This is a genomic window from Pseudomonas sp. A125 (assembly GCF_055409485.1).
The window spans coordinates 56,045-169,362 of record NZ_JBUZVP010000016.1 but is presented as its reverse complement, the minus strand read 5'-3'; the positions used below and the strand labels follow the sequence as shown (position 1 = coordinate 169,362).

At 61.3% G+C, this 113,318-nt stretch carries 108 protein-coding genes (2 of these 108 running past the window's edge); 58 read left to right on the top strand and 50 right to left on the bottom strand.

Going from position 1 to position 113,318, the window contains the following annotated elements:
• Both ACZRN6_RS21880 and ACZRN6_RS21875 read left to right on the top strand, forming a co-directional pair.
• Window positions 1–530, top strand: partial view of a histone deacetylase family protein gene (locus ACZRN6_RS21880; RefSeq protein ID WP_322147665.1) — the 3' portion only. Its footprint begins 391 nt before the window's first position; the window shows 530 of its 921 coding nt (coding positions 392–921); its start codon lies off the left edge, out of view; it ends in the stop codon at window positions 528–530.
• Window positions 531–702: 172 nt separating this feature from the next.
• Window positions 703–1,935: a TIGR03862 family flavoprotein gene (locus tag ACZRN6_RS21875; RefSeq protein ID WP_464008824.1), complete on the top strand. Its 1,233-nt coding sequence runs from the start codon at window positions 703–705 to the stop codon at window positions 1,933–1,935.
• Between the two features lie 106 nt (window positions 1,936–2,041).
• On the opposite strand, the gene ACZRN6_RS21870 is transcribed toward ACZRN6_RS21875, so the two are convergent.
• Both ACZRN6_RS21870 and yedA read right to left on the bottom strand, forming a co-directional pair.
• Window positions 2,042–3,373, bottom strand: coding sequence for a DEAD/DEAH box helicase (locus ACZRN6_RS21870; protein ID WP_322147667.1), 1,332 nt, complete (start codon window positions 3,371–3,373; stop codon window positions 2,042–2,044).
• A gap of 48 nt (window positions 3,374–3,421) precedes the next feature.
• Entirely contained in the window at window positions 3,422–4,318 is an 897-nt protein-coding gene (yedA, locus tag ACZRN6_RS21865; protein ID WP_322147668.1) for a drug/metabolite exporter YedA, read from the bottom strand.
• Window positions 4,319–4,479: 161 nt separating this feature from the next.
• Between yedA and ACZRN6_RS21860 the strand changes: the two genes are divergently transcribed.
• The gene (locus ACZRN6_RS21860) at window positions 4,480–4,941 is read left to right on the top strand and encodes an Lrp/AsnC family transcriptional regulator (protein WP_322147669.1); all 462 of its coding nucleotides are present in this window, start codon (window positions 4,480–4,482) and stop codon (window positions 4,939–4,941) included.
• A gap of 363 nt (window positions 4,942–5,304) precedes the next feature.
• Here the strand turns inward: ACZRN6_RS21860 and ACZRN6_RS21855 are convergent, their stop codons facing one another.
• The 3 genes from ACZRN6_RS21855 to ACZRN6_RS21845 all read right to left on the bottom strand — a co-directional run bounded on the left by ACZRN6_RS21855 (window position 5,305) and on the right by ACZRN6_RS21845 (window position 7,317).
• Window positions 5,305–5,916 carry a 3'-5' exonuclease gene (locus tag ACZRN6_RS21855; RefSeq protein ID WP_017476222.1) on the bottom strand — a complete coding sequence of 204 codons (612 nt, stop codon included), beginning with the start codon at window positions 5,914–5,916 and terminating at the stop codon, window positions 5,305–5,307.
• Between the two features lie 24 nt (window positions 5,917–5,940).
• A complete protein-coding gene (locus ACZRN6_RS21850; RefSeq protein WP_032861784.1) occupies window positions 5,941–6,417 on the bottom strand; it encodes an NYN domain-containing protein in 477 nt (158 codons plus the stop codon).
• Window positions 6,418–6,546: 129 nt separating this feature from the next.
• Window positions 6,547–7,317, bottom strand: a complete 771-nt coding sequence (locus ACZRN6_RS21845; RefSeq protein ID WP_464008823.1) for a DUF2076 domain-containing protein — start codon at window positions 7,315–7,317, stop codon at window positions 6,547–6,549.
• 179 nt (window positions 7,318–7,496) lie between these two features.
• On the opposite strand from ACZRN6_RS21845, the gene ACZRN6_RS21840 reads away from it, so the two are divergent.
• Together ACZRN6_RS21840 and ACZRN6_RS21835 are read left to right on the top strand one after the other, a co-directional pair.
• On the top strand, window positions 7,497–8,156 hold the full coding sequence (locus ACZRN6_RS21840; protein ID WP_464008822.1) for a YciC family protein: 660 nt from the start codon (window positions 7,497–7,499) through the stop codon (window positions 8,154–8,156).
• Window positions 8,157–8,197: 41 nt separating this feature from the next.
• Complete coding sequence (locus ACZRN6_RS21835; protein ID WP_464008821.1) at window positions 8,198–9,286, top strand: endonuclease/exonuclease/phosphatase family protein; 1,089 nt, start codon at window positions 8,198–8,200, stop codon at window positions 9,284–9,286.
• Between the two features lie 121 nt (window positions 9,287–9,407).
• Here ACZRN6_RS21835 and hrpB read toward each other — a convergent pair whose 3' ends face one another.
• The gene (gene hrpB / locus ACZRN6_RS21830; RefSeq protein WP_464008820.1) at window positions 9,408–11,915 is read right to left on the bottom strand and encodes an ATP-dependent helicase HrpB; all 2,508 of its coding nucleotides are present in this window, start codon (window positions 11,913–11,915) and stop codon (window positions 9,408–9,410) included.
• Window positions 11,916–12,092: 177 nt separating this feature from the next.
• Here hrpB and ACZRN6_RS21825 point away from each other — a divergent pair, with 177 nt between their 5' ends.
• Complete coding sequence (locus tag ACZRN6_RS21825; RefSeq protein ID WP_322147675.1) at window positions 12,093–12,512, top strand: polyribonucleotide nucleotidyltransferase; 420 nt, start codon at window positions 12,093–12,095, stop codon at window positions 12,510–12,512.
• A 15-nt stretch (window positions 12,513–12,527) separates the two neighbouring features.
• Window positions 12,528–13,421: a cation diffusion facilitator family transporter gene (locus ACZRN6_RS21820; RefSeq protein WP_322147676.1), complete on the top strand. Its 894-nt coding sequence runs from the start codon at window positions 12,528–12,530 to the stop codon at window positions 13,419–13,421.
• Here ACZRN6_RS21820 and ACZRN6_RS21815 read toward each other — a convergent pair.
• The gene (locus tag ACZRN6_RS21815; protein ID WP_464008819.1) at window positions 13,418–14,578 is read right to left on the bottom strand and encodes a DUF6515 family protein; all 1,161 of its coding nucleotides are present in this window, start codon (window positions 14,576–14,578) and stop codon (window positions 13,418–13,420) included. The two genes, ACZRN6_RS21820 and ACZRN6_RS21815, sit on opposite strands and share 4 nt — an antisense overlap.
• Window positions 14,579–14,992: 414 nt before the next feature.
• On the opposite strand from ACZRN6_RS21815, the gene ACZRN6_RS21810 reads away from it, so the two are divergent.
• Window positions 14,993–15,472 (top strand): Lrp/AsnC family transcriptional regulator, encoded by a 480-nt coding sequence (locus tag ACZRN6_RS21810; protein WP_003194418.1) that lies wholly within the window; start codon window positions 14,993–14,995, stop codon window positions 15,470–15,472.
• Between the two features lie 187 nt (window positions 15,473–15,659).
• Window positions 15,660–15,869 (top strand): DUF2788 domain-containing protein, encoded by a 210-nt coding sequence (locus tag ACZRN6_RS21805; RefSeq protein WP_322148758.1) that lies wholly within the window; start codon window positions 15,660–15,662, stop codon window positions 15,867–15,869.
• Here the strand turns inward: ACZRN6_RS21805 and ACZRN6_RS21800 are convergent.
• The 4 genes from ACZRN6_RS21800 to ACZRN6_RS21785 all read right to left on the bottom strand — a co-directional run bounded on the left by ACZRN6_RS21800 (window position 15,864) and on the right by ACZRN6_RS21785 (window position 22,369).
• Window positions 15,864–16,505, bottom strand: a complete 642-nt coding sequence (locus tag ACZRN6_RS21800) for a pseudouridine synthase (RefSeq protein ID WP_322147684.1) — start codon at window positions 16,503–16,505, stop codon at window positions 15,864–15,866. The genes ACZRN6_RS21805 and ACZRN6_RS21800 overlap by 6 nt on opposite strands.
• A gap of 71 nt (window positions 16,506–16,576) precedes the next feature.
• On the bottom strand, window positions 16,577–18,076 hold the full coding sequence (amn, locus tag ACZRN6_RS21795) for an AMP nucleosidase (protein ID WP_172834544.1): 1,500 nt from the start codon (window positions 18,074–18,076) through the stop codon (window positions 16,577–16,579).
• Window positions 18,077–18,249: 173 nt separating this feature from the next.
• Complete coding sequence (locus ACZRN6_RS21790) at window positions 18,250–19,902, bottom strand: acyl-CoA dehydrogenase family protein (protein ID WP_464008818.1); 1,653 nt, start codon at window positions 19,900–19,902, stop codon at window positions 18,250–18,252.
• 88 nt (window positions 19,903–19,990) lie between these two features.
• Entirely contained in the window at window positions 19,991–22,369 is a 2,379-nt protein-coding gene (locus ACZRN6_RS21785) for a hybrid sensor histidine kinase/response regulator (RefSeq protein ID WP_322147688.1), read from the bottom strand.
• A 286-nt stretch (window positions 22,370–22,655) separates the two neighbouring features.
• Here ACZRN6_RS21785 and ACZRN6_RS21780 point away from each other — a divergent pair, with 286 nt between their 5' ends.
• The 4 genes from ACZRN6_RS21780 (at window position 22,656) to ACZRN6_RS21765 (ending at window position 26,183) form a co-directional block, all read left to right on the top strand.
• Complete coding sequence (locus tag ACZRN6_RS21780) at window positions 22,656–23,453, top strand: hydroxymethylpyrimidine/phosphomethylpyrimidine kinase (protein WP_464008817.1); 798 nt, start codon at window positions 22,656–22,658, stop codon at window positions 23,451–23,453.
• A gap of 18 nt (window positions 23,454–23,471) precedes the next feature.
• Window positions 23,472–24,098, top strand: a complete 627-nt coding sequence (gene thiE / locus ACZRN6_RS21775; RefSeq protein ID WP_322147691.1) for a thiamine phosphate synthase — start codon at window positions 23,472–23,474, stop codon at window positions 24,096–24,098.
• 21 nt (window positions 24,099–24,119) lie between these two features.
• Window positions 24,120–25,403 (top strand): glutamate-1-semialdehyde 2,1-aminomutase, encoded by a 1,284-nt coding sequence (hemL, locus tag ACZRN6_RS21770; RefSeq protein ID WP_322147692.1) that lies wholly within the window; start codon window positions 24,120–24,122, stop codon window positions 25,401–25,403.
• Between the two features lie 225 nt (window positions 25,404–25,628).
• Window positions 25,629–26,183 (top strand): tetratricopeptide repeat protein, encoded by a 555-nt coding sequence (locus ACZRN6_RS21765; protein WP_017476238.1) that lies wholly within the window; start codon window positions 25,629–25,631, stop codon window positions 26,181–26,183.
• A gap of 129 nt (window positions 26,184–26,312) precedes the next feature.
• On the opposite strand, the gene ACZRN6_RS21760 is transcribed toward ACZRN6_RS21765, so the two are convergent.
• Window positions 26,313–26,639 (bottom strand): DUF1820 family protein, encoded by a 327-nt coding sequence (locus tag ACZRN6_RS21760; RefSeq protein ID WP_003215457.1) that lies wholly within the window; start codon window positions 26,637–26,639, stop codon window positions 26,313–26,315.
• 132 nt (window positions 26,640–26,771) lie between these two features.
• On the opposite strand from ACZRN6_RS21760, the gene miaB reads away from it, so the two are divergent.
• The 5 genes from miaB to lnt all read left to right on the top strand — a co-directional run bounded on the left by miaB (window position 26,772) and on the right by lnt (window position 32,204).
• Window positions 26,772–28,100, top strand: a complete 1,329-nt coding sequence (miaB, locus tag ACZRN6_RS21755) for a tRNA (N6-isopentenyl adenosine(37)-C2)-methylthiotransferase MiaB (protein ID WP_322147694.1) — start codon at window positions 26,772–26,774, stop codon at window positions 28,098–28,100.
• 237 nt (window positions 28,101–28,337) lie between these two features.
• On the top strand, window positions 28,338–29,339 hold the full coding sequence (locus ACZRN6_RS21750) for a PhoH family protein (RefSeq protein WP_076014077.1): 1,002 nt from the start codon (window positions 28,338–28,340) through the stop codon (window positions 29,337–29,339).
• Complete coding sequence (ybeY, locus tag ACZRN6_RS21745; protein WP_322147696.1) at window positions 29,332–29,805, top strand: rRNA maturation RNase YbeY; 474 nt, start codon at window positions 29,332–29,334, stop codon at window positions 29,803–29,805. Before ACZRN6_RS21750 ends, ybeY begins: the two co-directional genes overlap by 8 nt.
• A 27-nt stretch (window positions 29,806–29,832) precedes the next feature.
• The gene (locus tag ACZRN6_RS21740; protein WP_005791724.1) at window positions 29,833–30,672 is read left to right on the top strand and encodes an HlyC/CorC family transporter; all 840 of its coding nucleotides are present in this window, start codon (window positions 29,833–29,835) and stop codon (window positions 30,670–30,672) included.
• An 8-nt stretch (window positions 30,673–30,680) separates the two neighbouring features.
• Window positions 30,681–32,204 (top strand): apolipoprotein N-acyltransferase, encoded by a 1,524-nt coding sequence (gene lnt / locus ACZRN6_RS21735; RefSeq protein ID WP_464008816.1) that lies wholly within the window; start codon window positions 30,681–30,683, stop codon window positions 32,202–32,204.
• Between the two features lie 136 nt (window positions 32,205–32,340).
• Here the strand turns inward: lnt and ACZRN6_RS21730 are convergent, their stop codons facing one another.
• Window positions 32,341–33,102, bottom strand: coding sequence for a YdcF family protein (locus ACZRN6_RS21730; protein ID WP_322147699.1), 762 nt, complete (start codon window positions 33,100–33,102; stop codon window positions 32,341–32,343).
• Window positions 33,103–33,205: 103 nt separating this feature from the next.
• The gene (locus ACZRN6_RS21725; RefSeq protein WP_322147700.1) at window positions 33,206–33,523 is read right to left on the bottom strand and encodes a hypothetical protein; all 318 of its coding nucleotides are present in this window, start codon (window positions 33,521–33,523) and stop codon (window positions 33,206–33,208) included.
• Between the two features lie 261 nt (window positions 33,524–33,784).
• On the opposite strand from ACZRN6_RS21725, the gene leuS reads away from it, so the two are divergent.
• The 5 genes from leuS (at window position 33,785) to ACZRN6_RS21700 (ending at window position 39,799) form a co-directional block, all read left to right on the top strand.
• Window positions 33,785–36,391, top strand: coding sequence for a leucine--tRNA ligase (gene leuS, locus ACZRN6_RS21720; protein WP_464008815.1), 2,607 nt, complete (start codon window positions 33,785–33,787; stop codon window positions 36,389–36,391).
• An 89-nt stretch (window positions 36,392–36,480) separates the two neighbouring features.
• On the top strand, window positions 36,481–37,086 hold the full coding sequence (locus tag ACZRN6_RS21715; RefSeq protein ID WP_464008814.1) for an LPS-assembly lipoprotein LptE: 606 nt from the start codon (window positions 36,481–36,483) through the stop codon (window positions 37,084–37,086).
• Window positions 37,087–37,125: 39 nt separating this feature from the next.
• Window positions 37,126–38,163 carry a DNA polymerase III subunit delta gene (holA, locus tag ACZRN6_RS21710; protein WP_322147704.1) on the top strand — a complete coding sequence of 346 codons (1,038 nt, stop codon included), beginning with the start codon at window positions 37,126–37,128 and terminating at the stop codon, window positions 38,161–38,163.
• An 84-nt stretch (window positions 38,164–38,247) separates the two neighbouring features.
• Window positions 38,248–38,412: an alternative ribosome rescue factor ArfA gene (gene arfA / locus ACZRN6_RS21705; protein WP_003176285.1), complete on the top strand. Its 165-nt coding sequence runs from the start codon at window positions 38,248–38,250 to the stop codon at window positions 38,410–38,412.
• 61 nt (window positions 38,413–38,473) lie between these two features.
• Window positions 38,474–39,799, top strand: coding sequence for a lytic murein transglycosylase (locus tag ACZRN6_RS21700; RefSeq protein WP_464008813.1), 1,326 nt, complete (start codon window positions 38,474–38,476; stop codon window positions 39,797–39,799).
• Window positions 39,800–39,928: 129 nt separating this feature from the next.
• Here the strand turns inward: ACZRN6_RS21700 and ACZRN6_RS21695 are convergent, their stop codons facing one another.
• The 13 genes from ACZRN6_RS21695 to ACZRN6_RS21635 form a co-directional block, all read right to left on the bottom strand.
• Window positions 39,929–40,864, bottom strand: coding sequence for a S66 peptidase family protein (locus ACZRN6_RS21695; protein ID WP_464008812.1), 936 nt, complete (start codon window positions 40,862–40,864; stop codon window positions 39,929–39,931).
• 195 nt (window positions 40,865–41,059) lie between these two features.
• Window positions 41,060–42,079 carry a lipoyl synthase gene (gene lipA, locus ACZRN6_RS21690; protein WP_416152094.1) on the bottom strand — a complete coding sequence of 340 codons (1,020 nt, stop codon included), beginning with the start codon at window positions 42,077–42,079 and terminating at the stop codon, window positions 41,060–41,062.
• A gap of 2 nt (window positions 42,080–42,081) precedes the next feature.
• Entirely contained in the window at window positions 42,082–42,729 is a 648-nt protein-coding gene (gene lipB / locus ACZRN6_RS21685; RefSeq protein WP_322147710.1) for a lipoyl(octanoyl) transferase LipB, read from the bottom strand.
• Window positions 42,729–43,004 carry a DUF493 domain-containing protein gene (locus tag ACZRN6_RS21680; protein ID WP_076014087.1) on the bottom strand — a complete coding sequence of 92 codons (276 nt, stop codon included), beginning with the start codon at window positions 43,002–43,004 and terminating at the stop codon, window positions 42,729–42,731. The genes lipB and ACZRN6_RS21680 overlap by 1 nt, the downstream gene beginning before the upstream one ends.
• A gap of 84 nt (window positions 43,005–43,088) precedes the next feature.
• Window positions 43,089–44,246 carry a D-alanyl-D-alanine carboxypeptidase family protein gene (locus tag ACZRN6_RS21675; RefSeq protein ID WP_322147712.1) on the bottom strand — a complete coding sequence of 386 codons (1,158 nt, stop codon included), beginning with the start codon at window positions 44,244–44,246 and terminating at the stop codon, window positions 43,089–43,091.
• Window positions 44,247–44,431: 185 nt separating this feature from the next.
• Window positions 44,432–45,430, bottom strand: coding sequence for a septal ring lytic transglycosylase RlpA family protein (locus ACZRN6_RS21670; protein ID WP_322147713.1), 999 nt, complete (start codon window positions 45,428–45,430; stop codon window positions 44,432–44,434).
• A complete protein-coding gene (mltB, locus tag ACZRN6_RS21665; protein ID WP_322147714.1) occupies window positions 45,430–46,443 on the bottom strand; it encodes a lytic murein transglycosylase B in 1,014 nt (337 codons plus the stop codon). The genes ACZRN6_RS21670 and mltB overlap by 1 nt, the downstream gene beginning before the upstream one ends.
• Before the next feature lie 17 nt (window positions 46,444–46,460).
• A complete protein-coding gene (rodA, locus tag ACZRN6_RS21660) occupies window positions 46,461–47,564 on the bottom strand; it encodes a rod shape-determining protein RodA (protein WP_464008834.1) in 1,104 nt (367 codons plus the stop codon).
• A gap of 31 nt (window positions 47,565–47,595) precedes the next feature.
• Window positions 47,596–49,494: a penicillin-binding protein 2 gene (mrdA, locus tag ACZRN6_RS21655; RefSeq protein ID WP_464008811.1), complete on the bottom strand. Its 1,899-nt coding sequence runs from the start codon at window positions 49,492–49,494 to the stop codon at window positions 47,596–47,598.
• Window positions 49,495–49,509: 15 nt separating this feature from the next.
• Window positions 49,510–49,977 carry a 23S rRNA (pseudouridine(1915)-N(3))-methyltransferase RlmH gene (gene rlmH, locus ACZRN6_RS21650; RefSeq protein WP_410019325.1) on the bottom strand — a complete coding sequence of 156 codons (468 nt, stop codon included), beginning with the start codon at window positions 49,975–49,977 and terminating at the stop codon, window positions 49,510–49,512.
• A 9-nt stretch (window positions 49,978–49,986) separates the two neighbouring features.
• Entirely contained in the window at window positions 49,987–50,481 is a 495-nt protein-coding gene (gene rsfS / locus ACZRN6_RS21645; protein ID WP_003215432.1) for a ribosome silencing factor, read from the bottom strand.
• Between the two features lie 69 nt (window positions 50,482–50,550).
• A complete protein-coding gene (gene nadD / locus ACZRN6_RS21640; RefSeq protein WP_322147718.1) occupies window positions 50,551–51,195 on the bottom strand; it encodes a nicotinate-nucleotide adenylyltransferase in 645 nt (214 codons plus the stop codon).
• Entirely contained in the window at window positions 51,195–52,460 is a 1,266-nt protein-coding gene (locus tag ACZRN6_RS21635; protein WP_464008810.1) for a glutamate-5-semialdehyde dehydrogenase, read from the bottom strand. The genes nadD and ACZRN6_RS21635 overlap by 1 nt, the downstream gene beginning before the upstream one ends.
• A 176-nt stretch (window positions 52,461–52,636) precedes the next feature.
• On the opposite strand from ACZRN6_RS21635, the gene ACZRN6_RS21630 reads away from it, so the two are divergent.
• On the top strand, window positions 52,637–53,320 hold the full coding sequence (locus ACZRN6_RS21630) for a DNA-3-methyladenine glycosylase (RefSeq protein WP_464008809.1): 684 nt from the start codon (window positions 52,637–52,639) through the stop codon (window positions 53,318–53,320).
• Between the two features lie 112 nt (window positions 53,321–53,432).
• On the top strand, window positions 53,433–54,749 hold the full coding sequence (locus ACZRN6_RS21625) for a bifunctional DedA family/phosphatase PAP2 family protein (protein ID WP_464008808.1): 1,317 nt from the start codon (window positions 53,433–53,435) through the stop codon (window positions 54,747–54,749).
• Here ACZRN6_RS21625 and ACZRN6_RS21620 read toward each other — a convergent pair.
• From ACZRN6_RS21620 to ACZRN6_RS21610, 3 genes are read right to left on the bottom strand one after another with little or no spacing between them, the layout of a single operon-like run.
• Window positions 54,743–55,336, bottom strand: a complete 594-nt coding sequence (locus tag ACZRN6_RS21620) for an LON peptidase substrate-binding domain-containing protein (RefSeq protein ID WP_322147723.1) — start codon at window positions 55,334–55,336, stop codon at window positions 54,743–54,745. The two genes, ACZRN6_RS21625 and ACZRN6_RS21620, sit on opposite strands and share 7 nt — an antisense overlap.
• Before the next feature lie 21 nt (window positions 55,337–55,357).
• On the bottom strand, window positions 55,358–56,074 hold the full coding sequence (locus ACZRN6_RS21615; protein ID WP_322147724.1) for an LrgB family protein: 717 nt from the start codon (window positions 56,072–56,074) through the stop codon (window positions 55,358–55,360).
• Complete coding sequence (locus ACZRN6_RS21610; protein WP_322147725.1) at window positions 56,071–56,424, bottom strand: CidA/LrgA family protein; 354 nt, start codon at window positions 56,422–56,424, stop codon at window positions 56,071–56,073. The genes ACZRN6_RS21615 and ACZRN6_RS21610 overlap by 4 nt, the downstream gene beginning before the upstream one ends.
• 164 nt (window positions 56,425–56,588) lie before the next feature.
• Here ACZRN6_RS21610 and ACZRN6_RS21605 point away from each other — a divergent pair, with 164 nt between their 5' ends.
• The 3 genes from ACZRN6_RS21605 to ACZRN6_RS21595 all read left to right on the top strand — a co-directional run bounded on the left by ACZRN6_RS21605 (window position 56,589) and on the right by ACZRN6_RS21595 (window position 59,534).
• Window positions 56,589–57,044: a MaoC family dehydratase gene (locus ACZRN6_RS21605; protein WP_322147726.1), complete on the top strand. Its 456-nt coding sequence runs from the start codon at window positions 56,589–56,591 to the stop codon at window positions 57,042–57,044.
• A 102-nt stretch (window positions 57,045–57,146) separates the two neighbouring features.
• A complete protein-coding gene (locus ACZRN6_RS21600; RefSeq protein WP_464008807.1) occupies window positions 57,147–58,865 on the top strand; it encodes a C13 family peptidase in 1,719 nt (572 codons plus the stop codon).
• Window positions 58,866–58,892: 27 nt separating this feature from the next.
• On the top strand, window positions 58,893–59,534 hold the full coding sequence (locus ACZRN6_RS21595) for an oxidoreductase (RefSeq protein WP_010174756.1): 642 nt from the start codon (window positions 58,893–58,895) through the stop codon (window positions 59,532–59,534).
• Window positions 59,535–59,671: 137 nt separating this feature from the next.
• Here ACZRN6_RS21595 and ACZRN6_RS21590 read toward each other — a convergent pair whose 3' ends face one another.
• The 4 genes from ACZRN6_RS21590 to ACZRN6_RS21575 form a co-directional block, all read right to left on the bottom strand.
• On the bottom strand, window positions 59,672–59,956 hold the full coding sequence (locus tag ACZRN6_RS21590) for a YceK/YidQ family lipoprotein (protein WP_322147728.1): 285 nt from the start codon (window positions 59,954–59,956) through the stop codon (window positions 59,672–59,674).
• The gene (ubiX, locus tag ACZRN6_RS21585) at window positions 59,949–60,578 is read right to left on the bottom strand and encodes a flavin prenyltransferase UbiX (protein ID WP_003219402.1); all 630 of its coding nucleotides are present in this window, start codon (window positions 60,576–60,578) and stop codon (window positions 59,949–59,951) included. The genes ACZRN6_RS21590 and ubiX overlap by 8 nt, the downstream gene beginning before the upstream one ends.
• On the bottom strand, window positions 60,575–61,924 hold the full coding sequence (gene mpl / locus ACZRN6_RS21580; RefSeq protein ID WP_464008806.1) for a UDP-N-acetylmuramate:L-alanyl-gamma-D-glutamyl-meso-diaminopimelate ligase: 1,350 nt from the start codon (window positions 61,922–61,924) through the stop codon (window positions 60,575–60,577). Before mpl ends, ubiX begins: the two co-directional genes overlap by 4 nt.
• A 61-nt stretch (window positions 61,925–61,985) precedes the next feature.
• On the bottom strand, window positions 61,986–63,890 hold the full coding sequence (locus tag ACZRN6_RS21575) for a sigma-54-dependent Fis family transcriptional regulator (protein WP_464008805.1): 1,905 nt from the start codon (window positions 63,888–63,890) through the stop codon (window positions 61,986–61,988).
• A gap of 296 nt (window positions 63,891–64,186) precedes the next feature.
• Here ACZRN6_RS21575 and exaC point away from each other — a divergent pair, with 296 nt between their 5' ends.
• The 9 genes from exaC (at window position 64,187) to ACZRN6_RS21530 (ending at window position 73,611) form a co-directional block, all read left to right on the top strand.
• Window positions 64,187–65,707, top strand: coding sequence for an acetaldehyde dehydrogenase ExaC (gene exaC / locus ACZRN6_RS21570; protein WP_003219398.1), 1,521 nt, complete (start codon window positions 64,187–64,189; stop codon window positions 65,705–65,707).
• Window positions 65,708–65,945: 238 nt separating this feature from the next.
• Complete coding sequence (eat, locus tag ACZRN6_RS21565) at window positions 65,946–67,379, top strand: ethanolamine permease (RefSeq protein ID WP_322147731.1); 1,434 nt, start codon at window positions 65,946–65,948, stop codon at window positions 67,377–67,379.
• A 64-nt stretch (window positions 67,380–67,443) separates the two neighbouring features.
• Entirely contained in the window at window positions 67,444–68,838 is a 1,395-nt protein-coding gene (locus tag ACZRN6_RS21560; RefSeq protein ID WP_464008804.1) for an ethanolamine ammonia-lyase subunit EutB, read from the top strand.
• Window positions 68,835–69,683 carry an ethanolamine ammonia-lyase subunit EutC gene (eutC, locus tag ACZRN6_RS21555; RefSeq protein WP_464008803.1) on the top strand — a complete coding sequence of 283 codons (849 nt, stop codon included), beginning with the start codon at window positions 68,835–68,837 and terminating at the stop codon, window positions 69,681–69,683. Before ACZRN6_RS21560 ends, eutC begins: the two co-directional genes overlap by 4 nt.
• Window positions 69,684–69,774: 91 nt before the next feature.
• Entirely contained in the window at window positions 69,775–70,233 is a 459-nt protein-coding gene (locus ACZRN6_RS21550; RefSeq protein ID WP_322147735.1) for a GNAT family N-acetyltransferase, read from the top strand.
• 272 nt (window positions 70,234–70,505) lie between these two features.
• Window positions 70,506–71,162, top strand: coding sequence for a DedA family protein (locus ACZRN6_RS21545; RefSeq protein WP_464008802.1), 657 nt, complete (start codon window positions 70,506–70,508; stop codon window positions 71,160–71,162).
• A 6-nt stretch (window positions 71,163–71,168) separates the two neighbouring features.
• Complete coding sequence (locus tag ACZRN6_RS21540; protein WP_322147736.1) at window positions 71,169–71,999, top strand: M90 family metallopeptidase; 831 nt, start codon at window positions 71,169–71,171, stop codon at window positions 71,997–71,999.
• A 93-nt stretch (window positions 72,000–72,092) separates the two neighbouring features.
• On the top strand, window positions 72,093–72,620 hold the full coding sequence (gene ppa, locus ACZRN6_RS21535; RefSeq protein WP_003237090.1) for an inorganic diphosphatase: 528 nt from the start codon (window positions 72,093–72,095) through the stop codon (window positions 72,618–72,620).
• A gap of 214 nt (window positions 72,621–72,834) precedes the next feature.
• Window positions 72,835–73,611 carry a LexA family transcriptional regulator gene (locus ACZRN6_RS21530; RefSeq protein WP_464008801.1) on the top strand — a complete coding sequence of 259 codons (777 nt, stop codon included), beginning with the start codon at window positions 72,835–72,837 and terminating at the stop codon, window positions 73,609–73,611.
• Between the two features lie 236 nt (window positions 73,612–73,847).
• Here ACZRN6_RS21530 and ACZRN6_RS21525 read toward each other — a convergent pair whose 3' ends face one another.
• Window positions 73,848–74,159, bottom strand: coding sequence for a DUF6124 family protein (locus tag ACZRN6_RS21525; protein ID WP_322147739.1), 312 nt, complete (start codon window positions 74,157–74,159; stop codon window positions 73,848–73,850).
• 398 nt (window positions 74,160–74,557) lie between these two features.
• Between ACZRN6_RS21525 and ACZRN6_RS21520 the strand changes: the two genes are divergently transcribed.
• Together ACZRN6_RS21520 and ACZRN6_RS21515 are read left to right on the top strand one after the other, a co-directional pair.
• Window positions 74,558–75,202: an NAD(P)H-dependent oxidoreductase gene (locus ACZRN6_RS21520; protein WP_464008800.1), complete on the top strand. Its 645-nt coding sequence runs from the start codon at window positions 74,558–74,560 to the stop codon at window positions 75,200–75,202.
• Window positions 75,141–75,521, top strand: coding sequence for a MerR family transcriptional regulator (locus tag ACZRN6_RS21515; protein WP_464008799.1), 381 nt, complete (start codon window positions 75,141–75,143; stop codon window positions 75,519–75,521). The genes ACZRN6_RS21520 and ACZRN6_RS21515 overlap by 62 nt, the downstream gene beginning before the upstream one ends.
• 31 nt (window positions 75,522–75,552) lie before the next feature.
• Here ACZRN6_RS21515 and ACZRN6_RS21510 read toward each other — a convergent pair whose 3' ends face one another.
• The 3 genes from ACZRN6_RS21510 to ACZRN6_RS21500 all read right to left on the bottom strand — a co-directional run bounded on the left by ACZRN6_RS21510 (window position 75,553) and on the right by ACZRN6_RS21500 (window position 80,021).
• Window positions 75,553–77,256 carry a LeoA/HP0731 family dynamin-like GTPase gene (locus ACZRN6_RS21510; RefSeq protein ID WP_464008798.1) on the bottom strand — a complete coding sequence of 568 codons (1,704 nt, stop codon included), beginning with the start codon at window positions 77,254–77,256 and terminating at the stop codon, window positions 75,553–75,555.
• Complete coding sequence (locus tag ACZRN6_RS21505; RefSeq protein ID WP_322147744.1) at window positions 77,256–79,352, bottom strand: AAA family ATPase; 2,097 nt, start codon at window positions 79,350–79,352, stop codon at window positions 77,256–77,258. Before ACZRN6_RS21505 ends, ACZRN6_RS21510 begins: the two co-directional genes overlap by 1 nt.
• Before the next feature lie 432 nt (window positions 79,353–79,784).
• The gene (locus ACZRN6_RS21500; protein WP_464008797.1) at window positions 79,785–80,021 is read right to left on the bottom strand and encodes a hypothetical protein; all 237 of its coding nucleotides are present in this window, start codon (window positions 80,019–80,021) and stop codon (window positions 79,785–79,787) included.
• 122 nt (window positions 80,022–80,143) lie between these two features.
• On the opposite strand from ACZRN6_RS21500, the gene ACZRN6_RS21495 reads away from it, so the two are divergent.
• The 10 genes from ACZRN6_RS21495 (at window position 80,144) to ACZRN6_RS21450 (ending at window position 95,935) form a co-directional block, all read left to right on the top strand.
• A complete protein-coding gene (locus ACZRN6_RS21495; RefSeq protein WP_322147746.1) occupies window positions 80,144–81,016 on the top strand; it encodes a WYL domain-containing protein in 873 nt (290 codons plus the stop codon).
• A 204-nt stretch (window positions 81,017–81,220) separates the two neighbouring features.
• Window positions 81,221–85,834: an RHS repeat-associated core domain-containing protein gene (locus ACZRN6_RS21490; RefSeq protein WP_464008796.1), complete on the top strand. Its 4,614-nt coding sequence runs from the start codon at window positions 81,221–81,223 to the stop codon at window positions 85,832–85,834.
• Between the two features lies 1 nt (window position 85,835).
• Window positions 85,836–86,147 carry a hypothetical protein gene (locus ACZRN6_RS21485; RefSeq protein ID WP_464008795.1) on the top strand — a complete coding sequence of 104 codons (312 nt, stop codon included), beginning with the start codon at window positions 85,836–85,838 and terminating at the stop codon, window positions 86,145–86,147.
• A 526-nt stretch (window positions 86,148–86,673) separates the two neighbouring features.
• Window positions 86,674–87,183, top strand: a complete 510-nt coding sequence (locus ACZRN6_RS21480; RefSeq protein WP_464008794.1) for an RNA polymerase sigma factor — start codon at window positions 86,674–86,676, stop codon at window positions 87,181–87,183.
• Complete coding sequence (locus tag ACZRN6_RS21475) at window positions 87,180–88,112, top strand: FecR family protein (protein ID WP_322147751.1); 933 nt, start codon at window positions 87,180–87,182, stop codon at window positions 88,110–88,112. The genes ACZRN6_RS21480 and ACZRN6_RS21475 overlap by 4 nt, the downstream gene beginning before the upstream one ends.
• 103 nt (window positions 88,113–88,215) lie before the next feature.
• Complete coding sequence (locus tag ACZRN6_RS21470) at window positions 88,216–90,669, top strand: TonB-dependent siderophore receptor (protein ID WP_464008793.1); 2,454 nt, start codon at window positions 88,216–88,218, stop codon at window positions 90,667–90,669.
• Between the two features lie 159 nt (window positions 90,670–90,828).
• On the top strand, window positions 90,829–91,071 hold the full coding sequence (locus ACZRN6_RS21465) for an exodeoxyribonuclease VII small subunit (protein WP_003209964.1): 243 nt from the start codon (window positions 90,829–90,831) through the stop codon (window positions 91,069–91,071).
• Window positions 91,068–91,955 carry a (2E,6E)-farnesyl diphosphate synthase gene (gene ispA / locus ACZRN6_RS21460; RefSeq protein WP_322147755.1) on the top strand — a complete coding sequence of 296 codons (888 nt, stop codon included), beginning with the start codon at window positions 91,068–91,070 and terminating at the stop codon, window positions 91,953–91,955. The genes ACZRN6_RS21465 and ispA overlap by 4 nt, the downstream gene beginning before the upstream one ends.
• Before the next feature lie 110 nt (window positions 91,956–92,065).
• A complete protein-coding gene (dxs, locus tag ACZRN6_RS21455) occupies window positions 92,066–93,964 on the top strand; it encodes a 1-deoxy-D-xylulose-5-phosphate synthase (protein WP_464008792.1) in 1,899 nt (632 codons plus the stop codon).
• Window positions 93,965–94,039: 75 nt separating this feature from the next.
• Window positions 94,040–95,935, top strand: coding sequence for a TonB-dependent receptor domain-containing protein (locus ACZRN6_RS21450; protein ID WP_464008791.1), 1,896 nt, complete (start codon window positions 94,040–94,042; stop codon window positions 95,933–95,935).
• 106 nt (window positions 95,936–96,041) lie between these two features.
• Here ACZRN6_RS21450 and ACZRN6_RS21445 read toward each other — a convergent pair whose 3' ends face one another.
• From ACZRN6_RS21445 to nrdR, 10 genes are all read right to left on the bottom strand, one after another.
• A complete protein-coding gene (locus ACZRN6_RS21445; RefSeq protein WP_322147758.1) occupies window positions 96,042–96,839 on the bottom strand; it encodes a cobalamin-binding protein in 798 nt (265 codons plus the stop codon).
• Complete coding sequence (locus ACZRN6_RS21440; protein WP_464008790.1) at window positions 96,839–97,258, bottom strand: MFS transporter; 420 nt, start codon at window positions 97,256–97,258, stop codon at window positions 96,839–96,841. The genes ACZRN6_RS21445 and ACZRN6_RS21440 overlap by 1 nt, the downstream gene beginning before the upstream one ends.
• Window positions 97,255–97,872: a GTP cyclohydrolase II gene (gene ribA / locus ACZRN6_RS21435; protein ID WP_177082943.1), complete on the bottom strand. Its 618-nt coding sequence runs from the start codon at window positions 97,870–97,872 to the stop codon at window positions 97,255–97,257. The genes ACZRN6_RS21440 and ribA overlap by 4 nt, the downstream gene beginning before the upstream one ends.
• 128 nt (window positions 97,873–98,000) lie before the next feature.
• The gene (gene thiL, locus ACZRN6_RS21430) at window positions 98,001–98,954 is read right to left on the bottom strand and encodes a thiamine-phosphate kinase (protein ID WP_464008789.1); all 954 of its coding nucleotides are present in this window, start codon (window positions 98,952–98,954) and stop codon (window positions 98,001–98,003) included.
• A gap of 18 nt (window positions 98,955–98,972) precedes the next feature.
• Window positions 98,973–99,473, bottom strand: coding sequence for a transcription antitermination factor NusB (gene nusB, locus ACZRN6_RS21425; protein WP_088424451.1), 501 nt, complete (start codon window positions 99,471–99,473; stop codon window positions 98,973–98,975).
• Entirely contained in the window at window positions 99,470–99,946 is a 477-nt protein-coding gene (ribH, locus tag ACZRN6_RS21420) for a 6,7-dimethyl-8-ribityllumazine synthase (RefSeq protein WP_003209986.1), read from the bottom strand. Before ribH ends, nusB begins: the two co-directional genes overlap by 4 nt.
• 90 nt (window positions 99,947–100,036) lie before the next feature.
• Window positions 100,037–101,128 carry a bifunctional 3,4-dihydroxy-2-butanone-4-phosphate synthase/GTP cyclohydrolase II gene (ribBA, locus tag ACZRN6_RS21415; RefSeq protein ID WP_322147762.1) on the bottom strand — a complete coding sequence of 364 codons (1,092 nt, stop codon included), beginning with the start codon at window positions 101,126–101,128 and terminating at the stop codon, window positions 100,037–100,039.
• Window positions 101,129–101,144: 16 nt separating this feature from the next.
• Window positions 101,145–101,807, bottom strand: coding sequence for a riboflavin synthase (locus ACZRN6_RS21410; RefSeq protein WP_322147764.1), 663 nt, complete (start codon window positions 101,805–101,807; stop codon window positions 101,145–101,147).
• Window positions 101,808–101,841: 34 nt separating this feature from the next.
• A complete protein-coding gene (gene ribD / locus ACZRN6_RS21405; protein WP_464008788.1) occupies window positions 101,842–102,978 on the bottom strand; it encodes a bifunctional diaminohydroxyphosphoribosylaminopyrimidine deaminase/5-amino-6-(5-phosphoribosylamino)uracil reductase RibD in 1,137 nt (378 codons plus the stop codon).
• On the bottom strand, window positions 102,975–103,445 hold the full coding sequence (gene nrdR / locus ACZRN6_RS21400) for a transcriptional regulator NrdR (protein ID WP_003209990.1): 471 nt from the start codon (window positions 103,443–103,445) through the stop codon (window positions 102,975–102,977). The genes ribD and nrdR overlap by 4 nt, the downstream gene beginning before the upstream one ends.
• A gap of 140 nt (window positions 103,446–103,585) precedes the next feature.
• Here nrdR and ACZRN6_RS21395 point away from each other — a divergent pair, with 140 nt between their 5' ends.
• From ACZRN6_RS21395 to trxA, 3 genes are all read left to right on the top strand, one after another.
• Complete coding sequence (locus tag ACZRN6_RS21395; protein ID WP_464008787.1) at window positions 103,586–104,044, top strand: YbaY family lipoprotein; 459 nt, start codon at window positions 103,586–103,588, stop codon at window positions 104,042–104,044.
• A complete protein-coding gene (locus tag ACZRN6_RS21390) occupies window positions 104,041–104,697 on the top strand; it encodes a class I SAM-dependent methyltransferase (protein WP_322147767.1) in 657 nt (218 codons plus the stop codon). Before ACZRN6_RS21395 ends, ACZRN6_RS21390 begins: the two co-directional genes overlap by 4 nt.
• A gap of 167 nt (window positions 104,698–104,864) precedes the next feature.
• On the top strand, window positions 104,865–105,737 hold the full coding sequence (trxA, locus tag ACZRN6_RS21385) for a thioredoxin (RefSeq protein WP_322147768.1): 873 nt from the start codon (window positions 104,865–104,867) through the stop codon (window positions 105,735–105,737).
• Between the two features lie 3 nt (window positions 105,738–105,740).
• Here trxA and ACZRN6_RS21380 read toward each other — a convergent pair whose 3' ends face one another.
• Window positions 105,741–106,088, bottom strand: coding sequence for a hypothetical protein (locus tag ACZRN6_RS21380; protein ID WP_322147769.1), 348 nt, complete (start codon window positions 106,086–106,088; stop codon window positions 105,741–105,743).
• A gap of 135 nt (window positions 106,089–106,223) precedes the next feature.
• Here ACZRN6_RS21380 and ACZRN6_RS21375 point away from each other — a divergent pair, with 135 nt between their 5' ends.
• The 5 genes from ACZRN6_RS21375 (at window position 106,224) to ACZRN6_RS21355 (ending at window position 110,288) form a co-directional block, all read left to right on the top strand.
• Window positions 106,224–106,835, top strand: coding sequence for a DUF2796 domain-containing protein (locus tag ACZRN6_RS21375; RefSeq protein WP_464008786.1), 612 nt, complete (start codon window positions 106,224–106,226; stop codon window positions 106,833–106,835).
• A 147-nt stretch (window positions 106,836–106,982) separates the two neighbouring features.
• On the top strand, window positions 106,983–107,693 hold the full coding sequence (locus ACZRN6_RS21370) for an ABC transporter ATP-binding protein (protein ID WP_464008785.1): 711 nt from the start codon (window positions 106,983–106,985) through the stop codon (window positions 107,691–107,693).
• A 1-nt stretch (window position 107,694) separates the two neighbouring features.
• Window positions 107,695–108,960, top strand: coding sequence for an ABC transporter permease (locus ACZRN6_RS21365; RefSeq protein WP_464008784.1), 1,266 nt, complete (start codon window positions 107,695–107,697; stop codon window positions 108,958–108,960).
• Window positions 108,961–108,971: 11 nt separating this feature from the next.
• A complete protein-coding gene (locus tag ACZRN6_RS21360) occupies window positions 108,972–109,493 on the top strand; it encodes a DUF3299 domain-containing protein (RefSeq protein ID WP_464008783.1) in 522 nt (173 codons plus the stop codon).
• Between the two features lie 96 nt (window positions 109,494–109,589).
• Window positions 109,590–110,288 carry an OmpW/AlkL family protein gene (locus ACZRN6_RS21355; RefSeq protein WP_464008782.1) on the top strand — a complete coding sequence of 233 codons (699 nt, stop codon included), beginning with the start codon at window positions 109,590–109,592 and terminating at the stop codon, window positions 110,286–110,288.
• Between the two features lie 169 nt (window positions 110,289–110,457).
• Here ACZRN6_RS21355 and ACZRN6_RS21350 read toward each other — a convergent pair whose 3' ends face one another.
• Window positions 110,458–111,342: a sugar nucleotide-binding protein gene (locus tag ACZRN6_RS21350; RefSeq protein ID WP_322147777.1), complete on the bottom strand. Its 885-nt coding sequence runs from the start codon at window positions 111,340–111,342 to the stop codon at window positions 110,458–110,460.
• A 200-nt stretch (window positions 111,343–111,542) separates the two neighbouring features.
• On the opposite strand from ACZRN6_RS21350, the gene ACZRN6_RS21345 reads away from it, so the two are divergent.
• Window positions 111,543–113,318, top strand: partial view of an Lhr family helicase gene (locus ACZRN6_RS21345; RefSeq protein WP_464008781.1) — the beginning only. It continues 2,505 nt past the right edge of the window; the window shows 1,776 of its 4,281 coding nt (coding positions 1–1,776); its start codon is at window positions 111,543–111,545; its stop codon lies off the right edge, out of view.

Below are 113,318 nucleotides of genomic sequence, written 5' to 3'. Positions count from 1 at the left end.
GCATCTTCAATGACCTGGCGGTGATCAGCCGCTACCTGCTGGCCAGCGGGCGGGTCAACCGAGTGCTGATCTTCGACTGCGATGTGCACCAGGGCGACGGCACCGCGCGCATCCTGCACGACACACCGGACGCAATCACCGTGTCCCTGCACTGCGAAAAGAACTTCCCCGCCCGCAAGGCCGAAAGCGACTGGGACATCCCGCTGCCGATGGGCATGGGCGACGCGGATTACCTCAAGGTGGTGGACGATGCCCTGAACTATCTGTTGCCGCTGTATCAGCCCGACCTGGTGCTGTACGACGCCGGCGTGGATGTGCACAAGGATGACGCCCTCGGCTACCTCAAGCTGACAGACGAAGGCGTGGCTGCCCGTGACGAAAGCGTGATGCGTCACTGCCTGGGCCGCGATATCCCGGTGGTCGGCGTGATCGGCGGTGGCTATAGCAAGGACCGCCCGGCCCTGGCCCGTCGCCACGGGATCCTGCACCACAGTGCGCAGCGCGTCTGGACGTCATCAGGCTGTCATTGAGTGATGCACGTTACCCACAATCGCTGTGGAACTGCCTGTGGATAACCTGAGTGAAAGCCCCTGCACGCCATAACCTGCGTGCCCTGCAAGCCGCTGTACGTTTTTTGATCAGGCAGCGTCGCCGTCCTCGGGTAGAATGCTCGGCCTACTTTGCCGAACCGCAGTTATCCCCATGCCCCAGACTCAAACCTCACCTCACGTCATCATCATCGGCGGCGGCCCCGCCGGGCTGATGGCCGCCGAAGTGTTGAGCCAGGCCGGGGTGCGAGTCGACCTGTACGACGGCATGCCGTCGGTGGGCCGCAAGTTCCTGCTGGCGGGCGTGGGCGGCATGAACATCACCCATTCCGAACCTTACCCGGCGTTTCTGTCGCGCTATGCCGAGCGGGCGCCGTTCATGGCGCCGTTGCTGCGTCAATTCGGTGCCGACGCGTTGTGCGAATGGATACACGGGCTGGGGATTGAAACCTTTGTCGGCAGCTCCGGCCGGGTATTTCCTACCGACATGAAAGCCGCCCCGCTGCTGCGCGCCTGGCTCAAGCGCCTGCGGGACCAGGGCGTAGTTATCCACACCCGCCATCGCTGGCTGGGCTGGCATGCCGACGGCAGCCTGCTTATCCACAGCCCCGAAGGCGACAAAAGCGTACGCGGTGATGCGGTGCTGCTGGCGTTGGGCGGCGGCAGTTGGTCACGGCTGGGCTCGGACGGGGCCTGGCTGAAGCTGCTGGAAGACCAAGGCGTGCCATATGCGGCGCTGCAACCGAGCAATTGTGGCTTCGAGGTGTCGGCCTGGAGCGAGTTGATGGTCAGCAAATTCGCCGGGGCACCGTTGAAAAACGTCGCCATCGGGTTGGCGGACGATAAACCCAGGTTGGGTGAATGCGTGATCACCGCCACGGGTATCGAAGGCAGCCTGATCTACGCGTTGTCGGCGCCGATTCGTGAGGCGATCAACCGGGATGGTTCGGCCACGGTGCATATCGACCTGCTGCCCAGCAAGCCGCTGGACAAGGTGATTGCGGCGCTGGGCAAGCCACGCGGTTCCCGCTCGATGAGCAAGCATTTGCACAGTCAGTTGGGATTGGATGGGGTAAAGGCGGCGCTGTTGCGGGAGTTGACGCCGGCCGAGCATTTCAATGATCCGGCGCAGTTGGCGGTGGATATCCAGGCGCTGCCTTTGAGGCTGGTTAAAACCCGACCGATCGATGAAGCCATCAGTACAGCGGGCGGTGTGCCGTTTGAAGTGCTGGATGAACGGCTGATGATCAAGCAACTACCGGGCGTATTTTGCGCGGGCGAGATGCTGGATTGGGAAGCACCCACGGGCGGGTATTTGCTGACGGGGTGTTTTGCCAGCGGGCGGGTTGCTGGGCGTGGTGTATTGGAATGGTTGAACGCCAACTGATTACCTGTGGCGAGGGAGCTTGCTCCCGCTGGGCTGCGTAGCGGCCCCAAAAAAAGCGGGAGCGCTGCGCACTCCAGCGGGAGCAAGCTCCCTCGCCACAGTGACCTTACTTCTTCTTACGCGGGCCGGTGTTAAACGCAGGCACCTTGCGTACCGGCTTGATCGAAGGCTCTGCCACCGACACCTCACCACTTTCCACCCACTTGCCCAGGTTGCGCTTGCCGCCACCGGAGGCCTTGGGTTTCTTCGGCTTTTTCGGCTTCTTCACCACCTGCCCCGTGGCATCGGTATCCGGCACGCGATGCTCCGGTTCAAAATCCTGCTCCATATTCCGGGTCAACGTCTGACGGGTCAGCATCTCAATGGCCGACAGCATGTTCACCTCATCGGCACACACCAGGGAAATCGCCTCACCGGTGTTGCCCGCACGCCCGGTACGGCCGATGCGGTGAATGTAATCCTCGGCCACGATCGGCAGGTCAAAGTTGACCACCAGCGGCAAGTCTTCGATGTCCAGGCCACGGGCTGCCACGTCAGTAGCCACCAGGATCTGCACGTCGCTGCTCTTGAAGCGATCCAGCGCGCGCTGGCGAGTCGCTTGTGGCTTGTCGCCGTGAATCCCGTCGGCATTGATGCCCAGGCCCTGGAGTTTTTCGACCAGCGCGTCCACGCCGTTTCGAGTCTTGGCGAACACCAGCACCTGCTTCCAGCGGCCCTTGCGCATCAGGTGCACAAACAGCTCCGCCTTGCGCTTCTTGTCCACCGGCACCACCCATTGCTTGACGGTGTTGGCGGCGACGTTGCGCGGGCTGACTTCGACGGTCAGCGGGTCAATCAGCATCTGCCCGGCCAACTGGCGGATCTCGTCGGAGAAGGTTGCGGAGAACAGCAGGGTCTGGCGCTTTTTCGGCAGCATGCGGTAGATGTTCGCCAGTTCTTCGGAGAAGCCCAGGTCGAGCATGCGGTCGGCTTCATCCAGCACCAGGGTTTGCAGCTGGTTGAGCTTCAGCGCGTTCTGGCGGAACAGGTCGATCAGGCGGCCAGGGGTGGCGACCAGCACATCAACGCCCTTGCGCAGCTTCATCATCTGCGGGTTGATGCTCACGCCGCCGTACACGGCGTAAGTGGTCAGCGGCAAGTTTTGCGCGTACTCGGCGACGCTGGCGTGAACCTGCTCGGCCAGCTCGCGGGTCGGGCACAGGATCAGCGCACGCACCGAGTTGGCGCTGACTTTCGGCCCTTCCATGGTCAGCAGTTGCAGCAGCGGCACGGCGAAACCGGCGGTCTTGCCGGTGCCGGTCTGGGCCGCAGCCATCAGGTCGCGACCGGCCAGTACCGCCGGAATGGCTTGCGCCTGCACCGGCGTCGGGGTCTGGTAGCCAAGCGTCTCAAGGGCGCGCAGCAAGGGTTCGATCAGGCCAAGTGTGGCGAAAGTCATGGAATTACCGTAGGAAAAGTTCAGCGCAAGGTCGCAATGCGCCGCAGTTTACCCTAAAACCGGTTTCGGCTTTCGCCACTGTGGCAGGCTGATCAGCAGCACCGCGCTGATGATCACCAACATCGCCAGGGCTTCTTCCGTGCCGATGGTCTCGCCGACAAACACGATACCCAGCAACACCGCCACCGCCGGGTTGACGTAGGCATAGCTGGTGGCTGCGGCCGGGCGCACATGCTTGAGCAGGTACATATAGGCATTGAAGGCGATAATCGAACCGAACACGGTCAAGTACGCCAGGGCCAGCCAGCCTTCCAGCGGCGGCATGGCCTGCAGGTGTTCGCCACTGACGGCACTGAGCACCAGCAGCACCGCACCTGCGATCAGCATCTCCGCCGCGCTGGCCATGGCGCCCTGGGGCAGCGGCAAGTGCTTGCTCCACACCGACCCAAAGGCCCAGGCCGCCGCCGCAAAAATCAGCAAGGCTGCGCCGCTCGGGCTCGACTGCAGGTTGGAGCCCATATTGAGCATGGCGATGCCGATAATCCCCAGCACTACCCCGGCCCATTCCAGGCGGGTATTACGCGCGCCCCAGAAATAGCCGCAGAGCAGGGTAAACAACGGCACGGTCGCCACCGCCAACGCGGCAACCCCGGAAGCCACACCCGTATGTTCGGCCACACTGACCGCGCCGTTACCGAAGGTCAGCAGCAAAATGCCGATCTTGGCGGCGGCCTTCCACTGCACCCAGGTCGGCGCCGGCGCCCCGCGCCAGCGCAGGAAGGCATACATCAGCGCGCCCGCCGTCATGAAGCGAATCCCCGCCAGCAACAACGGCGGCCAGTACTCCACGCCAATGCGAATCACCAGGTAGGTAGACCCCCAGATCACGTACAACGCAAAAAAGGCAGCGATCAACGGTAAGGGAAAGCGACGTGGGCCAGGCATTGGGCAAGCTCTGCGGCAGGACAAAGGAGCGTTATTTTAGAAATCCCCGGCAGTAAACATAAGTTACAAAACCTGTTTAAAGCGCCAGTACACTTTTCAAAACATGGTTATCAAGGCTATAAACCGTGGATTCGAAAGCCACGTGTTCCTGGAGCCTTATCATGGACAAATACGACCGCATGCTTCTCAGCGCCCTGCTGGACGACGGCCGCGCGTCCTACGCGCAATTGGCGCGCACGGTGAACCTGTCGGCACCTGCCGTGGCCGAGCGAGTGGCGAAGCTGGAAGCCAGCGGGGTGATTACCGGGTACCAGGCCAAGGTCGACCTGTCGAAGGTGGGGTTGCCGATCCAGTGCGTGATTGAGTTGCGCCTGACCAATCATGGGAGCCAGAAGGTTTACGACGCGCTGGCGGAAATTCCGGAGTTGACCGAATGCCATCGGGTGACCGGGGATCCGTGCGTGATCATGCAGGCGGCGGTGGGTTCGATGCCGGAGCTGGAGAGCCTGATTAACCGGGTGGCGAAGTTCGGGTTCAGCAAGACCTCGATCATCTTGTCGAGCGCGATAGAGCGGCGGGTGCCGTTGGGGCAGTTGGAAGGGAATGGGAGGAGTGGTGGGTGATCTATCGCCATCGCGGGCAAGCCCGGCTCCCACCCTTTGATCGCATCCAGCCCAGGCGGCGCGCTCAAATGTGGGAGCTGGGCTTGCCTGCGATGACGTCAGTGGCTTCACCACTTTCATTTTTTCGAAGATGCCCTGGTATGGGCGGCAGCTTCAGAAAGCTCACCGAGGTTTTTCAGATAAATAGCGGGGTTTTGAGAGGGGGCCGCTTCGCGGCCCAACGGGGGACAAGCCCCCTCACCACAACAAGCCCCCTCACCACAACAAGCCCTCTCGCCACAACAAGCCCCCCACAATAAGCCCCATCACCACAGGGGGCCCCTCTTCACAGAAAGTATCCAACCATAGGGAATGGTGCAGGAATCAGAACCCGCGATGCTTCTTCAGGTGATCATTGATCTTCGCCGCCGGAACCTTTTGCAAGCTGCACAGCAATTCGTGTGACAACTCCCGCAACCCATGGGTGCGGCGCAGTTCCTGGGCCAAGTGAGCGGTCAGGTTCGCCGCCATCTCCGCATCCGCCATCGCCCGGTGAGCTTTGCCGGTGTGGGGCAGTTGGGCAAATGAGGTCAGCGTGCCCAACTTGTGATTCGGCGCCGCCGGCATCAAGCGCCGCGCCAATAACAGCGAACAGGCAAACTTCTGCAAACGGGTACGCCGGATCAACCCCAGCTCGAAATCCCAGAACTTCTGGTCAAACGCGGCGTTGTGCGCCAGCAACGGCGTGGTGCCGACAAACTCGTTCACCTCGTTCATCACCCGCTCCGCCGACGGCGCGGTGCGCAGCATGGCGTTGCTGATGCCGGTCAGTTGCTCGATAAACCCCGGCACGCGCACGCCGGCGTTCATCAGGCTCTGGTAGCGGTCCACGATCTGGCCCTGCTCCAGGATGACCACGGCGATTTCAGTGGCCCGGCAGCTGCTGCTCGGCTGGATGCCGGTGGTTTCAAAGTCGATGACCGCTATACGTTCCAAACCTGTTCCAACTCCGTCAAAAAACTATTTAAGCAACAACGCGCCTTCGATCGGCACGTAGCGGCTGGCGGCGCGTATCAATGAGTTGGCCGTCAGCCCCGGTACGCCGTAGGCCACGGCTTCGACGCCGTGCTTGTGGATGATGCGGTCGAGCAGCATGTCGAAATCACCGTCGCCGGAGGCCAGCACCACTTCGTCGACATGGGCGGCGGCGTCCATGATGTCGATGGTGATGCCCACGTCCCAGTCGCCCTTGGCCGAGCCGTCGCTGCGCTGGATGTAGGGCTTGAGCTTCACGGTAAAACCGAGGTTGCGCAGGATCTGCTGGAATTGCTGCTGCTTGCTGTCGCCACGGTCGATGGCATAGGCGTACGCTTCGACAATCTGCCCGCGCTGGCTGATGTCAGCCCACAGGGCGGCGTAGTTGAAGTGACAGCCGTACGCCTGGCGCACGGTGTAGTAGAGGTTTTGTACGTCGGCGAACACGGCTATCTTTTTCACCGCAAATCCTCATGACACGCGCATGGACCCCGAGCTCAAGGGCCCGGAAAGGTTGCCAGTATGCCAGCCACACGGAAGTTTCCGAGAAAAATCAGCCCGGGGCGACGAAGCGCCCCGGTCGAGTGGGGGTCAGACGAAGGAATCGTCGTCGCCAAAGGAGGAGGAGTCGTCGGAATAGTCGTTGTCGGCGAAGCTGTCAGATGAGTTGTCGCTGCCCCAGCTGTCATTGCCGGCAAATTTCTGGTCGTCGTTGCCCCAGTTGCTGTTGTCGCTGGCCGGGGCCGGCTCTTCGCGGATAATTTCTTCAACCACTTGCGGCTGTTGCGAGTTGTGGCTGAACAGGCTGCTGATGCCTTCTGCCAGCATCACACCACCGGCCACGCCGGCTGCGGTTTTCAGTGCGCCGCCAAGGAAGCCGCTGCCGATCGGCGCTGCGGGTGCCTGTTGTGGCTGCTGGTAATTCTGCTGCGGGGCGCCATAGTTCTGCTGCGGTGCAGGTTGCCCGCCAAACGACGGACGCGCCGGCTCACGCCAGCCACCGCCCGACGGCGCAGGTGCGCTCTGGGTGGGTTGTGGGTCGCGGGAGCCGCCGCCAAAGATGCTCGACAGGAAACCGCCACTGCTCGGTGCAGGCTGCGCCGCCTGGGACTTGGCCTGTTGCAGTTGGTCCTGCAATTGCTGGATCTGCTCGGCCTGCTGCTTGTTCTGCGCATCAAGGCTCTTGATCGCATGCTCTTGCACCAGAATCGACTGGGTCATGTAGTACGCAGCGGCCGGTTGGCGAGTGACGTGTTCCTTGATCCGCGCTTCGGCCTGGGCGTCGCGGGGGGCTGAGTCCGTTTCGGCTTGCTGCAACCGTGAAAACAGTCCATCGATCAGGGTTTGCTCTTCGCTGTTCATGGCGACCTCGTTAGATTGCCGGTAGAAATCTTTGCCTTGCGCACGATGTGCAAGGTACAGCCTAGTTATGGGGCTGTTACTGATTGTTTCAATAGCCTTTACGTAAGGTTTACGTTTGCTTGCATCTGGTCATGATCGGTTAAAGTAACGCCCTTGCTTTTCGGCCTGTGAAGACCCTGATGAATCCGTTAGACGTACTGCGCGACTCCTTCTTCTTTTTCAAGCGCAACCTGGGCGCCATCGTGCAGTTGTGCCTGCCATTGGTGATTCTCGAAGCGCTGCTGCAACAGGTGCTCGACCACACCCTCGGCCCTGACGCGTTTCCCGGTTACAGCGTGATCGTCGGGCTGCTGGTGTATCCGCTGTACACCGGCGCGCTGATCCTGTTCCTCGACGCCCGTACCCGTGGCGAGTCGCCGCGCACCCTGAACGTGCTCGCCATGGCCTTGACCCTGTGGCCGCGGTTTGCCTTGCTGACGGCGGTCAGCACGCTGCTGATCCTGCTGGGCCTGTCGCTGTATTTCCTGCCGGGCCTGTGGCTGATGGTGGTGCTGGCCTTCGCCGAGTACCTGCTGGTGCTGCGCGGCATGTCGGCGCTGTCGGCCATGAAAGAAAGCCTGCGCCTGACCCGGGGGCACTTCTGGCGCATCCTCGTGTGCTTGCTGTGCGTGATGACCCCGCTATGGCTGCTCAAAGGCGCCAGTGTGGCGGTCTACCCAGACCCGAATCCGCTGCTGGGCCTGCTGATCGACAGCGCACAAAGCTTCCTGCAATTGTTCACAAGCGTGGTGTTGTTCCGCCTGTTCATGTTGATTGGTGGCGACGCCGACGCGCGGTGATATGCTCCGGGCCTTGTCCTGCAACGCCATAAGCCGAGCCGATGACCCGATTACTGCGCATTACCTTGCTGGGCCTGCTGATGCTTGCGGCCCTGCTGACCGGCTTGATCTACAGCCTGACCTGGCGCCCTGACGCCAAGGAAACCCTGCCCATCCGCTGCGTGGCGCCCCGAGCGCCGACCCTGTCGCCGGGCCAGGCCCTCAAGGTGATGACCTGGAACGTGCAGTACCTGGCGGGCAAGAACTACGTGTTCTGGTACGACACCCCGGACGGCAGCGGCCCGGACGACCGCCCCACCGTTGAAGACATGGCCGCAAGCCTCGACGAAGTGACGCGGGTGATCCGCGACGAGCAGCCAGACATCCTGCTGTTGCAGGAAGTCGACGAAGGCGCCAAGCCTTCCAGCTACCAGGACCAACTGGCCTTGCTCCAGGAGCGCCTGGCCGACCTGTACCCGTGCAGCGCCCAGGCATTCGACTGGAAAGCCGACTTCGTGCCCGACCTGCATATCTTCGGCAGCGTCGGCCGCAAGCTGGTGACCATGAGCCGCTACCAGATCGAACACGCCGAGCGCCTGCAATTGCCGGTGGCGCGTACCAATCTGATCAGCCGGCAGTTCCAGGCCAAGCCCGCGTTGTTGCTGACCTACCTGCCGTTGAGCGATGGCGGCCAGTTGGCCGTGCTCAATACTCGCCTGGACGGCACGGCCCCGGGGCACAACGCCGTGCTGGAACAGGTGCAGGCGGCCGTCAAGCTGGTGGATAAATTCGAAAGCCGTGGCACGCCATGGCTGATGGGTGGGGATTTCAACCTGTTGCCGCTGGGGCAATTCCTGCGCCTGGATGCCGGCAAGCGCGGGCAGTATTCGCCGGACAGCGAGCTGCATCTGCTGTGGGAAAAATACCCGATGATCCCGAGCAACAGCCAATCCAGCGGGATTGACCGGGACCAGTGGCTGACGTATTTCCCGAATGACCCGACAGTAGAGGGGCCGGATCGTACGCTGGACTACCTGTTCTACAGCTCGCGGATCAAAAAGGTGGAGAGCAAGGTGCGCCAGAGCGATACCGTGCGCATCTCCAATCATTTGCCGGTGATTGCGCGGTTCCTGTTGCCTGCCGCGCAGTAACTAACACTGCAAAATGCTGTGGGAGCTGGCTTGCCTGCGATAGCATCGCCGCGGTGCCACTGAAAAACCGAGCTGCCTGCATCGCAGGCAAGCCAGCTCCCACATTTGATCTTCATCGCGCTTACTTTCTTGGTTTGATCCGAGCCGTAGGTTCAGCGATCAATGGATCATCCGGCCAGTAATGCTTGGGATACCGCCCCTTCAAATCCTTCTTCACCTCGGCATACGTACTGCGCCAGAAGTTCGCCAGATCCTGCGTCACCTGCACCGGGCGCCTTGCCGGTGACAACAGGTGCAGCTTGACCACCTGCCGCCCGCCGGCAATTCGTGGCGTATCCGCCAGCCCGAACAATTCCTGCAGGCGCACCGCCAGAATCGGCGGTTGCTCGCTGTAGTCCAGACGCACTGACGAGCCCGACGGCACCTTCAGATGATGCGGCGCCAACTCGTCCAGGCGCTGCGGCAACGGCCACGGCAGCAGGTTATGCAGGAAGCTCGCAATATCCAGGTTGGCGAAATGGCTCAAGCGCGACACCTTGCCCAAATAGGGCATCAACCAGTGTTCCAGGCTGGCGAGCAAGGCGCTGTCGCTGACATCTGGCCATTCACTGGCCTTGCCGGTATCCAGGTGACGCAGCAACATGACTCGCGCCTGCCATTGGCGCAGTTCCGGGGTCCAGGGCAGCAGCTCCAGGCCTTTGCGTCGCACCAGGTTGACCAGCGCCTGGCTGCGGGCGGACTCGTCAAGGCCGGTCAGCGGTTCGCGGCTGAGTACCAGTTCGCCGACCTTGCGCTGACGCTCGGCGCGCAGCACGCCTTCGCGCTCGTCCCAATCGAGTTGGTCGACATTGCGCACCTGTTCGGCCAGCACCGAATCAAACAGCGCCGGATCAAAATCCGCCGCGAGGTAGATCCGTTCTTCGCGCTGCCCCTGGCGGCTGCCCAAATCGGCAATCACCAGCCAGGGTTGTTTCATCAAACTGTCGGCTTCGGCGAACAGCGCCGCACGACCGTTGGCGAGACGGTATTCAGCCCCGCCGACACGCCGTTGCTGGGCAACACGGTCCGGGTAGGCCAGCGCCAGCAATGCACCCAGCCAACGCGGGTGATCAGGATCGGCAACCGGTTGCCCGGCCTTTGCTCTTAAGTAGCCACGGTATTGCCGGGCCAGTTGCTTGGCGCGCTGCACGCCACCTTGGGTGCCACGGGCCTTTTCTTCGCCGGATAACAGCGCCAGGCGGCTGTGCAGATCCGCACCGGCACCGCGCAAGATATCGCGTTCACCCAGCAGTGCCGCGACATCACAGGCCATGTTCGCCAGGCCCAAATCCTGGCCACGCAGCAGCAAATGAGCGATGCGCGGGTGCGCCGGTAACCCGGCCATTTTCTGGCCGTGGGCAGTCAGCTTGGTGTCGTTCAAGGCGCCCAATCGCTCAAGCAAATCCTGAGCCTGTGCATAAGCGGCGGTGGGCGGTACGTCGAGCCACACCAACTGCGTGGGCGCCACGCCCCAGCGGCCCAGTTGCAGGGCCATGCCTGCGAGATCTGCCGAGAGGATTTCCGCGCTGGAATACGCCGCCAGCCCTTCATGTTGGTCCTCGGACCACAACCGATAACACACGCCCGGCTCCAGGCGCCCTGCCCGGCCGGCACGCTGGGTGGCGCTAGCACGGGAGATGCGCTGAGTGTCGAGACGGGTCATGCCGCTGCCCGGGTCAAAACGCGGGACCCGCGCCAGCCCGGCGTCGATCACTACGCGCACGCCGTTGATGGTCAGGCTGGTCTCGGCAATGTTGGTGGCCAGCACCACTTTGCGCTGGCCGGCGGGCGCCGGGTCGATGGCGGCGCGTTGGGCGGCCAGGTCCAGTTCGCCATGCAACGGGCACAGCAGCACATTGGTGTTACCACCCAAGGCGTCAGCCAATTGCTGATTGACCCGACGAATCTCGGCCTGCCCCGGCAGGAATACCAGCACACTGCCGGTTTCATCGTTCAGGGCTTCAAGGATGGTCTGCACCAACCGTGGCTCGATAAATTCGCCAGGCTGGAACGGCCGGCCCCAGCGCATCTGCACCGGGTACATGCGCCCTTCGCTGCGCAGGATCGGTGCGTCGTCCAGCAGGCTGGCCAGGCGCTCGCCTTCCAGGGTGGCGGACATCAGCAGGATTTTCAGCGGCTGCTCGTCGCGAAACAGGTCCCGACCGTTCAGGCTCAGGGCCAGCGCCAGATCGGCGTCCAGGCTGCGCTCGTGGAACTCGTCGAAGATCAACAAGCCCACGCCATCCAGCGCCGGGTCATCCTGCAAGCGGCGGGTGAGGATGCCTTCGGTGACCACTTCAATACGGGTGTTGGGGCCGACTTTACTGTCCAGGCGAATGCGGTAGCCGACGGTTTCGCCGACCTTTTCCCCCAGTTCGCTGGCCAGTCTTTCTGCCGCGGCGCGGGCGGCCAGGCGTCGGGGTTCGAGCATCAGGATGGTCTGCCCGGCCAGCCAGGGTTCATTCAATAGCGCCAACGGCACCCGTGTGGTTTTACCGGCGCCGGGCGGTGCTTCGAGCACGGCCTCATGGCGCCTCGCCAAGGCGTCACGCAGGGCGGGTAAAACATCATCGATTGGCAACGAATTCATACTGGCTCCAAAGCAGAGCGGCGAGTATAACGGCGAACTGCCGGGTGTCGGTGGTGGTCTCAACGACACGGCCCCGTCCTGACTGGAATGCGGTCAAAGGTGGGAGCTCCCACCGTTGATCATCGTCGCCTTGTAGACTGGCTTATAGTCACTTTCATTATGTTCAAGGAGAGTCCCATGCGTGTTGCTTCCCGTATCATCGGCGGTGTTCTGGCCGTCACCCTGTTAAGCCAGTTGACGGCGTGCGGTTCGATTTTCTACCCCGACCGCCGTGGCCAGATCGACGGCAAGATCGACCCGGCAATTGCCGTGCTCGATGCGGTCGGCCTGCTGTTCTACGTGATCCCGGGCCTGATCGCCTTTGGTGTCGACTTCGCCACCGGCGCGATTTACTTCGAGCCCGGCAAGACCGCCCAGGTGGCCCCGGAAAAACTCCAGCAAGCCATCGGCGCCGACGGCAAGGTCGATAACGCCAAGCTGCAAACCATCATCCAGAAAGAAACCGGGCGTAACCTGCCGCTGGACGACCCGCGCATGATCCAGTTCAAGGGCAGCGTGCAACAGCTCGCCTCCCTGGGCCTGCAACCCGCTGCATAAGGACTGACCCGCCCCATGACCACCAGTCCCGAACACGCCCGGCTGTTGCGCCTGGCCACCCGTGCTTCCGTCGGCGTGGCCTGTGTGCTGATTGTGACCAAGGCCATCGCCTGGTGGCTCAGTGGCTCGGTGAGCATGCTCGCCGGGTTGACCGACTCGCTGCTCGACGGCGTCACCTCGCTGCTCAACCTGCTGGCGGTGCACTACGCACTGCGCCCGGCGGATGACGATCACCGTTATGGCCACGGCAAGGCAGAATCCCTGTCAGGCATGGCCCAGGCACTGTTTATCGCCGGCAGTGCGGTGCTGATCGCGTTCCAGGCCTTTCAGCGCTTGCAGCATCCGGAGCCGGTGGGCGCGCCGTGGTTGAGCATCGGGGTGATCATTCTGTCCCTGGCGCTGACGGCAGCGTTGCTGATCCTGCAATACCGGGTGATCCGCGAAACCGGCTCGAACGCCATCCGCGCCGATTCGCTGCACTACCGCTCAGACATGATGCTCAATGGCAGCATCCTGGTGGCACTGGTGCTGGCGGCGTTTGGTTTTCATCAGGTCGACGCGTGGTTCGGCCTGGGCATCGCGGCCTACATTTTGTGGAGTGCGATCCAGATCGCCCGGGAAAGCTTTTCGGTGTTGATGGATGAGGAACTGCCGCCGGATGTCAGCCAGCACATGTTGGAGTTGGCGTGCAGTGTGCCCGGCGTGCTGGGCGCGCATGACTTGCGCACGCGGATTTCCGGCAGCCACTGGTTTGTGCAGTTGCACCTGGAATTGCCGGGGGAATTGAGTTTGTCGGTGGCCCATGGCATCAGCGACCAGGCCGCCGATGCCATCCACAAAGCCTACCCGCGAGCCGAAGTGCTGGTGCACGCCGACCCGCAGGAAGTGGTCAAGGGCGCGAAGGCCTAATACTGCACCTGATACCCGCGGCTGCTCAGGCAGTTGCCCTGGGCCTGGCGGTAGGTTTGCACCACAGCCGGGTCTGGGGCGTAGGTGACGGTACGTGGGTCAAAACCACTTTGTTGCACGGCCCAGCGATAGCAGTCATAGCCGTCCTGCTGGACTTGCGCCGGTGACTGGCCGTTGGCCGGGTAAGCCACCACGTCGTAACCATTGCCCTGAGGCACCGGCTGGGGTGCTGGTGCGGCCGGTGGTGGCTGCACCACCACGTACTGCTGGCTGGTTTCTTCGTAGGTGTAATAGGCGCCGGCGGCGAGGAAAAACAGCGCGCTGCCTACCCACACTTCCCGGGCGTAGTCCGGCAGGTATTGCACGCGAATCCCGTAAGGTGGCGCCACTACGACGTAGCGCGGGCCTTGTGGACGGTACCAATAACCACCCGAGAAGAAGTAGTCTTGGCCACGATACGGCACGCGGTAGTTGCGGTCGGGGAAGCGGTCGACGGTGTAACCCGGACGGTATTGCGGGCCAGGGCCCCAGCCATTGCCGTGCCCATCGGGGCGGCCTGGCCAGCGGTGATCATTGGGATGGTTGTTGCCACCGCCGTTGCCGCCATTAAACCCGGGCCGGCCGGGACCACCTCGGCCACCCTGGCCACCCTGGCCGCCATTGCCACCATTGCCGGCTTGCCAATGCTGGTTGCCGTCGTTGCGACGCGGAATGTCCTGGTAGTTGCCTGGACGGGGTTCCTGGGTCTGGCGCACGGTATCCGGGCGACCCTGTATCGGCAGGTTATTGGCCGGTTGCGGTTGAGGCGCCGGGTGCGGCGGTTGCTGTGGGCTGCCCTGCGGATGACCTTGCCACTGGCCACCCCCATTCGGGCGCTCGGCGTTCTGATTCTGTGGCCGTGGCTGATTGTTTTCGAAATGCTGGTTCTGCACGCGTGGCTGATTGTTCTCCGGGCGAGGAGCTTCAGGACGCGGTTGATTATTTTGCGGGCGAGGCTGGTTGTTCTGCGGCCGCGGCTGATTATTTCCCGGATGCCCTTCCGGGCCTTTTTCATGCTGGCCACCGCCTTCAGGGCGTGGCTGTTCGTCGGCCATCACTTGCGCACCAACGGTTACCATCAGCAAACCAACACCTGCCAAACGCCAGATGCGCTTCATGCTATTCCTCACTGCGGATTAGGGCCTACACGTAAGACTGGAAAACCGCGGCCCGGTTCTGCAACAGGTTATCAGTCACGAGAACTATTTTCGCAGGCAATAAAAAGGGGCGACCCGTCGGTCGCCCCTTGAGAACTTCGTCCTGGCTCAACGCTTTTGACGTTGGCTCACCTCACGCCGTCTTGTGGACAGTGTGCAGCCCGGGGGCCGGGGCAACCCTGTGGGGTTGGCGGCCGCAGCCGGCGGTATGAGCGGGCTGCAGTGGACTGTATGTCCGGGCGGTGATTCTGTTGATAACTTTACGCCCCGGCCTCGGGCAGAGGATTGCGAAGATTGCGTCAATAAACAGTGCTTGCGCAATTTTTAACCCTGGATAGATAATTCGCCGCAATAGTTACGACAAAGGCCAGCCCCATGAGCAAGCTTGACCGATACGACCTGAGTATTTTGGCGGAATTGCAGCGCGACGCGAGGATCTCCAACCAGGAGTTGGCCGAGCGCATCGGCCTGTCGCCTTCGCCGTGCTCGCGCCGGGTCAAGCAATTGGAAGACGACGGCTACATCGCCCGACAGGTCGCCTTGCTCGACCGCAAAATGCTCGGCCTGAGCCTCACGGCCTACGTGCTGATCGGCATGGACCGACACACCCCCGAGCGTTTCGAGAATTTCGAAGCGGCCATCCGCACCTTGCCGCAAGTACTGGAGTGCAGTTTGGTGACCGGGATGGACGCTGACTATCAACTGAAAGTGGTGGTGCCAGACATGGACCACTATCAGAAACTGCTGCTGGGCCACCTGACCCGCATCGAAGGCGTCACCAGCGTGCGCTCAAGCTTTGTGCTGAACCAGGTACTCAACAGCACCGAATTGCCGCTGACCCACCTGCGTACTTAAGGCTAGCGCCGGACAAATGTGGGAGCTGGCTTGCCTGCGAGGCAAACGACTCGGTCTTGCAGAGACACCGAGGTGATGCAATCGCAGGCAAGCCAGCGCCCACAGACCGACGCAGGTCAATGTCGCGCCGATTGCCCTGGCGTATAATCGGCGCCCTGCCCCAGCCGGAAACGACCCGATGAACTCGATTGATCCTGCCGTGTTTGAAGAATGGATGATGACCGGTCTGGTCAGCCTCCTGATCATTTTCATGGGCTTTATCGTCTGGGACCTGGCGAAGAAATCCAAGGCCGGGCGCTTCGGCTCGATGATCCTGTTCTTCGTGCTGGGCCTGGGCGTCGCTGCGTTTATCATCAAGAGCGTGGTAATCGGCCTGATCGAGTCCGGCGCCTTATAAGCGCGCCGGCACTTCCTTCCATTGGCCCTGGTCCAGGCCGTCGATCGACCAGTCACCAATGCGTACCCGCACCAGCCGCAGCGTCGGCAAGCCCACTGCCGCGGTCATGCGCCGCACCTGGCGGTTACGCCCTTCACGAATCACCAGTTCCAGCCAGTGGGTCGGCACGCTTTTGCGAAACCGCACCGGCGGGTTGCGCGGCCACAGTTGCGGCTCGTCCAGTTGCCGGGCTTCGGCAGGCAGGGTCATGCCGTCGTTGAGTTGCACACCATCGCGCAGGCGTTGCAGCTGCTCCTCGGTCGGCTCGCCTTCCACCTGCACCCAGTAGGTTTTCGCCAGCTTGTGCTTGGGGTCGGCGATGCGCGCCTGCAACTGGCCGTCGTTGGTCAGTAGCAACAAACCTTCACTGTCACGGTCCAGGCGCCCGGCCGGGTAGATACCGGGGATGTCGATGAAATCCTTGAGAGTCGCCCGCCCGCCTTCGTCGCTGAACTGGGTCAGCACATCGAAGGGTTTATTGAACAGGATCAACTTGGGCTCGGCCGGTGGCGCCTTGGCGACACGACGCGGGGCTGACGAGGTTTGCGGACTTTTCACACCAGGGCGGTGGGAAGCGGGACGGGCAGGACGGGACATGGCAAAGGAACATCTAACGGTCAGGACCGACAATGCTAGTGGCCTGACCGCTAAATGACCATCCCAACCGTTTAGCGGAACGGCGGCTCGTCGAAGCTGCGCAGTTTGCGCGAGTGCAGCGAGTTGAGTTCGGTGCGCAACAGGTCCACCGCCTCGATGCCGATCTTCAAGTGCTGGCTGACCGCACGCTCATAGAAAGCGTTGGCCGAACCCGGCAACTTGATCTCGCTGTGCAACGGTTTGTCCGACACACACAGCAGCGTGCCGTACGGCACCCGCAGGCGGTAGCCCTGGGCGGCGATGGTGCCGCTTTCCATGTCCACCGCCACAGCGCGGGACAGGTTGATCAGTGGCCGTTCCTGAGCCCAGCGCAGTTCCCAGTTGCGGTCGTCGTAGGTCAACACGGTGCCGGTGCGCAGGCGCTTTTTCAGCTCTTCGCCCTTCTCGCCGGTGACATTGGCCGCTGCCTGCTGCAAGGCCATCTGCACTTCGGCCAGGGCCGGGATCGGGATGTTCGGCGGCACCACGCGGTCAAGAATCCCGTCGCGACGCATGTAGGCGTGAGCCAGCACGTAGTCACCTATGGTCTGGGACTGGCGCAAGCCGCCGCAGTGGCCAATCATCAGCCAGCAATGCGGGCGCAATACGGCCAGGTGGTCAGTGATGTTCTTGGCGTTGGACGGGCCCACGCCGATGTTCACCAAGGTCACACCGTGGCCGTCGCTGGCCTGCAAGTGGTAGGCCGGCATCTGGTAACGGTGCCAGACCACGCCTGCGGCGATGGCAGACGCTTCGCCGTGGTCCATGCTCTTGTCGATGATCACATTGCCCGGCAGCACCATGCGAATAAAGCGCGGGTCACTGCGCAGCTGTTCCAGGCCATGCACGATGAACTGGTCAACGTAGCGGTGGTAGTTGGTCAGCAAAATCCACGGCTGCACATGGCGCCAGTCGCTGCCGGTGTAGTGCACCAGGCGGCGCAGGGAGAAGTCGACGCGGGCGGCGTCGAACAGTGCCAATGGCAGCGGATCGGTGTTTTCCCAGTCGTAGAGACCATCGGCGATGCCATCGGTGGCAGCCGACAGGTCGGTACTCGGAAATACCCGCGCCAGCGTGGCGGCGGTCACACCGGAGCCGGCGAGTTCGTCGCCCTGCTCAACCACGTACGGGTAAGGAATATTCTGCTGGCTGACGCCCACTTCCACCGTCACGGTGAAGTCGTGCATCAACGGCACCAGTTGCTCCAGCAGGTATTTGCGGAAGGCTGACGGATGAGTGACGGTGACGCTGTAGGTCCCCGGCAACTGGACCTTGGCGTACGCCCGCGTGGTCTGTGGGACTTCGCCCTGCACCAGGTAGGTCAGGCGAAGTTCCGGGTAGCGAAACATCGCGCGTTGTTCGGCATCGGGTTCGACGCGGTCTTTAAGGTAGCGCTTGAGGGCTTGATTGAGCGCGCCGGTAGCACGCTCATGGAGAGCCGCCAGCCGATCCACGGCTTCTTCGGCGGTTTGAACGACAACAAAAGCTTCGGTCACGGTAAGCATCCTGTGTTCTGACTTGCAGGCCTTCATCTTGCCTGTATCCCTGGCGCACTGGAACACCGGAATTGGAATGCGCCTGCAAGAACCCTGCATTCCCTGTGGGAGCTGGCTTGCCTGCGATGGCGGTCTGCCTATTGCATTGATACCAGCTGGCCCACCGCTATCGCAGCCAAGCCAGCTCCCACATTTTTGACCGCGTTTATTCAGGAAGACAGCGGTGTCGACCGGGCAACAATGGCCTCCACATCCACACCTCGCGGTAAGGTGCCATACGCCCGACCCGACGACCCGGCCAGCCGGCTGGCGATAAAACCGTCACTGACGCTGGCATTGCCCGCCTCCAGCAACAGCTTGGCCTGCAATGCCACGGCAATGTCCTCGGTCAGTTGCCGGGCACGGTATTGGATGTCCTGGGTGTCCATAAACGCTGACTTCAACTGCTCGATGTGCCGCGCCAGGTGCTTGTGACCGTGGCCATCCCCCAACTCGACAAATAGCGCCTCCAACACGCCCGGCTCTTTCGACAAGGCCCGCAGTACATCCAGGCACTGCACATTGCCGGAACCTTCCCACGTCGAATTGACCGGCGCCTCACGGTACAGACGCGGTAGGATGCTGTCTTCGACATACCCCGCACCGCCCATGCACTCGGCGGCCTCATTGATCATCGCCGGGGCGCGCTTGCAGATCCAATACTTGCCCACCGCCGTTACCAGCCGGGCGAATTTGGCTTCCTGTTCATTATCCAGATGGTCCAGCGCACGGCCCATGCGCATGCTCAAGGCCAGGGACGCCTCGCTTTCCAAAGCCAGGTCGGCCAGCACGTTTTGCATCAGGGGTTGTTCACTGAGCACACGGCCGCCTACCAGGCGATGGGCGCAATGGTGACTGGCTTGGGTTAGCGCCTGGCGCATCAGGGCGCTGGAGCCAACCATGCAATCGAAACGGGTCATGGCCACCATTTCGATAATGGTTGGTACGCCACGCCCTTCTTCACCGATCATCCAGGCCAGCGCGCCACGAAACTCCACTTCGCTGGAGGCATTGGAGCAATTGCCCAGTTTGTTTTTCAGGCGCTGGATGTAGAACTCGTTGCGGGTGTCATCCGGGCGGTGCCGGGGCAGCAGGAAACAGGTCAGGCCCTTGTCGGTCTGGGCCAGGGTCAGGAAACCATCGCACATCGGCGCCGAACAGAACCACTTGTGCCCCACCAGTTCATACGCCTGGCCCGGGCCTCCGGCGCCCACCGGGTACGCGCGGGTGGTGTTGGCACGCACGTCGGTACCGCCCTGTTTCTCGGTCATGGCCATACCAATGGTGGCACCGGCCTTGTGGGCGATGCCGACGTTGCGCGGGTCGTATTCGGTGGCGAGGATTTTCGGCAGCCAGGTTTCAGCCAGGTCCGGCTGCAAACGCAGGGCCGGCACGCAGGCGAAGGTCATGGTCAACGGGCAGCCAGTACCGGCTTCGGCCTGGCTGTGCAGGTAGGTCATCGCCGCGCGAGCCACGTGGGCGCCGGATTGCGGATGAGCCCACGGCAACGACGGCAAGCCATGTTCGACGGCGGTGCGCATCAGCTCGTGGTAGGCCGGGTGAAACTCCACCAGGTCGATGCGATGGCCAAAACGGTCATGGCTGTTAAATACCGGCTTGTTCTGGTTGGCCAAAAAACCCGCTTCCATCAGCGGCCCGCCCGCCAGCGCGCCATAGGTGTCGATGCGCTGTTCAGCCCAGCCAGCGCCAAAGCGCCGCGACCAGTCTTGCAGCGGCAAATCGATACGGTACAGGTTGGCACCATCAAGCGACGGTGGCTGGTTGGTGACGTCGTGGGTTTCGGCAAACTGATGCAGGTTCATGACGGGCCTCCTGAAAAAAGGCCACGTTCATTGAGGCCTTAATTTCAGTTAAGCACCGCCACCGTGGTTAAAAAAGTGGCATAAACGCCTAATTGGCGGCGCTTTCACCCTCAACCTGATGCAACACCCGCAGTTGCAGCACCCATTGCAACGCGTCGAAGCGCACGGGCTTGGCCAATCGGTCGGTAACACCCACGCCGTGGCAGCCCTCGCGTTCTGGCGCCTGCAACGAGGTGCTCAAGGCGATCACCGGCAATTCGCCACAGTCCGGCAACGCACGAATCTGGCAGCACAGCGAGAACCCGCCTTCTGGTACATCCAGTAGCACCGCATCAAATGTTTCGCGCTGCAACAGCGCCAGGGCGGCAGGCCCGTTGTCGATGGTTTTTACGCGGTAACCGAGCTTGAGCAACATGCCGCGCACCACCAGTTGCGCCACGCTATTGTCGTCCACCAATAGCAGCGTGCACTCCTGAGGAGTGCGTTGTACCCGCGGTACTCGGCGTACGGGCGCAGGCGCTGCCGGAATCGGTCTGACGCCAAGCTCCAGTTGAAAACGGCTGCCGCGCCGTGGCTCGGAATTGTGGGTCAGGCGGCCGCCAAGCAGCTCGATCAGTTGCCGGCAGATGGCCAGGCCGATGCCCATGCCGCCGTATCGACGGGTGGTTGAGCCATCGAGCTGGAAGAAACGCTGATACAGGGTCGCCTCATCGAGGTAGGCGAACCCGATGCCGGTGTCGGTCACAATAAAGGTCAGGCGCAACGTCCCGTCGGCGTGGGGCACGCCAACTACCCGCACACGAACCGAGCCTTCGTGAGTGAATTTGAAGGCATTGTCCAACAGGCAATCCAGGCATTGCGCCAGCTTGTCGCGATCACCATCAATGCGCTCTGGTAGCTCATCCGCCAGATCAATCGAAAACTCCAGGCCTTTGCTCTGGGCGCTCGCCGCGAACTGCTGGCGCAAGGTGTCGAGCAACCCACGCAGGCTGAACTCCTGGGGTTGCGGGCTAAGGCGCCCGGCTTGCAATTCGGTGAGGGTGAGGATGCCGTTGACCATGCGCATCATCTCGCGGGCCGAGCCGGCGGCGGTCTGGTGGTACTGCGCAAGCTCGCCTTGCAGCGGCTCGGTCTGCATCAACTCCAGGGAACCGATCACGCCGTTCATCGGCGTGCGCAGCTCGTGGGTCAGGGTGGCGAGAAATTCGTCCTTGAGCTGGTTGCTGTGCGCCAGTTGCGTGTTGAGCACTTCCAGCTTCTGGCTGGCATCCAGCTGGATCTGCACCTGTTGCTCGCGCATCGAATTGATCCGGTCGGCCAGGGCCAGGGACAACAAGGCCACTTCAAGTGCCGAACCGATCTGGCTGGCGTACATCGTGAGGAACACATTGGGCAGGTAGCCCAGCACCATCATCGTATTCACCACGCCACCCAGCAGGAATGCGGTCCAGGCAATGATGAAGTAGCGCGCCATCCGTTGACCGCAGTACCAGGCCTTGATGGCCGCGACGAAGATGGTCACGGTAAATACCAGCGCCAAGCCAGTAGCCAGGCGCAGCGCCAGCGCATAGCTGGTGAACAGCGCCAACACCATCACCGCCGCACCACTGAACGCCAGCACCCACAACAGCCGGTTGATCCAGCGACTGTAAAGCGCGGTGTGCAGGAAGCTGCGCGCAAACAGGCTGCCGAACAGCGCCGCCGAACCGATCAGGAACGGTACCGCCGCATTCGCCCACCACGGGTTATTGGGCCAGAAGTACTGCACGGCCACGCCGTTGACCGAGAGTTGATACAGGCCGAACGAGGCAATATAGAGGATGTAATACAGGTAGCTGGTGTCGCGCACGCTCACATAGATGAACAGGTTGTAGACCAGCATGCCGAGCAACACACCGTAGATCACACCCAGCACATAGAGGCGCAACGGTTGTTCTTCAAGATACGCGGTGGTGGACCAGAGGGTCAGCGGCGCCTGGATCGAACCTTGGCTTTGCAGGCGCAGGTACAGGGTTTGCTGCTGGCCGGGGACGAAGTCGAGCTTGAACAGGTAGTTGCTCTGGCGAATTTCGCGGCTGGAAAACGGCAGGCTGCTGCCGGTGCGCGAGACCAGTCGATAGTTACCGACGCTGTCGGGCTGGTACAGCTCCAGTTGGTTCAGCGGCGGGTAGGCCAGTTCCAGCAGCCAGCGGCGCGGTGCGTCCGGGCGCTGTGCACGGTAATGCAGGTCGACCTTGAGCCAGAACACCGAGCGCGAATAGCCGGCATTCAGGGTGGCCTTGTCATGGGTCTTGAAGCGACTGGCGAGCACCGGCGAGCTGATATCGCCAATCGTCAGGGCGCCACTTGGGTCTTCAAGCACTTGCATCACTTGGCCCAGGGGCAACCGCGTGGTGGCTTCGTTGAACTCGACTGCGCCGGCCAGCATCGGCAGCCCGGTCATCAGTAACATCAGCAAATAGCGCATAGAGCCCCAGCGTGGCCTGTCCGGTTATGTCAAAAGCCTCCATTCCTTTTGAGCAGACGTAAACCGGCGATACAGTTATTGGTTTGGATCCACTCTAGCATAGCCATTACAGGCCAAAAGACACCATTGAAATAATTTTTTGAAAGGCTCTAGAGCAGGTGTTACAGAGCATTTGGCCTGTATTTTTCGATGATAGCAAATAGCTATTTATGCCGGCTCATCCACTAAAAATTCAACCACCTCCCAACAGCCACCCAAAAAGCGTTTGGTGGTAAGCTCGCGCACCATGAATATCTACAGCTCTCGCCCCGTTGTCCTCTGTCTCTCCGGCCATGATCCCAGTGGTGGCGCCGGCTTGCAGGCAGATATCGAAGCCCTGCTCGCCCAGGGTTGTCATGCGGCCCCGGCCGTCACCGCGCTGACTGTGCAGAACACCGTCAACGTCAGCGATTTCCGCGTACTGGACCGCGAGTGGGTTCTGGCCCAGGCCAACGCCGTGCTCGGCGACTCGCAGGTTGCGGCGGTGAAACTGGGCATGCTCGGTTCCCTGGAGATGGTCGACACCGTGGTCGAACTGCTCAAGGCGCACCCGCATTTGCCAGTGGTCTGCGACCCGGTGCTGCGCGCCGGTGGCGGCGGTAGCCTGGGCAAGGATGAAGTCGGCTACGCGATGCGCGAGCGGCTGTTGCCGCTGTCGCTGATTGCCACGCCCAACCTGCCCGAAGCGCGCATCCTCGCCGAACTGCCCGAAGGCACGGCAGACGAATGCGCTGCGAAACTGCTGCCTTTTATCAAGCACCTGCTGATCACCGGCGGCCATGGCGACGAACACGAAGTGCATAACCGCCTCTACAGCCGTGATGGCACGCACCAGACCTTTACCTGCCAGCGCTTGCCCGGCAGTTATCACGGCTCCGGCTGCACCCTGGCCAGCGCGCTGGCCGGTCGGCTGGCACAAGGCGAAGGCTTGGTGAGCGCGGTGCAATCGGCCCTCAACTACACTTGGCGCACCCTGCGTGACGCTGAACAACTCGGCCAGGGGCAATTTGTGCCTCGTCGTCTGCCGCTGGATTTCTGCTCGTAACACCAAGAGGCCTGCCCGATGAAACTACGTGGCCTGTATGCCATTACCGACAGCCAACTGTTGGCCGGCAAGTTCCTGGCCTACGTCGAAGCGGCGTTGGACGGTGGCGTGACCCTGCTGCAATACCGCGATAAAAGCAGCGACGAAGCGCGCCGCCTGCGGGAAGCCGAAAAACTGCGGGAGCTGTGCTCGCGCTACAAGACACAATTGATCATCAACGATGACGCTGAACTGGCCGCGCGCCTCGGCGTCGGCGTGCACCTGGGCCAGACCGACGGCCCGTTGACCCCGGCGCGCGCGCTGTTGGGTTCCAAGGCGATCATCGGTTCCACCTGCCACAGCCAGATCGAACTGGCCGAGCAGGCCGCCAAAGAGGGCGCCAGCTATGTCGCCTTCGGCCGCTTCTTCAATTCCAACACCAAGCCCGGTGCCCCGGCAGCCACCGTTGAACTGCTGGCCCAGGCCCGCGCGCGCCTACACCTGCCGATCTGCGTGATCGGCGGCATCACCCTGGAAAACGCCGAGCCGCTGGTGGCCCATGGCGCCGACCTGCTGGCCGTGGTCCACGGCCTGTTTGGCGCCGACAGCACGGCAGAAGTCACGCGCCGCGCCCGCGCCTTCAACGAATTGCTCAAGCCTCAATAATCGATTTCAGAGAGTCCGATCATGTCCCGTTCCGAAACCCTGTTTGCCAATGCCCAAAAACACATCCCCGGCGGTGTGAACTCCCCCGTGCGAGCGTTCAAGAGCGTTGGCGGCACGCCGTTGTTCTTCAAGCATGCCGAAGGCGCCTACGTCACCGACGAAGATGACAAGCGCTACGTCGACTACGTGGGTTCGTGGGGCCCGATGATCCTCGGCCACAGCCACCCGGACGTGCTGGACGCGGTGCGTCAGCAACTGCAACACGGCTTGTCGTATGGCGCCCCCACCGCCATGGAAACCGAGATGGCCGACCTGGTGTGCTCCATCGTGCCGTCCATGGAGATGGTGCGGATGGTCAGCTCCGGCACCGAAGCCACCATGAGTGCGATCCGCCTGGCCCGTGGCTTCACTGGCCGCGACAGCATCATCAAGTTCGAAGGCTGCTACCACGGCCACTCCGACAGCCTGCTGGTCAAGGCCGGTTCCGGCGCCCTGACCCAGGGCGTACCGAGCTCTGCCGGTGTGCCGGCCGCGTTTGCCAAACACACCCTGACCCTGCCGTTCAACGACATCGCCGCCGTCGAGCAGATGCTCAACGAAGTCGGCCAGGAAGTGGCCTGCATTATCGTCGAGCCAGTGGCCGGCAACATGAACTGCGTACCGCCGGCGCCGGGCTTTCTGGAAGGCCTGCGCGAACAGTGTGACAAGCACGGCGTGGTACTGATTTTTGATGAAGTGATGACCGGTTTCCGGGTGGCCCTCGGCGGCGCCCAGGCTCACTATGGCGTAACGCCAGACCTGAGCACCTTCGGCAAGATCATCGGCGGCGGTATGCCGGTGGGCTGCTTCGGCGGCAAGCGCGAAATCATGCAACACATCGCACCGCTGGGCCCGGTGTACCAGGCGGGCACGCTCTCGGGTAACCCGCTGGCCATGGCCGCCGGCCTGACCACCCTGCGCCTGATCAGCCGCCCGGGCTTCCACGCCGAGCTGACCGACTACACCACCCGCCTGCTGGACGGCCTGCAACAGCGCGCCGATGCCGCCGGAATCCCGTTCGTCACCACGCAAGCGGGCGGCATGTTCGGCCTGTACTTCAGCGGCGCCGACGACATCGTCACCTTCGACGACGTGATGGGCAGCGATGCCGACCTGTTCAAGCGCTTCTTCCACTTGATGCTGGACGGCGGTGTGTACCTGGCACCGAGCGCCTTTGAAGCCGGGTTCACCTCGATCGCCCATGGTGATGCCGAGCTGAAGCTGACACTGGACGCCGCTGAACGCGCCTTCGCCGCCTTGAAATAAGTGGCTCAAAAATCTGCCGTCGCCCCTGGCGGCGTCAGATTTGCTACTTTGCTTACAGACATTTCCGTCTTTTTTCGAGAATTCACCTGCAATCCGGCAGATAACTTGCCCACGCAGCAGAAAAACGAGTAAAGACTTTGTAAGCAGGTGCCTGCTTATTTCATAATGCGCGCTTATTGGATCCCCCCGTGGGTCCCGCGCCCCGTCAGAGGTAAGTCGATTCCCATGAAACGCACCGGCCGCACCCTGGTTCTGGGCTGCCTGTTGCTCCTTCAGCCACTGCTGGCGTTTGCCCAGGCAGGCGGCAACTCGTTGTTAATCCCAGCGATGGGTCGTTGCACCCTCAATACCCAGCCAGAAAGCCAGGCCGAAGCCCTGAGCGCGTGCCAGAAGCAGGCCGACGGCGGGGATGCGCAGGCGCAATACGAGTTGGGCGAGTACTTCTACGACAGTAAAAACCCCGCACGCGACCTCAACAAGGCCTTGAGCTACTTCGAGAAAGCCTCGTTGCAGGGCCACGCCCAGGCGCAATTCCAGCTGGGCACCATGTTTTTCCACGGCGAAGGCGTACCGGCCAATAACGTTCAGGCGTATATCGTGCTGAAAATGGCGGCGGTCAACGGCGCCGAAGACGCGTTGGACACGGCCGATGAAGTGGCCGAACACATGCAACGCGACGAACTGGAAGTGGCGACTCAGGTACTGGGGCAGATTTTCCGCAACTACCTGCAGGAACTGCAGAGCGCAGATGGCAGCTCGCCATTTTCGCCACTGCCCTGAGTTTTGTAGCGCCTTTACTGCCGCCTTCGCGAGCAAGCTCGCTCCCACATTCAACTGCATTCCAATGGTGGAACTCGGTCGAGCGTGGGAGCGGGCTTGCTCGCGAAGGGGTCGACGCGGTCTTGAGCCTTACTTCTCTGGCATCGGCATCGGAAACGGCATGACATTGCTCATGCCCCGGGCCTCGCTGATTTTCGGCGTGCCCAGGCGCTCGACCTCATCGATGCGCACAATCGAATGCATCGGCACAAAACTGCGCACCACGCCTTCGAACTGTGCCTTGAGTTTTTCCTCGCCCGGGTCGACGACCAACTGTGTGCGCTCGCCAAAGACGAACTCTTCCACTTCCAGGAAGCCCCACAGATCACTTTGATAGATCTGCTTGGCGTACATTTCGAACACCTGGCCCTGGTTAAGGAAAATCACCTTGTAGATTGGAGCTTCACGTTTGGTCATGGTGGGCGGGTAACACATCGGGGGATATAAAAGAGGGCGCGAACTATAGCATGGCGTCCGATGCACAGTGCTAGGAACCTATCGGCATGCCCCCTATAATGCGCGGTTCTTTACCACCAGTTGACGATCCCCATGGCCAAGAAGCTTTACATCGAAACCCACGGTTGCCAGATGAACGAGTACGACAGCTCGCGCATGGTCGATCTGCTGGGTGAACATCAGGCCCTGGAAGTCACCGCCCGCGCTGAAGACGCCGACGTGATCCTGCTCAATACCTGCTCGATCCGCGAGCGGGCCCAAGACCGGGTCTACTCGCAGTTGGGCCGCTGGCGCGAATTGAAGCTGGCCAACCCGGACATGGTGATCGCTGTGGGCGGTTGCGTGGCCAGCCAGGAAGGCGCTGCCATTCGCGACCGCGCACCCTATGTGGACGTGGTCTTCGGCCCGCAAACCCTGCACCGCCTGCCGGAAATGATCGACGCCGCACGCCTCACCAAGCTGCCGCAGGTCGACGTCTCGTTCCCGGAAATCGAAAAATTCGACCACCTGCCCGAGCCGCGCATCGACGGCCCGAGCGCGTATGTGTCGGTGATGGAAGGCTGCAGCAAGTACTGCACCTTCTGTGTGGTGCCGTACACCCGCGGCGAAGAGGTCAGCCGCCCGTTCGACGACGTGCTGGCAGAAATCATCCACCTGGCCGAGAACGGCGTGCGTGAAGTGACCCTGCTGGGGCAGAACGTCAACGGCTATCGCGGCCAGACCCACGACGGGCGCCTGGCCGACCTCGCGGAGTTGATCCGTGTCGTCGCCGCTGTCGATGGCATCGAGCGGATTCGCTACACCACCTCGCACCCGCTGGAGTTTTCCGACAGCCTGATCCAGGCCCACGCCGACGTGCCGGAGTTGGTCAAGCACCTGCACTTGCCGGTGCAATCGGGTTCGGACCGCATTCTCTCGGCGATGAAGCGCAACCACACGGCCCTGGAATACAAATCCAAACTGCGCAAATTGCGTGCAGCGGTACCGGGCATCTGCATCAGCTCGGACTTTATCGTCGGCTTCCCCGGGGAAACCGAGAAAGATTTCCAGCAGACCATGAAGCTGATTGAAGACGTCGGTTTCGACTTCTCCTACTCGTTCGTCTACAGCCAGCGACCAGGCACCCCGGCGGCCGACCTGCTCGACGAGACTCCGGAAGCGTTGAAGAAGGAGCGTTTGAACGCCCTGCAACATCGCCTCAACCAGCAGGGTTTCGAGATCAGCCGACAGATGGTGGGCTCGACCCAGCGCATCCTGGTCACCGACTACTCGAAAAAGGACCCTGGCGAATTGCAGGGCCGCACCGAGAACAACCGGATCGTCAACTTCCGCTGCGATAATCCGACGCTGATCGGGCAGTTCGCCGACGTGCACATCGACGCGGCGCAACCGCACTCGCTGCGCGGCTCGCTGATTAACTGAGACCCCGGGTTTCAAGGCAAATGAAGATCAAATATGGGAGCTGGCTTGCCTGCGATTGCGATATAACAGGCAGCATATATTTCGGCCGTGCCGGCCCCATCGCAGGCAAGCCAGCTCCCACAGTAGATCCCCGTTGTTCTTGAGAGCGGGCCCAGGCCATATAAGTGCTTTCGTACCCGCGCCACTGGCGTTATCCTTGATTTCATCTTAATTGCCCCAGGGCGGCTAAAAGCGACCTTGAACGCACCCATAGAACCACATCGTTTCCTTCTCGAGCCCTTTGAGGCTCGCCGTTTCGCCAATCTGTGCGGACAGTTCGACGAGCACCTGCGCCTGATCGAACAACGCCTGAGCATCGAGATCCGCAACCGCGGCAATCAGTTCGAGCTCATTGGTGAACCCGAACACACCACCTCGGCAGAAAACCTTCTGCGCCGCCTCTACCGGGAAACCAAAGGTAGCGAGCTGTCGCCGGAAACGGTGCACCTGTACCTGCAGGAATCTGCGGTGCAAGACCTGGCCAATAACCCGGTGGCCGAAGCCAGCGTCGCGTTGCGCACCAAAAAAGGCATGATTCGCCCTCGCGGCCTGAATCAGCAGCGCTACGTCAAAGAGATCCTGGGCAACGACATCAACTTCGGCATCGGCCCGGCGGGTACCGGCAAGACCTACCTGGCCGTGGCCTGTGCGGTCGACGCCCTGGAGCGCGAGCAGGTGCGACGCATCCTGCTGGTGCGCCCGGCGGTAGAGGCCGGCGAGAAACTCGGCTTTTTGCCTGGTGACCTGGCCCAGAAGATCGACCCGTACCTGCGCCCGCTCTACGACGCGCTCTACGAGATGCTCGGCTTCGAATACGTGGCCAAGCTGATCGAGCGCCAGGTGATCGAGATCGCCCCGCTGGCCTACATGCGCGGCCGTACGCTGAACAACAGCTTCATCATCCTCGACGAAAGCCAGAACACCACCGTCGAGCAGATGAAAATGTTCCTGACCCGGATCGGCTTCGGCTCCACGGCCGTGATCACCGGCGACGTCACCCAGGTCGACCTGCCCAAGGGCACCAAGTCGGGCCTGGCCCAGGTGATCGACGTGCTCAAGGACGTGCCGGGGATCAGCTTCACGCATTTCATGCCCAAAGACGTGGTACGTCACCCGCTGGTGCAGCGCATTGTCGAAGCCTACGAGCGCTTCGAACACCGCGACGACCAGCCGGCCAAGGACACCCGCCGCGATGCTTGAGCTTGACCTGCAACTGGCCACCGAAGCGCCCGCCCCCAGCGAAGAACAGTTGCGCCAATGGTGCACCCTGGCCCTGCGCCAGCGCACCGCCGACTCGGAACTGACCATTCGCCTGGTGGATGAGCCCGAAGGCCGTGAACTGAATCACACCTGGCGCCAAAAAGACTACGCGACCAACGTGCTGTCGTTTCCCGCCGACGTACCCGACGAATTGCTGGATATCCCATTGCTGGGCGACCTGGTGATCTGCGTCGAGGTGGTCGAGCGTGAAGCAAAGGAGCAGGGCAAGGAACTTGAGGCCCATTGGGCCCATCTAGTCATCCACGGCTGCTTGCATCTCTTGGGTTACGACCATATAGACGATGACGAAGCCGAAGAAATGGAAGCACTGGAACGAACGTTGCTTGCAGAACTGGGTCATCGTGACCCGTATGCAGACGACGAAATTGCAACTACACCTAACTGAAACAACAAAGGATTTAGAGTAATCGCTATGAGCGAAGACCGATCGAGCAACGGGCAAAAGTCATGGCTGGGGAAACTCACCCAGGCCTTTGCCCACGAGCCGAAAAACCGCCAGGAGCTGCTGGAGCTGCTGCGCGAGGCACATCAGAACAAGTTGCTGGACAGCGAAGCGCTGGCCATCGTCGAAGGCGCCATCCAGGTGGCTGACCTGCAAGTACGGGACATCATGGTTCCGCGCTCGCAGATGATCAGCATCAAGGCGACCCAGACCCCTCGGGAATTCCTCCCGGCCGTCATCGACTCGGCGCACTCGCGCTACCCGGTGATCGGCGAAAGCCATGACGACGTCATGGGCGTCCTGCTGGCCAAGGACCTGCTGCCGCTGATCCTCAAGGAGAACGGCGACAGCTTCAACATCAAGGACCTGCTGCGTCCTGCCACCTTCGTCCCCGAATCCAAGCGCCTGAATGTGCTGCTGCGCGAATTTCGTGCGAACCACAACCACATGGCCATCGTGATTGACGAATACGGCGGTGTGGCCGGCTTGGTGACCATCGAAGACGTGCTGGAACAGATCGTCGGCGACATCGAAGACGAACACGACGTTGAAGAAGACAGCTACATCAAACCGCTGCCCAGCGGTGACTTCCTGGTCAAGGCCCTGACGCCGATCGAGAACTTCAACGAGTTCTTCGACAGCGAATTCTCCGACGATGAGTTCGACACCGTCGGCGGCCTGGTCATGAGTGCGTTCGGCCATCTGCCCAAGCGCAACGAGACCACGGAAATCGGCGCCTATCGCTTTCGCATCCTCAATGCCGACAGCCGTAGAATCCATTTGATCCGCCTGACACCCATTGCTCGCTAAGGATTGATATGCGCCGTCTGACCGCACCCGGCTGGCCCGGTAACCTGCTGGCCGTGGTAGCCGGCGCCATCACCACCCTGGCGCTGGCGCCGTTCGACTTCTGGCCGTTTGCGCTGGTGGCGGTCGGGTTCTTTTATGCGGGATTGCGCGAGCTGACACCACGCCAGGCCTTGGGCCGTGGCTGGTGCTTCGGTTTCGGCCTGTTTGGCGCCGGCACCAGCTGGATCTACTACAGCATCCACCACTTCGGCGGCGCCTCGGTGCTGCTGGCGGGCATGCTGATGCTGGCATTTACCGCTGCCATTGCCTGGTTCTTTGCCCTGCCTGCCTGGCTCTGGGCGCGCTGGCTGCGGCGCAATGAAGCGCCATTGGCTGATGCGCTGGCCTTCGCGGCATTGTGGGTTGGCCAGGAAGCGTTTCGTGGCTGGTTCCTCACCGGCTTCCCTTGGCTCTACTCCGGTTACAGCCAGCTCGACGGCCCGCTCACCGGCCTCGCGCCGCTGGGTGGCATGTGGCTGATTTCCTTTGCCCTGGCACTGACCGCCGCCCTGATCTGCAACCTGCCGCGCCTGCTCGCGGGCAAGCGCAACCTGTTCATCGGTGCTGGCTTGCTGCTGTTGGTGGCGCCATGGGCCATCGGCCTGGCGCTCAAGCATCACGCCTGGACCACTCCCTCCGGCCCACCGCTGACCGTGGCGGCCATCCAGGGCAACGTGGAACAAAGCATGAAGTGGGACCCCGAGCAGCTCAATGCGCAGCTCGCGCTGTACCGCGACATGAGCTTCAGCTCAAAGCCCGTAGACCTGCTGGTATGGCCGGAAACCGCGGTGCCGGTGCTCAAGGAATCCGTCGAAGGTTACCTGGGCATGATGGGCAAGTTCGCCGCCGACCGGCACACTGCACTGATCACCGGCGTACCGATTCGCCAGGAAGTGCATCACCAGAAGCGCTTCTTCAATGGCATCACCGTGGTGGGCGAAGGCGACGGCACCTACCTGAAGCAGAAGCTGGTGCCGTTTGGCGAGTACGTGCCGCTGCAGGACATGTTGCGCGGCTTGATTGCATTCTTTGACCTGCCGATGTCGGACTTCGCCCGCGGCCCAGCCGACCAGGCCTTGCTGCAAGCCAAGGGCTATCAGATTGCGCCGTTCATTTGCTATGAAGTGGTGTACCCGGAGTTCGCTGCCAGCCTGTCGGCCCGCAGCGATTTGTTGCTGACCATCAGCAACGACACGTGGTTCGGCCGGTCCATCGGCCCGCTGCAGCATTTGCAGATGGCCCAGATGCGCGCCCTGGAAGCCGGCCGCTGGATGATTCGCGCCACCAACAACGGCGTCACCGGCCTGATCAACCCCTACGGGCAGATCACCGTGCAGATCCCGCAGTTTGAACGCGGGATCCTCTACGGCGAAGTGGTGCCGATGCACAACCTCACGCCGTACCTGGAATGGCGCTCGTGGCCGTTGATCATCCTGTGCCTTGGCCTGTTTGGCTGGGCGCTGTTGGCGGGCCGGATGTCAAAAACGGTTTAACTGGCATACTCTAATAAATGTGGGAGCTGGCTTGCCTGCGATAGCATCACCTCGGTGTAACTGACACACCGAGGTGCCTGCATCGCGGGCAAGCCCGGCTCCCACAGAAGCCAGCTCCCACATTTGCCCTGCGGTGCTACCTGTAAAACAACCGATAACCGACCTGCCCTACCGCTTCATTCAGCAACTGCCCGCTCTGCCATACCGATTTGAATTCCGGCATCCAGCCACCCAGCGGCCGCGCATTGTCTAAACCAAGAAACCCCACCGGCGCCGACACTACCGTAAACCCGGCCCTTTCGAAGCTCCAGCGCGAACGCGGCATGTGCCAGGCCTGAGTCACGACGACCACGCGCTTGATGCCCTGCGGCAACAGAATCTCGGCACTCATCTGCGCGTTTTCCCAGGTAGTACGGCTGCGCTCTTCCTTCCAGCGCACGCTCACGCCAAAGTCATCCTGCATCGACACCGCCATCAACTCCGCCTCGCTGGGCGGCGTACCGTAGTGCAAGCCACCGGTGGTCAACACCGGCAAGCCCGAAGCCTTGGCCAATCGGGCCGCATAACGTTGGCGTTCCAGACCGACACCCGTCGGCTGATCGGAGCCCCAAGCCGGATCACCCCGCTCACGCCCCGAACCCAACACCACGATGGCATCGGCCTGCTGCGCCAGATTCGCCCACTCGTTACGCGCCAAGGGCGGCTCAGTCTCCAGGACCTTTGCCCCCCACTGCACCACCACTGGCAGGCTCATCAACCACATCCCGCCGAACCCCAGTGCAAAGCACACCGCCGCCAGGCGCGGCCGACTGCGACGAAACCACCAGGCAAGCGCCAGCAACAGCAATAAAATGCCGGGCGGCAGCAACAATTGTTTAATGAAGTAACGAATAGGCATCGGGCATCTCCAAAGATGCCCGAAGCCTAAGGTGTAACGGGGTTTAGCCACAATCTTTACAGGAACAGACGCTCAGAAGGCTATAGATAACTGACGTGGTACTTCACTTGAAACGCACGGACCGGAGTTTTTCCGGGCTGCGACCGGCCGACAAATCCTTGAGCCATACCACCTTGGCCGAGCGCGAAAGCTCCTGGGCTGGCGGGGAGGCCATGCCATGGGACGCGCGATGCTCGTTTAACTCCAGATACACCCTGATCACTTCCAGCTCTGCCTGGCTCAAGCCACGCAGTTCCAACTCCAAAGGCCGCTCATCACACAATCGGCCTGCGGTTTTTGCTGCATCCAGTGCTCGACCCAAACGGTCGATCAGTCCTTCGTACACCTGCGGTTTCGTTAAAGTTAGCTGCGAATCAACCATCCCTCACCTCATTGAAGATAAGACTCACTCCCCACTAAACAGCGTAGTCCTGCTGGCCCTGCCTGCCTGACGCCGCGACCAACGGCCTCGGCGGCGCAATCAGGGTTTCCCTCGATAGAGTGGGGTCATGTATGCTACGGCGCTTCCTGTAACTCCACTTCCCGCAGGGTTTGGGCACGGACGCGCCGCTTTTTGGTGTCGATCAACCTGAACGTTGCACCGAAGAGGATTAGGCCACCCCTATTCAGTTCAAAAGTAGCCATGCACGAACAATATCAGCCCCGTGAAATAGAAAATGCCGCCCAGTCGTTCTGGGATGAGCAAAAGTCCTTTGAAGTCAGTGAACAGCCAGGCAAGGAGACTTTCTATTGCCTATCGATGTTCCCTTACCCCAGCGGCAAGCTACACATGGGGCATGTGCGCAACTACACCATCGGCGACGTCATCTCCCGCTACCAGCGCATGCTGGGCAAGAACGTCCTGCAACCCATGGGTTGGGACGCCTTCGGCATGCCGGCAGAAAACGCCGCGATGAAGAACAACGTAGCGCCCGCCAAGTGGACCTACGAAAACATCGCCTACATGAAGACCCAGTTGCGCAGCCTGGGCCTGGCCGTGGACTGGTCCCGCGAGGTCACCACCTGCAAGCCTGATTACTACCGCTGGGAACAATGGCTGTTCACTCGCCTGTTCGAAAAAGGCGTGATCTACAAAAAGAGCGGCACCGTGAACTGGGACCCGGTGGACCAGACCGTACTGGCCAACGAACAAGTGATCGACGGCCGCGGCTGGCGCTCCGGTGCGCTGATCGAAAAACGCGAAATCCCGATGTACTACTTCAAGATCACCGCCTACGCGGATGAACTCTTGTCGAGCCTCGACGATTTGCCGGGCTGGCCTGAACAGGTCAAGACCATGCAGCGCAACTGGATCGGCAAATCCAAGGGCATGGAAGTGCAGTTCCCCTACAACGTCAACTCCATCGGCGAAGCGGGTGTACTCAAAGTCTTCACCACCCGCCCCGACACCCTGATGGGCGCCACCTACGTTGCCGTGGCCGCCGAACACCCGCTGGCTACCCAGGCTGCGCAGAACAATCCTGAGCTTCAGGCATTCATCGCCGAATGCAAAGGCGGCAGCGTCGCCGAAGCCGACGTCGCTACCCAGGAGAAAAAAGGCCTGCCGACCTCGCTGTTCGTCGAGCACCCACTGACCGGCGAGAAGCTGCCGGTGTGGGTCGCCAACTACGTACTGATGCACTACGGCGACGGCGCGGTAATGGCTGTGCCGGCGCACGACGAGCGCGACTTCGAGTTCGCGACCAAGTACAACTTGCCGATCAAGTCCGTGGTGCGCACCAGTTCCGGTGATACCAACCCGGCACCGTGGCAGGACGCGTACAACGAACACGGCACGCTGATCAATTCCGGCGCATTCGACGGCCTGGATTTCGAAGGTGCTTTCGACGCCATTGAAGTGGCGCTGATCAAGAAAAACCTCGGTGCCTCGCGCACCCAGTTCCGCCTGCGCGACTGGGGCATCAGCCGCCAGCGCTACTGGGGCTGCCCGATCCCGATCATCCACTGCGAAACCTGCGGTGACGTGCCGGTGCCGGAAGACCAACTGCCGGTGGTGCTGCCTGAAGACGTCGTGCCGGATGGCGCGGGTTCGCCCTTGGCACGCATGCCCGAGTTCTACGAGTGCGCCTGCCCGAAATGCGGCGCCCCGGCCAAGCGCGAAACCGACACCATGGACACCTTCGTGGAGTCCTCGTGGTACTACGCCCGCTACGCCTCGCCGCACTATGAAGGCGGCCTGGTAGAAAAATCCGCGGCCGACCACTGGCTGCCGGTCGACCAGTACATCGGCGGCATCGAGCACGCCATCCTTCACCTGCTGTATGCGCGCTTCTTCCACAAGCTGATGCGTGACGAAGGCTTGGTGAGCTCCGACGAGCCGTTCAAGAATTTGCTGACCCAGGGCATGGTGATTGCCGAGACTTATTACCGCCGCGAAGCCAATGGCGCCTACACCTGGTTCAACCCGGCCGATGTCGAGCTGGAACGTGACAGCAAGGCCAAGGTGATCAGTGCCAAGCTGAAATCCGACGGCCTGGCGGTGGAAATCGGCGGCACCGAGAAGATGGCCAAGTCGAAGAACAACGGCGTCGACCCACAGTCGATGATCGACCAGTTCGGCGCAGACACCTGCCGCCTGTTCATGATGTTCGCCTCGCCGCCTGACATGAGCGCCGAATGGTCCGACTCTGGCGTCGAAGGCTCGCACCGCTTCCTCAAGCGCGTCTGGCGCCTGGCGCATGCCCATGTAAGCGAGGGCTTGCCGGGTAAACTGGACGTTGCAGCGTTGAGCGATGAGCAAAAAGCCATTCGCCGCAGCACCCACCTGGCCATCAGGCACGCCAGCCAGGACGTGGGCCAGCACCACAAATTCAACACCGCCATCGCCCAGGTGATGACGCTGATGAACGTGCTCGAAAAAGCCCCGCAGGCCACTGAACAGGACCGCGCGCTGGTACAGGAAGGCCTGGAAACGGTCACCCTGCTGCTGGCTCCGATCACGCCGCACATCTGCCACGACCTGTGGACCCGCCTGGGCCACAGCGGCGCCGTCATTGATGCCAGTTGGCCGGTACAGGATGACAGCGCCCTGGTTCAGGACACACTGCAACTGGTGATTCAGGTCAACGGCAAGCTGCGTGGCCAGATCGACATGCCGGCCAGCGCCACTCGCGAAGAAGTCGAAGCCGCCGCCCGTGCCAATGAAAACGTGCTGCGCTTCACCGAAGGCCTGACGATCCGCAAAGTGATCGTGGTGCCCGGCAAACTGGTCAATATCGTCGCTAGCTAATCGGATCGGGCGCCAGGGCATTACCCTGGCGCCGAACAAAACCTCCAGGGCCTCGATAAGGCCCACATGGTTTCAAGGGGAGCATCAAAATGATCAAACGCAATCTGCTGGTTATGGGCCTTGCCGTGCTACTGAGCGCATGCGGCTTTCAGCTGCGTGGTACCGGCACCACCGATCTGACGATCAAGGAACTGGACGTTACCGCCCGCAACTCCTACGGCGAGACCGCACAACAACTGCGCCAGGTCCTGGAAAGCAGCGGCGTCAAGGTCTACTCGGGCGCAGCCTACAAACTGAACCTGGCCGATGAGAAAGAAGACCAGCGCAACCTCAGTTACGCCAGTGCCGGACGCTCTTCGGACATCGAACTGAGCACCACGCTCTTCTTCGAAATCCAGGGCCACGACAACCTGCCGTTGATGGGCGACAAGATCCAGGTGCAGAAAGTCGTGAGCCACGACGGCAACAACCTGGTGGGTTCGGACTCCGAAGTCATCCAGGTGCGCAAGGAAATGCGTCGCGAACTGGTGCAGCGCATGGTTCTGCGCCTGCAACTGATCACCCCGGAGCAACTGGATAAACTGCAGCAAATGGCCGACAACAAAGCCAGGGCGGATGCCGATGCGCTGAAAGCTGCGCAAGAGTACGAAGACAACACGCCGAAGCAATCGCCTGCTGAAGTCCCTGTCGAGTAAGCCAGACGGGGCGCCCCAGGCGCCCCGTTCGCCCCGCCTATGAAACTTGCCCCCGCCCAACTCGCCAAGCACCTGCAAGGCAGCCTTGCGCCCGTCTACATCGTCAGCGGTGACGACCCGCTGCTGTGCCAGGAAGCGGCGGACGCGATTCGCACTGCCGCCCGCCAACAGGGCTTCGATGAACGCCAGGTGTTCAGTGCCGACGCCAGTTTCGACTGGGGTACGCTGCTGCAGGCCGGGGCGAGCATGTCGCTGTTCGCTGAAAAACGCCTGCTGGAACTGCGCCTGCCTTCGGGCAAGCCCGGCGACAAGGGCGCGGCGGCGCTGATGGAATACTGTGCACGCCCTGCCGAAGACACGTTGTTGCTGATCAGCCTGCCCAAGCTCGATGGCAGCGCGCAGAAAACCAAGTGGGGCAAGGCGCTGGTGGAAGGTGCACAGACCCAGTTCATACAGATCTGGCCGGTGGACAGCAGCCAACTGCCCCAGTGGATTCGCCAGCGCCTGTCGCAATCCGGGCTGACCGCCAGCCAGGACGCGATAGAGCTGATTGCAGCGCGGGTGGAAGGCAACCTGCTGGCGGCCGCCCAGGAAATCGAAAAGCTCAAGCTGATGGCAGAAGGCGGCCAGATCACCGTGGAAACCGTACAAGGTGCCGTAGCTGACAGCGCACGCTTTGACGTATTTGGCCTGGTGGACGCGATCCTTAACGGTGAACCCGCCCACGCCCTGCGCATGCTCGAAGGGCTGCGTGGCGAAGGCGTCGAGCCGCCCGTGATTCTCTGGGCCCTGGCCCGGGAATTACGCTTGCTGGCCAACATTGCCCTGCAGTACAGCCAAGGCATCCCCCTGGACAAGGCGTTCAGCCAAGCGCGGCCACCGGTGTGGGACAAGCGCAAGCCGCTGATCAGCAAAGCCCTGCAACGGCACTCGGCGCAACGCTGGGCGCAATTGCTGCTGGAAGCCCAGCGCATTGACGCGCAGATCAAAGGCCAGGCGGCAGGATCTCCCTGGATGAGCCTGAGTCGTTTGTCACTTTTGATGTCTGGACAGCGCCTGGCGTTACCTGCTGAATAGTCCTACGTATTGCTGGGCTGGACAGAATCCAAACTTCGGCCGATGATTCGCACCGCATCATCAACCCGCCAAAGAGTACCCATCATGAGCAAAAAGCCATCCAAGCATGGCCCCAACAAGGCCAAATCCATCATCGCCCAGCCGTTGTTCCGCAGTCGCCAGGAACGCGCCGGCAAGGGCAAAGGCAGCTACCGCCGCGAAGCCTTCCAGTCTAATAGCTGGGAGGCTTCTTACTTTCTGGCTGCCTGAAGGCAAGTGCCCCTCTGGCATGATAAGGTCTGTACCTGATTCGTATTCCCTGGACCTGTGCATGCCCTCTAGTCTTTCTCGTCGTTGGCACCTTCGCCAACTGATCGCTGCCTCCAGCCTCATTCTGTTAGTCGCCTGCGCGGAAAAACCCACCGCCGCCGATGCCCAACCCCTGCCCCCGCTCCAGACTGCACCGGTAGCTGCGCCTGCCGTCGTTGCGCCACTGGTGGCAGACAATCTTGATATCCAGCCGACCCAGACCTTTGCCGAATGGCAGGCGGGCTTTCGCGTGGACGCCTTGAAGGCCGGTATCACCCCACAGGTTTTCGACACCGCTTTTGCCAATGTCGTGCCCGACATGGCGGTGATTCGCGCCGACCGCAGCCAGCCGGAATTCTCCCGCCCGGTGTGGGAATACCTCGACGGCGCGCTGTCGCCGCTGCGCGTGCGCAATGGCCAGTCGCTGCTGGTGAAGTACGCCGACATTCTGCAACGCATTGAGGACCGTTATGGCGTCGACCGCCAGGCGCTGGTTTCGGTGTGGGGCATGGAGAGTAATTTCGGCCAGTTCCAGGGCAACAATTCAGTGATCCGCTCGCTGGCGACCCTGGCCTATGAAGGCCGTCGCCCGGCATTCGCCCAGGCGCAACTGCTGGCGGCGCTGCAGATCATCCAGCATGGCGATATCGCCGCTGACCAGATGAAAGGTTCCTGGGCCGGGGCCATGGGCCAGACCCAGTTTATCCCGACCACCTACAACACCCACGCCGTGGACTTCGACGGTGACGGTCGCCGGGATATCTGGAACAGCCCGGCCGACGCCCTCGCCTCAACTGCGCATTACCTGCAAAGCTCCGGCTGGCAGAAGGGTCAGCCGTGGGGCTTTGAGGTGCAGCAACTGCCGCCGAACTTCGATTACGCCCTGGCCGATGGCAGCGTGCGCAAAACCGTTGGCGAGTGGTTGAAACTGGGGATTCAGGTGCCGCCTGGTGCCAGCGTTCCGCCCAACGTAGACCAGCTTTCCGCCGCCCTGCTGCTGCCCGCCGGCTATCGCGGCCCGGCATTCCTGGTGCTGGACAACTTCCGCGCGATCCTCAAGTACAACAACTCGTCGTCCTATGCGCTGGCGGTTGGCTTGCTGTCGGAGAGGTTTGGTGGCGGCGGCTTGATTCGGGGGAGCTGGCCAAAAGATGAGCTGCCATTGACGCGCTCACAGCGGATGGATTTGCAGACCGTACTCAGCGCCAATGGCTACGATGCCGGCAACCCGGACGGCATCATCGGTGCCAATACCCGCAAGGCGATTCGTGCAGCGCAACAGTCGCTGGGCTGGCCGGCGGATGGGTATCCGACGGTGAAGTTGCTGGAGTCGTTGCAGAGCCGCTAGATCGTTGTATGGCGACTGCCGCCATCGCAGGCAAGCCAGCTCCCACCTTTGACCGCGTCGTTCATGATGTACACGGTCAATGTGGGAGCTGGCTTGCCTGCGATGAGGCCTTGAGAAGCAGCAGAAATCTCAGGCCTTAAACACCACATCCTGCTCCAACACCAACCGCTTCTCCCCCGCATCCAACCGCACCCTCGCGCCCATCGGCAACGTGAGGTTCGGGTTGCAATGCCCGCTGCGCCAGCCGGACAGCACAGGAATGCACAACGGCTCGAAGGTCTGTTTCAGCAGGCGCTCAAGCGCAATGCTATCAACCCCCGCCACATCCCCCACCACAACACCCGCCACCTGAGCCAACTTCCCCGCCAGGCGCAAATGCGTCAGCAACCGGTCAATGCGGTACAGCGGCTCGTTCACATCCTCGATAAACAGAATGATGCCCTCGGCATCCATCTCGTAGGCCGTGCCCATCACCGCCGCGATCATCGAGAGATTGCCGCCCAGCAACCGCCCGCAGGCGATGCCTGGCTCGACGGTGCTCAACGGGTAGGCCACCGGGTGAGTCAACGGATTACCAGCCTTCACCTGCCCGCGTAGCATGCTGAACAGTGACGACTCGGTAGGCTGTTGCTTTTCACCTAACAGGTCAGCGTTGTACATCGGCCCGTGGAAGGTGATGAAGCCGGCGTAACGGTTGATCGCCAGGTGCAAGGCGGTGATGTCGCTGTAGCCCACGAACGGTTTGGGGTTGGCCCGCAACAGGTCAAAGTCCAGGCGGTCCAGCAGGCGCGGCGTGCCGTAGCCGCCGCGCAGGCAAAATATGGCGTCGATGGAAGGGTCGGCGAACGCCGCATGCAAGTCATTCAGGCGTACGTCATCACTACCGGCCAGGTAGCCGTCCCGCTGCCCCACACCCGGAAAGACCCGCAGCGTATAGCCCCGGGCGCGCATCCATTGCATGGCCTTGTCAGTATCCAGCTCGGCCGGCCCGGCAGGGGCAATCAGCCCGATCACGCCTTCGGCGCGCAGCGCAGGTACCGCACAAGTGGTCAATTGAGTCGTCATCCATGGTTCTCCTCGTGTGGATTGCCCAAGGCACTCTAAACAGCAATGGTTGTAAACAGAAGAGGATGACTTAACTGCAACATGTAGGAGCGAGCTTGCTCGCGAAGGTCGTAAACAATAACGCGCGCATCCTGGATGCGCGCGGTGCTCTTGAGTCCTTCGCGAGCAAGCTCGCTCCTACAGTGAGGGCGAGACTTACGAAACCAGGCTGGCCTTGACCAGTTTCGCCTGCTCGTCGGCGTGGTACGAGGAACGTACCAGCGGGCCGGAAGCGACGTTCTTGAAGCCCATTTTGTAGCCTTCTTCGGCAAACCAGGCGAACACGTCCGGGTGCACGAAGCGCTGTACCGGCAAGTGACTGCGGGAAGGTTGCAGGTACTGGCCGAGGGTCAGCATGTCGATGTCGTGCTCGCGCATGCGCTTCATGACTTCGATGACTTCTTCGTCGGTTTCGCCCAGGCCCAGCATCAGGCCGGATTTGGTCGGAATGTGCGGCATCATCTGCTTGAACTTCTGCAGCAGGGTCAGCGACCACTGGTAGTCCGAACCCGGACGCGCAGCCTTGTACAGGCGCGGCACGGTTTCCAGGTTGTGGTTGAACACATCCGGCGGCTCGGCAGCGGTGATTTCCAGTGCTACGTCCATGCGGCCACGGTAGTCCGGGACCAGGGTTTCGAGCATCACGTTCGGCGACAGCTTGCGGATTTCACGGATGCAGTCGGCAAAGTGCTGGGCACCGCCGTCACGCAGGTCGTCGCGGTCTACCGAGGTGATTACCACGTACTTGAGTTTCAGGTCGGCGATGGCGATGGCCAGGCTTTGCGGCTCGTTGACGTCCAGTGGCTTCGGCCGGCCGTGGCCAACGTCGCAGAACGGGCAACGACGGGTGCAGATGTCACCCATGATCATGAAGGTCGCGGTGCCACCGGAGAAGCACTCGCCCAGGTTCGGGCAGGACGCTTCTTCGCACACGCTGTGCAGCTTGTGTTTGCGCAGCAGGGCCTTGATGCGGTCGACTTCCGGCGAAACCGGGATACGCACGCGAATCCAGTCAGGTTTTTTCGGCAGTTCGGTGGTCGGAATGATCTTCACCGGGATGCGTGCAACCTTCTCGGCGCCGCGCAGCTTGACGCCGGCTTCTACCTTGGCACGCGGGGCCGGACGCTCGGTAACATCCAGCGTCGGGATCATGGTTTGCACTGCATCAGTAGTCATAATCAGTCGATTCCGCCCGTTAGGGTCGTCTGCTCAGCATAGTCGAGGTGTTTGACGAGCTGCGCGCGCAGCCGGGCACTTACCTCGGCAAATTCTAGTGGTGTTGCGTGATCGCTCAACTGGGTCATCGCCAAACCGGCGTAACCACAGGGATTGATCCGTCGAAACGGCGCCAGGTCCATGTCCACGTTCAAGGCCAGGCCATGAAAGGAACACCCGTGGCGAATCCGCAGGCCCAGGGAGGCGATTTTCGCACCCTCCACGTAAACCCCCGGTGCATCCGGCTTGGCGGCCGCGGTCACGCCGTAGCTGGCCAGCAGCTCGATCAGGCATGACTCCATGCGACTGACCAGCTCACGCACGCCAAACCCCAGCCTGCGCACGTCCAGCAGCAGATAAGCCACCAATTGGCCAGGGCCATGGTAAGTCACCTGCCCGCCGCGGTCGACCTGCACCACCGGGATTTCTCCCGGCAACAGCAAATGCTCGGCCTTGCCGGCCTGGCCCTGGGTGAAAACCGGCGGGTGTTCGACCAGCCAGATCTCGTCCGGGGCTTCGGTGCCGCGCTCGTTGGTGAACCGCTGCATGGCGTGCCACACCGGTTCGTATGCCAGTTGGCCAAGCTCGCGAAAGCCCAGGGTCTGTGACATCACAACACCATGTGCACGAAGCCGGTAGCCCGCAGTTCGCTGTTGATGTTGTAGAGCTGGTCTTGATCGGTCGCCAGGATATACAGCTGGGTCGTGGTGTACTTACCTGTGCTGCTTTGACGATCAATGGTCTTGTCCAGATTGATCTCGGCGTGCTTCAACACGATGGCAATCACCGCGTCTTTGCGGCCCACGCCAGTATCGCTGATCACTTTGATCGGATAGTCCTTTTGCGGGAACTCGATCTTTGGCGCCTGTACTTCTTTATCGGTCATGGCAGAACAGCCTCGTAAGCGGTAAGCCGTGGCGACGGCAAAGCCCCGCGTCAGATCAACGCGGGGCTTTGCAGGTGCACACTATCAGTTGAACAAGCCGTAGAAGAATAGACGGATGCTATCCCACACGCGTCGGAAGATACCACCTTCGTCGACGGCGTCCAGCGCGATCAGGTCGGCGCTGTGCACCACCTTGTCGTCCAGTTTCACTTCGACTTTACCGATGACATCGCCCTTGGCGATCGGTGCGACCAGTTGCGGGTTCATGGTCATGCTGGCCACCAGCTTCTTGAGCTGGCCTTTAGGCATGGTCAGTGTCAGGTCTTCAGCCAGGCCGGCCTTGACTTGATGGGTCGCGCCTTTCCACACAGGGGCTTGAGCCAGCTCGGTGCCTTTCTGGTAGAAGGTCTGGGTTTCGAAGAAACGGAAGCCATAAGTCAGCAGCTTTTGAGTCTCGGCCGCACGGGCCTGCTCGCTGTTGGTACCGAATACCACGGCAATCAGACGCTGACCGTCACGCACAGCAGACGACACCATGCAGTAGCCGGCTTCTTCGGTGTGGCCGGTTTTCAGACCATCAACGGTCTTGTCACGCCACAGCAGCAGGTTGCGGTTAGGCTGCTTGATGTTGTTCCAGTAGAACTCTTTCTGGGAGTAGATCGCGTAGTGCACCGGGTCGATGCGAATGATCGCGCGAGCCAGGATCGCCATGTCGTGAGCCGACGAGTAGTGCTCAGGGTTCGGCAGACCGGTCGGGTTCATGAAGTGGCTGTTGGTCATGCCCAGGTCAGTCACGGTTTTGTTCATCATGTCGGCGAACGCGTCTTCGCTGCCGGCGATGTGCTCGGACAGGGCCACGCTGGCGTCGTTACCCGACTGGATGATGATGCCGTGCAGCAGGTCGCTTACCGTCACCTGCGAGCCGACCTTGATGAACATCCGCGAACCGCCGGTACGCCAGGCGTTTTCGCTGACGGTCACCGGATCGTTTTCACCGATCTGGCCGCGACGGATTTCCAGGGTCGCGATGTACGCGGTCATCAGCTTGGTCAGGCTGGCTGGGGGCAGGCGCTGGTCACCGTTGTTCTCCACCAGCACGTTGCCGCTGGCGGCATCCATGAGCACCCAGGCCTTGGCGGCCAGTTGCGGTGAAGCCGGCACCATTTCCACCGCCCACGCGGCAGGGGTGATGATCAGCGGAACTAGCAGGCACAGGCGTTTGGCTAAGGTGGTGATGTTCATCCGTCTCTCGAAATTGCTTATGGAAACTTGCCCTCGCGGGCAAAACTATTCAGACAGCCCGTCGCCAGACTGTCGCGTGTTCGGTTGTACGCCCACCCCTTGCCCCTGGGTTTTTATTGTTCAACGAGCCAACAACCAAGACTCAAACCCGCATGCGAGCCTGAACCATCAATCCTTTGTACTGCTTATTCAGCGGTGACCACGCTGGGTTGCCCCAGGTTGGCCATGCGGACACTGTTCTGCACTTGCGCAACTTCGCCTGGCGAACCGATCGGGCCCATGCGCACTCGGTGCAGGGTCTGCTGGTTACGCACTATAGAGCTGATAAACACCGGCGCGCTGACCATCCCGCTGAGCTTGGACCTTAACAGCTCTGCCGCGTCCGGGTTGGCGAAAGCGCCGACTTGCAGGTACTGGCCACCCACGGTAGAAGCCCCCGGTGCGGCATGGGGGACGACAACGGTGTCCGGGGCGTGCTGCGCCGGTGGTGGTGTCCACTGCTCGATCTTGCCGGCCGACGCGGTCACTTGCGGCTGCTGGGTTTGCGGCTCGTTGAGCATCAATGGCGCCGGCTTGCCACGCTGGGCCCAGTACTGGGCCGGGTCGATACCTTCAACCTTCACACGTGCCGTGCCGATCTCGGCATACCCGAGTTTCTTCGCGGCGGCATAGGACAAGTCGATGATCCGGTCCGAATAGAACGGCCCACGGTCATTGACCCGCAGGATCACGGTGCGGTTGTTGTCTAGGTTGGTCACCCGCACGTAGCTTGGCAGCGGCAGGGTCTTGTGGGCTGCGCTCATGCCGTAAAGGTCGTAGACCTCGCCGTTGGCGGTGTTCTGGCCATGGAACTTGGTCCCGTACCAGGACGCCGTGCCCGATTGCACGTAGGTCTTGGAGTCTTGCAGCGGGAAGTAGTTTTTCCCCAGCACCGTATAAGGGTTGGCCTTGTAAGGGCCGGTGTGCAGGGTTGGCGTGGCATCCGGGATTTTCGAAACGTCCACATCCCACCACGGTGCGCCGTCTTTGTGGGCGCGGTTGATATCCAGCCCCGGTTGGGAGCGGACGGCAGTGCCACCGGTTTTTTGCACCGGTGCACGACTGGTGGAGCAACTGACCACCAATAACGACAATGCGGCGTAAGCCACCAGCTTCAGGGGTTTGTACATCGGTGATACCGGCATTACTTGACGCCCCGTGCTTGGACCAGCATGTCTGACAGCTGATGCACGGCCATGGCGTACATCACACTGCGGTTATAACGCGTGATTGCGTAGAAATTCTTCAGGCCCATCCAATATTCCGGACCGTTCTCGCCCTCGAGGCGGAACGCCGTCACCGGCATATCATCGCGTGGCGCATTCTGACTCGACCAGCCCAGCGCCCGCAACTCCCCGACCGTCTTCGCGGGTTCGATACCCTGGGTCAGGCCTTCATCGGCGCGGTCGCCGGTGACGTCGGCGCGAATCACCACCGGCTCGCCGGCTACCCAGCCATGACGCTTGAAGTAGCTGGCGACGCTGCCAATGGCGTCATCGGGATTGCTCCAGATATTGATATGGCCGTCGCCGTCGAAATCCACGGCGTACGCGCGAAAGCTGCTCGGCATGAACTGCGGCAAGCCCATCGCCCCCGCGTAGGAGCCCTTGAGGGTCAACGGGTCGACCTGCTCTTCACGGGCCAACAGCAAAAACTCGCGCAGTTCCTTGCGGAAGAATTCGGCGCGCGGCGGGTAATCGAAGCCCAAGGTCGACAGCGCGTCGATCACCCGGTAGCTGCCGGTATTACGGCCGTAAAATGTCTCGATGCCGATGATGGCCACGATCACCTGGGCCGGCACGCCGTATTCCTGCTCGGCGCGGGCCAGCACGGCTTCGTGCTGGCGCCAGAAGTCCACGCCACGCGCCACGCGGGCGTCGGTGAGGAACATCGGGCGATATTCCTTCCACTGCTTCACACGTTCGGCGGGCCGGGAAATGGCGTCGAGGATGGCTTGCTTGCGCTGGGCTTCGCGGAACACGCCCATCAGCTGCTCACCGGCGAAACCGTAGTCACGGGTCATCTCACCGACAAACTCGGCGACCTGGGGCGAACCGTCATAGTCGCCGGCCTGCGCTTCCTGCACAGCGGCTCCCAGCAGGCCCAACAGGCCCATCCAGGACACGTGCCGAGCCGCCCAGCCGCGCATTACTTGCATTGACATCTTCACCTTATTCAAACCTGTGCGATCCACTTGCGATGGGTATGGATCGACATCAAAACCCCAAACGCTGACATCAATGTCACCAGCGAAGTTCCGCCGTAGCTAATGAACGGCAACGGCACCCCAACCACCGGCAACAGGCCACTGACCATACCGATGTTGACGAAAACATAAACAAAAAACGTCATGGTAAGGCTGCCGGCAAGCAATTTGCCGAACAGCGTTTGCGCCTGGGCAGTAACCACCAGGCCGCGACCGATCAGCAGCAAGTAAATCAGCAACAGGGCGCAAATGCCCACCAGGCCGAACTCCTCTCCCATCACCGCGATAATAAAGTCGGTGTGGCTTTCCGGCAAAAAGTCCAGGTGCGACTGGGTGCCCAGCAGCCAGCCCTTGCCGAACACACCGCCGGAACCAATGGCAGCCTTGGACTGGATGATGTTCCAGCCGGTGCCCAGCGGGTCGCTCTCCGGGTCGAGGAACGTGAGGATTCGCTGCTTCTGGTAGTCGTGCATAAAGAAGAACCACATGGCCACGGCCACCGGCACCGCCGCGGCCAGCACGCTGAGGATCCAGCGCCAGCGCAGGCCGCCCATGAACAGCACGAACGCGCCACCCGCGAGGATCAGCAGCGAGGTACCGAGGTCGGGCTGGCGCACGATCAGCACAAACGGCACGCCGATCAATATCAGGCTGATGCCCACGTGCTTGAGCTGGGGCGGCAATGTGCGTTTTGACAGGTACCAGGCAATGGTCGCCGGCATCAAAATCTTCATGAATTCCGACGGCTGGAAGCGAATCACCCCCGGGATGTTGATCCAGCGGGTGGCGCCCATGGCGTTGTGGCCCATCACATCCACCACCACCAGCAGCAACACGCCCGCCACATAGCCCAGCGGCACCCAGCGCGCCATGAAGCGCGGCTCCAGCTGGGCGATCACCACCATCGACAACAGGCCCAGACCAAACGAGGACGCTTGCTTGATCAGCAGGTCCCAGTTCTTGCCACTGGCCGAATACAACACGAACAAGCTGCCCGCGGCCAGGGTCAGCAGCAGGATCAGCAACGGGCCATCAATGTGCATGCGCTGCAGCAAGGTGGCACGACGGCGCATCACATCCTCGCTGGAGAGGATGCGGTCAAAATTACTCTTCAAGGGCCGTAGCCTCCAGGCTGGATGGGGGGCCGCCATATTCGGGCTTGAGCTTGCCGTCTTCGGCCAACAGCCAGGCATCCATGATTTGCCGCACCACGGGCGCAGCCACGCCGGAACCGGACTCACCGTTCTCGACCATCACGGCCACGGCGATTTTCGGGTTGTCGGCCGGGGCAAAGCCGACGAACAAGGCGTGGTCACGGTGGCGCTCCTGAACCTTGGAGCGGTCGTATTTCTCGCCCTGCTTGATCGCCACCACCTGGGCGGTACCGCTCTTGCCGGCAATCCGGTACTGCGCACCGACCGCCGCTTTACGCGCGGTGCCCCGGGCGCCGTGCATCACTTGCTGCATGCCATGGTTGACCTTGGTCCAGTCGGACGGGTCGCGCAGCACAATGTCGGGAATCGGGTTTTCATCCACCGGGCGTTCGCCCTCGATGGTCTTGGCCAGGTGTGGGCGGTTCCACACACCTTTGTTGGCCACCAGTGCCGTGGCCTGGGCCAGTTGCAGCGGCGTGGCCTGCATATAGCCCTGGCCGATCCCCAGGATCAGGGTTTCGCCCGGGAACCACGCCTGGCGGCGGGTCGCTCGCTTCCATTCGCGGGACGGCATCAAGCCTGGGGATTCTTCGAACATGTCCAGAGACACTTTCTGACCCAGGCCGAACTTGCCCATGTAGGTCGACAACCGATCAATCCCCAGCTTGTGGGCCAGGTCATAGAAGTAAGTGTCGTTGGAACGCATGATCGCCGTGTCGAGGTCCACATAGCCGTCGCCGGTGCGGTTCCAGTTACGGTATTTGTGATCGTAGTTGGGCAACATGTAGTAACCGGGGTCGAACACGCGGCTCGACGCCGTGACCACACCCGAGTCCAGGCCGGCAATCGCCACGGCTGGCTTGATGGTCGAGCCCGGCGGGTACAGGCCGCGCAAAACCCGGTTAAACAGTGGCCTGTCGATGGAATCGCGCAGCTCGGCGTAAGCCTTGAAGCTGATCCCGGTGACAAACAGGTTGGGGTCAAAACTTGGCTGGCTGACCATCGCCAGCACTTCGCCGGTGTTCGGGTCCAGCGCCACCACCGCGCCACGGCGACCGCCCAGGGCCATCTCCGCGGCTTCCTGCAACTTGATGTCCAGGCTCAGGACAATGTCCTTGCCGGGCACCGGGTCGGTGCGCTTGAGCACCCGCAGCACGCGGCCACGGGCGTTGGTCTCGACTTCCTCGTAACCCACCTGGCCATGCAGTTCCGGCTCGTAGAAGCGCTCGATGCCGGTCTTGCCGATGTGATGGGTGCCGCTGTAATTGACCGGGTCGAGGGTCTTGAGCTCTTTCTCGTTGATCCGGCCCATGTAGCCGACCGAATGCGCGAAGTGCGCCCCTTGCGGGTAGTGACGCACCAACTGCGCCACCACTTCCACACCCGGCAGCCGGAACTGGTTCACCGCGATCCGGGCGATCTGCTCTTCGGTCAGCTCGAACAGGATCGGCACCGGCTCGAATGGCCGTCGCCCCTGCTTCATGCGTTTTTCGAAGATCACCCGGTCTTCCGGCGTCAGCTGCAGCACCTCCACGATCACATCGAGGATTTGCTGCCAGTCGCCGGAGCGTTCGCGGGTCATGCTCAGACTGAAGCTGGGCCGGTTATCCGCGACCACCACACCATTACGGTCGAAAATCAGCCCACGAGTCGGCGGAATCGGCTGCACGTGCACCCGGTTGTTTTCCGACAGCGTGGAGTGATAGTCGTACTGGATCACCTGCAGGAAATACAGGCGGGCGATCAGCACACCCAGCAATACCACCACCAAAATCGCGCCGAACACCACCCGCGCGCGTACAAGACGTGCGTCTTTCTCGTGGTCCTTGATGCGGATCGGCTGGGTCATCAGGCAGGGCGCAGATTATTTGTGATAAGGGTGCCCGGACAGGACTGTCCAGGCGCGATACAGCTGTTCACCGATCAGAATCCTTACCAGCGGGTGCGGCAGCGTCAGCGGCGACAGCGACCAGCGCTGGTCAGCCCGCGCGCAGACTTGCGGCGCCAGCCCCTCGGGGCCGCCGACCATGAAGTTGACCGTGCGCGAATCCAGGCGCCAGCGGTCCAGTTCCACCGCCAACTGCTCGGTGCTCCAGGGCTTGCCGTGCACTTCGAGGGTCACGATCCGCTCGTTGGGCCCGACCTTGGCCAACATGGCTTCGCCTTCCTGACGGATAAAGCGGGCCACGTCGGCATTCTTGCCCCGGGTATTGAGCGGTATTTCCACCAGTTCCAGCGCCAGTTCGGATGGCAGGCGCTTGGCATATTCATGCCAGCCTTCTTCCACCCACTTGGGCATGCGTGAACCGACAGCGATCAGACGCAGGCGCACAGCCGTTCCTTATTCCTGGTCTTTGTTGAGCTTGTCGAAGTGCGCGTGGCCAACTTCAGGGCTGTGGTGCTTGCCATCAGCGGCACGGCTCTGTTCGGCGCCTTTCCACAGACGCTCCAGGTCGTAGAACTGACGGGCGTTGCTGGTCATCATGTGAACGATCACGTCGTCCATGTCCAACAGCACCCAGTCGCTGTCGCCCTTGCCTTCTTCACCCAGTGGCTTGACGCCTTGGGCTTTGACCGCTTCGCGAACCTTGTCCAGCATCGCGCCGATCTGGCGGTTGGAGGTACCGGTGGCGATGATCATGAAGTCGGTGATGCTCTGCTTGTCGCGCACGTCCAGGACTTGAATGTCCTGGGCTTTAACGTCTTCCAGGGCAGCCACGGCAACCTTGACCAGCTCTTCGCCGGCCAGCTCAGGGCCGGTGTGGGCTTCTACTGGCAGAGGAGCGCTCTTGAACGTGCCTTTGCGCTTAACTTTGCTTACGTCTTTGTTCGTCATATAAAACTCGTTTTGCTCGTATGTTCGGGCGCTCGCTGCACGAATGTTCGTGCGTTCAAGCGCGCCTTTTCAGTTCGACGCACGGTAAAGCCCGTGCGCATCGATGTAGGCCAGGACCGCGTCAGGCACCAGGAAACGTACCGACTTCCCGCTGGCCAGCAGTTGACGGATCTGGGTGGCAGACACCGCAAGCGGGGTTTGCCAGACGAATGCAATATTCCCGCTCGGCCCGGTCAGGGCCAATGGGTCACTTACCGACCGCGCTGCCAGCAGGTTGCGCAAGGCATCCGGCGATTCTGCGTCGGCATCCGGGCGTTGCAGCACCAGGATGTGGCAATGCTGGAGCAACTCTTCCCAGCGGTGCCAAGTGGGCAGGCCGCAAAACGCGTCCCAGCCCAAAAGTAGAAATAACTGGTCATCCGCGGCCAACTCGGCCCGCATCAGTTCCAGGGTGTCGACAGTGTAGGACGGTTTGTCGCGCTTGAGTTCGCGGTCGTCCACCACCAGCGGTGCAATGCCGGCCACAGCGAGGCGGACCATCTCCAGGCGCTGCTGCGCAGACACTTGCGGCGTGTCGCGATGGGGCGGCCGGGCATTCGGTGCCAGGCGCAGCTCATCCAGCCCGAGGGCTTCGGCGACTTCCAGTGCACTGCGCAAATGGCCAATGTGCACGGGGTCGAAGGTGCCGCCGAGCAGCCCGATGCGTTTACCCATCAAGTGCGCACATGACCGTCACCGAACACCACGTACTTCTCGCTGGTCAGCCCTTCCAGGCCAACCGGGCCGCGTGCGTGGAGCTTGTCGGTGGAAATACCGATCTCCGCCCCCAGGCCATATTCGAAGCCGTCGGCAAAGCGCGTGGAGGCGTTGACCATCACCGAAGCGGAATCCACTTCGTTGAGGAAACGCCGGGCATCGCTGAAATGCTCGGTGACAATGGCATCGGTGTGCTTGGAGCCGTATTGGTTGATGTGGTCGATGGCCTGGTCCAGGTCGTCAACGATGCGGATCGACAGGATCGGCGCCGTGTACTCGGTGTACCAGTCCTGCTCGGTGGCTTCGATCACGTCGCTGCCGAGGATCGCCCGGGTGCGCTCGCAACCACGCAGTTCAACGCCCTTGTCGCGGTAGATGGCAGCCAGCGGCGGCAGCACGCGCTCGGCGATGCCGGCGTGCACCAACAGGGTTTCCATGGTGTTGCACGGGGCGTAGCGGTGGGTCTTGGCGTTGTCGGCGATGCGGATCGCCTTGTCGAGGTCGGCGGCGATGTCGATGAACACGTGGCAGACGCCATCCAGGTGCTTGATAACCGGCACCTTGGCATCACGGCTCACACGCTCGATCAGGCTCTTGCCACCGCGTGGCACGATCACGTCGACGAACTCGGGCATGGTGATCAATGCGCCAACGGCGGCGCGGTCGGTGGTTTCAACCACTTGCACCACTTCGGCCGGCAAATCGGCCACGGCCAGGCCCTGCTGAATGCACGCGGCGATGGCACGGTTGGAATTGATGGCCTCGGAGCCGCCCCGCAGGATGGTGGCGTTGCCGGACTTGAGGCACAGGCTCGCGGCGTCGATGGTCACGTTCGGGCGCGACTCATAGATGATACCGATCACGCCCAGGGGCACGCGCATCTTGCCGACCTGGATGCCCGAAGGCAGGTAGCGCATGTCGCGGATTTCACCGATGGGGTCCGGCAGCTTGGCCACCTGACGCAAACCTTCGATCATGTCGTCGATGCGGTCTGGCGTCAGCGCCAGGCGGTCCAGCAAGGCAGGCTCCAGGCCGTTGGCACGGCCATTGGCCAAATCCAGTTCATTGGCAGCCGTCAGCTCGGAGCGCGAGGCATCCAGAGCGTCGGCAGCCGCCAGCAAGGCGCGGTTCTTCTGCGCAGTGCTCGCACGGGCGATCAACCGCGAGGCCTGACGGGCAGCGCGACCCAGGCGGGTCATGTAGTCAAGAACGGACTCAGTCATGGTCTGGTGGGGTCTTGGCAAAGAGGAAAGCGGCAGATTATAGCTGTGACGCAGCGCGACTGACAGCGGTGAGGGGCGGATGGTCGAAATGAACTGTAAAAACCCGACGTTCAGCGGGAATTAAGGCTGGAGTTGTTATCATCCTGTCACATTTAGCCGTGTTACCTTTGGTCGCCATGCCCACTCTTGCCCCGCCAACCCCTGTAAACGCCCTGCCCGACGGCTTTTTCGACCGCGACGCGCAACTGCTCGCGCGGGAATTGCTGGGAAAAGTGATTCGCCATCGCGTGGGCGATTTGTGGCTGTCGGCGCGAATTATCGAAACCGAAGCCTATTACCTCGCCGAAAAAGGCAGCCACGCGTCCCTGGGCTACACAGAAAAGCGTAAGGCTTTGTTTCTGGATGGCGGGCACATCTACATGTACTACGCCCGCGGCGGTGATTCGCTGAACTTCAGCGCCCACGGCCCAGGCAATGCGGTGCTGATCAAATCGGCCTATCCATGGGTCGATGAGTTGTCCGGCCCGGCCAGCCTGGCCCAGATGCTGTTGAACAACCCGGATGCCAGTGGCCGGCCTCGCACCTCGCAAAAGTTGTGTGCCGGCCAGACCCTGCTGTGCAAGGCCTTGGGCTTGAAGGTGCCGATGTGGGATGCCAAGCGCTTTGATCAGGAGCTTCTGTACGTCGAAGACGTGGGTCTGGCACCCGGGCAGATTATCCAGACCACCCGCCTGGGCATTCCCGGCGGGCGCGATGAACACCTGATGTACCGTTTTGTGGATGCCGGTTACGCCCCGTATTGCACTCGGAACCCGCTGCGCCGGGGCCAGGTCGAAGGTCGCGACTATTTTTTGATTTGAAAACATACATAAACCTGTAGGAGCCCGGCTTGCCGGCGATAGCGGACCCAAGGACGCCATCGCCGGCAAGCCGGGCTCCTACAAGGACGATCTACAAAAGGGAGTTGTTTTTATGGGCCCATGGCTCGATGGAATTACCGGCTGGCTGTCCCTGAACCCGCAATGGCTGGCGGTGGCGGTGTTTGTCGTGGCGTGCGTGGAGTGCCTGGCAATCGCCGGCCTGATCGTACCGGGCACGGTATTGCTGTTTGCCATCGCTGCATTGGCTGGCAGTGGCGCGTTGCCACTAGGAGAAACCCTGTTGCTGGGCTTCCTTGGCGGCGTGGTGGGTGATGTTGTTTCCTACTTCCTGGGGCGCCATTTCCATCAGAATATCCGGCGTCTCCCCGGCCTGCGGCACCACCCTGAATGGATCAGCGGTGCGGAGACCTACTTCCACAAGTACGGCATCGCCAGCCTGCTGGTAGGACGTTTTATTGGCCCGCTGCGGCCGATGTTGCCGATGGTCGCGGGCATGTGCGACATGCCCTTCCCGCGCTTTGCTGCGGTGAGCCTGCTGGCCGGCGCAGGCTGGGCGGTGGTGTACCTGCTACCAGGCTGGGCCACCGGCGCGGCCTTGCGCCTGCCATTGCCAGAAGGTTTCTGGCCAGAGGCCGGCATCGTCGCCGCGTGCCTCGCCGTATTGATCGGCGTAAGCCTCAACAGCAGCCTGCGCGGCCATCGGCGCGCCACGCTGTGGATTGGCTGCATCGGTGGTGCATTGCTGATCGCACTGTTTATTGGCTATCCGCACCTGAACGACTTTGACCAGGGCTTGATGGCGCTGGTGCAGGAACACCGCGGCCCGGCGATCGACCGGGCCATGGTGATGGTGACCCAGCTCGGGGAGTTCAAGAAGATGTTTGTCGCCAGCGCCGTGTTGACGGGCCTGCTGGTCGTGATGCGCCAATGGCGCCAGGCAATCTTTGTCGGCGCCACCCTGCTGGGCGCCGCGCTGATCAACACCGGGACCAAGCTGTTTTTTGCGCGGATGCGCCCGGAAGTGCTGACCGACCCACTCACCAGTTTCAGCATGCCCAGCGGCCACGCATCCGGCTCGTTTGCGTTCTTTCTGGCATTGGCAGTGCTGGCCGGCCGTGGTCAACCGACCCGCCTGCGCCTGACCTGGCTGGTGCTGGGCTGCATTCCCGCCGCCACCATCGCGATTTCCCGGGTGTACCTGGGCGCGCACTGGCCGACGGATATCCTGGCGGGCACCCTGCTGGCGATGACGGTCTGTGCCTTCAGCCTGACCTTCAGCCAGCACCGCAGCCTGTTGCCGCCGATGCCGCCGAAAGTCTGGTGGTTGATCCTGCCGGTGTGTGGCGCAGTGCTCGGCGCGATTGCGTTTACCGGCACGTCCCATGCGCTGCTCAGGTACGCCTACTGAGTAAACAGTTCGCCCTGCAGCTCATCCAGTAATAGCTGGATCGCGTCCAACCGTTGCTGCGGGTCGTCAAGTTGCAGCAGGTCGATCTTGTCGGCCTCGGTGAAGGGCAGCAAGTAGGCCAACTGATTGCCCAGCGCTTGCTGGCCATCGGCATGAGTGCCCATGTCCAGCGACGCAACCATCGGATGCTCGGCCAGGGCGTGGAGCAGCGCCAGCAGGTCAGCGTCCTCCTCTTCCAGCGGCTGCTCGGGCTGTTCGTCCAGCCACTGCACTTGTGCCACCAGCAGTTGGTCCTTCTGCACACCGGCATCACGCACGCGGAAACGCCGGCCGCCCTCGACCCGAATTCCCAGCAGGCCATTGTCCTGCTGCTTGAAGTCGCGAATCAGTGCTTCGCAGCCAATCAACGCATAGCCATCCGGCGCCAGCCCCACTTCCTTGCCGTCGAGGATGCACACCACGCCAAAGCTTTCGCCCTTTTTCATGCAGCGGCTGATCATGTCCAGGTAGCGCGCCTCGAACAATTGCAGGTCAAGGGTGCACCCGGGAAACAGCACGGTATTGAGCGGGAAAAGCGCCAGACTCATAAAGGTTTCCTTAAACCCGACTTAAATAACCAGCGACACGGCCAACGGCAGGAAGACTGCCGTGGCCACGCCCATCAAACTCATGGCCAGCGCCGCAAAGGCGCCGGTCTCTTCGCTTTCCTGCAAGGCCACCGAGGTGCCCACGGCGTGAGCGGTCATGCCCAATGCCATGCCGCGCGCCTCGGGGCTGTGCACGCCCAGGCGCGACAAATACGCCGGCCCGATCATCGCGCCGATCACCCCGGTGATCAGCACAAACACTGCCGCCAATGCCGCCACGCCGCCGATCTGCTCGGCCACCAACATCGCAATCGGCGAGGTCACGGACTTGGGCGCCATGGTCATCAGCATCATGTGTTCAGCGCCAAACCACCACCCCAACAGCACGCACAGGCCGGTGGCCAATACACCGCCCACCACAAGCGTAGTAAAAATCGGCCAGAACAATTGGCGAATCCGTCGCAGATTCAGGTAAAGCGGCACCGCCAGGGCTACCGTCGCCGGGCCCAGCAGGATGCTCATGATCTCGGTGCTCTTGCGGTACTCGGCGTACGTCAGGCCACACCCAAGTAACACGCCGATCACCAGCAGCATCGACACCAGCACCGGCTGCAGGAAAATCCAGCGGGTTTTCTCGAAACCGGCCAGCACCAGTTGATAGGCGCCAAGGGTGATGCCAATGCCGAACAGCGGATGATGGATGACTGCCGTCCACGCGCCGTCCCAGTCGAAGATCATTGCCCCTTCTCCTTGCGCTTGACCATATGCTGCATCAGCACGCCGATAAAGCCCATGGCGATCACCAACGACAGCACCAACGCGCCGACGATAGCCCAGAAGTCGGCGGCGATGTCCTTGGCATACACCATCACACCCACGGCCGGCGGCACCAGCAGCAACGGCAGGTAGCGCAGCAGGCTGCTCGCCGCCTGGCTCAGGGGCTCACCGACTTCGCCGCGCCATATCAGGAATGCCAGCATCAACAGCAGGCCAATAATCGGCCCCGGCAACACCGGGACAAACAAATGATTGAGCGCCGTGCCGAGCAATTGGAACAGCACCAGCCATGTCAGACCGCGTAACAGCATCGTTCTCCCCCCCTGAAACGTACCGGCATTATAAGCACGCCGTCCCTATGGAACGGCATTCGCCAAAAGCATGGTGGGTTGACCGGCCCAAGTGCCCGTGATGATCTACATTGGTTCTCGGGACCGGTCCAAAAATACAAAATGATGAACCAAGGAGAGTCGCAATGCCCTCAGTACCCGTAGCGCAACTCAAGGATTATGTCGGCAAGGAACTGGGACGTTCCGCATGGCTCACTATCGATCAGGCACGCATCAACCTGTTCGCCGAGGCCACCGGCGATTTTCAGTTCATCCATGTCGACCCGGTTAAAGCCGCCCAGACACCGTTCGGCGGCACCATTGCCCACGGTTTCCTGTCGCTGTCGCTGATACCCAAGTTGATCGAAGACATCCTGATCATGCCCGAAGGCCTGAAGATGGCGGTCAACTATGGCCTGGACAGCGTACGCTTCATCCAGCCGGTGAAGGTCGATTCCAGGGTGCGGCTGGCCGTGACCCTGACCGACGCCACCGAGAAGAAGCCCGGGCAATGGTTGCTCAAGGCCACCTGCACCCTGGAAATCGATGGCCAGGAAAAGCCTGCCTATATAGCCGAGTCGCTGTCACTCTGCTTCGTCTGAGCCCTGCTGTGGTGAGCCTGGCCGCTCACCACAATTCATGTAAATTTATGTATAGATCTCGCAGCTGCGGCATACTCGGCGCTCAATTATCCGGATCCCGCTATGCGCCCACTCGCTCCCCTTGCTCTTGCCCTGTTGCTCACCGCGTGTGGCGATGGCGAATCGCTGTTGCCGCCCGATGCGCGGCTGCCCGATGGCGGTCGCTACCGCGGCGATGTGGTCAATGGCTTGTTGCAAGGCCAGGGCCGGGTGGACTACCCCAATGGCAGTTGGTACGCCGGCCAGTTCGACAAAGGCCAGTGGCACGGCCAGGGCGAATGGCATGGCAGCAACGGCGAGGTCTATAAAGGCCAGTTCCAGCAAGGCCTGTTCGACGGCCAGGGCAGCCTGACCACGCTGGGCAACAGCTATGTCGGCGGTTTCAAGCAAGGCAAGCGCAACGGCGAAGGCACCCTCAAGGAAGGGCAGATGACCTATCGCGGCGAATTCAAGGACGACCAGTACTCCGGCTTAGGTCGCCTCGAACTGGCCGACGGCAGCCAATACCAGGGCCAGTTCGCCCACGGCAAGCCCAATGGTGAAGGCCAGCGCAACGACGACAGCGGCAACCAGTTCAGCGGCCACTTCGTGGATGGCCAACTGGAGGGCAACGGCACCTTCAACAGCGCCGATGGCGACATGTACATCGGCCATTTCAAACAGAACCAGCTCAACGGCAAGGGCCGCTACGAAAACGCCGACGGCGACGTGTGGATCGGCGAATTCAAGGAAGGCGCCCTCAGCGGCAAGGGCGAACTGATTGGTATCGACGGCAGCCACTACGTCGGGCAATTTGCTGATTGGCGCTTCACCGGCCCTGGCCGCCTGAACCTTACCGACGGCAGCTTCTATGTCGGCGGGTTCGACAGCGACAGCTATCAAGGGCGCGGCACCCTGGTACTCACCGACGGCACCGTGCAAGCCGGCACCTGGGTCAACGGCATGCGCGTGCGCGATGCCGATGGCAAGCTGTTGCCCGACCCACTGGAAACCGGCTTGCTGGCCCAAGGCCGCTTGCTCGATGCCGCCCTTGCTGCGGTGCCCGCTTCTACTTCGGCGGTAGAGCTCTATACCCTGGTGGTGGCCGGTGACGGTAAACAAAGCGTGTTCCTGCGTGAAGCCGACTACGTCAGCAACATGCTCGCCACCCGCTTTGGCGCCCGTGGCCAGATCCGCCTGGTGAACCACCGCGACCACATCGCCGACCGCCCCATGGCCACCCGCGAAAGCCTGCGCCGCTCGGTCCAGACCCTGGCCGAACGCAGTGGCCCCGAAGACCTGGTGTTCATCTACCTGACCAGCCACGGCACCCATGAGCACGAACTGGTGCTCGACCAGCCGCGCATGGAGCTGGCCGACCTGCCGGCCGATGAGCTGGCCGCCGTGCTCGCACCGCTGAAGAACCGCGACAAGATCATCGTGATTTCAGCCTGCTACTCCGGTGGTTTCATCCCGGCCCTGAAGGACGAGCACACCCTGATCATGACCGCCTCGCGGGCTGACCGCGTGTCGTTCGGCTGCTCTGAAGAAGCCGACTTCACCTACTTCGGTGATGCCCTCTTCGCCCAGGCCTTCAACCAGACCGACGACTTGCAGCAAGCCTTCAAGCTGGCGCAAACCCACGTGGCCGAACGCGAACAGGCAGATAACTTCGAGGCCTCCGAACCGCAGATCTGGGCTCCCAAGGGCGTGATTGCCCACTGGCAATTATTGCGTAAACAACAGGCACGAAAAGCGCTGGAAAGCGTCTCAATGAATAGCAAGGAAGCCAAGAGCAACTAAGCTGAATCTGTATAAGGGGGAAACATCATGTACCTGACGCCTCAGCACATATTGCTCGCCGGAGCCTCCGGCCTGACCGGGGAACACCTGCTGGACCGCCTGCTCAACGAGCCGACCGTGACCCGGGTGCTGGCACCGAGCCGCAAGCCTCTGGCCGAGCACCCGCACCTGGAAAACCCGGTGGGCGACCCGGCGGTGTTCTTGCCGCAACTGAGCGGCCAGGTGGACATCGCCTTCTGCTGCCTGGGCACCACCATCAAGCAGGCGGGCTCCGAAGAGGCCTTCCGCGCCGTCGACCTGGACATGGTCGTGGCTTTTGCCAAGCGCGCTCGGGAAATGGGCGCGCGGCACCTGATCGTGATCAGCGCGATTGGCGCCGACCCGAAATCCTCGATCTTCTACAACCGGGTCAAGGGCGAGATGGAACAGGCATTGAAGGCCCAGGGTTGGCCGCAACTGACCATCGTGCGTCCTTCGCTGCTGCTGGGTGAGCGGTTGGAGCCACGGCTGGCCGAACAACTGGCCGGGCCATTGTCGCGGCTGATTCCGGGCAAGTACCACGGCATTGAAGTGTGCGAGCTGGCGCGGGCGATGTGGCGGCTGGCGCTGGAAGAGCAGGATGGGGTGCGAGTTGTGGAGTCGGATGAGCTGCGCAAGCTCGGCAAGTAATTTTTCAGTGAGGCGACGGGCCTCATCGCGGGCAAGCCCGACTCCCACTTTGACCGCGCTGTCATGGCGAACACAGTCTCAAGTGGCAGCTGGCTTGCCTGCGATGAGGCCGGCACAGGCGCCGACCCTTTCAGGCCCTACAGCCCGCCCGTCGCGTTAAACCCAACCCCCAGCACCGTCAGCACCGACAGCGGCAACAGCAGCGTGTCAAGCAAGGCGCTGGCCGGCAGGTCGACATGGGGATAGCTCGGCGCCTCGGCACCAAAGCGGTCCATCGCGCAGCACCCGCCCTGAATCGCATACATGTCCAGCCGCGTCCCGGCGTACACCACCGGCGCGCCGGGTTGAGCCGCGTCCAGCGTGCGCGCAGTCGCGCAACCGCCCAGTTGCAGCGCCAGCAACACCATCAAGAGTTTATTCATCGCTGCTCAAATGGTGCTCGCCCCAACGCGGGAGCATGTCCTGGGGAATGTTCAGCAGGTTTAGAATCCGCGCCACCACAAAGTCCACCAGGTCATCGATGGTTTGCGGCTGGTGATAGAAGCCAGGCGATGCCGGCAAGATGGTCACGCCCATGTTCGACAGCTTGAGCATGTGCTCCAGATGAATGCTCGAATACGGCGCCTCGCGTGGCACCAGAATCAACTGGCGACGCTCCTTCAAGGTCACGTCTGCTGCACGCTCGATCAGGTTGTTGCAGGCGCCCGTGGCAATCGCCGACAACGTCCCGGTGGAACACGGCACCACCACCATCGCGGCCGGCGCGCCAGAGCCCGAAGCCACCGGCGACATCCAGTCTTCCTTGCCATAGACCTTGATCTGCCCCGCCGCCGCACCGGTGTACTCGGTGAGGAAGGCCTGCATCATCTGCACCTTGGGCGGCAACGCGACATCGGTCTCGGTGGCCAGCACCAGTTGCGCCGCCTTGGAGATCAGGAAGTGCACCTCGCGGTCTTCGCGCACGAGGCAGTCCAGCAGGCGCAAGCCATACGGCGCGCCCGAGGCGCCGGTCATCGCCAGGGTGACGCGTTCCGGGCCGCTCATTTCAGTGCCTCAGCCAGTTTGCCGTGCAGGCCGCCGAAGCCGCCATTGCTCATGATCACCACGTGGGTGCCTGGCTTGGCCAGGTGCTTCACGTGTTCGATGATGCCTTCCAGCGAGTCGCAGCAGATCGACGGCACCGTGCACAGCGCGGCGATGGCGGGCAGGTCCCAGCCAAGATTGGCCGGTGCATACCAAAACACGTGGTCGGCATCGTTGACGCTTTCCGGCAAACCATCACGGTGGGCGCCCAGCTTCATGGAGTTGGAGCGTGGTTCGATAATCGCGATCACCTGGGCGTCGCCTACACGTTTGCGCAAGCCATCCAGGGTGGTGGCGATTGCCGTCGGGTGGTGGGCAAAGTCGTCGTAGATGGTAACCCCATTCACTTCAGCGACCTTTTCCATCCGGCGCTTGACGCTCTTGAATGCGCTCAGGGCCGCGATGCCCATGGACGGCACCACGCCGACATGCCGCGCAGCCGCCAAGGTGACCAACGCATTGGCGACGTTATGCTGGCCCGTCATGTCCCAATCGACGATGCCTTGAGCGACGCCTTCGAACAGGACCTCAAATTTCGAACCGTCTTCACTCAGCAGCTTGACCTGCCATTGGCCGCCCGCACCGGTGGTTTGTACCGGGGTCCAGCAGCCCATCTCAATCACGCGTTGCAGGGCCGGCTCGGTGGTGGGGTGAATCACCAGGCCTTCGCTTGGAATGGTACGCACCAAGTGGTGGAACTGCCGCTCAATGGCCGCCAGATCAGGGAAGATGTCTGCATGATCGAACTCCAGGTTATTCAGGATCGCCGTGCGCGGGCGATAGTGAACGAACTTGGAGCGTTTGTCGAAGAACGCGCTGTCGTATTCGTCAGCCTCGATAACAAAAAACGGCGTGTCACCGAGGCGCGCCGACACCGAGAAATTCTGCGGCACGCCACCAATCAGGAACCCCGGGCTCATGCCCGCGTGCTCCAGTACCCAGGCCAGCATGCTGCTGGTGGTGGTCTTGCCGTGGGTACCGGCCACGGCCAGCACCCAACGGCCCTGCAGCACATGGTCGGCCAGCCATTGCGGGCCCGACACATACGGCAAACCTTTATTCAGCACATATTCCACCGCCGGATTGCCGCGGCTCATGGCATTGCCGATCACCACCAGGTCGGGGGCCGGATCGAACTGCGCCGGGTCGTAGCCTTGAGTCAGCTCAATGCCCTGGGCTTGCAGTTGCGTGCTCATGGGCGGGTAAACGTTGGCATCGGAGCCCGTCACATGGTGGCCCAACTCTTTGGCCAACACCGCCATCGAGCCCATGAACGTACCGCAAATACCGAGAATATGAATGTGCATAGTCGACCTCGTAAAACATCGAGGCAGGTTAGCGTAGGGTGGGAAAATTCGCACTCTTTAGCTAACGGGCGATCCCGTGTTTACGCAGTTTTCGATACAACGTGTTGCGGCTGACACCCAGCTGCTCCGCGGTGTGGCTCATGTGCCAGCGCTGCTGCCCCAGGACATTGAGCAACGCCAGGCGCTCCGCATCGTCCAGGGGGGAATCCGAAGGGTCCTCCACTACCACAGGCTGCGGGCGCGCCTGGCGGATGACCGCCGGCAAGTCCTCAAACCCAATCCGCCCGTCGTCACACAACGCCGCCAGGGTGCGCAATACCGTACGCAACTGCCGCACATTGCCTGGCCAGGCAAAGGCCAGGAGCGCCTGGCGCGCGGCGCTGTCCAGCAATACCGGCTGGTCGCCCGCCTCCTCTGCCAGCAAAAAGTCCAGCAACTGCGTCTTGTCGCTGCGCTCGCGCAATGGCGGCAAGGCGATTTCCAGACCATTGAGCCGGTAGTACAGGTCTTCGCGAAAGCTGCCGTCCTGCACGCGCTCCAGCAAATTACGGTGGGTGGCGCTGATGATTCTGACGTTCACCGCCTGCGGCTCGCCGCCGATAGGCACCACCAGTCGGTCTTCCAGCACCCTTAATAGCCGGGTTTGCAAGGCCAGTGGCATGTCGCCGATCTCATCCAGAAACAATGTGCCGCCATCCGCTTGTTGCAGCTTGCCGCGCATGCCTTCCTTGCGGGCGCCGGTGAAACTGCCGCCGCGATAACCGAACAGCTCGCTTTCGATCAGGCTTTCGGGGATGGCCGCACAGTTCAGCGCGATAAAGGCTTTGTCGGCCCGCAGGCTGGCATGGTGCACCGCCTTGGCAAACGCCTCCTTTCCGGAGCCGGTTTCGCCATTGACCAGCAACGGCACGTCGCGCTCAAACACCCGCAACGCCTTGCGAAAATCGTTTTGCAGCGCAACATCCCCCAGGCAAATGCCCGGCAGCCGCGGCCGTTCGGGTAAAACCTGTGGCACCGGGGCAGGTACGCTGCGTGGCTGGCCGCGCAGTACTGCGAACAACCCTCTGCCATCACGGGTACGCAGCGGCCAACTGGCGCTGGCATTGACGCTGGCACGCCCGAGCAACTCATCCAGCGAACAATCGAAAAACGCCTCCACCGGCTGCCCCAGCAACCCGCCACGAATTTGCCCGAGCAGGTTCAACGCACTCTGGTTGACCGCACAAATGCGCCCTTCGCCATCGAACGCCAGCAACCCTTCGCTGAACAGGCCCACAGATTCGGCCTGCAAATGAAAGCGCAGCAACCAGTGGTTTTCAAAATGCCGCAGGAAGTAACAGCTCTCGATCATCTTTGCCGAAAGATTGACCAGCGCCATGGTGTGGAACTGGCTTTGACGCGACACCGCTTCCCGGGCCGAAGACACATCCAGCACCGCCAGCAACTCGCCATGCGGGTCAAATACCGGGCTGGCCGAGCAGGTAAGGCCGGTATGCCGGCCACGGAAGTGTTCGTCACGATGAATGGTCAGGGACTGGCGCTCCACCAGGCAGGTGCCGATGCCGTTGGTGCCTTCGCAGGCCTCGCTCCAGTCGGCGCCCAGCCACAGCCCGGCACGCTCGAAGATCTTGCGCTCGCTGGGTGCGGTGACACAGTTGAGAATCACCCCGCGCGCATCGGTCAGCAATACTGCATGGCCGGCGCCGGAGAGCTGCTGATGCAGGCTGTTCATTTCGCTGCCGGCGATGCTCAACACTTGCTGCAGGCGTTCGCGACTTTCCAGCAGGCGACCATGTTCGAGCACCGTGGGGGCCATGGTGAGTGCGGGGTCGAGGTGGTAGTCCTCAAGGCAACGCAGCCAGGAGCGGGCGATAGACGGGTCGCTGCCGGGGCCGTGCAACGGGTCCTGGCCACGGGTGACAGTCAGGACTTGCTGGGCATGGCGACTGAAATGATCGTTTTGCATGTTCTTATTATTCTCCCTGCGTGAACTACATCACCAACAGACCGCGCGCGAATGCCCAGCATCCTCCAGCGCCCCGACCATTGCAATCCCGACCAGACCCATGGGTCACAGGCTGTACCGTTTATGGCACAAACTGTCACCCAGGCTGTACCGACTGTGTCACAGCAACGGTTTGCGACAAAGCCCAACCCCTTGATTTACGGGCACTGCAAGGCACTGGCCCGACCTTTGCTCTACGCTTTACCAAGCACAACCGTGCGTCCTCCAATAAACACAAAAGCCAGGAGATACCCACCATGCGTTACGCACACCCCGGTACTGAAGGCGCTATCGTTTCGTTCAAGGCCAAGTACGGCAACTACATCGGCGGTGAGTTTGTCGCGCCGGTCGACGGCAACTATTTCACCAACACCTCGCCGGTCAACGGCAAGCCCATCGCCGAATTCCCGCGTTCCACGGCCAAGGATATCGACAAGGCCCTGGACGCCGCTCACGCCGCCGCTGACGCCTGGGGCAAAACCTCGGCCCAGGACCGCTCGCTGGTGCTGCTGAAAATCGCCGACCGCATTGAACAGAACCTCGAGCTGCTGGCCATCACCGAAACCTGGGACAACGGCAAAGCCGTGCGCGAAACCCTGAACGCCGACATCCCCCTGGCCGCTGACCACTTCCGCTACTTCGCCGGCTGCATCCGCGCTCAGGAAGGCAGCAGCGCCGAAATCAACGAACACACCGCCGCCTATCACTTCCACGAGCCATTGGGCGTGGTCGGCCAGATCATCCCGTGGAACTTCCCGCTGCTGATGGCCGCCTGGAAACTCGCGCCGGCCCTGGCCGCCGGTAACTGCGTGGTGCTCAAACCCGCCGAGCAAACCCCGCTGGGCATTAACGTGCTGATGGAACTGATCGGCGACCTGCTGCCGCCCGGCGTGTTAAACGTGGTTCATGGCTACGGCAAAGAAGCCGGCGAAGCCCTGGCCACCAGCAAGCGCATCGCCAAGATCGCCTTCACCGGTTCTACGCCCGTGGGCTCGCACATCATGCATGCGGCCGCCGAGAACATCATTCCGTCCACCGTTGAACTGGGCGGCAAGTCGCCGAACATCTTCTTCGCCGACATCATGAAAGCCGAGCCGCAATTCATCGAAAAAGCTGCCGAAGGTTTGGTGCTCGCGTTCTTCAACCAGGGCGAAGTGTGCACCTGCCCTTCGCGCGCGCTGGTGGAAGAGTCGATCTACGACGACTTCATGAAAGTGGTGATGAAGAAGGTCGAGTCGATCAAACGCGGCGACCCGCTGGACACCGACACCATGGTCGGCGCCCAGGCGTCCGAGCAGCAATTCGACAAGATCCTGTCGTACCTCGAAATCGCCAAGGGCGAAGGCGCCGAGCTGCTGACCGGCGGCAAGGTCGAGAAACTGACCGGCGACCTGGCCACCGGCTATTACATCCAGCCGACCCTGCTCAAGGGCACTAACAAAATGCGGGTGTTCCAGGAAGAAATCTTTGGCCCGGTGGTGAGTATCACCACGTTCAAGGACGAAGCCGAAGCCCTGGCGATTGCCAACGACACCGAGTTTGGCTTGGGTGCCGGTTTGTGGACCCGCGACATCAACCGCGCGTACCGCATGGGCCGGGCGATCAAGGCCGGGCGCGTGTGGACCAACTGCTATCACCTGTACCCGGCGCATGCCGCGTTCGGTGGTTACAAGAAGTCCGGTGTGGGCCGTGAGACCCACAAGATGATGCTCGATCACTATCAGCAGACCAAAAACTTGCTGGTGAGTTACGACATCAATCCGCTGGGCTTCTTCTAACTAACAACCCGCTCCCACATTTGAAATGCAATCAAGTGTGGGAGCTGGCTTGCTGTGGCGAGCGGGTTTGCCCCGCGCTGGGCTGCGAAGCAGCCCCGTCAATCGGTGGTGAACCCGACGGGGGACAAGCCCCCTCACCACAACAAGCCAGCTCCCACAGTTGATCTTCATAAGCCCTGCGCCTCTCATTCGGCTGAAGTAAGCCGGGATAAAACAATAAGAACTAAAGGTACTTTTTATGCCTAGCGAACCCACAGGGTCTTCCGTCGACTTTGAAAAAGTCGGTACCGAATACTTCCAACAACGCGAACTGAAAAAAGGCGCCGCCGGCTGGGTGCTGTTAGTTGGCCTCGGGGTTGCCTACGTGATCTCCGGCGACTACGCCGGCTGGAACTTCGGCCTGGCCCAGGGTGGCTGGGGCGGTATGTTCCTCGCCACACTGCTGATGGCCACCATGTACCTGTGCATGTGTTTCTCCCTGGCCGAACTCTCTTCCATGATTCCTACTGCCGGCGGCGGCTACGGCTTTGCCCGCAGCGCCTTCGGCCCCTGGGGCGGGTTCCTCACCGGCACCGCAATCCTGATCGAATACGCCATCGCCCCCGCCGCTATCGCGGTGTTTATCGGCGCCTATTGCGAGTCGCTGTTCGGCATCGGCGGCTGGATGATCTACCTGGCGTTCTACATCATCTTTATCGGCATCCACATCTTCGGCGTGGGTGAAGCGTTGAAGCTGATGTTTGTGATTACCGCTGTCGCCGCAATTGCCCTGGGCGTGTTCCTGGTGGCGATGGTGCCGCACTTCAGTGTCGCCAACCTGCTGGACATTCCGGTGACCGAGGCCAAGGGCGCCAGCACCTTTCTGCCGTTCGGCTATGTGGGCGTATGGGCGGCGATTCCCTATGCCATCTGGTTCTTTTTGGCCGTCGAAGGCGTGCCGCTCGCCGCCGAAGAAACCAAGAACCCAAAACGCGACCTGCCGCGCGGCCTGATCGGCGCCATTGTGGTGCTGGCCAGCTTCGCCCTGCTGATTTTGGTGATCGCCCCGGGCGGCGCCGGTGCCTACGCGCTGATGGCCTCGGGCAATCCGCTGGTGGAGGCGTTGTCCAAGGCGTACGGCGGCTCCACGTGGATGGGCCACTTCGTCAACCTGGTGGGCCTGGCCGGCTTGATCGCGAGCTTTTTCTCGATCATCTATGCCTACTCCCGGCAGATCTTCGCCCTGTCCCGCGCGGGCTACCTGCCGCGCAAGCTGTCGCAGACCAACAAGAGCAAGGCGCCAGTATTGGCCCTGATCATTCCCGGGATCATCGGGTTTGGTCTGTCGCTGACCGGCCAGGGTGATTTGCTGATCCTGGTCGCCGTGTTCGGCGCGACCATTTCCTACGTGCTGATGATGGCCGCGCACATCACCTTGCGCATCCGCCGCCCCAAAATGGACCGCCCGTACCGCACACCGGGCGGCGTCTTCACCTCGGGTGTCGCGCTGGTACTGGCCTGTATCGCCGTGGTGGCGGGCTTTCTGGTGGATCCGCGCGTGGTCATTGGCGCGGCGATCATCTATGGAGTATTAATTGCTTACTTTGCTTTCTACAGTCGGCATCACTTGGTAGCAGGCACGCCGGAAGAAGAATTTGCGGCGATCCAGGCCGCAGAGGCCGCCTTGCACTAAACGCCGTAAATCTCGGTGCGGGCGCTTTACTCACATTCTGCCCGCGCCGACAAGGAGACTCTGTATGGCAAGTTTTTCCCACGCGGTCGGCGCATTGACCTACCGCTTTGACAGCCTCAAGGACGTGATGGCCAAGGCCAGCCCGGCACGCTCCGGGGATTTCCTGGCCGGCGTTGCGGCGCAGAACGACGGCGAGCGGGTGGCGGCGCAAATGGCGCTGGCGAATATTCCGTTGAAGCACTTTCTTGAGGAAGTGTTGATCCCGTACGAAAGCGACGAAGTCACCCGGCTGATCATCGATACCCACGATAAACAGGCGTTTTCCGTGGTCAGCCACCTGACCGTCGGCGGTCTGCGGGACTGGCTGCTCAGTGACGCGGCCGACGAGCAAAGCCTGCGCGCCCTGGCGCCCGGGCTGACGCCGGAAATGGCCGCCGCCGTGTCGAAGATCATGCGCGTGCAGGACCTGGTCCTGGTGGCGCAGAAGATCCGTGTCGTCACCAAGTTTCGCGGCACAATGGGTCTGCGCGGGCGCCTGTCCACCCGCCTGCAGCCCAACCACCCCACCGACGAACCCGCCGGCATCGCCGCAAGCATTCTCGACGGCCTGCTCTACGGCAATGGCGACGCCATGATCGGCATCAACCCGGCCACCGACAGCATCGCCTCGATCTGCGCCATGCTGGAAATGCTCGACGCGATCATCCAGCGCTACGAAATCCCGACCCAGGCCTGCGTGCTCACCCACGTCACCACCTCCATCGAGGCCATCAACCGCGGCGTGCCGCTGGACCTGGTGTTCCAGTCCATCGCCGGCACCGAAGCCGCCAACGCCAGTTTCGGCATCAGCCTGAGCGTGCTGCAGGAAGGCTACGACGCGGGCTTGAGCCTGAACCGCGGCACCCTCGGGCAAAACCTGATGTATTTCGAAACCGGCCAGGGCAGCGCCTTGTCGGCCAACGCGCATTTTGGCGTCGACCAGCAAACCTGCGAAACCCGCGCCTACGCGGTGGCCCGGCATTTCAAGCCGTTTCTGGTGAACACCGTGGTCGGCTTTATCGGCCCCGAGTACCTGTACAACGGCAAGCAGATCATCCGCGCCGGCCTCGAAGACCACTTCTGCGGCAAGCTGCTGGGCGTGCCGATGGGGTGCGACATTTGCTACACCAACCACGCCGAAGCCGACCAGGACGACATGGACACCCTGCTGACCCTGCTGGGTGTCGCCGGGATCAACTTCATCATGGGCATCCCGGGCTCCGACGACATCATGCTCAACTACCAGACCACCTCGTTCCACGACGCGCTCTACGCCCGACAAACATTGGGTTTAAAGCCGGCGCCGGAGTTTGAACAGTGGCTGGCAAAAATGGGCATCTTCACGCAAGTCGACGGCAAGGTGCACTTCGGCAACAGCCTGCCGCCGGCATTCCGCCACGCCCTGGCGCAACTGGGATGAAGAAGGAACCGCCTGTGCACATCGACACCCCGGAGAACAACGTGGACAACCCGTGGCTGGAGCTGCGGCGCCTGACCCCGGCGCGGATCGCCCTGGGCCGTACCGGCACCAGCATCCCTACCGGCGCGCAGCTGGACTTTCAATTCGCCCACGCCCAGGCCCGGGACGCGGTACACCTGCCGTTTGATCATGTAGGGTTGAGCAGCCAATTGGCCGAACGTGGCCGCGACAGCCTGCTGCTGCACAGCGCCGCTGTGGACCGGCATAGCTACCTGCAACGCCCGGACCTGGGCCGACGCCTGAGCGATGAATCGGCCCAGGCCCTGCGGGATTACGCCGAAGCCAACCCGGGCGGCGTGGACCTGGCGGTGGTAGTGGCCGACGGCTTGTCGGCGCTGGCGGTGCATAAACATACGCTGGCGTTTCTTACACGTATGGAGGAGCAAACCCACACTGAAGGCTGGTCGCTGTCGCCGGTGATTCTGGTGGAGCAGGGCCGCGTGGCCGTCGCCGATGAAATCGGCCAGTTGCTGGGGGCGAAAATGGTGGTGATCCTGATCGGCGAACGGCCGGGGCTCAGTTCGCCGGACAGCCTGGGGCTGTACTTCACCTACAACCCCAGGGTCGGCCTCACCGACGCGTACCGCAACTGCATCTCCAATGTGCGCCTGGAAGGCTTGAGTTACGGCATGGCCGCGCATCGGCTGCTTTACTTGATGCGTGAGGCCTGTCGCCGGCAGCTGTCGGGGGTCAATCTCAAGGATGAAGCACAGATTCAGACACTTGAATCGGACGATCCCGACCTGATGAAAGGCAACTTCCTCCTCAGCCCACCGGAGGACTGATCCCTGCACGATTGCGCTTTTTCTGCGCTTTAGGCAGCATCAAGACACGGCCGCTCGAGTGGTCATACCCCATTGTAAGTTGAGGCCTGGCATGCGGATAACTCAAGCGACCCTGGAACACCTGGACCTGTTGACCCCGCTTTTCGTCAAATACCGCGAGTTTTACGGCGCATTGCCATTTCCTGATTCAAGCCGCGCGTTCCTCGAAAAACGCCTGCGCCGCAAGGAATCCGTGATCTACCTGGCACTTGCCGATGACGATGACAAAAAGCTGCTCGGCTTTTGCCAGCTGTATCCAAGTTTTTCCTCACTGTCCCTCAAACGCGTATGGATCCTCAACGACATCTACGTGGCCGAAGACGCTCGCCGCCAGCTGGTGGCCGACAACCTGATGCGTACCGCGAAGAAGATGGCCAAGGAAACTCACGCGGTGCGCCTGCGTGTGTCCACCAGCAGCGACAATCAGGTGGCGCAGAAAACCTACGAATCCATAGGTTTCAAGGAAGACACCGAGTTTAAAAACTACGTGCTCCCGATCAGTGAAGACTGACAAAAATTATCCCTGTAGGAGCAAGCTTGCTCGCGAACATCGATAACGATGACGCATTCTTAGTGAATGAACGCGGTGTGCTGAGGTTTTTCGCGAGCACGCCCGCTCCTATGGCGACATTCCCCGCTACAAAACCAACACGCTTTTCACGACTCTATCCGTATAATGCGGACCTTTCAGGGTCGTAAGAAATACGCCACAACCTTGTAGTCTTATTACCCGAAGCCTCCGCACAGGCCCGCTGAGCCAGGCCATTCACACAGGTGCCCTCCATGGATTTCAACCCGCTCGACCTTATCCTGCATCTCGACGTGTACCTCGACATGCTGGTGAGAAACTACGGAGTGTGGATCTACGCCATTCTGTTCCTGGTTATCTTTTGCGAAACCGGCCTGGTGGTCATGCCCTTCCTGCCGGGTGATTCGTTGCTGTTTATCGCCGGCGCCATCGCCGCAGGTGGCGGCATGGACCCGGTATTGTTGGGCGGCTTGCTGATGCTCGCGGCCATCCTGGGTGACAGTACCAACTACGTAATCGGACGAACGGCCGGGGAACGCTTGTTCAGCAACCCCAACTCGAAAATCTTCCGCCGCGACTATCTGCAAAAAACCCACGACTTCTACGACAATCACGGCGGCAAAACCGTAACCCTGGCGCGCTTCCTGCCGATCCTGCGGACCTTCGCACCGTTCGTTGCAGGCATCGCGAAAATGCCTTACCCGCGCTTCTTCGGTTTCAGCGTGTTCGGCACCATTTTGTGGGTGGGCGGCCTGGTGACCCTGGGCTACTTCTTCGGCAACGTGCCGTTCATCAAGAAAAACCTGTCGCTGCTGGTGGTGTTCATCATCCTGCTGTCGCTGGTACCGATGATCATCGGCGTGTTCCGCAGCCGCTTTGGCCGCAGCTCCTCCGAAGCCAAGCCGCAGTAACCGGCGATGTGGTCCCTCAGCGCCTGGCGTCGCCGGCGCCTGCTGGCCAGGCACCCGATTGCCGATGAAACGTGGCAGCGGGTGCGCCACCACCTGACCTTCCTCGACGGCATCACCGGCGAGCAAGACCAGTGGCTGCGGGAAGCCTGTGTGGTGTTCCTCGCCGAAAAGCACCTCACCGCCCTGCCCGGCGTCGAACTGCACCAGGAACAACGCCTGCTGCTCGCAGCCCAAGCGCAACTGCCGCTGATGAACCTTGGCGACCTCGACTGGTACCAGGGTTTCCACGAGATCGTGCTGTACCCCGACGACTTCCTCAGCCCCCAGCGTCATCGCGACGCCAGCGGCGTGGAACACGAGTGGGACGGCGAACACAGCGGCGAAGCCTGGCAACAGGGCCCCGTGATCCTCGCCTGGCCCGGCGTGCTGGCCAGCGGCAACTGGGAAGGCTACAACCTGGTCATCCACGAACTGGCCCACAAGCTGGACATGCTCAACGGCGACGCCAACGGCCTGCCACCGCTGCACAGCCACATGCGCGTGCAGGAATGGGCCAGCGTCATGCAAAGCGCCTTCGACGACCTCAACCGCCAGCTCGACCACAACCCGGACGCCGAAACCGCTATCGACCCCTACGCGGCGGAAAACCCGGCCGAGTTCTTCGCCGTCACCAGCGAGTACTTCTTCAGTGCCCCGGATTTGCTGGTCAGCAGCTATCCACAGGTGTACGAGCAACTGAGCCACTTCTACCGCCAGGATCCCCTGGCACGCTTGCATCTACTGCAGGCCGGCGACGTGCGGTATCAGACTGAACGCCAGGCGCCCTACGACGTCTGACGCATGGCATCGGCGTCAGAATATGCCTATAATCGCCGCCACTTTTAGGCCAATCCGGCCATGTTTCATGGCCAACTACGGGGGCAACGCCCAATGAGCTACAGCAAGATTCCGGCTGGCAAAGACCTGCCGAACGACATCTACGTCGCCATCGAGATTCCGGCCAACCACGCGCCGATCAAATACGAAATCGACAAAGACAGCGACTGCCTGTTCGTTGACCGTTTCATGGCCACCCCGATGTTCTACCCGGCCAACTACGGTTTCATCCCCAACACCCTGGCAGACGACGGTGACCCCCTCGACGTGCTGGTCGTGACCCCTTACCCGGTTACCCCAGGCTCGGTTATCCGCGCACGCCCGGTCGGCATCCTGAACATGACTGACGACGGCGGCGGCGATGCCAAAGTTATCGCAGTGCCACACGACAAGCTGTCCCAGCTGTATGTCGACGTGAAGGAATACACCGACCTGCCGCCACTGCTGCTGGAACAGATCAAACACTTCTTCGAGAACTACAAAGACCTCGAAAAAGGCAAATGGGTGAAGATCGAAGGCTGGGGCAATGCAGACGCCGCCCGCGCCGAGATCATGAAGTCGGTCGCTGCCTACAAAGGCTGATACCGCTACTCGTTAAAAAGAAGCCCCGATTAATCGGGGCTTTTTTTGTGGGAAAAATATAAACACTGAATGACTTGAATAAACACATCTACAGTAATCGTTTAACTAGTTTAGTTAACTAATTGAATCAGCCTACAATAAGGAAACACCTACATACAGCAACTCAACGCATGGTTTATTTGATCTGTTTTGACGGCCAGTAAACTCTGCGTTTATGAATACATCAGGTGATCGCTTAAGAGCGCTATTACGGGAAGTTCATCTTTCCGCTTCCGACTTCGCCAAGAACCGCGATGTTACGCCTCAACACGTAAACAACTGGTTCAAACGCGGCGTCCCCATGGGCCGACTCAACGAGTTCGCAGAACTGCTGTGCGTCACCAGCCGTTGGCTGCGCACCGGCGAGGGCCCCAAACATCCACCCGCCAACTACCTGCTGGAAGGAACCGATGCAGACATATCCCACCGTATAGCCCGCGAGAGCACCGGCAACTACATCGCCCACCCCGTCGCGGGCCCGGTAAAAATCGACGTGGAGATTCCCCTCCACCCCACCTTCACCTCAACCGAAAGCATCCGCCTCTCCCTGCACACCCTTGAAAGCATCGACGTAAGCCCGGAGCGGGCACTGGGTGCCTACATGGTCGGCAACAGCATGATCGACATCATCCAGGACGGAAGTACCCTTGCCATCGACTGCGGGCGCAAACAGATCATCGACGGCGAAATCTACGCGGTAGAGCACGACGGAATGTTGCGCATCAAATACCTCTACAACCGGCCAGGAGGCGGCCTGAGGATGCGTAGCCACAACAGCGCCGAGCATCCGGACGAGTTTTTGACCTATGAACAGCGCCACGAGCAGAACTTCGAAATTCTGGGTTGGGTGTTCTGGTGGGCGACCCTGAATAACCGCCGCCCGCCGGTGCCGTTGGATGCGCATTTATTGGGCTACGAAGGCTCTAAATCGGATCCGAAGCTGGGAAATTGAAGCGAATGTGGGTATTATGCGCCGCACATTTGGTAGGGGGCTGGCGTGAGCCGGTCCGCCCTGCCTGGCGATGCGGAGGAGTTCCCGCTGATGCCCCTTTATCACCTGGATGTGAGTTCAGGTGAACGATTTGAAGGCTGGTGAGGTTTACCAAAAATAAGCTGAACCAGTCCCCGAGAAGCCGGCCACAAGCCGGCTTTTTAATGCCCGGAAGAAAGTCGGAGCGCGAAGTTACCTCACCTCGGCTGCAAACAATCCAGCGCTCGATCCACCACCACCTTCGACATTTCCACCAAATGCATCACCGCCCGCTGCGCACCGTTCAGCGGCTCGGTCGACGCCTGGGCGGTCGCCACGGCGCAATGCAACAACTCGGCAGCGTGGGCCAAGGCGTCTTCGAAACTAAGGTCGTCATCAACGGTATACGGGTTGGGTGAAGGCGGTGCTTCAGGTGCCTTGAGGTAGTGATCGATCGCTCGGCGTGTGGCCTCACTGTCGTTGAGCAAGGCTTTATGGGACGTGGGTGGATCGGGGGTAACTTTGACCATGGTAGAACTCCAATCGAACGTTTGGAGCCACCACCTCTCGCGACTAAACGAAGGTGGCAGCTGTACGCAGGTTAGTCGACCGGTCGATTGGAAACCCGGCGCGCCCGAAAGCGCCCTGCGCACAGCCACCATAAAGTGCAGGCGAAAAACGGCCTGACTCATGAACTGATCGTGCGCCAATCGAATCCGGGCGACTAAACCCGATCACTGAATAGGCAGTGACGGAACGCAGACTAGTCGCGGGATTTTGCTGGCGCAAGCGCTTGGAATTCTCTAGGAAACGTCCTGCAAATGAAAGGGATGCGTCTTCCTGGCCATTCCCAATCACTGCAACATCTTGACTCTCCCCTTAAGGTCACACCTCACCCTGAAAGCCCTAGTTTCAGGACTCCACCGCCATGAGCCAACGCATCCTGGTCATCCTCGGCCACCCTTCCAGCACGAGCTTCTGTTGCGCCCTCACCGACACCTACATCACCCGCGCCAACACCGCCGGCCACGAAGTACGCGTCCTGCGCCTGGGCGACCTGACGTTCGACCCCATCCTGCACAACGGCTACAGCCAGGCCCAACCTCTTGAGCCAGACCTGCTCAACGCCCAATCCGACATCCTGTGGGCCAATCACCTGACGTTTGTTTTTCCCATCTGGTGGGGCGGTATTCCGGCATTGATGAAGGGTTTTATCGAGCGGATTTTCCTGTCCGGTTTCGCCTTCAAATACCGCAAGGGTAAGGCCTTCCCCGACAAACTCCTGAAGGGCCGAACCGCGCATTTGCTGGTGACCCTGGACACGCCGCCGTGGTATTACAGGTGGTTCTACCGCATGCCCGCGCTGCATCAGATGCGCAAGACGACGCTGGCGTTTTGTGGCATCCAGCCGATCAAGACGTTGCAGTTCGGACCGATACTGGGCTCCACGCCACAGCAACGGGACCGATGGCTGCAACAGGCCGGCGCACTCTTTGGGAAAAGGACTTTTCATGTACATCGGCAAAGCCGCGCAGTTGTCGGGCACCACGATCAAGGCGATTCGTCACTATGAGGCGATTGGCCTGTTGCCGCCGCCACAACGGGAAGGTAAATATCGCATTTATTCCCCACAGAACGTCGAGCTGCTGAGTTTTATCAAATGCGCTCAACAGCTAGGGTTCAAGCTCAAGGAGTTGCAGGTGATTCTGCGAGGTTACCAAGGTGATGAGCTGCCCTGGCAGCGGGCGAATCGGGCCATTGCAGACAAGAAACAACAGCTGGTCAATCAAATCGAGGCCCTGCAACGCGTGCATGCAGGCCTGGTTGAGTTTGAAGCAAGTCGCGAGGGTGTATCAGATTTTTGCCTGCCGGCTGATGGCGGCCCGCCGTAAGGCAGGCCGCCGGGATCAGGGGCGCGATGCCTTAACGCACCACCGTAAACTCCGCTTCGATCACCTCTCCCATTTCGCGCCATGCGTGAAACCGCTGACGCTGCTCTTTACGTTGAGCCACGTCGCGCTTCACGCCCTCTACCGTTGCTGTCAGTTCGACAAAGTCTGCAAAGAAGGTTTCGGTAAATTTCGGGCTGTTGATCAGCACCAGTAATTCACTGCGCTGGGTCTCAAAGTTTTTCACCATCTGCTCGAGTGCTTCGCGAAAGGCCCGTTCGCGCTTGGCTTGCTCCCAGGTATCCCAGGCTTCCATGGCCAGGCCGAACACCGCCAGTGCGCCATTGAGGCCCTTGGCAAGGTTGACGGCGCCCCACGGTTTGAATTTGAGCATTTTGCCCAAATCCAGGCCGACGATTTTGGCGGCACTGACCAGGCCATCCCGGGTAGCGAGAATGGTGCCGTTATTGATCAGGTTACTTTTGAGTACGTAGTCCAGGCCTTGCTTGCCGAAGACTTTTACCGCGCTGTTGAAGTGATTGACCTCGGCGTCAAAGCCCACTTTCATCTTGCTGACTTCAAGGGTGACAGCCCTGAGCTGGCGCTCAAATTCGTTTTGCAGGCGAGTGGTCACCATGACGCCTTCGCTGCCGACTTCACGCTCGAAAAAGTCAGAAAACGTTTCCTGGCTGAGGCCCTTGGCTTGCAGGATCAGGTCGGCGAAGTACTCCCCCACAAACTGACGCAGGTTGCCACGCACGTCTCCAATTTGCGCGTCGGTAGAGGTCAATTGTTTTTCCAGGCGCAGGCTCATGGTGGTCAGCTTATCCACCTCCTCACCGATCTTTTCATCGTTCTGCACCGCGATGGGCAGTTGCTTGTCGAGCACGTCGCGGATGACACTGTTCTTGGTCTCTTCCACGATTGCGACCGCACCGCCGTTGTCCTTTATCTTGCGCAACGTCGCTTCTTGCAATGTGCCGATGTGGGAAAGAACCTTGAACTCGTCCAGGTTGCCCAGCCAGTACTCGGTGCCTCGGTCAAACGGGTTGGCGGCCACGGCAATGACTGCCAGGGCATCGGCCTCGCTTGGCGTGAGGCTGATCAAGTCGCGCAGGCGCTCGGTGACATTGCGCTGCTTGATCTTGAGGTGGTCCTGATACTCCGGCTCGTCTTCCACATCCACCACTTCATCGAAGCGGCTGAGTACAAACACGGTACGTGGCAACAGGTTCAAGGTTCGGAACAGCCACGTCAGGTCGTCCTTGTGGCTTTCCTTGATCGGGTTGGTGGAGTTCATCACGTACAGCACCAGGTGCGCTTCGCTGACGTACTTCTTGGTGATGTCTTTGTACTTTTCGATCGCGTCGGTTTCAGCGTTGAACTGCTCTTTGAAACCGAATAAACCCGGGGTGTCGATCAACACAAACTCTGAACTGACGTCATACACTTTAACTTCGTTGGAAGACTCCTGATGGCTGATGTTCATGCTGGACTTATCCAGCTTCTCCATCCAGGCCGCGGCAATGGAAGTCTTGCCTTCGGAAAAACCGCCCACCAAGGCGATTTTCAGTTTATCGCCAGCAACGCCCTCGATAGCCGTTTGCAACTTGGCCTTGAGGTTCTGATCGATCTGTACCCCAACGCTTTCGCCCTGCTGTAGGAAGGCCTGGAGCTTCTCCAGGATTGCCAGCGCCCGGGTCTGCTGCGCTTTGAATGCACCGAGTGTCTTTTCCATTATTTGGCACCTGCTAATTCGATTTTGGTAGACAGTTTGTTCAGCTCGGCGATGGACTTGATCAGCGTATTATTGATTTCGCTGACCTGGCGCACCGGCTCGGCCAGGGCGTCCTTGAGGCCTTCGACTTTCTTTTCCAGTTCAGGAAAGGCATCGGCCAGGCTCTCGTGCAGAGACTTGCGCAGTTGCGCAGTGATCTTGTCGAGGTTTTCGTCAACCGACTTACGCTGTTGAGCCATTTTGTAATCGCTGCTGAAAAAGCCGATGACTGCCTTGACTGCACCGAAAAACACTCCGGCGATGCCCAACGCCAGGATCACCCAGCCTGCCGGGTTCCAGAACAACAGCGCACCGCTGCCCAGGGTGATCAGCAAGTTCTTTACCTTGAGCCCATTGTCGATGTCGATCTTCAAGTCAAACTGGGTGTCCATCCGCCCTACCCGCACCTTTGCGTAAGCTTCCAGCAGCTCATTGGCATACTCCTGGAATCGCTCGATGACGTCGGCGATATCCGCCTGGAAGCGTTGCAGTTCAGCGTCCATTTTCTTCGGCAACTGCGTCTCAAGCGTGGCTTGGCCTTCTTGTATCAACGTTTCGAACGCGGCCTTGAAGCTGTCATTGCTGATGTCGCTTTCAATACGCTTGTAAAGGTGACGTCGAACCGTATTTTTAAAGGTGTTAATCGCTTGCTCACCCTGGGTTTCCAAGCGAGTTTTCAAACCCTTGAGGCTGATGTCCAATTGGTCGCAAGAGCCCTTTACGTCTTCTTTCAAACGGTCCCGCAAAGGCATGAAGGATTGAAGGCGCAAGGCGTCGAACTCGTCCTTGGCATTCATGACCACCCGATTGGCCTTATTGAAGTTGGAGCGCCGGATTTTGTGCTTGTAATCGCTGACCAGGTCACCCGTCAGGACCTGATGAAAGTGCCGGATATTGGTTTTATTCAGCACTTCCTCCACCGTGAAGTTGGCGAGAAACTTGGCCTTGTTCTTGGCATGGGGAGAACCGGGCGGCAGGCAATCGGCAACGGCCAGGAACGCAGGCTGGGCACTCAGGGGAATGACCTTCTGGTAGTTATCACCCAGCTGCTCGCGCATTTTTGTGTTCAGGTCGTCCAGGCTGGCCAGCTCGTCTGCACTCACCAAATCGCCTTTTAGCAGCATCGGGTGAGTCACCCGTTTATTGAACAACGTCCAGACTTCAGTTTGCGCCCCCAGGTGTTCTTTGATTTTTTCCAGGGTGCCCTTGTTGGTACCCTCGCCCTTCTGTGGCGCGGCCGCTTTGCCTGTCACATAAAAAACCGCGTGGGCCTTGCGCACCGCCGACCAAATGCTGTCGATCACCTTCGCTTCCTTGCCCTCAATCCCCGGCACATCCAGCAAGACAAACTGTTGATCGCCAGCGCGAAACTCATAGCCTTGGGTATCGAGGGTGAAATCGGAACTGCCATTGCCGATGATCCCACCGTCGGCGAAGGCATTCAGCTGTTCCAGTTGCTGCTCCAGGCGGGCGCGCTCAAGCTCTGCCGCCGTTTTTAGTTGCAGAGCGTCAAGTTGCTGTTTCTTGAGGTGCTCCACAGCAGCGATGCCTTCAGCTTCTGCGGCATCAAGGGCCAGTGCGCTACGCACCTGCTGATGCTCTTCTGGCAGCTTGCGAAACGTATTCAGGAGCTTGTGCCACAGTGAAGCGTTTGCCTTCTTGTCTGCCACCTGCAGTTGCAGGCGAGAGACTTCATCCACAAGCACGCCACGACGGTCATCATGAAAGCGCACCAGTTCAGCGAGCTTCAGTTCAAGATCGGCCAGCAGCTGTTCGCCGTCCTGGCTCGACTGCAGTAACGCCGCGAAGTTTTCTTCAGTCAACCCGGCCTTCACTTGCAGGGCTTTGTACTGCGCCTGGGTTTCAACCTTACTGCGCTCTTCAAGCAAGATCCGCAGCGTTTCAATGATCGTCGACTTTCCGGCGTTGGTTTCACCGTAGAAAGCGATGGTGAACTTATCCCACTCGGCGCTCCCTTCCAACGCAGCAATGTGTTCATTGATTTGCGTCTGGAATTGCCCCAGCACTTCGCGAGTTCGGCTCTGAGCCTTGGACACTTGTTCATCCGTCGACGATGCTCCGAGCTTTTTTAAAATCTCATCGACTTCACGAGCCACGCTCGAATAAATGTGCTTCGGGGATGCCAAATCAATACTCATCAGAGCTCTCATCGTTTCATTGAAAGAATGTCGAATCTCGCGGTTGTAATCAGCTACTGATCAGTGAGGCGATCACAGGATTACCGCCCTGCTGTCTGGAAGAACAGGGCAACGGCGGAGTAAGTCAGAGGGTATGCAGACATGAGAAAACTCCTTCTTCCGGGGTCTCGCTGTTTTCAGAATCCATCCAAGCGTCGAGGTGCGCCAACCCGGCCCACTGCCCTGCAAGGCACTGAGCGGTGCAAGCGCACGCGAATTTCGCCGGTGGATGCTACTTGAACAGGTGGCTATTAGCCATCCGACTAAGGCAGGGGCCGTATTCAGCGCTCTTTATTCCGCCGGCGTAGAGACCACCATCAGCGCCGCCACCCGCGCCCGCTCCGCCCGCAACGCCCGCTTCAACTCACGGTTCTCCATCTCCCGAATCTTCGCCCAGCGTGTTGCGGTGCGACAGCCCATCACAAATTTCCAGATCTCCCGCAGCCGCAAATACTGCATCAGCAGCACCAGCAGAATCACACCGATCAACACCAGCGCACCTGTCGAAATCAACTCCGACATACCCATGTCCTGTTTCCTTTTCCAAGCTTCAGGCGATCCCGAAGACAGCCACACGATATGTAGCCTTTGATTACAGGTCCATACTGTGGACAGATACAGGTAAAGTAATGGCACACATGGGAGGGGTCATGAAACGCAAGCAATCCATTGAGCAAGTACGCTGGGACCTGGCACTTCGCTATCGCTTGATCGAGACCGTCGCCTGGTGGGAAGGGCGCCTGACCACGGGGCACTTGATCCAGAGCTTTGGCATCAGCCGGCAGCAGGCGTCGAAAGACATCAACACATACATCAACGAGCATGCGCCCCGAAACTTGACATATGACAAGCAGCTCAAGGGCTACGTCCCGAGCAAAGTGTTCAAGCCAAGGTTCATCGACGACAGCGCCAGTGCCTATTTGCACCTGTTGTACCAGAACAATGAACGGGCGCCGCACATTGAAGGGCTGGCGTTGGCCTATGCCCATACCAAGGTGTTGGAGGTGCCTGACCGCAGCATTCGGCCGCAGATTTTGCGCCCGCTGCTCAAGGCCTGCCGCGAGGGGCTGCGCCTGGAAACCGAGTACGTTTCCCTGGCCAACCCGGAGCCGGAAATTCGCCTGATAGCGCCTCATACCCTGGTGTACACCGGCATGCGCTGGCATGTGCGCGCCTACTGCGAGAAGAACCGCAAGTACCGCGACTTTGTACTCAGCCGTCTGAGGGGCGAGCCGGAGTTGCTGGACAAGTCAGAAAACCTGATCGACGAGGACACGGTATGGGAGACCCCCGTGGACCTGATCATCGCCCCGGACCAGCGACTGTCGCCGACCCAGCGGGCGATCATCGAGACGGACTTCGGCATGGTCGACGGGCAGTTGGTAATCCCCAGTCGCCAGGCGTTGGTGAAATATGTCCTGCAGCGTTATCAGATCGATCCGAAGAACCTGGACCCTAAACCTGAAGCCCAGCAGATCGTGGTCAAGAACCTGCAAGAGCTGAAACCCTGGCTGTACGATTGATCAGCGCGGGTTCCTCCCCGGTGCAATGCCTGGGGGGGCTCGGTGGTCAATGAGACGAATCGCTGTCTTACGTAGTGCCGGGCGCCGGCTCGGCACGGAAAAAAACTCCCACCTTGTAAGCCCAATCTGATTTTCCGAACCATTCGTCCAGCCCCATTTTGCTGTTGCAGACTCCGACGCCTCGCCCTTGCAGAGACGTCACGGATGACTGCTTCTTCGTCCCATATTGCCCATATCGAACACGAACTGGATGGCTTTCATCGGAGCCTGGCGGTGTATCGCCAGCAGGTGGGCGCCTGGTATTCGCAGGCGCTGGACAAGGTCAGTCATGGGGCAGATTTGCCCTCATTGCTGGGGATGGATCGAATCATTCGGGTGGGAGATTCGAGCCAGTCGGTGAGCATGACCGATGACAATTTCTCGACAGTGGTGCGCTGTGAGGTCGGCGGCGTACTGGAGATCGAGAGCAAGTTCGAGTCGGTGTATGACGTGCCGCTGGGAGGTATTCCCGTTGAGGTGATTGGGCTGGATGACGGCAGTTCAACCGTGGTCATGCTCGATGAACAGGGGAAAGGTGCTCACCCCTGTGTGGCCGGCAGGCGTTACCGGGTGCGGGTGCAGGGTGGGGTTTCGCTGGAGCAGGTCGAGGCGCTGTTCTCGTCTTACGACGGGTTGATCGCAGACCTGGAACGCTGGCTTCGCGAGCAATGGGACGGTTTCAGGCCGCACTGGGAAAGGTCCACGTCGAGCGCGATTGGCAACGGCTTGCTGGCGGGAAGCTGGGCGGCGATTACCGGCGTGTGGGACGCCATCAAACAGGTGCAGGAGATCTTCAAGGATCCCGGCAAGTTGTTTGAAAACCTGGGAGACAAAGCCCACGAGCTGATGGAACTGGCCCGCACTGCACCCAAGGTCATGGAACAGGCCATGTTGCTGGCCAGTGATGAGGCGGCGCTGTACCTGATGTTGCGCACGGCGATGATTTGGCTGTCTGCGTTGCCGCCGAGCGAGGTTGCCGGTAGTACCGCCGGGGCGGTGGCCGGGTTTGTGGTGTCGTTGCTGATCGATTTGTTGGTGGCAGCCTTGCTGACGGTGGTTTTGCCGGCAGCGGGCATCGCCTATTTGAGTTCGCGTGTACTCAGGTACGGCGCCCGGATTGTTGAGGCGGCCATTCAGTTTGTGAAGGGCATATTCAGCGTTCTTCAGAGTTTTATGGGGGCGGTGGGGCGTTATAAAACGGTAGCCGTTCGGGGCGCCGTTGAAGGGTTGAAAAAGGGTGGCGTGCAGATGCGCTGGGGGCCGCGTCAGAACAGCGTGATTCGAGAGAAGGCGCATGTAGATGATGCACCGGCTTCTGCGAAAAACCCTGGAGGAGATGCGGCCGCTCCCGCAGATAAGACTGCAACCAATGGCTGCCCGGTGTCGATGGTTACCGGTGAGGAGCTACTGACCCTCACGGACGGCTCGTTGGAGGGTGTGCTGCCATTTGCCTGGACGCGGTTGTATCGCTCCAGTGCGGTGGAAGTGGATTGCGGGTTGGGATTTGGCTGGAGTCATTCGCTGGCGCAGCGGTTGGTGGTTAGCGGTGAATCGGTGGTGTGGACCGATCACGAGAACCGCAGCACCACCTTTCCCCTGCCCTCTGCTGCGCGACCGGCCATCACCAACAGCCTGGCGGAGGCGGCGATTTATCTGGGCGCTTTGCCGGATGAATTGGTGCTGGCTCAGGCCTCACTTTTCTACCACTTTCGCGACGGTGTGCTGACGTCGATCAGTGACGCGTACGACAACCGGCTGCGCATTTCCCGCGATTATTCAGGGCGGATTCAGCGGGTCGATAACGGCGTTGGTCATGGATTGATGCTGCGGTATGACCGCGGGCATATCGTTGCGGTCGACTATCAGGTGCAGCGGGAGCTGGACTGGATTACCGAACAGAACGTTGTTGCCTACAAGTATGACGACGCTTGGCGGTTGATTGAGGCGACCAACGCTGTCGGCGAAAGCGAGCGTTATCGGTACGACGATCAGCAGGTGATCCTGGAGCGGGAACTGGCTGGTGGGGCGAGTTTCTTTTGGGAGTGGGAACGGTCTGGCAAGGCTGCAAGGTGTGTCCGGCACTGGGCCAGTTTCTCGCAGATGGACACGCGGTATGTGTGGGATGACAACGGCAGTGTCACCGTGCACAACGCCGATGGCAGCCAGGAAGTCTATGTGCACGACCAGCGCGCACGGCTGGTGCAACGGATTGATCCAGACGGCGCGCAGCACTTCAAATCCTACGATGAAAAAGGCCGGCTGACGGTCGAGCAGGATCCGCTGGGGGCGGTGACGGCGTATCAATACGACGAAGCCGGTCGGTTGATTGCGCTGTTTCCCGGTGACGATGCGCCCACGTCCTACGAGCATGACAACGGTTTCGTACGGGTTGTACGCCGTGGTGACGCGGTGTGGAAATACCAGCGTAACGACCAGGGCGACATCACCCGCAAGACCCATCCGGACGGTAATTACACCGAATACACCTACACCAAACACGGAAAACTCTCCGGCGTCTGGTATCCGGACAACAGCAGCCAGCGGCTGACCTGGAACGAGCGTGGTCAGCTCACCGAGGAAAAACTGGCCAATGGCGGTGTGCGGCGTTATCGCTATGACGACCTGGGGCGGCAGGTTGCCTGCGAGGATGAGCATGGCGCACTGACCCAGTACCAATGGGACGCTGTGGGCCGTTTGCTGAAGGTGATTCAGCCCGACGGTGGCACTCGCGAATTCAGCTACAACCCGTACGGAAAAATCACCGCCGAGCGCGATGAACTGGGTCGGGTTACGCGCTATGAGTACGCCGACGGTCTGCACCTCATCAGCCGGCGCATTAACCCCGACGGCACGCAGCTCAAATACCGTTACGACAATGTCCGGTTGTTACTGACCGAGATTGAAAACGAGGTTGGCGAAACCTATCGGCTCGACTATCACGCCAATGGCCTGATCCAGCAGGAAACCGGGTTTGATGGCCGCCGTACCGCCTACGTTTATGACCTCGCCGGGCACCTGCTGGAAAAGACCGAATACGGTGACGATGGCAGCCAGCTGGTTACCCGATATGAGCGCGATGTTGCCGGTCGCCTCGTAAGAAAAACCCTGCCCGACCGCAGCATTGTCGATTACACCTACGACCGCCTCGGAAACCTTCTCAGCGTCGATGACGGCCACTGGCCGCTGCACTACGAATACGACCTGCAAGACCGCCTCACCGCCGAACACCAAGGCTGGGGCACCTTGCGCTATGGATACGACGAATGCGGCCAGCTCGAAAAACTACGCCTGCCCGATAACAACCGCCTCACCTTCTTGCACGACAAGGGCGGCGACCTCGCCACCGTCGAGCTCAATGGCAAACCGCTCACTTCGCACCTGTTCAAATCCGGCCGTGAACACCAGCGCCAGCAAGGCCAGCTCCTAAGCCACTACCACTACGACGACCAGGGCCGCCTGCACGCCCACGCCATCACCCAACAGGAACAACGCCACCAGCGCCGCCAATACGACTACGACAAACGCGGCAACCTGACCCGCATCCTCGACACCCGCAAAGGCCAGCACGACTACCACTACGACCCGCTCGACCGCCTGACCCGCGCCAACCACTCACACGATCTGCAGGAACGCTTCGTCCACGACCCGGCGGGCAACCTGCTGATGCAAGACCGCGTCGGCCCGAGCGTGATCAAAGGCAACCGCCTGTTGATGCAAGGCGACCGCCATTACGACTACGACGCCTTCGGCAATCTCCTGCGCGAACGTCGGGGCCGCGCGCAACAACTGGTCACCGAGTACCGCTACGACTGCCAACACCGACTGATTGCTGTCATCCAGCCGGACGGTACCCACGCCAGCTACCGCTACGATCCCTTCGGGAGGCGAATCGCCAAAACCCTAAAAGGCCAGACCACCGAGTTCTTCTGGCAAGGCGACACCCTGATCGCCGAGCACAGCGCCGATCACCACCAAAGCTACCTCTACGAACCCAACAGCTTCCGCCCGTTGGCGCTGCTGAAAGGCTACGGCCCGGAAGACGTAAAACCCTTCCACTACCAACTCGACCACCTCGGCACGCCACAAGAACTCACCGCGCCCGACGGCGAAATCGTCTGGTCCGCGCACTACCGCGCCTATGGCCAAATCGCAAAGCTGGACGTCAACACCGTCACCAACCCGCTGCGTTTCCAGGGCCAATACTTCGACCCGGAAAGCGGGCTGCACTACAACCGCCATCGCTACTACAATCCGGACATTGGCCGCTACCTGACGCCCGACCCCGTGAAGCTGGCGGGCGGGCTGAACGGATACCAGTACGTGCCCAACCCGACGGGGTGGGTGGATCCGCTGGGGCTGAATACCTGTCCGGGTGCGAATGGTTGTAAACCGGACGTCAGGGTCGCAAATCCAGCAAACAGTGCAAGCGTCAATCACAGCTCCCCACGCGCGCCAAGCGCAGCCGTAAAAAAAGAACAAACTGTCAGGGTTAGGCACTACACCAACAGAAAAGGATTAACCGGAATAGAACAAGCAGGAGAGATTTTCGCGCATGACAACAACCGTGTTTACATGGAACCAGCAAAAAATAAGGTTCTAAGTGCTGCCGACGTTCAAGACCGCTATCAGGTTGACTTGAGTCGAGGACGAGACTATGTAGAAACAGATGTTCCGAAACACATGCTGGAGTGGCTGAAAAATCCGCGCTATGGTTCCTTGGAGCTAACCGTCGAAGGCAACCTAAAATTAATCAACCCTAATTTTGTAAAGAGAAAATAATATGTTAAAACAAAACAAAGAAATAACCATGTCTGGAGAAAACGCTTTAGAAGCATTAAAAGAAATCGAATTCATGCTAGTTTCATTGCGAAAAATGGGAACATACTATATTGGAAAGCCGCAAAATGAATACCAAGATGCCACCACTAAATTCATAGACAACTTCGGCATCACTGGCCGACTGGCAAAGGTTCGAAGGTTAATATGCGAAGGCTTTGATACCACTTTGGGGGAAGACGACATGGATGACTTGGAACGTCATATGCAAGACCTTGAGTTCTGGAAGCCGACCGATGAAACCCTGAACAAGTGACAGTTTTACTTATAAAAAACCTCACACCAAATCTGGTATAGCTGACGCTCAACAAGCATAAAGCACTATCAAATAAAAATACTCACTGGAAAAACTCTAGTAAAAATAACTAATGTAGTTTCGAAAAGTGATGTTTTAGAGGTTAGTTTTCACTTACTTGTCGGCAACGGGGTAGCCTTATGGGCGGGAACGTGTTCAGAAATCGGAAAAGAATGCGAGGTTGAGGTTAGTCTGGATGATATTTTTTACTGGGGCAAAAATATCAAACCATCGTCCAAAAACGTTGATCGGATTTACTCAGCAGCGGGTAGAACATACCTTACTGAAATCGATAAGGTACCGGCCCAAAAGCCAGGCTATGTGGATTTAATAACAACCCAAATCCACCTTTACCCAACAAACGTTTAACCAAAACAAGGACTTCCCGGCAAGGTGGCATTATCAATAAGAAGCACCTTCTTGCGACAAATTCTCATCCCCTCTACCATCCCCACCTCAACCACTCCCCCAAAAGCGCCGCCCCGCCATGCCCGACTCCCCTGGCAACCGCAACCTCGGCCCGCTCTACCGCCGTCATCGCGGCGAACTCCTGGCCTACCTCACGCGCCGGGTGAACTGCCGCGAAACCGCCAACGACCTTTTGCAAGACGCCTTCATCCGCCTGATGAACAGCGAAGTCGCCAAGATCGGCAACGTGCGCGCGTTCCTCTACCGTATCGCCAATAACCTGAGCATCGACCACGCCCGGCGCAACCGCGTACGCGGCGTCAACGATGACCACGAACTGCAAACGCTCACCGGCGATGCCGACCCGCAAAGCAGTGCGATTGCCGGCAATACCCTGGAACACCTGCAACGCCTGATCGACGGCTTGCCCTCACCCACTCGTGAAGTGTTTCTGCTGGCTCGGGTGGAGCAATTGAGCTACAAGGAGATTGCCGTCCGTCTGAATATTGATGCCCGGGCGGTGGAGCGGCATTTGAACAAGGCCATGGCCCATTGCACCGCAGCCCTGCACGCAACCGAGTCCCGATGAACGATCAGCCACCCCCTTCGCCGTCCGAACGTGACCAGCAAGCCCTGGACTGGTTTACCCGCCTGCGTGGGGAAAACGTGACGTTTCAAGAACTCAACGCGTTTGCGCAGTGGCGCGAAGACCCGCTGAATGCCCACGCCTACCAAAACGCCGAGACGCTCTGGCAATTGCTGGAGCGCCCCGCGCGGGCAGTCCGCCATCAGGACCGCCGTCGGCCGCCAGCCCGACGCTGGACCTACGCCGCCGCTGCCTGCCTGGTACTCGCCGCCGGTGCGATATCCCTGGGCACGCCACCAATCAGCAGTTGGGGCAGTGACTACACCACCGCTACCGGGCAGCAGCAGGACATCACCCTGGCCGACGGTTCACACCTGCACCTGGACAGCGACAGCGCGCTCGATATCGACCTTACCTCCGATGAGCGCCGGGTGAACCTGCATCGCGGCCGGGTGTATCTGCAGGTCAGCCACGATGGTCGACCGTTTGTGGTGCAAGCCGGTAACACGCGGGTTCGGGTGCTGGGCACCGAGTTTTCCGTCGCGCATAACGACAAGACCGACGAAATCATTCTGTTACGCGGCAGTGTTGAAGTGGCCGCAGCCGGTGAGCATCAACAACTGCACCCCGGCGAACAGTTGCGTGTGGTGAGCGGGCACGTGCAAGCACCGCAAGCCGTGGACGCCGAACGCTTGCTGGCCTGGCGCGAAGGCCAGCTACGTGTGCGGGACGCTCCCTTGCGCGAGGTGCTTGAGGAGTTGGTGCGCTATCAAGGCGGCCACGTGATCTGGCTCGACGATAAAGTCGGGCAACGCACCATCAGCGCCAGCTTCAACCTGAATCAGATAGACAGCGCCCTGGATGCCCTGATCAACAGCCAGAAACTGCGCACCACCGCCCTCACCCGTCGCGTCCTGATCGTGCGGGGCTGACGCTGCAGTAAAATTATTTTCAGCGACCACGGTAATTTCCATTTCTGCTGCGTCTTACCCCGCACTTAGGAAGCATTATCATTTGTATCTCGGGGGAGGACGTATGCCATATTCACCATTCACAGGGTTCAAACGCTTGCCGCTGGCCATCGCGTTGTTGGGCGCCGGCGCGTTGCAGCCGATTGCCGTGGCACAGGCGGTGGAGGCAAAAACCACTGAGGCAAACGCGCAGCGTTTCAACTTCGATATCGCCGCCCAGACGCTGGCCGACGCGCTTGACCAGTTTGCCCTGCAAAGCGGCTATCAAGTGCTCTACGACGCAGGGCAAGCCAAAGGCCTGCGCTCCGCCGAGTTGCATGGCCAACTGACGGCGCAGCAAGCACTGAACGTGCTGACTCGTGGCACCCAGGCGGTTTACACCCAGCCCAACGCCAGCAGCTTTGTCATCGACATCCCGGCGTCCACCGGGAGCCCCCTGCAACTCTCTCCCGTGAGTATTTCCGGCAAGGCGCCTGGGTCCACCACCGAACACACCGGTTCCTACACGACGCAATCCTCCAGCAGCTCGACCCGGCTGAATATTCCTCTCAAGGAAACACCGCAATCCGTCACCGTGATTACCCAGCAGCGCATGGAAGACCAGCGGCTTTCCAACCTGACTGACGCCCTGGAAGCCACCTCCGGCATCACCGTGGTTCGCGAAGGCCTGGGGGCGGACTCCGACGCGTACTACTCCCGCGGTTTCCAGATCAATAACTATGAAATCGATGGCGTGCCGACCTCATCGAAGATGGACAACTACACGCAAAACACTGCCATGTATGACCGGGTCGAGGTGGTGCGCGGCGCGACCGGCCTGATCAGCGGCATGGGCCAGCCCTCCGCTACCATCAACCTGATCCGCAAACGCCCAACGGACACTGCGCAAGCGACGATTCGCGGCGAAGCCGGCAGTTGGGACCGCTATGGCACATCGGTGGATGTCTCCGGGCCGCTGACCGATACCGGCAATATCCGTGGCCGCCTGGTGCTGGACTACAAGAACCAGCACAGTTGGGTCGACCGCTACAAACAAGACTCTGACCTGGTCTACGGCATCACCGAGTTCGACCTCAGCGAAAGCACGCTGCTGACCGCCGGCTTCAGCTACCTGACCGTGCATACCGACGCACCACCGCGTAGTGGTTTCCCACTGTTCTACGGTGATGGCCAACGCAGCACCAATGGCCAGCGGACCGATTTCAAGCGCTCCTATAACACCGCCACGAATTGGTCCTTTTACGATCACGACCAGAGCAGTTTCTTCACGTCCCTGGAACAGCAGTTCGATAACGGCTGGAGCGCCAAGGTCGAATTCAGCCATACCGAAAACAAATACGACTCGGCCATCGACTACCTCTCCGGCCCCATCGACCAAACCACCGGCCTGGGCGGCGTGGTGGTACCGAACAAGTTCAAGGGCAACCCCAAGCAAAACGCCATTGATGCCTACGTCACCGGCCCGTTCGAACTCTTCGGCCGCGAGCATGAGCTGATCGCAGGCATCAACCTGTCACAGATCCGCAATACCAACGCACCGGATTACGGCGGCTGGATGCGCGGCTGGACCGGCTACGAAGGTGCCGTCGGCCCGATCTATGACTGGAGCGGCAGCGCCAACACACCGAACTTCGTGAAGAAAGGCGAACAGGACTTCAAAGAAAATCAATACGCCGGCTACATCACCTCGCGCTGGCACCTCAACGACGACACCAGCCTGATTCTGGGCAGCCGCGTGATCGACTGGAAGCAAACCGACGAAACCCGCTACACCGACCCCGATTACACCGACATCAGCATCAAGCGCAAAGAAAACGGCGTGGTCATCCCCTACGCGGGCATCGTTTACGACCTGAGCGAGGTGTGGGCGGTGTACGCCAGCTACACCAAGATCTTCAACCCGCAAAGCGAACAGACCGTCACCGGCTCCTATCTGGAACCTTTGGAGGGCACGGGCTACGAGCTTGGGGTCAAGGCCAGCCTTAATGACGACAAGCTGAACGCCAGCCTGGCGTTGTTCAAGCTTGAACAGGACAACCTCCCACAAGCCGACATCGGCGCCCTGACGCCTGCGGGCTGGCAGGCCTACACCGCCGCCCAAGGCACCACCACTGAAGGCGTGGAGCTGGAACTCAACGGCGAACTGGCCCAGGACTGGAATATTGCCGGGGGCTACACCTACAGCGTCAGCCGTAACGCCGATGATCAGCGGATTTCTGCGCAGATCCCGCGCCACAGCCTGAAGATGTTCACCACCTATCGCCTGTCTGGCCCGCTGGACAAGCTGACCGTGGGCGGTGGTTTCAATTGGCAGAGCAAGACCGGCTTTGACCTGCGCTACTACACCCAGGAAAGCTACGCCGTGGCCAACCTGATGGCGCGCTATGAGATCACCAAAAACCTGTCGGCCACGGTTAACTTGAACAATGTGTTCGACAAGGAATACTTCACGACCACCAGCGCCGGCGTCTACGGCGCCCCGCGCAACCTGATGACCGGCTTCAAGTACGACTTCTGATCGACGGTGAGCCGAATAGCCTGGCTAATCGGCTCATTCAATGAGCCGAACAAGCCCGTTATCCGGCTCACACACACCCGCAAATCCCCCCGCTCATTTGCCCCAATCCCCCTTGTCTGCTAGTGTCGCGCCGGTTTACCGTCTACCGGAATAGCCGCCATGGCCCGCAAAAAAGTTGCACTCGATTTCGAACAATCCCTCGCCGACCTGCAAACCCTGGTCGAGCGGATGGAGAACGGCGAGTTGTCGCTGGAAGACTCGCTGACGGCATTTGAGCAAGGCATCGGCCTGACCCGCGACTGCCAGAGCGCCCTGGCGCAGGCCGAGCAGAAGGTGCAGGTGTTGCTGGAACGCGACGGGGAGTTGGCCGAAGAACCTTTCGATGCGGAACAGCCTGAATGATCGACGTTTATCAGGCCGGCAGCCAGGCCCGGGTCAATGCTGCGCTGGAACCGCTGTTTGTGGCGCCAAGTCCCGAGCTGAACCGCCTGTATGACGCCATGCGCTACAGCGTGATGAACGGCGGCAAACGCGTGCGCCCGTTGCTCGCCTATGCGGCCTGCGAAGCACTCGGCGCCCAGCCGGAGGAAGCCAACGGCGCCGCCTGTGCGGTGGAGTTGATTCACGCCTATTCCCTGGTACACGACGATTTGCCGGCGATGGACGACGACGACCTGCGTCGCGGCCAGCCCACTACCCATAAAGCCTTTGATGAAGCCTGCGCGATTCTCGCCGGTGACGGTCTGCAAAGCCTGGCGTTCAGCGCCCTGCTGGACCCGCGCCTGAGCAGCGTCACCGCCGAGGTCCGCCTGCGCATGGTCACCGCGCTGGCGGCGGCCGCAGGGCCGGCCGGGATGGTCGGCGGGCAGGCGATTGACCTGGGCTCGGTTGGCCTGAAGCTCGATCAGCAAGCCCTGGAATACATGCACCGCCACAAGACCGGCGCGCTGATCGAGGCCGCCGTGCACCTCGGCGCCCTGGCCAGTGGCCGGGCCGAGGCCACGCAACTGGCAGCCTTGCAAACCTACGCGCGGGCCATCGGCCTGGCGTTCCAGGTGCAGGACGATATTCTCGACGTTGAAAGTGATACCGCCACCCTGGGCAAACGCCAGGGTGCCGATATCGCACGGGACAAGCCGACATATCCTTCGCTGCTCGGCCTGGAAGCCGCCAAGGCCTACGCCCTGGAGCTGCGGGACCAGGCACTCGATGCCCTGCGACCTTTCGACGCGGCAGCCGAGCCACTGCGTGACCTGGCGCGGTATATCGTCGAACGTCGCCACTGACAGCACCGGCCTTTTCCACCGCATATCAGCCAAGTTCGGCGCTCTGCGTGGGCAGTTTGCGATGCTTGAGGTAAACTGCCGCCTCTTCTATACCTATAACGATTCGCCTGATGCCCACGACGTTTCAAGAGATTCCCCGCAAGCGCCCGGCCACGCCCCTGCTGGACCGTGCCAACACGCCAGCCGGCCTGCGCCGCCTGGGTGAAGCCGAGCTGGAAACCCTGGCCGATGAGTTGCGCCTCGAATTGCTCTACACGGTCGGCCAGACCGGTGGGCATTTTGGTGCCGGCCTGGGCGTCATCGAGCTGACCATCGCGCTGCATTACGTATTCGACACCCCGGACGACCGGCTGGTGTGGGACGTGGGTCATCAGGCCTATCCGCACAAAATCCTCACCGGACGCCGCGAGCGCATGGCCAGCCTGCGCCAGAAGGACGGCATCGCCGCCTTCCCGCGTCGCGCCGAGAGCGAGTACGACACCTTTGGCGTCGGCCACTCCAGCACCTCCATCAGTGCAGCGCTGGGCATGGCGATTGCCGCCCGCCTGCAGAACAGCGATCGCAAAGCGATTGCGGTGATCGGTGATGGCGCGTTGACCGCCGGCATGGCCTTCGAGGCGCTGAACCACGCGCCGGAAGTGAACGCCAACATGCTGGTGATCCTCAACGACAACGACATGTCGATCTCGCGCAATGTCGGTGGGCTGTCGAATTACCTGGCAAAAATCCTCTCCAGCCGCACCTACGCCAGCATGCGTGAAGGCAGCAAGAAGGTACTCTCGCGCCTGCCAGGCGCGTGGGAAATTGCCCGTCGTACCGAAGAATATGCCAAGGGCATGTTGGTTCCCGGCACCCTGTTCGAAGAGCTGGGCTGGAACTACATCGGCCCGATCGATGGCCACGACCTGCCGACGCTGATCGCCACCCTGCGCAACATGCGTGACCTCAAAGGCCCGCAGTTCCTGCACATCGTCACCAAGAAAGGCAAAGGCTTCGCCCCGGCGGAAGTCGACCCGATTGGTTACCACGCGATCACCAAGCTTGAGCCCCTGGACGCTCCGGCCGCCGCGCCGAAGAAGCCGAGTGGGCCCAAGTATTCCGGCGTATTTGGCGAATGGCTGTGCGACATGGCCGCCGCCGACCCGCGCCTGGTGGGCATCACCCCGGCGATGAAGGAAGGTTCCGACCTGGTAGCGTTCAGCGAGCAGTTCCCGCTGCGCTATTTCGACGTGGCTATCGCCGAGCAACATGCAGTGACTTTCGCCGCTGGCATGGCCTGTGAAGGCGCCAAGCCGGTGGTAGCGATCTACTCCACGTTCCTGCAACGTGGTTATGACCAGTTGATTCATGACGTCGCGGTGCAGAACCTCGACGTGTTGTTCGCCATCGACCGTGCCGGTCTGGTGGGCGAAGACGGGCCGACTCACGCTGGCAGCTTCGACCTGTCGTACCTGCGTTGCATCCCCGGCATGCTGGTGATGACCCCGAGCGACGAGAACGAACTGCGCAAGATGCTCAACACCGGCCACCTGTACAACGGCCCGGCCGCCGTGCGTTATCCGCGTGGGAATGGTCCGAATGCAGTGATCGAAAAAGACCTTGAGCCTATCGAGATCGGCAAGGGCATTGTCCGTCGCCAAGGCAGCAAGGTTGCCTTGCTGGTATTCGGCGTGCAATTGACCGAAGCCATGAAAGTGGCAGAGAAGATCGACGCCACGGTGGTCGACATGCGCTTCGTCAAACCACTGGATGAAGCGCTGGTGCGCGAGATCGCCGGCAGCCATGAGCTGCTGGTGACCCTTGAAGAAAACGCCATCATGGGCGGTGCCGGTGCGGCAGTCAGCGAGTTCCTGGCGCGGGAGAACATCCTCAAGTCCGTGCTGCATTTGGGCTTGCCTGACGTGTATGTCGAACATGCCAAGCCAGCGCAGATGCTGGCCGAGTGCGGGCTGGATGAAGCGGGCATTGAAGTGTCGGTTCGTCAGCGCATGGCACTCTTGAACCTGTAAACAACAATCAAATGTGGGAGCTGGCTTGCCTGCTCCCACATTGGTTTTGCATGGCCTTGACGCTACGGACAGCCCATGAACCGCCTTCGCCTTGCCCTGCCTCTTTTGTTATTGCCCGCCACCGACTTGCTCGCCGACAGCTTCGAGCGCGACGAAGCCCTGAAGCTGCCCGACGTGGTCATCAGCGCCAACCGCCAGGTCCAGGCGCGCAATGACAGCAGCGCTGCCAACACCGTCTTCACCCGCGACGACATCGACCGCCTGCAACCCACCAGCGTGACCGACCTGCTTAACCGCGTGCCCGGCGTACAGGTTTCACAAGCCGGCGGCCGTGGCAGCCTGGCGAGCATTTACATTCGCGGCACCAAATCGGCTCAAAGCCTGGTGCTGGTAGACGGACAGCGCATCGGCAATTCGACCTCCGGCGACAGCAACCTGCAGCACTTGAACATCCAGCAGATCGAACGGGTAGAAGTGCTGCGCGGTTCGCGTTCAGTGATCTACGGCAGCGATGCGATTGGTGGGGTGATTCAGATTTTCACCCGGCGCGGCAGCCAGTCCGGCCTACAGCCCCGTATGCATGTGGGATTTGGCAGTAACCAGACGTGGGAACGCAGCCTCGGCTTGTCCGGCGGCGACGGGCAAACCCGGTTCAACCTCGGTGCCAGCCTGGATGACACTGCCGGCATCGATCGCACCCACGCCTCCTACCCAAGCGATGGCGACCATGATGCCTATCGCAACCAGTCCACCAGTTTCAGCCTGAGCCATGCCTTTAACGATGACTTCGAAGCGGGCGTGAACGTGCTGGATAACCGCGGTAAAAGCGAATTCGACAACCCCTTCGGTCGCTTCGATACAGCCACCTTCCAAAGCTTCCAGCAAAAACCCTACTCCGACTTCACCGTAAGCAGCGTCAGCGGCTATGTCGACGCCCGCATCAATGACGTGTGGAAGTCCCGGCTGGAAGCGGGCCACAGCGAAAACCGCGAAGACACCCTGGACAAGCTCAGTACCGAACGCAGTGTGTTCAACACCTACCGCAACTCGCTGAACTGGCAGAACGACCTGACCCTCAACGAGCAGAACAGCCTGATCCTGGGCGGCGACTGGTACGAAGATCGGGTCAACAGCAGCGCCCAACTGAATGAAGACAGTCGCTGGAACCGCGCCGCGTTTATCCAGCACCGTTTCCAGGCGCAATCCTTCTCCACCGAACTGGGCCTGCGCCGCGACCAGAACCAGCAGTTCGGCGGCCACAACAGCTGGAGCGGCACCTTCACCCTGCCGCTGAATCCGGACAATGATCTGTTGTTGAGCTACAGCGAGGGCTTCCGGGCGCCAACCTTCAACGACCTCTACTACCCGGATGACAGCTACGGGACAAACAGCAACCCGAACCTGAAGCCCGAAACCTCGAAAAGCTACGAAGTGCAGTGGCGCAGCCAACTCAGCGACACCCTGCGGCTCGAAACCTCGCTGTACCGCACCGATATTCAGGATGCGATCATATTCGCCAGCAACGGCCCGCAAAACGTCAGCTCGGCGCGCATCAACGGTTTTGAAGCGGCGCTCAAGCAAGAGCTGTTTGGCTGGCAAAGCAGCCTCGGCATAGCACTGATCGACCCACGGGACCGCGACACCGGGCGCACACTGGCGCGTCGAGCCAGGCGCACCGTGAGCCTGGACCTGGATCGCCAGTTCGATCAGTTCGGCGTCGGCGCCAGCTGGCAGGCGGTCAGCAGCAGCTACGACGACGCGGCGAACCAGCAACGCCTGGGCGGGTACGGTTTGCTCGGACTGCGGGGCAGTTGGGCGTTAAATCGTGAGATCACACTGGAAATGAAGCTCGATAACCTGCTGGACAAAGCCTACAGCAGGGCGCTGTATCAGTACCAAGGCCAGCAATATGGTTATCGGGAAGAAGGTCGGGCACTGATGTTCGGGGTGACCTGGAGCCCGGAAATCTAAGGCGTCGGCACCGGCCTCATCGCGGGCAAGCCCGGCTCCCACAGGGGGCCGTGTAATCCAGACGACTCGGTCAAATGTGGGAGCTGGCTTGCCTGCGATAGCGGTCTCACAGACTCGGTGCAATCACCTGACACAACCGCGCCACCGCTTCCAGCATCTGCCCGCTGGGTCGCTCCAGGCCTTTGTCGGGCACCAGCAGCAAGTGCCCGCCAGCCACCGCTGCCACTTGTGGCCAGGCCTTCCAGGCATCCAGCTGCGCTTGATCGCCCGCCAGGATCACCTCGGGATTGCGCTGCAACACCGCCTCGATGCTGACCTGCGGCGCCGGCAGCTTGAGGTCGTCGAACACATTGCGCGCGCCGCACACACCCAGCGCATCGCTGATGATTTGCCCGCCGCCTACGGTATAAAGCGGCTGGTTCCAAACCTGATAAAACACCCGCAACGGCTCGGCCCGGTGATAGCGCGAGCGCAACTCGGCCAGGCGCTGACGCAACTGTGCGGCCAATTGCCGACCAGCATCTGCCCGCCCTAGTTGCCGGGCAATGGTTTCGACCTGCGAGGTGAGTTGTTCGAGGCTATGGGGTTCGGCGACAAACACCGGGATGTTCAGCCGTTGCAGCTGTTCACGCTGCGCCGGGCCGACGCTGCCGGGCCAGAGCAGAATCAGGTCCGGCTTGAGGCTGAACAGCCGCTCCATGTCCAACTGCCCGTAGCGCCCGACCGATGGCACGTTCGCCAAGGCCGTTGGCCGCTCGCCGCCATCCAGCACGCCCACCAGCAAATCGGCAGCGCCCAGCTCAACGACGATTTCAGACAAGGAAGGAGCAAGGCTGACAACCCGCTCGACCGCCGCAGCCTGCGCCGCGACAACCAGCAGCAACACCGCCAGCCAGGCGCGCATCAACCCAACTGACGCGGGATGCGATAGAGGTAAAACAGCACCAGCGTCGACAGCGCCAGCAGAAACAGCGGCACTGCTTCCAGCCCGACAAACACCGCCAGCGCGCCGACCCAGGCCGGCAACGCAGCCACCAGCAACGCCACACGGCGACGGGCCGCGAGGGTGATCCAGGCCGCTGGTTCGTCGGGGGTATCGAGGGCTTTGCCGGTGGCGATCAATGCGTGTTTATAGCCGTGAAAATAGCGCAGGCTCACAAACATGGAGGCTACGCCTGCGATAAAAAACGGCGTCGCCAGCACCGGCAGCAAAGGCTCGGCCTTGCCAAACACCAGGTTGATCACAAACAACGGCACCAGCGCCAACGCCAGGTATTGCCACCAGTTAAACGACAGTCGCCGCTTTACCTGGCCGCGCGTCACGCCCGGTCGGCCTCGCCCTGGTGCTCGTTGCCCATCATGTGGTCGAGCTTGCTGGCCTTGGTGGCCAGGTAGAGTTTGTTGTGCGGGTTGTGCCCGGTGTGCAGCGGCACGCGCTCGGCAACGGTGATGCCCATCTCGGTCAAGGCCTTGACCTTGCGCGGGTTGTTGGTCATCAGCCGCAGGGATTTGACGCCCAGGTGCTGGAGCATCGGCAGGCAGATCGCGTAGTCGCGCTGATCGGCCGCAAAGCCCAGGCGCTCGTTGGCTTCAACGGTGTCGGCGCCGCCATCTTGCAGCTCGTAGGCGCGGATCTTGTTCAGCAGGCCAATGCCACGGCCTTCCTGACGCAAGTACAGCAACACGCCACGGCCTTCACGGGCGATGGCCTGCAAGGCGGCTTCCAGTTGCGAGCCGCAGTCACAGCGCTGGCTGAACAGGGCGTCGCCGGTCAGGCATTCGGAGTGCACGCGGCCAAGGACCGGGGCGCCGTCGGCCACATCACCGAGGCTCAGAACAACGTGTTCGCGCCCGGTGGCTTCTTCAAGAAAGCCATTCATGGTGAACGTGGCAAAAGGGGTTGGCAGCTTGGAAGCGGCAACGAAAACGACGGGCACCGTGTGCTCCTGATTTCAGATTTCACAGGGGACAGATTGTAACAGCAGGTTCCTACAGACGCTTAAGCTGAATTGTCGCTGATAAAGATCAATAGGTTCGATTGGCCTTCAGCTTGGTTCTATGCTTTTCAGAAATGTTGATAGCCACGCAGGGCTGGCGTGATGTCCTGGCCAGCCGCATCCAACAGGGTAACACCCTGCCCCGCCGCGACCCGGCCGATCACATGCACCGGCACGCCGGCAGCCAGCAACGGCGCCAGTTCGGCAGGCGGCAAGGTGAACGCCAGCACATAGTCGTCACCGCCACTCAACGCAGCCACCCGGGCGTCCGCGTCGCCGACAAACGCCAACAAGGCCGCCGACAACGGCAATTTTTGCTGCTCGATCAACAAGCTGACAGCTGAAGCCTTGGCGATATGCCCGCAATCAGCCAACAGGCCGTCGGAAATATCCATGGCGGACGTCGCCTTGCCCCGCAGCGCCAAACCCAGCGCCAGCTGCGGTTGCGGCGACCAGTAATGGGCCAGCAGCGGCTCGGCGATAGCGACCTCTGCCGTACGCTGCCCCAGCACCAGCGGCAATGCACCCGCCGCATTGCCCAACTCGCCACCGACACACAGCAAGTCACCAGGCTGTGCGCCGCTGCGCGTGAGTGCCTGCCCCGCCGGCACCCGGCCAAATACGGTCATGGTCAGGCTCAGTGGCCCACGGGTGGTGTCGCCACCCACCAACACCACACCGCAAGCCTGGGCCATGGCGTTCAGCCCCTGGGCATAGCGTTGCAGCCAACCGGCATCAACCGTCGGGGTGGTCAGGGCAAGGGTAAATGCGAGGGGGTTGGCGCCCATGGCGGCCAGATCGCTGACTGCCACGGCCAGCGAGCGCTGGCCGAGCAGAAACGGATCGCAGGGGTCGGCAAAATGCACGCCGGCCACCAAGGTATCGGTAGATATCGCCAGTTGTTCCCCGGGAGGAACCGCCAGCAAGGCGCAGTCGTCGCCAATCCCCAGTGCAATGCCTTCGCCGCCCTGCGCACAAGGCGCGGCGGCGAAGTAGTTGCGGATCAGCTCAAACTCGCCCATTGCGTCAGCAAGCGCCAGTTAGCGCTTGTACGCCTTCACTTCGGCTTCACGCAGGCGCGGGGCCAGCTTGTCGAGCACGCCGTTGACGAACTTGTGACCGTCGGTGGAACCGTAGACTTTCGCCAGTTCGATCCCTTCGTTGATCACCACGCGGTACGGCACGTCGACGCGCTTGAGCAGTTCCCAGGTGGACAGGCGCAGTACGGCCAGTTCAACCGGGTCCAGCTCGTCGATCGCCAGGTCCAGGCACGGCGTGAGTGCAGCGTCGATCTCGGCCAGGTTGGCCGGAACACCGTGCAGGATGTCGTGGAAGTAGCTGGCATCGGCCGCGCTGAAATCGTTGTCGACGCGAAATTGCGCTTCGATTTCGTTCAACGAGGTTTTTGCCATGTGGCGCTGGTACAAGGCCTGGGTCGCGAGCTGGCGGGCCGAACGACGCTTTTCGCTTTTCGATGGCTTGCCGGCGTCTGCTGGGCGCGGGTCCTGGGGGTTGAACTGATCGCTGTCGTCGCTAATCACTTGGCCTCCAACTGTGCCAACAGGCTAACCATTTCCAGGGCGGACAGGGCAGCTTCAGCACCTTTGTTGCCGGCCTTGGTGCCGGAACGTTCGATGGCTTGCTCAATGGAATCAACGGTCAGCACGCCAAAGGCGACCGGCACGCCGAACTCCATGGACACCTGGGCCAGGCCCTTGGTGCATTCGCCAGCCACGTATTCGAAGTGCGGAGTGCCGCCTCGAATGACCGCGCCCAGGGCGATGATCGCCGCGTATTCACCCTGCTGTGCAACTTTTTGCGCAACCAGTGGAATTTCGAAGGCGCCAGGAGCGCGGATGATTGTGATGTCGCTTTCGCTCACACCGTGGCGAACCAGGGCATCCACGGCACCGCTTACCAGGCTTTCAACCACGAAGCTGTTGAAGCGGCCAACCACCAGGGCATAGCGGCCTTTGGGGGCAATGAAGGTACCTTCGATGGTCTTCAGGGTCATTCGACAAATCTCTTAAAGAGCCGGGACGCGCCTAGTGCGCGCCCCTCAGTGATATTTGAACCGCGAACAAGGGGTAAACAACGCCGGCCTTTATTCGGAGGGCACGTATTCTACTACTTCCAGGTCGAAACCGGATATGGCATTAAATTTCATCGGTGCGCTCATCAGGCGCATTTTGCGTACGCCCAGGTCCCGCAGGATCTGCGAACCGGCACCGACGATGCTGTAGGTGGTCGGTTTTTTCACCGGCGCGTGGTCGGCAGTTTCGCGGATATGCGCCAGCAACACATCGCCATCCAGCGGATGGCCCAGCAGCAATACAACCCCGCTGCCGGCCTCGGACACCGCAGACATCGCGGCCCGCAGGCTCCAGCGCCCCGGTTGCTTGACCATCAGCAGGTCGCGCAGCGGGTCCATGTTGTGCACCCGCACCAGGGTCGGCTCTTCAGCGCAGATGGTGCCCAGGGTCAGGGCCATGTGCACATCGCCTTCTACCGAATCACGATAGGTCACCAGGTTGAACTGGCCCAATTCGCTGTCCAGCGGCTGCTCGGCAATCCGCTGAACGGTACGTTCGTGGATCATCCGGTAGTGAATCAGGTCGGCAATGGTGCCGATCTTGATGTTGTGCAGTACGGCAAATTCTTCCAGCTCGGCGCGACGGGACATGGTGCCGTCGTCGTTCATCACTTCACAGATCACACCGCTCGGCTCGAAACCGGCCATGCGCGCCAGGTCGCAGGCGGCTTCGGTGTGGCCGGCGCGAGCCAGGGTGCCACCCGGCTGGGCCATCAACGGGAAGATATGGCCAGGGCTGACGATGTCTTCAGCCTTGGCGTCTTTTGCGGCGGCGGCTTGTACGGTGCGGGCGCGGTCAGCAGCGGAGATGCCGGTGGTGACACCGGTGGTGGCTTCGATGGACACGGTGAACTTGGTGCCAAACCCCGAACCATTGCGCGGCGCCATCAACGGCAGCTTCAACAGCTCGCAGCGCTCGCGGCTCATCGGCATGCAGATCAGGCCACGGGCGTGCTTGGCCATGAAGTTGATGTGTTCCGGCTGGCAGCACTCGGCGGCCATGATCAGGTCGCCTTCGTTCTCGCGGTCTTCGTCATCCATGAGGATGACCATCTTGCCTTGGCGGATGTCTTCAACCAGTTCTTCGATGCTGTTGAGCGCCACGCGGCACCCCCTTGGGTCAGGATTTAAGGTAGCCGTTGGCGGCTAGAAAGCTTTCAGTGAGGTTACTGCCGGTTGGCTCTGCGGCCTTATCGCCCAACAGCAGGCGCTCCAGGTAACGGGCAAGCAAGTCGACTTCCAGGTTCACCCGGCGACCTGGCTGGTACGACGCCATAATGGTTTCGCTCAGGGTGTGGGGAATGATGGTCAGTTCAAATTCGGCGCCATTCACGGCGTTAACCGTCAGGCTGGTGCCGTCGACGGTGATCGAGCCCTTATGGGCAATGTACTTGGCCAGCTCTTTGGGTGCGCGGATGCGGAACTCCACGGCACGCGCATTTTCGCTGCGGGCGACAACTTCGCCCACTCCGTCGACGTGGCCGCTGACCAGGTGCCCGCCGAGGCGGGTGGTCGGGGTCAGGGCTTTTTCCAGGTTCACCGGGCTGCCGCTCTTGAGGTCGTTCATCGCGGTGCAGTCCAGGGTTTCCCGGCTGACATCGGCGGCAAAGCCGTTGCCAGGCAATTCGATGACGGTCAGGCACACACCGCTGACGGCGATGCTGTCGCCCAGCTTGACGTCGCTCAGGTCGAGCTTGCCGGTTTCAACCAGCAGGCGGACGTCGCCGCCTTTTGGGGTCATTGCACGGATGCTGCCGATGGATTCGATGATGCCGGTGAACATGCCGTTCTCCTGAAGACGTGGCGCAGGCCGGTAATTATACGCTCGCTGATGGCACAGGAATGGCAGTGACTCGCCAGTCATCGCCCACAGCGCGCATTTCAGTGATCTTGAGTTGGGGGGCGTCGGCCAGTTTCTCAAGCGGCCAGTCCAGCAAAGGCCGGGCAGCGGAGCCAAGGAACTTGCCGGCGACGAATACCACGTATTCATCCACCAGCCCTTGCTGGGCGAATGCGCCCGCCAGGCTTGGGCCGGCTTCCACCAACACCTCGTTGACGCCGCGGGCCGCCAGGGCCACCAGCGCGGAACGCAGGTCGACCTGGCCGTCGACACCCGGCACCACCAGGCACTCAGGGCCAGTTGGGTATTGGTTGTCCGGCGTCACACAGGTGATAACCAGCGCAGGGCCGGCCTTGAAGAACGGCGCATTCAGCGGCACCCGCAGGCGGCCGTCGATCAGCACGCGCAGCGGCGGACGGGACATGGCCAGGGCGGTGGTTTGTTCATCCAGGCCCAGCTCGGCAGCGCGCACGGTCAGGCGGGCACCATCGGCCAGCACCGTGTCGGCGCCGGTCAGCACCACACTGGCCTGGGCCCGCAGGCGTTGCACGGCGGCGCGGGCGGCCGGGCCGGTGATCCACTGGCTTTCGCCATTGGCCATCGCGGTGCGCCCGTCCAGGCTCATGGCCAACTTGACCCGCACAAACGGCAGGCCATGTTCCATGCGCTTGAGAAAGCCCGGGTTCAGCGCCCGCGCTTCTTTTTCCAGCAAACCGCTGTGGGTCTCGATCCCGGCCTGGGCCAGACGGCGCATGCCGCGCCCGGCGACTTCCGGGTTCGGGTCCTGCATCGCCGCGACAACGCGGGCCAAACCGGCATTCACCAGCGCATCGGCGCACGGCGGCGTATGCCCATGGTGGCTGCACGGTTCAAGGGTCACGTAGGCCGTGGCGCCCCGGGCCTTGCCGCCCGCGGCGCGCAGGGCGTGGACTTCCGCATGGGGTTCGCCGGTACGCACATGCCAGCCTTCGCCGACAACTTGCCCGTCCCGCACGATCACGCAGCCAACCCGCGGGTTGGGGTGCGTGGTGTACAGGCCCTTGCGCGCCAGTTCCAGGGCGCGGGCCATGTAATGCGCGTCGAGTACCGCTTGTTCTGCCGAAGGTGGGTTCATTCTTTTACCGGCTCACGGGCCAGGCGGTCGATCTCTTCGCGGAACTCGTTGAGGTCCTGGAAGCGTCGATACACCGAGGCGAAACGGATATAGGCGACTTCGTCGAGCTTTTGCAGCTCGCCCATCACCAGTTCTCCAACCACCAGGGATTTGACTTCGCGCTCGCCGGTGGCACGCAGCTTGTGCTTGATATGCACCAGCGCCGCCTCCAGCCGCTCGACACTCACCGGGCGTTTTTCCAGGGCGCGCTGCATTCCGGCGCGCAGTTTTTCTTCGTCGAAAGGCTGGCGACTGCCGTCGGTCTTGATCAGACGTGGCAATACCAGTTCGGCGGTTTCGAAGGTGGTGAAACGCTCACCGCAGCCAGAGGCCAGGCATTCACGCCGGCGACGCACCTGTTCGCCCTCGGCGACCAGACGCGAGTCAATGACCTTGGTGTCGTTGGCACCGCAGAAGGGACAGTGCATGGTTGGCAGGCAACAAAAAATGGGAGGGCCATGGTAGCGCATCCCCGTGGCAAGACAAGCCATAGCCTTTACGGTATATAGGCTGACTATTATGTTTCATATTTTTTAAGCCACGGATTTTGTCCTTTCTGGAGCCGTACATGCAGTTACGACCACTTGTTTTGCTCACGTTGCTTGGTTTCCTGGTCGCCTGCAGCAGCCATGCCCCAAAACCCGCAGCGCCCGCTCCGGCGCCGCAACAAGAGAAAAAACTGCCGGGTGTGGAAGAAGACCTGGGCCCGCTGCCCGCCTATCAGCGTGAAGTCAGCGGCCAATTGAATGGCGTACCGGCCGGCGCCGAAGTCGAACTGGCGCTGTTAGTGATCGACGACCGTTCGCGCCCGCAACAACTGCTCGCCAGCAGCGTGCTGATCGGCAACAACAAGCCCCTGGCCTTCCGCCTGCGCTTCAACCCCGAAGCGTTCCCGGCCGGTGCAAGGGTTGAACTGCGCGGTCGCGCCAGCCAGTCCGGCCAGTTGATCCTGCACCTGCCGCCGGTGCGCATCACCCAGGCGATCACCCAGACCACCGGGCCGCTGCAACTCGTCACTGCGCCATGACGCCACCGCTGGACCTGCAACGCGCCCTCAGCGAACTGATCGGCGACGCGCAACTGGTGCCCTGCCCGCTGCCGGGCACCGAGTTGTCGCTGTGGTTGCTGGACGCCGACAACATGGACCGCGCCTTCAGCCCCGAAGAAACCCGACGCATCCTGCATGAGCCGCCGTACTGGAGCTTTTGCTGGGCCAGTGGTTTGGCACTGGCCCGGTATTTGGCGGCCAACCCCGAGTGGGTGGCGGGCAAGCGGGTGCTGGATTTCGGCGCGGGTTCGGGCGTCGCCGGGATTGCTGCGGTAAAGGCCGGAGCATTGGAAGTAGTGGCGTGCGACCTGGATCCGCTGGCCCTGGCAGCCTGCCGGGCGAATGCGGAACTCAATGGCGTGACGCTGGGCTATTCAGCAGACTTCTTCGCCGAGACCGACCGTTTCGACCTGATTTTGGTCGCCGATGTGCTGTACGACCGGGCGAACCTGCCGCTGCTGGATGAATTCCTGACTCGAGGCCGCGAAGCGCTGGTCGCCGATTCCCGCGTCCGGGACTTCCAGCACCCGGACTATCAACGCCTGGACATCCTCGACGCCCTGACACTGCCCGACCTGGCCGAGCCGTGGGAGTTTCGCAACGTGAGCCTGTACCATTCGCTGCGCCGTTGAGACCATCGCAGGCAAGCCAGCTCCCACATTGACCGAGTTCCACCTTTGGAATGCAGTCAATGTGGGAGCTGGCTTGCCTGCGATTGCGATCCTGAGACCGCCCCGCTTTCAGCTAACCCCGCCAACCCTTATAGTTGCCCCATCCCCTGCTTTCTTCGAGATACCCCATGAGTGAGCCCACGCCGTACATCTTCGACGCCACCACCGCCACCTTCGACCAGGCGGTGATCCAGAATTCCTTCGAAAAACCCGTGCTGGTGGATTTCTGGGCCGAGTGGTGCGCGCCGTGCAAGGCGTTGATGCCGATGCTCGCGCAGATCGCCGAGAGTTATCAGGGTGAGTTGCTGCTGGCCAAGGTCGATTGCGACGCCGAGCCAGACGTGGTCTCGCGCTTTGGCATTCGCAGCCTGCCGACCGTGGTGCTGTTCAAGGACGGCCAGCCAGTGGACGGGTTTGCCGGTGCGCAACCCGAGTCTGCGGTGCGCGCGATGCTGGAGCCGCATGTGCAAATGCCGCCGCCGGCGGCGGCTGATCCCCTGGAGCAAGCCCAGGCACTGTTTGCCGAAGGCCGCATCACCGACGCCGAGGCCGTGCTGGTGACCTTGCTGGGTGAAGACAACACCAACGCCGCCGCGCTGATCCTGTACGCCCGTTGCCTGGCCGAACGCGGTGAGCTGGGCGAAGCGCAAACCGTGCTCGACGCGGTCAAGAGCGATGATCACAAGGCTGCCCTGGCCGGCGCCAAGGCGCAGATCACTTTCCTGCGCCAGGCCGCCGACCTGCCTGACGCCGCCGATCTAAAAGCCCGCCTGGCGCAAAACCCGCAGGATGACGAGGCGGTGTATCAACTGGCCGTGCAGCAACTGGCGCGCCAGCAATACGACGCCGCGCTGGATGGCTTGCTCAAGCTGTTCACCCGCAACCGCAGCTACAGCGAAGGCCTGCCCCACAAGACGCTGCTGCAGGTGTTCGAACTGCTCGGCAACGATCATCCGCTGGTCACGGTTTACCGCCGCAAGCTGTTCGCCGCACTGTACTGATCGTTACTCGATCCAGCTGTACAGCGGCGTATCCCCGCCGCTGGCCACCTTGACCTTGGCGCTATGGCGCAGGCGCACCAGCAGGCGCTTGCCCGCCGAGGCGCTGCCGGCCAAGCCTTCCAGTTGATCGAGCAACTCCAGCCCGTTGAGTTGCCCGGCCTGGCGCAGCAAGTCCTGGGCGGCCTGCCACAGGCTCTCGTCCAGGTTGCCCGCGGCCGGCGCCACCACGGGTTCGGCACTCGGTGCTTTGTTGGCCTGCAACTGCGCGCCCAGCCGGGCCCAGTCGCCGTCGTCCAGCTCCAGGGTCAAGTCCACCGGCAGATCGCCGACGGTTCCACGAATTCTCAACATCGCACTCACTCCCGCACTTTTCTGACGAGCATGCTCCCACGCGTCTTGCGCTACGCCAAGCAGGCGGTCAAACTCCTCGCAAAATTGTTATAAGATCACATAACAAAACTTTCATCTTTGTTCGGGAGCTCCACCATGCGCCGTTTGCTGCTCGCTTTGCCGTTTGCCCTGTTGCCACTGGCCATCGCCCAGGCTGCCGACGAGCACGACCATGACCACGAGCACGGCAGCCTCGGCGCCCACGAACATGGCGTGGGCCGCCTCAACGCGGTACTCGACGGCCAGGCCCTGGAACTGGAACTGGACAGCCCGGCGATGAACCTGGTGGGTTTCGAGCACCTCGCTACAACCTCCGCCGACAAAGCCAAGGTCGCCGCTGCCCGCAAGCAACTTGAGCAGCCTTTGGTGCTGTTCAGCCTGCCCAAGGCCGCCGGTTGCGTAGTCAGCACCCAGGAACTGAACAGCCCGCTGTTCGGCGACAAGCCTGAAGCCGAGCATGACGACGACGATGACGAGCACGCCACCGACGGCAAAGGCGCCGCCGCCCACGAACATCATCACGACCACAGCGAAATCCACGCTCACTACCAGTTCACCTGCACCACGCCGACCGCGTTGAGCAACCTCGACTTGACCCAGGTGTTCAAGACCTTCCCCGCCACCCAGAAAATCCAGGTACAACTCATTGGCCCGAGCGGCCAGCAGGGTGTGGAAGCGACGGCCACAGCAGCCACCCTGAAATTCTGATATGAACACCCTCCTGTAGGAGCTGGCTTGCCAGCGATGGCATCGCCGCAGTGTTTCAAAAATACCGAGGCGATGTCATCGCCGGCAAGCCAGCTCCTACAGTTGATCGGCGTCATCATTTAAATCGAGCCAGACCACTGACTTTCTATGACCCAAGCACTTATCGAACTGTCTGACCTGGGCTTCAATTGGCCCGGTCACCCCCAGTTGCTGGACATCCCGACGTTCCGCCTGGAGCCGGGCGAAACCTTGTTCCTCAAGGGCCCCAGCGGCAGTGGCAAGACCACCCTGCTCGGCCTGTTGGGCGGTGTGCAGAAGCCCAGCCGCGGCAGCATTCGCCTGCTGGGCCAGGAGCTGACCGAGCTATCGGCCGGCGCCCGCGACCGCTTTCGTGTCGACCACACCGGCTACATCTTCCAGCAGTTCAACCTGCTGCCGTTTCTCTCGGTACGCGAGAACGTGGAGCTGCCCTGCCACTTTTCCAAGCTGCGGGCGCAACGCGCGGTACAGCGTCACGGCAGCGTCGACCAGGCCGCCGCGACCTTGCTCGCCCACCTGGGCCTCAAGGACAAGCGCCTGCTGGAACGCCGCGCCGACTCCCTGTCCATCGGCCAGCAACAACGGGTGGCCGCCGCCCGTGCGCTGATCGGCCAGCCAGAACTGGTAATCGCCGACGAGCCGACCTCGGCCCTGGACTACGACGCCCGGGAAGCCTTCATTCAGCTGCTGTTCGCCGAATGCCGCGAAGCAGGCGCCAGCCTGTTGTTCGTCAGCCATGACCAGAGCCTGGCGCCGCTGTTCGACCGCAACCTGTCGCTGGCCGAACTCAATCGCGCCGCCACGCCCGTAGAGGTTTGAGATGTATTTGTTTCGACTAGCCATGGCCAGCCTGGCTAACCGCCGCTTTACCGCGATCCTCACTGCCTTCGCCATCGCCCTGTCGGTGTGCCTGTTGCTGGCAGTGGAACGGGTACGCACCGAAGCCCGCGCCAGCTTCGCCAGCACCATCAGCGGCACCGACCTGATCGTCGGCGCGCGCTCCGGCTCAGTGAATTTGCTGCTGTATTCGGTGTTCCGCATCGGCAACGCCACCAACAATATTCGCTGGGACAGCTACGAGCACTTCGCCGCCAACCCGCAGGTGAAATGGGCGATCCCGATTTCCCTCGGCGACTCCCACCGCGGCTACCGCGTGATGGGCACCAACGACTCCTATTTCGAACACTACCAATACGGCCGTCGGCAGAACCTGGAACTGGCCAGCGGTCGCGCCTTCGCCATCGACCCGTTCGAAGTGGTGCTCGGCGCCGAAGTGGCCGACGCGCTGCATTACAAACTCGGCGACAAGCTGGTGCTGGCCCATGGCGTGGCGGTGGTCAGCCTGGTCAAGCACGATGACAAACCGTTCACCGTGGTCGGCATTCTCAAGCGCACCGGCACTCCGGTGGACCGCACGCTGCACATCAGCCTGGGCGGCATGGAAGCGATTCACATCGACTGGCACAACGGCGTACCGGCCCAGGGCAAAGGCCGGATCAGCGCCGACCAGGCGCGCAACATGGACCTGACGCCGCAAGCCATCACCGCGTTCATGCTCGGCTTGAACAACAAGATTTCCACCTTTGCCCTGCAGCGGGAAATCAACGAATTCCGTGGCGAGCCGATGCTGGCGATCCTGCCGGGCGTGGCGCTGCAAGAGCTGTGGAGCATGATGGGCACGGCTGAAAAAGCGCTGTTCGTGATCTCGCTGTTCGTGGTGCTGACCGGCTTGATCGGCATGCTCACCGCGATCCTCACCAGCCTCAACGAGCGCCGCCGGGAAATGGCGATCCTGCGTTCGGTGGGCGCGCGGCCCTGGCATATTGCGACACTGCTGATCTTCGAAGCCTTCGCCCTGGCGCTGTCGGGCGTGATTGCCGGCGTCGGGCTGTTGTACGTGTGCATCGCCGCGTCTCGCGGCTACTTGCAGGCCAATTACGGCCTGGATTTGCCGCTGTCGTTGCCGAGCGAATATGAATGGACCTTGCTCGGCGGTATTCTCCTCGCCGCGCTGCTGATGGGCAGCGTGCCGGCCTGGCGCGCCTACCGACAATCGTTGGCCGACGGCCTGTCGATACGTTTATGAGGAAGCTGTTGATGCGTCGCGTCGTGCTTGCGTTGTTACTGCTGGTGGCCCTGCCCGCTTGGGCTGAAGACCAGCCCAAGGACCTGTCGTGGCAGGAGATGATCCCGCCGGACGCGCCGCCGGAAATCCCTAACATGAAGCCGCTGCACGACTTGTCGGGCATGGCCGATGCGCTGTCGGTGGAGTCTGCGCCGGCCGCCAAGCAGGACCTGCCCAACGCGCCCGTCGTCCAAAGTCTGGACGGTAGGCACATCCGCCTGCCGGGCTATATCGTGCCGCTGGAAGTCAGCGAAGAAGGCCGCACCACGGAGTTTCTGCTGGTGCCGTATTTCGGCGCCTGCATCCACGTGCCGCCACCGCCGTCGAACCAGATCGTGCACGTCAAAAGCGAGGTCGGTGTGAAGCTCGACGAGCTGTATCAACCGTACTGGATCGAAGGCCAGATGCAGGTCAAAGCATCCAGCAGCGAACTGGCCGATGCCGGCTACCAGATGGATGCCGACAAGATCTACGTGTACGAGTTGCAGGAATAACCCGTGATTGAAGTTTCATTGAGCTGAGTCAAAAGCCCGAACGTTACGATCTTTACCATTGGACACAAGCCATTAATAACGTCCTTTGGAGCTCCCATGAACAAGTCCCTGCTCGGCGCGTCGCTTGTCGCGCTCGCCCTCGTCGCCCCCGTTGCCCACGCTCACGAAGCGGGCGACATCCTGATTCGCGCCGGTGCCATCACCGTCAACCCGAAGGCGGACAGCAGCAGTGTCAAGGTTGACCAGGGCCCACTGGCCGGGACCAATCTGGGCGGCAAGGCGACCATGAGCAGCGACACCCAGTTGGGCTTGAACTTCGCCTACATGCTCACCAGCCACTGGGGTATCGAACTGCTGGCGGCCACGCCGTTCGAACACGATGTGAAGATCAAGAACACCGCCCTGGCGCCAGCCAACGGCAAGCTCGGCTCGCTCAAGCACCTGCCGCCGACCCTGAGCGTCGTGTACTACCCGCTGGACAGCAAGTCGGTATTCCAGCCGTACATCGGCGCCGGCATCAACTACACCTGGATCTACGACGAACACGTCGGCGGCCGCGCCCAAGACGCCGGCTTCAGCAACTTCAAGGCGGAGAACTCCTGGGGTTGGGCTGCGCAGATCGGTGCGGACTACATGATCAACGACAAGTGGATGATCAACGCCCAGGCGCGTTACATCGACATCAGCACCAAGGCCACTGTAGACAACAACGCACTGGGCCAGGGCACCCGCGCCAAGGTCAACGTGGATGTGGACCCGATGGTTTACATGGTGGGTATTGGCTACAAGTTCTAAACACGCGTCAAGCAACGCCGCCTAACCAAACGTGGGAGCCGGGCTTGTGTAGGAGCTGGCTTGCCGGCGATGCAATCAACTCGGTTTATCAGTTACACCGAGGTGATGCTATCGCCGGCAAGCCAGCTCCTACGCAAGCCCTGCTTCCACTTTTTGCGTTGGGTTGTTCTCAGCTATGCCGGTAGAACCGGTCGAGCAACGCCGGCAACCCGGCCCGCCAGGCCCGTGGCTTGATGCCGAAGGTGTGAAGGATTTTCTTGCAGGCCAATACCGCGTGTTGCGGCTCATCGGCGGCATCCGGGCGGGCGGCGTGGGCCTGGGCCGTCGGAGCTTCCACAGCCAGCTCGTGGAAGTTGCGCGCTTCGGTCAGGATCGCCTGCCCCAACGCCAGCGGCGTGGTCGCCTCCTGGCCGGCGTAGTGATAAGTGCCCCACAACGGCGCTGCGCAATCGAGTTGCTTGAGCACCGAAATGATCACCCGCGCGGCGTCGTCCACCGGCGTCGGATTGCCCCGGCGGTCGTCGGCCATCAGCAGTTCGTCAGGTTTTTCGGCACGGGCCAGGAAGCGCCCGAGGGTGCCGTCGACGCTGTCATCCAGCAGCCAGCCAAAACGCAACAGCACGTGCTGCGGGCAAGTGGCGCGTACGCTTTGTTCGATACGCCACAAGGCCTGGCCTCGCAGGCCCAAGGGTACGGGTTCGTCTTTTTCGCTGTAGGCGGTGGCGCGAGAGCCATCGAACACCCGGTAGCTGGACGGTTGCAGCAAAGTGATGCTGTGATGCTGGCACAGTTCGGCCAGGCGCTCGATCGCATATTCCTGGGCGGCCAGACGCGTTTCGCTGACTGTCTCCGCCTGAAACCAGTCGAAGTAATAGGCGAGATTGATCAAGGCATCGGGACGGGTGTCGTCGAGCAGTTGCGTAAGACTCGCGGCATCCCAGCCGTCTTGGGGCGGACGCGGGGCGAGGAAACCGATGTCTTCCTCCGCACCGAGGCGAATCAGCGCCTGCCCAAGGGCATTCCCGCCGCCCAGTAACATAAGGCGCATTCGCATAAATTGAGCAGGCCCGGTCTGTTTGGAACGATGGTTATTATCGACAGGCTTGTGAGCCATGCCGTTGGCATTTGCCAGAATCGTTGCATTTTGCGGGTTTGTAGCGCAACCGTCACTTATAAAGTACGCCGTTGCAGTGTGGTGAGCGGGCTTGCCCCGCGCTGGGCCGCGCAGCGGCCCCAATAAGGTAGGATTGCCCCATGAACCTTCCTGAATCAACCAACACGGTCTTGAACGGTTTCCACCCCGCCGTCAGCACCTGGTTTCGCAGCACGTTCCCCTCGGTGACCGCCGCCCAGGCCCAGGCGTGGCCGCTGATCCGCCAACGCCGTTCTACGCTGATCGCCGCGCCCACCGGCTCCGGCAAGACCCTGACTGCCTTCCTCGCGGTGCTGGACGACCTCGTGCATCAAGGCCTGGCCAATGGCGGCCAACTGCCGGACCAGACGCTGGTGGTCTATGTCTCGCCGCTCAAGGCGCTGTCCAACGATATCCAGATCAACCTGCAGAACCCGCTGGCCGGCATCACCGAACACCTGCAACGCCTGGGCCTGCCGCCGCTGGCGATCCGCACCGCCGTGCGTACCGGCGACACGCCGCAGAAAGACCGCGCCTTGATGCGCAAGCACCCGCCACACATTCTGGTCACCACCCCGGAATCGCTCTACGTACTGCTGGGCTCGGATTCCGGCCGACAGATGCTCGCCAGTATCCGCACGGTGATCGTCGATGAAATCCACGCCATCGCTGCCAGCAAACGCGGCAGCCACCTGGCCCTGACACTGGAGCGCTTGCAGGGTTTGTGCAGCGAACCGCTGACCCGCATCGGCCTCTCCGCCACGCAAAAACCCATCGCGGCGGTGTCACGTTTCCTGGTGGGCACCGACCGGCCCTGCGACATCGTCGATATCGGCCACGCGCGTCCCCGGGACTTGGATATCGAAGTGCCGCCGGTACCGCTGTCAGCCGTCATGGCCAATGACGTGTGGGACCTGGTCTACGACCGCCTTGCCGAACTGGCCAGGCAACACCGCACCACGCTGATTTTCGTCAACACCCGGCGCCTGGCCGAACGCCTGGCCCGGCATTTGAGCGAGCGCCTGGGCAAAACCGCCGTCGCCGCCCACCACGGCAGCCTCGCCAAGGAACTGCGCCTGGACGCCGAACAACGGCTCAAGGCCGGCGAGTTGCAAGTACTGATCGCCACCGCGTCGCTGGAGCTGGGGATTGATATCGGCGATGTCGATTTGGTGTGCCAGATCGGCTCACCCGGTTCGATCAACGGTTTTCTGCAACGCGTCGGACGCTCCGGGCACCAGGTCGGCGGCACGCCCAAGGGCCGGTTGTTCGCCACCACCCGTGACGACCTGATCGAATGCGCCGCCCTCCTCGACTGCGTGCGCCGGGGCGAGCTGGACACCTTGCTGTTCCCGGTCGCACCGCTGGATGTGCTGGCCCAGCAGATCATCGCCGAAGTCAGCTGCCAGGAATGGCAGGAACAAGCCCTGCTCACGCTGATCCGCCGCGCCTCACCCTATGCCAAGCTGGATGAACGTCACTACCAGGCGCTGCTGCAAATGCTCGCCGAAGGCTACAACGGCCGCCAGGGCATCCGCAGCGCCTACCTGCACCGCGACGCCATCACCCGCACCCTGCGTGGCCGGCGGGGCGCCAAGCTCACCGCCGTGACCAGCGGCGGCACCATCCCCGACAACGCCGACTACAGCGTGCTGCTGGAGCCGCAGAGCCTGAACATCGGCAGCGTCAACGAAGACTTCGCGGTGGAAAGCATCGCCGGGGATATCTTCCAACTGGGCAATACCTCCTACCGCATCCTGCGGGTGGAAACCGGCAAGGTGCGGGTCGAAGATGCCCACGGCCAGCCGCCGACCATTCCGTTCTGGCTCGGTGAAGCGCCGGGGCGCAGTGCCGAATTGTCGTTTGCGGTAGCGCGTTTGCATGGGCAAGTGGATGAG

Coding starts and splice junctions, on each gene's coding strand:
- ACZRN6_RS21875 (WP_464008824.1), top strand. CDS start 703: ATGCCCCAGACTCAAACCTCACCTCACGTCATCATCATCGGCGGCGGC.
- ACZRN6_RS21870 (WP_322147667.1), bottom strand. CDS start 3,373: ATGACTTTCGCCACACTTGGCCTGATCGAACCCTTGCTGCGCGCCCTT.
- yedA (WP_322147668.1), bottom strand. CDS start 4,318: ATGCCTGGCCCACGTCGCTTTCCCTTACCGTTGATCGCTGCCTTTTTT.
- ACZRN6_RS21860 (WP_322147669.1), top strand. CDS start 4,480: ATGGACAAATACGACCGCATGCTTCTCAGCGCCCTGCTGGACGACGGC.
- ACZRN6_RS21845 (WP_464008823.1), bottom strand. CDS start 7,317: ATGAACAGCGAAGAGCAAACCCTGATCGATGGACTGTTTTCACGGTTG.
- ACZRN6_RS21840 (WP_464008822.1), top strand. CDS start 7,497: ATGAATCCGTTAGACGTACTGCGCGACTCCTTCTTCTTTTTCAAGCGC.
- ACZRN6_RS21835 (WP_464008821.1), top strand. CDS start 8,198: ATGACCCGATTACTGCGCATTACCTTGCTGGGCCTGCTGATGCTTGCG.
- hrpB (WP_464008820.1), bottom strand. CDS start 11,915: ATGAATTCGTTGCCAATCGATGATGTTTTACCCGCCCTGCGTGACGCC.
- ACZRN6_RS21825 (WP_322147675.1), top strand. CDS start 12,093: ATGCGTGTTGCTTCCCGTATCATCGGCGGTGTTCTGGCCGTCACCCTG.
- ACZRN6_RS21820 (WP_322147676.1), top strand. CDS start 12,528: ATGACCACCAGTCCCGAACACGCCCGGCTGTTGCGCCTGGCCACCCGT.
- ACZRN6_RS21815 (WP_464008819.1), bottom strand. CDS start 14,578: ATGAAGCGCATCTGGCGTTTGGCAGGTGTTGGTTTGCTGATGGTAACC.
- ACZRN6_RS21810 (WP_003194418.1), top strand. CDS start 14,993: ATGAGCAAGCTTGACCGATACGACCTGAGTATTTTGGCGGAATTGCAG.
- ACZRN6_RS21800 (WP_322147684.1), bottom strand. CDS start 16,505: ATGTCCCGTCCTGCCCGTCCCGCTTCCCACCGCCCTGGTGTGAAAAGT.
- amn (WP_172834544.1), bottom strand. CDS start 18,076: ATGAAGGCCTGCAAGTCAGAACACAGGATGCTTACCGTGACCGAAGCT.
- ACZRN6_RS21790 (WP_464008818.1), bottom strand. CDS start 19,902: ATGAACCTGCATCAGTTTGCCGAAACCCACGACGTCACCAACCAGCCA.
- ACZRN6_RS21785 (WP_322147688.1), bottom strand. CDS start 22,369: ATGCGCTATTTGCTGATGTTACTGATGACCGGGCTGCCGATGCTGGCC.
- ACZRN6_RS21780 (WP_464008817.1), top strand. CDS start 22,656: ATGAATATCTACAGCTCTCGCCCCGTTGTCCTCTGTCTCTCCGGCCAT.
- thiE (WP_322147691.1), top strand. CDS start 23,472: ATGAAACTACGTGGCCTGTATGCCATTACCGACAGCCAACTGTTGGCC.
- hemL (WP_322147692.1), top strand. CDS start 24,120: ATGTCCCGTTCCGAAACCCTGTTTGCCAATGCCCAAAAACACATCCCC.
- ACZRN6_RS21765 (WP_017476238.1), top strand. CDS start 25,629: ATGAAACGCACCGGCCGCACCCTGGTTCTGGGCTGCCTGTTGCTCCTT.
- ACZRN6_RS21760 (WP_003215457.1), bottom strand. CDS start 26,639: ATGACCAAACGTGAAGCTCCAATCTACAAGGTGATTTTCCTTAACCAG.
- miaB (WP_322147694.1), top strand. CDS start 26,772: ATGGCCAAGAAGCTTTACATCGAAACCCACGGTTGCCAGATGAACGAG.
- ybeY (WP_322147696.1), top strand. CDS start 29,332: ATGCTTGAGCTTGACCTGCAACTGGCCACCGAAGCGCCCGCCCCCAGC.
- ACZRN6_RS21740 (WP_005791724.1), top strand. CDS start 29,833: ATGAGCGAAGACCGATCGAGCAACGGGCAAAAGTCATGGCTGGGGAAA.
- lnt (WP_464008816.1), top strand. CDS start 30,681: ATGCGCCGTCTGACCGCACCCGGCTGGCCCGGTAACCTGCTGGCCGTG.
- ACZRN6_RS21730 (WP_322147699.1), bottom strand. CDS start 33,102: ATGCCTATTCGTTACTTCATTAAACAATTGTTGCTGCCGCCCGGCATT.
- ACZRN6_RS21725 (WP_322147700.1), bottom strand. CDS start 33,523: ATGGTTGATTCGCAGCTAACTTTAACGAAACCGCAGGTGTACGAAGGA.
- leuS (WP_464008815.1), top strand. CDS start 33,785: ATGCACGAACAATATCAGCCCCGTGAAATAGAAAATGCCGCCCAGTCG.
- ACZRN6_RS21715 (WP_464008814.1), top strand. CDS start 36,481: ATGATCAAACGCAATCTGCTGGTTATGGGCCTTGCCGTGCTACTGAGC.
- holA (WP_322147704.1), top strand. CDS start 37,126: ATGAAACTTGCCCCCGCCCAACTCGCCAAGCACCTGCAAGGCAGCCTT.
- arfA (WP_003176285.1), top strand. CDS start 38,248: ATGAGCAAAAAGCCATCCAAGCATGGCCCCAACAAGGCCAAATCCATC.
- ACZRN6_RS21700 (WP_464008813.1), top strand. CDS start 38,474: ATGCCCTCTAGTCTTTCTCGTCGTTGGCACCTTCGCCAACTGATCGCT.
- ACZRN6_RS21695 (WP_464008812.1), bottom strand. CDS start 40,864: ATGACGACTCAATTGACCACTTGTGCGGTACCTGCGCTGCGCGCCGAA.
- lipA (WP_416152094.1), bottom strand. CDS start 42,079: ATGACTACTGATGCAGTGCAAACCATGATCCCGACGCTGGATGTTACC.
- lipB (WP_322147710.1), bottom strand. CDS start 42,729: ATGTCACAGACCCTGGGCTTTCGCGAGCTTGGCCAACTGGCATACGAA.
- ACZRN6_RS21680 (WP_076014087.1), bottom strand. CDS start 43,004: ATGACCGATAAAGAAGTACAGGCGCCAAAGATCGAGTTCCCGCAAAAG.
- ACZRN6_RS21675 (WP_322147712.1), bottom strand. CDS start 44,246: ATGAACATCACCACCTTAGCCAAACGCCTGTGCCTGCTAGTTCCGCTG.
- ACZRN6_RS21670 (WP_322147713.1), bottom strand. CDS start 45,430: ATGCCGGTATCACCGATGTACAAACCCCTGAAGCTGGTGGCTTACGCC.
- mltB (WP_322147714.1), bottom strand. CDS start 46,443: ATGCAAGTAATGCGCGGCTGGGCGGCTCGGCACGTGTCCTGGATGGGC.
- rodA (WP_464008834.1), bottom strand. CDS start 47,564: ATGCGCCGTCGTGCCACCTTGCTGCAGCGCATGCACATTGATGGCCCG.
- mrdA (WP_464008811.1), bottom strand. CDS start 49,494: ATGACCCAGCCGATCCGCATCAAGGACCACGAGAAAGACGCACGTCTT.
- rsfS (WP_003215432.1), bottom strand. CDS start 50,481: ATGACGAACAAAGACGTAAGCAAAGTTAAGCGCAAAGGCACGTTCAAG.
- nadD (WP_322147718.1), bottom strand. CDS start 51,195: ATGGGTAAACGCATCGGGCTGCTCGGCGGCACCTTCGACCCCGTGCAC.
- ACZRN6_RS21635 (WP_464008810.1), bottom strand. CDS start 52,460: ATGACTGAGTCCGTTCTTGACTACATGACCCGCCTGGGTCGCGCTGCC.
- ACZRN6_RS21630 (WP_464008809.1), top strand. CDS start 52,637: ATGCCCACTCTTGCCCCGCCAACCCCTGTAAACGCCCTGCCCGACGGC.
- ACZRN6_RS21625 (WP_464008808.1), top strand. CDS start 53,433: ATGGGCCCATGGCTCGATGGAATTACCGGCTGGCTGTCCCTGAACCCG.
- ACZRN6_RS21620 (WP_322147723.1), bottom strand. CDS start 55,336: ATGAGTCTGGCGCTTTTCCCGCTCAATACCGTGCTGTTTCCCGGGTGC.
- ACZRN6_RS21615 (WP_322147724.1), bottom strand. CDS start 56,074: ATGATCTTCGACTGGGACGGCGCGTGGACGGCAGTCATCCATCATCCG.
- ACZRN6_RS21610 (WP_322147725.1), bottom strand. CDS start 56,424: ATGCTGTTACGCGGTCTGACATGGCTGGTGCTGTTCCAATTGCTCGGC.
- ACZRN6_RS21605 (WP_322147726.1), top strand. CDS start 56,589: ATGCCCTCAGTACCCGTAGCGCAACTCAAGGATTATGTCGGCAAGGAA.
- ACZRN6_RS21600 (WP_464008807.1), top strand. CDS start 57,147: ATGCGCCCACTCGCTCCCCTTGCTCTTGCCCTGTTGCTCACCGCGTGT.
- ACZRN6_RS21595 (WP_010174756.1), top strand. CDS start 58,893: ATGTACCTGACGCCTCAGCACATATTGCTCGCCGGAGCCTCCGGCCTG.
- ACZRN6_RS21590 (WP_322147728.1), bottom strand. CDS start 59,956: ATGAATAAACTCTTGATGGTGTTGCTGGCGCTGCAACTGGGCGGTTGC.
- ubiX (WP_003219402.1), bottom strand. CDS start 60,578: ATGAGCGGCCCGGAACGCGTCACCCTGGCGATGACCGGCGCCTCGGGC.
- mpl (WP_464008806.1), bottom strand. CDS start 61,924: ATGCACATTCATATTCTCGGTATTTGCGGTACGTTCATGGGCTCGATG.
- ACZRN6_RS21575 (WP_464008805.1), bottom strand. CDS start 63,890: ATGCAAAACGATCATTTCAGTCGCCATGCCCAGCAAGTCCTGACTGTC.
- exaC (WP_003219398.1), top strand. CDS start 64,187: ATGCGTTACGCACACCCCGGTACTGAAGGCGCTATCGTTTCGTTCAAG.
- eat (WP_322147731.1), top strand. CDS start 65,946: ATGCCTAGCGAACCCACAGGGTCTTCCGTCGACTTTGAAAAAGTCGGT.
- ACZRN6_RS21560 (WP_464008804.1), top strand. CDS start 67,444: ATGGCAAGTTTTTCCCACGCGGTCGGCGCATTGACCTACCGCTTTGAC.
- eutC (WP_464008803.1), top strand. CDS start 68,835: ATGAAGAAGGAACCGCCTGTGCACATCGACACCCCGGAGAACAACGTG.
- ACZRN6_RS21550 (WP_322147735.1), top strand. CDS start 69,775: ATGCGGATAACTCAAGCGACCCTGGAACACCTGGACCTGTTGACCCCG.
- ACZRN6_RS21545 (WP_464008802.1), top strand. CDS start 70,506: ATGGATTTCAACCCGCTCGACCTTATCCTGCATCTCGACGTGTACCTC.
- ACZRN6_RS21540 (WP_322147736.1), top strand. CDS start 71,169: ATGTGGTCCCTCAGCGCCTGGCGTCGCCGGCGCCTGCTGGCCAGGCAC.
- ppa (WP_003237090.1), top strand. CDS start 72,093: ATGAGCTACAGCAAGATTCCGGCTGGCAAAGACCTGCCGAACGACATC.
- ACZRN6_RS21530 (WP_464008801.1), top strand. CDS start 72,835: ATGAATACATCAGGTGATCGCTTAAGAGCGCTATTACGGGAAGTTCAT.
- ACZRN6_RS21525 (WP_322147739.1), bottom strand. CDS start 74,159: ATGGTCAAAGTTACCCCCGATCCACCCACGTCCCATAAAGCCTTGCTC.
- ACZRN6_RS21520 (WP_464008800.1), top strand. CDS start 74,558: ATGAGCCAACGCATCCTGGTCATCCTCGGCCACCCTTCCAGCACGAGC.
- ACZRN6_RS21515 (WP_464008799.1), top strand. CDS start 75,141: ATGTACATCGGCAAAGCCGCGCAGTTGTCGGGCACCACGATCAAGGCG.
- ACZRN6_RS21510 (WP_464008798.1), bottom strand. CDS start 77,256: ATGGAAAAGACACTCGGTGCATTCAAAGCGCAGCAGACCCGGGCGCTG.
- ACZRN6_RS21500 (WP_464008797.1), bottom strand. CDS start 80,021: ATGGGTATGTCGGAGTTGATTTCGACAGGTGCGCTGGTGTTGATCGGT.
- ACZRN6_RS21495 (WP_322147746.1), top strand. CDS start 80,144: ATGAAACGCAAGCAATCCATTGAGCAAGTACGCTGGGACCTGGCACTT.
- ACZRN6_RS21490 (WP_464008796.1), top strand. CDS start 81,221: ATGACTGCTTCTTCGTCCCATATTGCCCATATCGAACACGAACTGGAT.
- ACZRN6_RS21485 (WP_464008795.1), top strand. CDS start 85,836: ATGTTAAAACAAAACAAAGAAATAACCATGTCTGGAGAAAACGCTTTA.
- ACZRN6_RS21480 (WP_464008794.1), top strand. CDS start 86,674: ATGCCCGACTCCCCTGGCAACCGCAACCTCGGCCCGCTCTACCGCCGT.
- ACZRN6_RS21475 (WP_322147751.1), top strand. CDS start 87,180: ATGAACGATCAGCCACCCCCTTCGCCGTCCGAACGTGACCAGCAAGCC.
- ACZRN6_RS21470 (WP_464008793.1), top strand. CDS start 88,216: ATGCCATATTCACCATTCACAGGGTTCAAACGCTTGCCGCTGGCCATC.
- ACZRN6_RS21465 (WP_003209964.1), top strand. CDS start 90,829: ATGGCCCGCAAAAAAGTTGCACTCGATTTCGAACAATCCCTCGCCGAC.
- ispA (WP_322147755.1), top strand. CDS start 91,068: ATGATCGACGTTTATCAGGCCGGCAGCCAGGCCCGGGTCAATGCTGCG.
- dxs (WP_464008792.1), top strand. CDS start 92,066: ATGCCCACGACGTTTCAAGAGATTCCCCGCAAGCGCCCGGCCACGCCC.
- ACZRN6_RS21450 (WP_464008791.1), top strand. CDS start 94,040: ATGAACCGCCTTCGCCTTGCCCTGCCTCTTTTGTTATTGCCCGCCACC.
- ACZRN6_RS21445 (WP_322147758.1), bottom strand. CDS start 96,839: ATGCGCGCCTGGCTGGCGGTGTTGCTGCTGGTTGTCGCGGCGCAGGCT.
- thiL (WP_464008789.1), bottom strand. CDS start 98,954: ATGGGCGAGTTTGAGCTGATCCGCAACTACTTCGCCGCCGCGCCTTGT.
- ribH (WP_003209986.1), bottom strand. CDS start 99,946: ATGACCCTGAAGACCATCGAAGGTACCTTCATTGCCCCCAAAGGCCGC.
- ACZRN6_RS21410 (WP_322147764.1), bottom strand. CDS start 101,807: ATGTTCACCGGCATCATCGAATCCATCGGCAGCATCCGTGCAATGACC.
- ribD (WP_464008788.1), bottom strand. CDS start 102,978: ATGAACCCACCTTCGGCAGAACAAGCGGTACTCGACGCGCATTACATG.
- nrdR (WP_003209990.1), bottom strand. CDS start 103,445: ATGCACTGTCCCTTCTGCGGTGCCAACGACACCAAGGTCATTGACTCG.
- ACZRN6_RS21395 (WP_464008787.1), top strand. CDS start 103,586: ATGCAGTTACGACCACTTGTTTTGCTCACGTTGCTTGGTTTCCTGGTC.
- ACZRN6_RS21390 (WP_322147767.1), top strand. CDS start 104,041: ATGACGCCACCGCTGGACCTGCAACGCGCCCTCAGCGAACTGATCGGC.
- trxA (WP_322147768.1), top strand. CDS start 104,865: ATGAGTGAGCCCACGCCGTACATCTTCGACGCCACCACCGCCACCTTC.
- ACZRN6_RS21380 (WP_322147769.1), bottom strand. CDS start 106,088: ATGTTGAGAATTCGTGGAACCGTCGGCGATCTGCCGGTGGACTTGACC.
- ACZRN6_RS21375 (WP_464008786.1), top strand. CDS start 106,224: ATGCGCCGTTTGCTGCTCGCTTTGCCGTTTGCCCTGTTGCCACTGGCC.
- ACZRN6_RS21370 (WP_464008785.1), top strand. CDS start 106,983: ATGACCCAAGCACTTATCGAACTGTCTGACCTGGGCTTCAATTGGCCC.
- ACZRN6_RS21365 (WP_464008784.1), top strand. CDS start 107,695: ATGTATTTGTTTCGACTAGCCATGGCCAGCCTGGCTAACCGCCGCTTT.
- ACZRN6_RS21360 (WP_464008783.1), top strand. CDS start 108,972: ATGCGTCGCGTCGTGCTTGCGTTGTTACTGCTGGTGGCCCTGCCCGCT.
- ACZRN6_RS21355 (WP_464008782.1), top strand. CDS start 109,590: ATGAACAAGTCCCTGCTCGGCGCGTCGCTTGTCGCGCTCGCCCTCGTC.
- ACZRN6_RS21350 (WP_322147777.1), bottom strand. CDS start 111,342: ATGCGAATGCGCCTTATGTTACTGGGCGGCGGGAATGCCCTTGGGCAG.